The sequence below is a fragment of the Dehalococcoides mccartyi 195 genome (assembly GCF_000011905.1).
Lineage (GTDB): Bacteria > Chloroflexota > Dehalococcoidia > Dehalococcoidales > Dehalococcoidaceae > Dehalococcoides > Dehalococcoides mccartyi.
This window is the reverse complement of record NC_002936.3, coordinates 115344-230686: the sequence shown is the minus strand read 5'-3', so window position 1 is coordinate 230686 and position 115343 is coordinate 115344. Positions and strand designations below refer to the sequence as shown.

The following is a 115343-nucleotide window of genomic DNA, read 5'->3' as shown; positions in this document are numbered from 1 at the left end:
TTTTTACAGCCATACCGCTCATGAAAAGCCCGGGTAATGGCGGCGTAATTCGGGTCAAGAGAGGCTTCTTCTCCGGTCAGGAACACCTTTTGGGGTTTCAGTTCATCAAGTCTGGCCAGTACTTCATCCAGTTCCAGCAGACGCCTGGGTTTAAAGGCATTTTCAGTTTGAGGCAGGTTACCAAGTCTGTTTTCTTTCAGCAGATGGTCATAAATACCCTCTTTGCACAGACACCCGTGACAGCTCATATTACAGCCCCAAAAACGCAGCGAGACACTCCCGGTAGTAGGGGTATGAGTAATATGGTATATATTCGTTTTCATAACTATTCCAACCCCGCGGCACTCTCCGCAATCAGCACCGGTTTGTCCACCAGAAAACAGTCTTCCAGTTCCAGATACCAGAAGGGGGCTACAGCCGGTTTGCCGTCATACAGACCGCATTCTTTATAGATTATCTTCTTGTCAGCTATTTCCAGTTTCTTCCTGAAAATAGGCCCGTCAACCGTAAGCGTATGGTAAAGGCCTACTTTACCGTCAGGCGAACTGGCATTGAGCAGCTTTAATTCCTCAAAGAGCTCATTATCCAGCTTCCGCCCCAGCCAGCCTTTGCCCAGGTTGGTATTGTCGGCAGCCACAATCAGGGTTTCAAAACCGGAATCTATAAGGTCACCGATAATGGATTCACGGTCTTCATCCCAGAGAGGCAGCACTACCCTCATACCGGCAGCCTGGCAGACCCTTTCCACCCACATCCGGTGTTCAAGGGCATCCGGGTTGCCCACGCTTACGTCCCCGAATACCGCTACCGTTATGCCCTCTTCGCGGAAACCTTTAAGCATCTTGATATAGTTATTTGTATATTCCTGGCCGCTGGTCCAGGTAACTTCCAGAGGAATACCGATAGCTTCCGCCTGACTAATAAGCAATTCCGGAGTGAAATGGTGGGGATAAAGGCGGCCTGTGCCTTCGGTAAACATACTGGCCAGATAGCGCACATCATAGCCGTCCTTTAGGGCCCGGTATAAAGACAGTGAGCAGTCTTTACCCCCGCTCCATGAAACAAATGCTTTTTCCATATTTTCATCCTTCTAAAAGTAATAGGTGCATTAAGCAACTAAGCCGTTAGGCATACAGCTCAATCCCGGCCACCTTCATGAATATAACCGCTATGGCAAGCAGGGTTATCACTGACACCATGACTACCACCGTTATGTTTTGTCCCCGGCTAATTTCTTTTCCGCCGGATTTCTTAGTCTGTTCCAAAGGCCTATCCCTCCTTTACGGATTTTGAGTACAACATCCATAAACGCCCCTACCGGGCACAAATAAAAGCACCACGGGCTAAAGATAAAGAAACCAAAGGTGATAGTTACAATCAGCAGCAACCACTGGTCATAGGTGCCCACCTGACTGAACAGAGTGCCCCAGGGCTCAAAAACAGACAGAGAAGGATTGGTAAACCAGAAGACCATCACCAGGGTTGCCCACAGCAGCAGGTAACGGATATTCCGTAAGAATCTGTAGACTTTGGGTTTGGGACGCAGGCCTATCTGGCCACCAATCCGGTGGGTTACCTCTTGCACGGCAGCAAACGGGCACAGCCAGAAGCAGTAGAAATTCTTGCCGGTCAGCAGGGCTAAGCCGACCACCCCAATAACCAGTATATAAAGGAATAGATTATTAGCCATATTGGGCGGTGAGCCGATAAGCCAGGCGGCAATATTGGTCAGACTAAGGGGGCGGGATAACCAGAAACCCAGAACCACCAGCCCTAATCCCAGCGTAATATAGCGCAACCATTTCCGCTTCTGAAAAACGGCCATAGTCCGGAACACCACCGCCATCAGCAAGCCGGTCACCAGAAGTATCTCACCCAAACCGAATTTAACAGTCTCTACCGGAGCGGGATAGGGCTCCCCCAGTTCAGCCGCTACCAGAGCCCTGCCTTCATATACACCCAAAGCCACCCCGTTGCTGGAAATGGTGGCCCCGGAAACTGCATCTATGTCTTCCCCAAGCAGCAGGCCGGTATTAAACTGCCGCCCCACATACTGTTCAAAAAACTCATGCGTTTTAAGCTTATCCCACCAGGCATCACCTTCTTGCTGCTGGGGAACAGAAATGGACAGGATGGTACCGTCCGGCGTCCACTCTATCTCCACCAAAAGTATTCCCCCGTAGCCTTTGCCTTCGGTAAGGGTAATATAACCGGTTACATTACCCTCAGCGTCTACAGATTTAAAAATATAATCCTGAGGCGGAATATACTTTACCAGGTCATAGGTGCAGCCGGTGCCATTATCCGGCAGATATGATTCAATCCGGGTTTCCTTGGGCAACTGCCCGACAATAAAAGACCCTACCAGGGTTACTACAACCAAAGATATTACAACTTGCTTGATTCCGATTTTAGTTTTCATATATTCCATTCACAAAGCACGGCAGCCGGAGAAAACTGCCGGAGATAATAAATTACCTGGAAGCCTGAGCTTAATTTTCAGTCCCATTACGCCCTTAGCCGTTTAAACCGCTAAACACACCTGAAAAGGGAGGCATTGCCGCCCCCCTTTTCAGGGTATCTAAGAGCAAATAAAAGTACCCTGTATTAAGACCGGCCGCTACCCCGTCTGAAAGTACCTATGGCGGGTATGGCAAGCAAGATAATGGAAGGAATGCCGGTTACCAGCACAAACATCAGAGCGGCTTTAGGCACATTCTCCTGAAAACTACCCTGAATATTTTCCAGAGTGAAAATAAACAAGGCTATACCGGCAATAAAAAGCAGCCATTCATACATTTTGAATGATAGCCCCTTATTTTTGCCCCACATCAGCAGAGCCCCGACAACGATTGTCAAAATGACCATAACTATAGGCCAAAACATATTAGTTATTATCCTTTCTAATTAGTATCGCAAAAAGCCTAAATACCATGTATAGGCATCTTCTCGCCCAGCGTCCACCAGTCTTCCCATTGATCTTCAGGCAGACAGCCATAGCCAAAGGCTTTATCCATATTAAAGAAGAAGCCGTCCAGCAAAGTGGTATTAGCAATAACGGGTTTAACAACCTCGTGGATACTGGAATCAGCCAGTTTGTTAAATACGCATTCTCCCATACAAATACCACAGAAAGTATCAGTCAAACACCAGTTGGAGAAGCAACCAGCCTGGTTCAGATACCAGGTCTTACGGCCGGGGTTATTGAAATTCTGGGGTTTAAGGTACGGGTTAGAGGGGTCAGTGGCCAATTCCCAGCTGGGCTCCGAATCCATCTTGATAGCGCTGACAGGGCAGAATTCGGCACATTTCTTGCAGGCAGTGGTGCAGAAGGAAACTACCCCGAAATCTATGGGGTTATCCGCCGGCAGAGGAAGATTAGTTACCATCAGGCGGGTGCAGCGCATCCATTTATCCCAACCAACAGCATGACCAATACGGCCAATTTCGCCAAAACCGGACAACGCACCTGCGCCTGGATAACTGGCTATACCGGGGAAATCGTCACCGCCTACCAGCCAGTAGCCAAGACCCTTTAGAAAGCGTTGCAGGTAAAGCTGAATAGAATCACCTGAAAGACACTGATTAAAAGCAACGCCGTTAGATATCCAGGAGGGGCTGCGTACGGTACCGTCAAATGAACCGTTATAGCTGAACACTAAGATGTGGGCGTCTTTCGTAGGAATAGCCCGTTTGGTCATAGTCTCATAAGGCCAAGATATTCCATCCTCCCAGACATAGGGCTGGTCAGGATGCTGATTCTCCCCAACGTTCAATACCCTCTTAGTCTTGTCATCAACTGGTAAACACCGAATATCTGTACCACCCAAAAAGCGAATAGCGCTTTTTAACATAAGAGCATTATATTCAGGAGTACCTTCATACTTGGACAAACCAATCTGTTCCGGGGTCATCACTTCATCCATCATTTTCTTGTCACCCAAGAACATGGACCGACTCTGACCAAATTCGTTATAGCACATGGAAGAAGTTACATTTTTAGCGCCCTGACAAAAGGCCCAGTCCTGCATGGAGAACCCAGGCTTGCCCAAACGAGAAGTTATACGTTCGTGCCTCTTTGCTACACTCTCATTGAGTACCGAAGGGACACCGATTTGAGCTAAATACTCTTCAGAATACTGTCCGCCGATGTAGTCATAATGAGTAGCGTCAAATGCTTTCCATACATCCCAGTCAATAGGAGTCGTGGGGTCACAATAATTGCGCTCTTTGACCCACCACGGATTTTTCTTATAAGTATTAGCGGCTATGGAAGCACCTTCATCCAAATCACGGAATACCGGAGCTGTAGCAGCAGCAGCACCAAAGCCAGCACCAGCTAACCCAATCCCCTTCATAAAGTCACGTCTTGATAAAGTAGAATGGAAATTTTGCATACATCCAACCTCACAATTTATATTTTGGATAAGCCCGGTCTTTCCCGGTGCCAAAGCGCATAGTACCCCCCCTTTTAGCTATAGATTTAGCTCATACCCCAATTACTTGAACTAAATATACCAAGTCAAAGTTTCATCTCAGGTAACAATAGGTGGTGATTTCCGGGGCAACGGTATCAATTTGATTTGGAAGATACGCTAAGATTTAAAGCGTGTATTTAGCTACGGCGGCACACGCTCTGGCCGCAAGCAGAATAAGCCTGAGTTATCTGGTAACAAATCTGTACCCGGGCAACCCAAACTGTAGCTAGGTTTATGCAAAGCAAGCTGAAGTAACAAAATAACCTGAAGAAAAGTTACTAAATAGTTACCGAATATAACCATTAATAACGCAAAGATATGCTATGATTAAAAGTATCAGAATTATATGAGGGCTAAACTCATGCCAGCTATGTGTAAAAACTCGCTACCTCTATATGCAAATCTGCTTGAGGCTGATTACACCCAAGTGCCGGCTTTGTCATTAGATGAGCTCCGGAATTTCACATATAGCACCATTGAGAAATGGGAAGAAGGCAACTGCCTCAGTGCCGCAGACCTTACGGCTGCCTTAGAGTTTATTAAATACAATATCCCGCTTGCGGGCATAAAATACCGGGATAATCAGGCAATTCCCATCTGTTATTTCTCCAAGGTTATACCCAAATCAGCCGAAGTGCTCCAGTCCCTGCTGCAAATTGAGGGTATCAAAAGTTATCAAATGCCTATTTTGCAAAAACCGGACGGTTCGCTGGATTTGGAACTTGATGATCGCCATAAGATTTTGATAGTCACTATCCCCCTGTATAATCACCTGAACTCTTTTAAAAATTTCCTCCAGTTTATGCAGCCCAAAAAATTAACTATCCTGGCCGGCGGCAACGTTTTTTACTTAAAACCGAGCCTGAAACTTAATTTTGGCAGCTGCATATTCCCTGAAAACATCAAGGATATTATCTGGCTGATAAATAAAATAAATCCGTCAGCCAGTGAAGAGAAGGTTTAATATGAAAATAGGTTTAGTTACCTGCGCCTCCATGTTAGATCAAGTCAGGCAAATTGTCCCGCTTATACCTCAAGACCAGTTCGTTATTTACCCGGTACTACCCTGCTGTCTGTTCGCCATAAGCGGCGACACCATCCGCAACCAAGTGGACAAATCCGTATTGGCAAACGAAGCTACCATCATTATATATGGGTCTTGCCACCCTGAATTGAATAGCCTGCTGGATATGTATTGTGACAGCAATATCCGTAAGATTGAGGGGAATAACTGCTGGGAAATGTTACTTGGGCCCGAACGGGTGGAGAAATATCTCAGTCAAAACTCCTGGCTGGGAAACAATTCCTTTCTGACCAAGTGGAACAGGGAAGTTTCAAAGAGTTTTGGTTCAGAAACCCGAAATGGCCAAGTTGCCTCAAGCTGCGGTATTGAGGAACTAACAGCTTTCCGGTTTGAGAGCAACCAGCCAGATGAAGAAATTGTAAAAAGAGAAGCCCAAAAAGCCGGACTGCCCTACAGCATACATAATGAAAGCCTTGACTATCTAAAAAACCTGATTCAGTCTGCGATTGATAAAGCTCATATTGAAAACGAAGCCCGGATTACCTCCGGTTTATCCCCCAAAGCAGAGCTGATTCCCCTCTCCCTGCTGGAAACTATGAAGGAGATTATCTATATCATAGATAATTCGGGTAGCACAGTCACCTTTATCAGCCCGATAATTGAAAAATTACTGAGCATAACTACCAAAGAATTCAAGATGACGTTCCTGTCTACCCAGAATAAAGGCGGGTATTTATACAAAAAACGCAGCCAGATAATTTCAAAACGCTCTGCTTTTATTACTGACTGCCTGGAAAGGGGTTTTGAAGACCCCCTGAAGATTGAATACCAGATAATAAATGGCAAAGGCGAATGCCGCTGGATTAGAGAAACTCTAAACCCCCAGTTTAAAGCTGACGGGAGCATAGGTGCCTTTGCCGGCAGAATAGAAGATATAACCGAATGGAAGACTACCGAACAGCAATTAACAGACCTGTATCAGAATGAAGCCTCACTGCGCCACGAACTGGAAACTCAAATCCAAAACCGGATTGAATTTACCAGAGCCTTAGTCCACGAACTGAAGACTCCCCTGACGCCGATAATGGCGGCCAGTGACACCCTTTCTTCGGGGTTAAAGCAAGAACCCTGGCTTAACTTAGCCCAGAATATCAATAAAGGGGCTTTCAACCTGAATAAACGGATTGACGAGCTTTTGGATTTGGCCAGAGGTGAAATAGGTGTTCTTCAGATTAAAAAAATACCGATTGAGTGTATTGAATTATCTGCCGATATTATCCAGTATATTGATGCCAAACTCAGGAAAGCTAATCTAAGGCTGGTATTCGAACATGATGAAAATACTATATTTATAGAAGCCGACCCTGACAGATTAAGGCAAGTCCTGCTTAACCTTTTAAGCAATGCTATCAAATATACTCCGGGGTCAGGGCTGATAAAAATCAAGTGCTTTAGAACCTCAACTGATGTGGTCTTCCAGATTATTGATTCGGGTATAGGCATATCTTCATCAGACATGGCTTATTTATTTGAACCCTACCACAGATTGGAAAGAGACCGAGAAAGATTTGACGGCATGGGCTTGGGCTTAGCCCTGTCAAAGAGATTTGTAGAGCTTCACGGCGGCAGAATATGGGTGGAAAATGCGAACGAACATGGCAGCATCTTCACGTTTACTATACCCACATTGACTCCGGTCAAGCCAGAGCATCTAAAACTGGGGTATAAGAACAAAAGGAAACCATATGAAGCTGCTGTTAATTGAAGACGATGCCGAAATAGTTGATGTCATATCTACCATATTTCAGATAAGCTGTCCAAATTCACGGGTAATTTCTGCGTCAAGCGGCCGAAAGGGGATAGAATCTGTTGAATCAGTAAACCCTGATATTATTTTGCTGGATTTGGGGTTACCTGATATGAACGGTTTTGATGTCCTGAAGCAAATCCGCAACTTTTCAGATGTACCCATTATTATTCTGACGGTACGCGGAGATGAGAGTGATGTTGTTCGGGGTTTAACTCTGGGTGCTAATGATTATATTACCAAGCCATTCCGCCAGATGGAGCTGCTGGCCAGAGTCCGGCGCTTATTGACTAAAAAACAGATAAACGGTGAAGACCTGTCCGTCACTTGCGGCAAAATGCATTTCGGTTCGTCAATCAGGGAATTATGGATAGGCGATACCCTCATAAATCTGACTGTCAGCGAAGGCCGCATTATGTATATGCTGATGAAAAACCATGATAAAACAGTGAGCTACGAAGAGCTATCTGAATTACTCTGGGGGGATTATTACCCGGAAGCCCGCAGCAATCTTAAAACCCACATCTTAAGGTTACGCAATAAGATAGAGGAGAACGCATCTAATCCCAAACTTTTAATTAACAGCCCGAATCGCGGATATATTTTAAAGACTACTGATTAACAGAGACATATTCACACCCTTGCATATATAAGAACGGCAATACGTCTCTCTGATTAACGTTTTTGAATGTTTTTTTTGGGCTCAGGCGGGCAGCCTGATATCCCTAAGGTATTTATACTGATAAAATCCCGGCTTATTTATTATCTTTTACGGACTTGTTAATACATATTTTCAAAGCTATAATGTTTAAAACAACAGTATAGAGGCAACACAATATGTATTGTTCCAAATGCGGCAAACAAGTAGCTGAAAATGCATCCTTCTGCCCTGCCTGCGGCAGCCAAATCCGCCAAAGCAGCCTGACTGCTGAAGAATACCAAGAACGCAAATCCAGAATAGCGGCCGGTCTGCTGGGGATATTTTTAGGAAGCATCGGCGTGCACAGGTTTTACCTTGGCTATGTAGGCATAGGTATAGCCCAGATTATAGTGACTATTGTTACGCTGGGTATCGGTTCTATCTGGGGGTTTATTGAGGGTATCCTGATACTTACCGGCTCATTCCAGTATGACGCCAAAGGCATACCCCTGCGGGACTAATACAGGGATACAATCCTTACGGCTATATACCTTATAGAGATACTCCTAGCGTACAGCCGGTGTTACACTGGAAAGGAAGTGCCATGCCCAAAATTGGTCCGATGGAATTACTAATACTCATTGTAGTAATAATGATACCTGTAGCCCTTATCTGGGGTTTAATCCACCTGTTTAGAAAGCTGGATAAAAAACCGGTCAGAAATCAACCGCTGGATACAGAGGAACTCAACAGAGGAGTGCAGTATTGCACCCGGTGCGGGCAGAAACTGGAGGCAGAGGCAGAGTTTTGCCCGGTTTGCGGTACAAAAAAACTATGCACCCCGGAAAAACAATAAGGAGTTAGCACTATGGTCAGGCTGATTATAGGCATACTGCTGGGTCTGTGGGGATTGCCTCTTCTTGTTTTTTCAGCCCAAAACCTCATCGGCTCTCTTAATGAAAGCGAGTCAAATGCAGCTCTGATGTTTTTCTTTGTTACCGGATTTCCGGCTTTGATTATGCTTTTAGGGTCATTTTTCCTTATAAGAAGCTATCTGAAAAACCCGCCTAAACTCACTAAGGCGGAAAAACCCGGCTTAGCTGCTGATAATACTCCCACCACACCCGGCAGGTACTGCCCCAAATGCGGCAGCGGGCTATCAGCGGATGCATCCTTCTGCCCTGCCTGCGGCCAAAAAGTAACACCCTAGCCCTTAGCAAAATTTATCCCGCCTTTACCTGGGAAAACTAAAAAATAACCCTCTGTCCCCCTTCCCCATCATTTACAAAACTGCCCTTTAACCAACAGCTTATTCGCAGCCTGGTGTATAATAACTTCTGGCGTTTAACGCCTGCATGACAAATTTCCCAGAGAGGCCTTTTAGAAATGCCCCAGAAAACAACCCTGATTATTGGCGGGGGTGCTGCCGGCATGACAGCCGCCATCAGCAAAGCCCGCCGCGGTGATCCGGTGATTATCCTTGAGAAAACTGTCCAGCTAGGCAAAAAAATACTTGCCAGCGGCAACGGACGCTGCAATCTGCTTAACGAACAACTGGATTCCAGCTTTTATAACCCCGAAGCCAGACCTTTGGTAAATTCAGTTTTCAGCCGCTTCGGGCGGAACGAGATACTAAATTTTTTTTCTGAACTGGGGCTTCACTATTATTCACAGGACGGCCGCATCTTTCCATTTACCAACCAGGCCGCTTCGGTACTGAAAGTACTGGAAATGGAAATAAGGCGTCTGGGGGTAAAAGTGGAGTACGGCTTTGACTGCCTGTCTATCCGCAAAACTCAAAACGGGTTCAGCCTGCAAGCGGCAGATGGCAGACAGCAGACAGGGCAAAACCTTATCCTGACCGGGGGAGGCTGCACCTACCCTGCTTTCGGTTCTGACGGCAGCGGCTACAAACTGGCCGCTTCACTGGGGCACCGCATTATAAAGCCAATACCCAGCACCGTACCCTTAGTGGTCAAAGACCCCATCTGCCACCTGCTGCAGGGGCAGCGCATAATTGCCCGGGCTCAAAGCCGTATCAGGGACAAAGTGGGCACCCCGGTTGACGGTGAACTGCTTTTTACCAAATACGGCCTGTCAGGCAGCCTGATACTGGACATAAGCCAGGAGATTTCACTGGCCATAAACCGTTTAAACATAAAAGATGTCTCCCTTGGAATAGACCTGATACCATTTATAGAGCCGAAACAGATGGAAACAGAGCTTTTAAAGCGCCGGAAAACGGGCTTAAGCCCGGAGGAAATGCTGACCGGCATACTGCCCAACAAGCTCTGTGTGGCATTTAAACAGCTGTTTGAAAAAGACAACCCCGCCAAAGCCGCTGCCAAACTAAAAAACTGGCGGTTTGAGGTTTCGGGTACCCGCGGCTGGAATGAGGCCGAATTTACCGCCGGGGGGATAGACACCGGGGAGATAGACATCCAGACACTGGAATCAAAGCTGGTCAAAGGGCTGTATCTGGCGGGTGAGGTGCTGGACGTAAACGGGGTACGCGGCGGCTATAATCTGGGCTGGGCCTGGGCTTCAGGCTATATAGCCGGTTTAAACTAAAAATCTATTGACTTATTTATTACCTGGATTTATCATTATGTCCTATATAGTCATACAGTTTACTATGAGGGTAAACGCGAAAGGCGGAAACAGATGAAATCCGGCAAATTTTTGGCTACCCTACTCAGCCTGCTCATGCTGCTCTCACTGGCTTTGGGCGGCTGTTCAAGCGCTACTGATGACACTGACTCACCAGACACCAATAACAATAATCCCCCCGCATCTGAAACCCCCACCACCCCTACCGGCTCACAGCTGATTGCGTCCATACTGGCAGCTTCTCCCAATATAACCAGCTTTAATACAACCAGTGTTATTGAAATGACCATACAGGTTTCCGGTATGAGCGTCAGAACAGTTATGACCACAAACGGCCAAGAAGACCTCAGCAATCAAAAAGCCCATTTGACAACCAGCACCATCATGACTGGAGAACTAGAAAGCACACTGGAAATGGAAATGTATCTGATTGACAGTATCCAGTATTTCAAGATTACCAACAGTGACCAGTACACCGGCATACAGCTTAATACCTGGTACAAAATGCTGATGGATGCCCAGACGCAAAACCAAAACTGGGATTCCCAAACCCAGCAAAATGACTATCTGTTCTCCAAATCAACCCTTACCGTAGACGGGTCTGAAACAATAAACGGAGTAAGCTGCTGGAAAGTGACCATCACCCCTGACCTGGAAGAACTGATACAATACCTGAATGAACAGCAAGCTGTAGATGACCCGTCAAGCATAACCAACCCCGCTGACAGCCTGAAAAATGTCAAAATGACTGCCTGGATTGCCAAAGATACTTCTTTTGTAGTAAAAATGGATATGTCCATGGATATAGTAACAGAAGGCCAAACTCTATCTCTTGTTATGTCAATCTCTATAGACAATATTAACCAGCCGGTCACTATTACCCTGCCACCTGATGCAGTTAACGCCATTCAGTTAGGCTAAATTTTCTGAAACTTTCCGGCAGGAAAAACCAAGGGGGAGGCTTTAAAACCGTCCCCCTATTTTTTTGTCAGGAGACGCCCCTTTTGGCGGCGGGGGTTTCTTACTGTATAATGGCGCTGATACAAAACTAAAATGCTAAATATCCAAAATCTTTCCAAATCCTTCGGGGTGCGCAGCCTTTACACCGGCGTAAACCTGAATATAGGGGCAAGAGACCGGCTGGCTCTGCTTGGGCCAAACGGCAGCGGCAAGACCACCCTTTTTGAAATGATTGCCGGTAGGCTGGAAGCGGACGAAGGTAAAATTATCCTCCGCCGCGGCACTACGGTGGGTTATCTGGAACAGGATATCAAGCCCAGCTCCAAACAGCCCCTGCTTAAAGCTGTCTCCAGTGCCTCTGACCGCCTTAGCTCCCTTTCACACAAAATTTCCCTGCTTCAGGGGGAACTGGCCGAGGAAAAAGACGGCTCTGAAAATAACCGCCTGATGAACGAGCTGGGGGAGCTTCAGCACTCATTTGAGGCTCTGGGTGGTTATAATGCCGAACAGGAAGCCAAGCTGATACTGGCCGGGCTGGGTTTCAAACCGGTAGATTTTGACCGCCCCCTGCATGAGTTTTCCGGCGGCTGGCTGATGCGGGCTGAACTGGCCAAACTCCTTTTCCTCAGCCCGGATATACTCATACTGGACGAGCCTACCAATCACCTTGACTTAGAGTCCACCCGCTGGTTTGAAAGCTACCTCAAACAGTATAGCGGCTCGGTGCTCTTTACCAGCCATGACCGGGCATTTTTAAACTCCATCGCTACCAAGATACTGTCACTGGAAGACCAAAAAGCCCGCCTTTACTCCGGTAATTATGACAGCTACCTGCGGGAACGTGAACTCCGCCTGAACCAGCTGGAAAGCCAGGCCCGCCGCCAGCAGGAACTTATTGATAAAGAAACCAAGTTTATAGAGCGCTTCCGTTACAAAGCCACCAAAGCCAGCCAGGTGCAAAGTCGGATAAAAAAGCTGGATAAGCTGTCTGCGGTAGCTATCCCCCGCCAGACCAAAAAAATACACTTTAATTTCCCCGAACCCGAACGCAGCGGGCATGATGTTATAAAACTAAGAAACCTCACCAAGTCTTACGGTGACCTGGTTATCTACCAGGGGCTGGAACTGGTGCTTGCCCGGGGTGACAAGGCCGCTCTGGTAGGCCCTAACGGTGCCGGCAAAACCACCCTCCTTAAGATACTGGCCGGGGTTATGCCGTTTGATTCAGGTTACCGTAATCTGGGGGCAAACGTAAACACCGCCTATTTTGCCCAGTATTATGTAGAGTCTCTAAGCCCTGCAAATAACCTGATAGAGGAGCTGGAAACTATTTTACCGGACGCTCCCGAACAGCAGCTGCGGGGTATGCTGGGGGCATTTCTCTTCAGCGGGGATGATGTAAAAAAGAGGATATCGGTGCTGTCCGGGGGTGAAAAAACCCGCTTGGCCATTGCCAAAATGCTGCTTAAGCCCGCCAATCTGGTACTAATGGACGAACCCACCAATCATCTGGACATACCCGCCCGCGAAATACTGGCAGACGCCCTTCAGGCATACAAAGGCACTCTGTGTTTTATCACCCATGACCGCACCCTTATCCGCGAAGTGGCCAACAAGATTATTGAAGTACGTAACGGCAAAATCAGGGTTTTTGAAGGCGATTATGATGCCTATCTGGAATTTGCCGCCGCCAACCCTTTTAAAGGGGAAGCACCCAAAAACCCTGCACCGGTTATTTCTCACCGCCCCTCCCCCGTTCCGGCCGCACTCTCCCAGAAACAGCGCAAAACTCTGGAAGGGCAGATAAGAAACCAGCATTATAAAGAAACCGGGGCTTTGAAGAAGGAAATATCCGACACAGAGGCTGAAATAACAAGCCTGGAACAACGCAAACAGGAACTGGAAACACTGCTTGCCGACCCTGATTTATACCGCAGCGGCCAAAAAGCGGCCGATACATCAGCGGAATATAAAAACTGCAAGGAGCAGCTGGTCACTCTGGGTGATAAATGGCTAAGGCTATGCCAGCAGAACGATGCCCTCAAACAGAAACTGGAAGATGCCCTGAAGGCACTGGATAATTAGCCTAAGATAGCCAGTATAACCGCCGCCAGATGAAACGCCCAGCCCAAGAGTATAAGGGCATGGAATATCTCGTGGAAACCGAATACTCCCGGCACCGGGTTTGGCTTTTTAATACCGTAAATAACCGCCCCTATGCTGTAGGCCAAACCGCCGCAAGCAATCAGCCAGAACACCAGAGACGGCATATTCAGCCAAAACTCTCTTAAAGGGAAAACCGCCATCCAGCCCATACCCAGATAGGTTACCGGTGAGAGCCAGCGGGGTGCATTCAGGAAAAACACCTTCTGGAAGACACCTATAAGTACAAAAGCCCAGGTGGCAATAAGCATACCCAGCCGCCAGCCCCCGTCCAGATAGATATAAGCCATGGGGGTATAAGTACCGGCTATCATTATAAATATGGCTATATGGTCAAGCTTGCGCCAGACATTTATTTCATTTTCCTGTTTTTTCAGGGCGTGGTAAATAGTACTGAAAGAAAACAGGCTGATAACAGCCAGCGCATAAATGACTGAGACCGCCATGATATCCCAGTTCCCCCAGCTAAGTATGACCAGCACTATCAGTGCCAGCACACCCCCCACCGCCCCTGCCAGATGAGAAAATGAAGAAAAGCGCTCCGCTTTGCGTATATTTATATCGGTCCTCCTGAAAGAAACTACAATTATAAACCTTTGGGCTGGAATGGTCTACGGGCATTTTTATCCTATGCTATCCTTTTTAACCCCTGTGCGTTTTAATATTTGCAGACAAAACAAGGAGATACAAGCATGAAAACCAAACTTGCGCTTTCGCTGCTGGCCGTAGTCAGTTTATTCACCTTTACCGCCTGTGCGGGCGGTGTTTCGGCTGAAGAACTGAAATCTGACAAAGACCGGATTCTAAGTCCGAATGTCAGCCAGCAAAATTTAAACACCCAAGTCCAAGCCAATAATGATTTAGCCTTTAAACTGTACCGCTACCTGAAAGGCACCGAGGAAGGCAACTTCTTTTATTCCCCGTTCAGCATTTCCATTGCTCTGGCCATGACCTATGCCGGGGCAGATACCGCCACCAAAACCGAAATGCAAAACACCCTTAATTACCTGCTGCCGGATGCTGATTTGCATGCCTTTTTTAACTTTATTGACCAGGAACTGAATAAAAGAGAGGCTCAGGCCAAGGAAGCAGATGAAGGCACTTTTGAACTCAAGCTGGTAAATGCCATCTGGGGGCAGAAAGACTACACCTTCCTGTCAGATTTTCTGGATACACTGGCCCAGAATTACGGGGCAGGTCTTAGGGTGCTGGACTTTGCCGCTAATTCCGAAGAAGCCCGCAAGGTCATAAATGACTGGGTATCAGACGCAACCAAAGACAAAATCAAAGACCTTATCCCGGCTGACGGCATAGATGCAACCACCCGTCTGGTGCTGACCAATGCTATCTACTTTAATGCCGCCTGGGCAGCACCCTTTGATGAAGAAAATACTCAAAGCGGCCTTTTCTACCTGCAAAACGGTACCAGCGTAAATGTGCAGATGCTGCGCCAGATTGAAAACCACGGCTATTACAGCGGAGATGATTTTCAGGCTGTAGAGCTGGCTTATGCCGGAAACGGGCTCTCAATGGTGATTATTCTGCCGGATGAAGGCAAATTTGCCCAGGTGGAAGATGCCCTTTCCGGACAGATGCTGGCAGAGATACTTTCTTCTATCAAGTCCAACCAGATAAACCTGTCCCTGCCCAAGTTCAGCTTTGAATCAAAGTTTACCCTTAAAGACGCTTTGTCTTCCCTGGGTATGCCCACTGCCTTTGGCAGCCAGGCAGATTTCTCCAAGATGGACGGCGGATATAACCTTATGATAGGTGATGTATTCCACAAGTCATTTATATCTGTCAGCGAAGACGGCACTGAAGCGGCCGCGGCAACAGCCGTAAGTATGAACCTGACTTCCGCCCCAACCGAACTTGTCACCCTGTCTATTGACCGGGCTTTTATCTTCTGTATAGTAGATATGGCTACCGGCACTACCCTCTTTACCGGACGGGTAATAGACCCCACCGCCTGAAATAATACCAGTCTGTAAGAAAAAGAGCGGACACCTCTCAGGGGTGCCCGCTTTCTTATATAATGCCATAAAAATCCGGCTTATTTAGTCTGTTTCTTCAGGCATTTGTACCAGATATTCATGCTTTTCAGGCCGCCGTTTATCTGGGTATTATTCTTAAGCCGGCCGGCAAACTCATACCCCTGTCTGGCAAAGCTTATATTCATACCGTAAGACTCTGCCACCGCAGACGTATAGCTTACCCCGAAACCTTTTTGTTTCATTTCGGTTTCCATAGTATGCAGCAAGATACCCGCCAGCTTGCGGCGGCGGTAATCCGGCAGGGTGGCGAAATCTGTCAGTTCCACATGGCCTTCCAGCGGATACTGCTCAGCCGAAGCCAGCGCCGCCAGTTTCTGCCCGTGCCAGATACCATAATAGGTTATACTCTCGGTCATGGTGCGGCTGATATATTCCGGTTCGTAAATAGGGAACGGGTATGAGGCAAATACAGTGGAAAACACCTCGGCCATGGCCGCAGTATCGTCAGCAGTGCATTTGCGAAGGGTGTATCCCCTAGGCAGTTTAAACGAAAGTGCCTTACCGGCTTTGGAATGGGCCACCTTCAGCACATCTTCCAGCAATTCGGCATTTTCCTCTGTTTTCCTGCCCTCATCTATAAATTTGCCCATAAAATAACCGGCCTTAGTCCCGCCGTAAAAACAGGGAATAACCGCTTCGGTTTCAAAACCGTCTGCCTCAAACAGGGTTTTAACATCACCGGGCACTTTGGCAAACAGCTTGGTATAGCCGTTTTCAGCGGCCAGTGATTGCATTTCAGGCAGCAGGGTAGCGGTTTCCTCGGCAGCCAGCCGCATCAGGTAAATACGGTCACTGTTTTTGCCGTGCTGAATCAAAGACGTACCCAGAGTGACTATCTGGTCATAACCGCTCTTGCGGCGGTCCATCCGGTCACATTCGGTGGGGACTAAATAATCAGTGTCTTCATGATTTGAAAGCAAGCGGGCAATGCCCACCAGTGACCCTTCGGCCGCACCGTTTAAATCAAGCTCAAGGTTACAGGCCGAACAGTCCTGGCCGCACTTGGGCGGGTGATAGTCTTCCGGCTGGTAATAGGCGGTTATAATCCCTTCGTAATTACGCAGGATAACCTTGCTGGAGGACTGGGATATCAGGTAATTCGGCATAATGGGTATCTTGCCGCCGCCGTTGGGGGCGTCTATTACATAGGTAGGCACAGCGAAACCGCTGGTATGCCCGATAAGATTTTCAATAATCTCTATCCCCTTGCCTATGGAAGTGCGGAAATGGGAAAGCCCCTGCGCCGGGTCACACTGATACAGGTAATAAGGCCTTACCCTGTTTTCCACCAGTTTGTGCACCAGAGCCTTCATAACCCGTGGGCAGTCATTTACTTTGGCCAGCAGGACGGTCTGGTTACCCAGCGGGATACCGGCATCCGCCAGCAGGCGAAGCGCCCGGATAGAGGTAGCAGTAATCTCTCTGGGGTGGTTGAAGTGGGTATTTACCCAGACAGGGTGGTATTTTTTAATGATTTTTACCAGATGGGGGGTAATCCGCTGGGGCAGTACCACCGGCACCCGTGTGCCGATGCGTATTACCTGAACATGGGGTATGGCCTTCAGCTCAGACAGCAGCCACTCAAGCATACTGTCTGAAAGCAGCAGGGGGTCACCCCCGGATAGCAGCACATCCCGAACCTGGGGGGTATTTTTGATATATTCCAAGCCCTTTACCAGGTCATCACGGGACAGGGTCTTGTCAACATCCCCCACTTTACGTTTGCGGGTACAGTGGCGGCAGTACATGGCACAGCGGTTTGAAACATGAAACAGCACCCTGTCAGGATAGCGGTGGGTAATGCCGGGGGCGGGGCTGTCCACATCTTCAGCCAGTGGGTCTTCCTTATCATGGCAGCTGAAATTAAGCTCGGCGGCACTGGGTACAGACTGAATAAAAACCGGGTCATTTTCAAAATTTTTGGGGTCAATCAGGGAAAAGTAATACGGGGTAATACTCATGGGGAAATTGCGGATAGTATCTTCCAGACTGCGGCGTTTTTCAACTGAAAATTTCACCCCCAGCAGTTTTTCAACGGTAGCCAAGTCCTTAATAGTATGGGAAACATGCCATTTCCAGTTCCCCCACTCTTCCTCACTGTAGTCAGAGCTTATCTTGTGGGCCATCAGGCGGTAATCATGCTCCGGCAAAGAGGTCTGGGGCATCTTTTCTTCAATATGTGTTAAAACCATGTTAATCCTTCCTTTGTGCGGGATACACCCCAACCCAAAAGCTGAATTAAGAGAACACGGCTGGACAAGCGGACAGCTTGAATAAAGAGGTTTGAAACTACGCTAAGATTAGCAGAATGACACAAAACAACTGAGAAGAAAACAACCGGAAGATTAAAAACAGCGGAAAGGGCCGGGGATAAAACCCGTTTTATAACGGGTCACCAAGACTATATTTAAGTATATTTTCTCACTTTGGAGTGACAAATACCTCCTCGTGTCCTTGATATCAAGTGTATTGTACCTCTGTTATACCCCCGCAGTCAAGCTACAGAGGTATAATAGAGAGATACTGATTTGTTTTAAGTAAATACAGCTTATTTTTTGACCATAAATTGCCATAAATTACTGTGGCTTAGTTTAGTTACTTGTAAATGCTTATATTTAGTTCTGTCCGAAAGTCCGCCCCTAAAGTTTCAGCTTTAGAAGTGCTTCCTCAGCCGCTACCGGCACAGCAGACCGGGGGGAATTGCTCTCCAAAGCACTTATAACTCCGGACAAATCATCTTTCAGCGCTTTATCCCGCAGACTGGTAAGCACGTGGTGGGCTTCCTCCCTCAGGAAGGGGGAACGCGCATCTGACAAACTAAGCGCCCTAAGCACCGGCCCCACCGCTTCTCTGCCTATCTTTATTAAACCCAAAGAAGCCAGCCAGCGTATATCCGATACCTCGTGAGAAAGAAGTTTGACCAGAGCCGGGGCGGATGCAGCGTCACCGATACGGCTGAGAGCCTTGACACTTTCCCACAACGCTTCCCCCTGATATTCGTCCAGTTTGGCTACTAAATACGGCACACTGGCGCTGCCTAAATCTTCAAGCTCCAGCCGGGCAGACTGGCGTTTTAGCCCATCCGGATCTTTCAAAAGTTCTAACTGCTGATTTATAAAATTGGTATCTGCCATATGTTTTGCCCTCCTTTTCTGAATTTAATCTAATAAAGACATCCGGTCAATTAGTAATAATACGTAAATACAGCCCGGAGCAAAATATTGACACAAATAAAAGCAAAAGCTATTCTGATTCCAAGTGCCAAAGAAACTGAAAGGTAAACACCATGCCCCGACCATACAAATGCCGCCGCATAAGTGAAATACCCAAAGTAGCCTATTATAAGCCTGCCGGCATACCTCTTAGCCTGCTTGAGGAGAACCAGCTGTCTACCGAGGAAGCCGAAGCCCTGCGTTTAAAAGACCTGCTGGGGCTGGAACAGGCAGAGGCTGCCCGGCAAATGAATATCTCCAGACCTACTTTCCAGCGAATGCTTTATTCCGCCAGATACAAAGTAGCAGACGCCCTCTTAAAAGGTAAAGCCCTGCGGATAGAGGGGGGAGTTTTCGAACTGGACGCCCGTCCCTGCTGCCAGCGGCAAATACCTCCTTCCCAAACAGACCCTCCCGGACAAACCTAAGACCCGGAAACACTGTTTAATTCAGCTATTTCAGCGGCGGTCAGTTTTATATCCAGGGCTCTAAGGTTTTCACGTGCCTGCACCGGGGTACTGGCACCGGCTAAAGCGAAAACAGTGTCCCCCTGCCCGTAAATTACCCATGCCAAAGCTACCTGAGCTATATCCGCATTGTACCTGGCAGATATTTCAGAGAGCTTGGCGATAACCGGCATACTCTTTTCCAGCGCGCGACGGATAGTTTTACGGCGGATAAAAGGCACCATCTCCAGATACTCCGGATTACGCTGGTATTTACCTGAAAGAACACCCATGGCCAGCGGAGAATAAGCAATCAGGCTGATACCCAGTTCGCGGGCAGTCTCTAGCACCCCGTTTGTCTCAATCTGCCGGTCAAGCAGATTATACTTGACCTGATTTGAAGCCAGTGACAGGCCGTGTTTGTTTAAACGTTTCTGGGCAATACGCATCTGGGAAGCATTAAAGTTGCTGACGCCTATAGCCCGTATCCGGCCTTCTTTATACAAAGCGGCCATGTTATCCATCTGGGCATCAATGGAGGCAAAAAGCCCCGGGAAATGCACCTGATACAAATCTACCTTATACGGGCTTAGAAAGCCCTCACGTATGGGCAAAAGGGTCTTCAGAGAAGAGGCTGAGCGCATGGTAGGCTGCCATTTGGTAGCTATAAAACACTCACCCGGCCGGATACCCGCCTGCTTCAAAGCTTCGGCCAGAGACTCTTCGCTTTGCCCCATGCCATAAGCTTCGGCGGTATCAAACCAGTTTATGCCGCCCGCAAGCGAATTAAGCACAATCTCATTTACTTTGGCCTGGTTCAGCATACCCCAAACACCGATAGCCGCCCCCTTGCCGCGGGAGAACTGCCAGCTGCCCAAACCCAAAGGACTAAGCCCTATGCCCGTTTGACCAAGTTCACGGTAAGCCCATTTCTTATCTAAAATATTATCCATATCCGGCCGCTCCCGATAATCTTTATATACTTAACAGACCGCGTCTAAATGTTAGCCGCTGGGGCTGCCAAAGGCAAGCCCGAAGCCGCCAGCAAAACTGTAATCCGGCTCAGGGCATCTAATTTATCCCTGTTAATCCTCACTCTGCCGGACTAAAATCTGCAAGAAACCGGCCAATCTAATTCGGCAGGCAAACCAGCTCATTCTGGCGGATAAAACTCTGGATAAGAGGCTTAAGGAATGGATTTTTCAGCTGGCTCTCATAAGCTTCCAAGGCCAGCGTTTTCTGCTCCAATACTCCTTCAGAAAGGTCAAACCGAAGCCAGTTCTGGTCTTCATTTACCAGCGTAAGCGGGGGCAACAGATACAGATTAGAATTATAAACCCGCGGCTGGGGGAAGAAAATCCGGTAATGCACCAGATATTCGTAACACCGGATGCCGGGACTCACTTTCAAAGACTGCCCCACTGCCCTGCTTATGGCCGCGTGGTCATCATGGGCATCTTTGTGATGGGGATAAAATACAATATCCGGTGAAAATTCATTTATCAAAAGATTAAATGAGTCTACCAGGCGGGTAAGCGGCACTGACTGGAGACTGCCGTCTTTAAAGCCTAAAAACACCAGATTATCCGCCGGTACCCCCAGCAGACGGCAGGCATTCTCAAACTCCTGGTAGCGGATATCTTTATTTACGAACTTGCTGCCATCGGTAACCAGCACAATTTCCACCTCGGCACCGGCCTGACAGGCACTGGCAATATATCCCCCCAAAGCAATAGTCTCATCATCCGGGTGGGGTGAAAATATAAGTATCTTTTCGCCTGCCTGGGGTGAAGGCAAGTAATCCAGCTGTTTAATATACTGCTGGCCAAGCACATCCGGCACCGCCCAGAAGAAAAAAGTAACACCTGCCAGACAGATAAACATCAGGCTGAAAAGCAGTCCTGACCGTTTCTTTTTAAAATAATTCATCTTTATCAGTTTAGAAAATATAGCCGCCAAGTACAAGTGACAAAACCCGCATCCCTAAGATACCTGACACGGTTACGCCAGATAATATATAGCCTTTTGTCGTTATTTTTGCTATTATATGTTTGTCAGGCTATAGCTTGAACTTGGCTTGGAGACTTTGTGGCACATATGTTTAACAAAATCCACCCTGATGCGGCTGCCGATACCCGTCCCGCTAACCTGCAGCCATACCGGTTCTTTGATAAAATCCGCTCCCCTCTTTATATAAATGCCATTTTTCTGATGATAGCCGGCGGGGCAGGCGCCGCCCTCAGCTTTGTTTTCTGGATACTGGCCGCCCGTTTTTTTCCCCCGGCGGCGGTGGGGCTGGCCGGAGCTGCCATATCTGCCATGTCTTTGCTGGGTACTATTTCACATTTGGGGCTGGGGTTTGGGATTATCCGCTTTCTGCCCCAGAAGGCTTACCCGACTAAAAGCATTATAAACTCATCTATCAGCCTTACATTTATAGTCTCCATACTGGCTGGGGTTATCTTTTTACTGGGCTTGGGTTTATGGTCACCGGAACTTGTCTTTCTGCGTCAAAACCTGCTGCTGGCGGTTGCTTTTACCGCTTTTACCGCCGCTACTGCCCTTAATTCCATTGCAGATGACAGCCTGATTGCCCAGCGGCACTCGGGCTACTCTACCCTAAGGGTAATAACAGCCAGCGGACTGCGGCTGATATTGGTAGTTATTTTGGCAAGCCTTTTCCCGGAAAACGGGATTATTCTGGCCTGGGGTTTAGCCCTGATAGCCGCTTTGCTGGTGGCAATATTCGGCTTTATACCCAGAGTTTCAGAAGGCTTCCGCCCCGGTTTTGAACTCTGCACACCTTATATAAAATCAAGTTTCGGGTTTTCACTGGGCAACAATCTATCCCAGTTTTTAGGTTCAGCACCAGCCTTGCTCCTGCCCCTGCTGGTACTGGGTATACTGGGAGCGGAATCCAATGCCTATTTTTATATAGGCTGGAGTACTGCTGCCGCCCTTACCACCATCCCCGCCTCTGTTTCCACTTCCCTGTTCAGTGAGGGTTCGCATGATGAAAACGGCTTATCTACCCATATCAAAAAGAGCCTGAAGCTAAGCCTGGGGCTTATACTGCCGCTGGTCATAATATTTTTCCTGCTGGCGGATAAAATACTGCTCTTTTTCGGGCAGGAATACGCGTTGTCATCGGCCGGTTTACTCAGGATAATGATAATAGGCCTGCTGCCCCAAACCCTGAACGTAATCTATATGGGCAGCCTGAAAGTAAAAAAACGCCTGAAAGGGCTTATTGCCATGAACTGCCTGATTGCCGGATTAAGTTTAATACTAAGTTTCGGGCTTATACCGTCCATGGGTATCAACGGAGCGGGCCTGGCCTGGGTGATTGCCCAATCTGTCTGCGCTGTATATGTCAGCAGCAGACTATTTGCCAAGAGGAGTGCCCCGCTTAATGGCTAACCTAAAAGCGCCAAAGAGTATACTTGTAACCCTGCGGCAGAAACTTTGCTGCGGCTGCGGTATCTGTCAGGCGGTCTGCCCTGCCGGTGCTATAAAAATGCAGATTGACCCCCAGAAAGGCATTTACCTGCCGAAGCTGAACGAAGCCCTCTGCCAGAACTGCGGCAAATGCCTGAAAGCCTGCCCCGGCACAGGAATAAATCTGGATGAATACACCGAATCTCTTTTCGGCGGTAAATCACCCTTTTTAATTAAAAACAGCTGTTATACCGCTTTCAGCAGTGACAGTTTGCAGCGTCACCTTTCCACTTCGGGCGGAATAGCTACCACGCTGCTAGCTTATGCTTTGGAAACAGGCTTAATAGACGGGGCATTAGTCAGCATTGCACCCCCCTTTTCCCCCCTTACTCCCACAGGTTTTATTGCCCGTACGGCAGAGGAATTAAAACAGGCCGCCGGGTCTAAATACTGCCCGGTTGCCGCCAACACAGCCATATCAGAGATAGCCGCCAGACCAGGGCGTTATGCAGTGGCAGGCCTGCCCTGCCATATTCAGGCTATCCGCAAGGCAGAGCGCCAAAACCCGGTACTGCAAGAACGGATAGTGCTGCATCTGGGTATAGTCTGCTCAAGCACCATGAGTTTCAAAGGGACAGAATATATACTTAAAAAGCAGGGCATAAATAAAGATTCGGTAACAAGCCTTAGTTACCGCACCAACGGCTGGCCGGGGAATATGCGGCTGGAAACATGCGGCGGAACTACCCTCCGCTTGCCTTTAAAGGCTTACCACCCTTATCACGGACACGGTTTCTTCACCCCACGCCGCTGCCTGATATGCAATGACCAGCTGAACGAACTGGCGGACATCTCTCTGGGAGATGCCTGGCTGAAAGAACTGGAAAATGACCATGAGGGGACCTCGGCGGTGATTGTACGGGGCAGCACCGGACAGGGTTTTTACCAAAGCGCCGTCAAAAACGGGTGTATCAAATCCCAGCCTCTGGCCGCCAAGCGGGTAATGGAGTGGCGAAACAAGCGGCAGGATTATGCCGCCAAAAAAGCTGTCCTGCCCCTGCTGGGCTGGAAACTGCCCGAATACCCCGCCCCCCATCCGCCCGCCCGCAGGATAGCTTACCTGTATACTATTGAACAGGTCATAAACTACCATTTGGGCAGGACTAACTCCAGTCTGATTATAGAACCGGCCAAACATTTCTGGACAGGGCTTAGCGGCCTGGCCGAAAGGCTTATCGGGAAGCGGGCTTCCCGCGGCTGATTATTTCTGCCACTTTCTGCCCGTACAAAGCTGCCCTTTGGTTTATTACTTCCAGTCGCTCTTTTATTCGCTCACTTATTTCAGGGCGGTTGGCTGCCATATAGGCCAGTTTTTGCCTGAGAGTAGCCTGAATATCCTCTGCCTTTGGCATTTTAATATCTACCAGATAGTCAGACTGCCCCAAGTAATCCCCTAAAAGTTTCCAGTATTTTTCCTGATAGCCTAAAGTCAGGGTGGGTATAGCCTGAGACAAAGCGGCAATACTGGCGTGCATGCGGCAGCTTACAAAAATATTACACTCCCCTATCAGCCCCTTTATGATTTCAGACGGATAATCACCGTTAAATACCTGCACACTATCTTTGCGGTGCATCCGGCTGTATACCTCACGGCAGACCCGGCTGTCATCAGGGTGGACATGGGGAATAAGATAAATACGGGCAGCAAGCGTATCAGCCGCAAAATCAGCCAGAGAGGCTATCAGCCCAAGGTATATTTCGGGTTTATCTGCTGCCGAACCGGCAAATATATTCCCCAGTTCCATCTGAAACAAACTGGGTGAAATGCCTATAATCAGCCGGTTATCCTTAACCGCCTTTTCAGCGGTAAGCACCTCTTCCATCACCCGGGGCGGTGCAGGCGGCATCAGAAAGGCCATATCCGCCCCCAGATACAGGTTTTCAGGCTTAAGCCCAAGCTTAATCAGATAATCATAGCTGAGTTCATCCCGCAAAGCTACCAGCTTTGCTTTTGAGAGTATATACCTGCCCAGAAAGCGGCTGACGGGGGTATTGAAAGGCCCGATATCCACCGGGGCCGTCAGCAGCGGGCAGCCAAAGGCCCGCAAACCCGCCCAGCTTTTAAGCAGATTCAGGCAGACGCAGCTGAAACCGTAATCTGTCTCATTCAGACAATCCACATTTATATGCAAAAGGGCGGCATAACGGCGGTAAGGGTTTTTAGCCGGGCGAAGTTTATAATAAACAGCCTTAAGCAGGCTTTTTGGCATAAGCACCATGTAGCTGAAAATATTCAGCGTTTCAGAGCTGCCTTTTGCCCAGGGGTGGGGAATCAGCCGTAAACTGTTGCTTTCCAGATAGTTATATCTCTTAGGGGCAAAGCTGAAATAATCAAAGGTAAGCCCCGGCAGGCTTTCTCCCAGACAGTTTTCCAGACCGCGTACAATTGCCTGAAAGCCCCGGCTTTCAAAATCAGCGTTGGAAAGCACCAGTATAGACGGCGGACTGCCCGCTTTATTTTCTTTCACAACCAACCTCTTTGAGGCACACCATACCCGAAGCTACCTGGTCGGGGAAAAAATATGCCAGCGGGCTGAAAATTACCCCTGTCACCAGCCAGAAAGCCCAATGTACCGAGGCCAGTGCCGGCGAATGTTTTAAAAGATACGGCCACCATGCCCTTTCCAAACGCAGACGGTTACCCCGAACCAGATAGCCCCTTTCCCTGAGTTCAGCCGGCAAATACCCGCACTGGTGGGCAGAGCCGTCCCCATCATGATTGCCCTCTACTTCGGAAAAGCCTACCGGCGTACTTAAAATAACCCTTCTCCGGGCTATTTTCTCCAGCCGCAAAATAAGCGCTAACCCCTCATCTTTGGGCAAATGCTCAATAAGCTCCAGGCAGATAACCGTATCAAAACTTTTATCATCCAGATTCAGGCTGAGAATATCCTGACAGAAATACTGCTGATGGCTCTTTTTGCTTTTGGCATCTGCAATAAGTGCCGGGTTTATATCTACTCCGCAGGCACTGAATGACTTCCGGCGGTTTAGAAAAAGCATGGCAGACCCGCCACCGCAGCCTATATCCAGCACTTCCCCCTTTTCATTTCCAAGCCAGCGGCTGACCGTATTCAGGCGGGACAGAGGTATATACCCCCCATAGCGGTGGCTCAGGCTCAGCAGTTTTCTGATAAAAATTTTATTCATACTGACTCCCTGTAAATCCCCTCCAGACGGCCGCAGAGAACTTCCCAACTGAACTGCTCCTTGACCAAAGCTATTCCGTTAGCACCCATAGCAAACCGCCTGCCTGGGGATTGCAAAAATTCCAAAATCTGTTTGGCAAGTTCGGCTTCGTCAGCCGCTTTCACCAAAACGCCGTTTACCCCGTCTATAACCTGCTCACGTATGCCGGATATATTGGAAGCAATAACCCCGCAGCCGGAGGCCAGCGCCTGAAGCACCACCGCCGGTGATGATTCCGCCAAAGACGGCAGCACAAAAATATCTGCCGAAGCAAAGGCGGTTTGCAATTCGTCCTGGGGAAGGCTGCCGGTTAAAAACACAAAGTCCTCCAGCTTATATTCCTTTATCAATCCTTTGACCCTGCCGGGGTATCCGGCATGTTCCAGCGCATCCAGACCGTGTTCGGCTATCGGCCCGGCCAGTAAAAAAGCACACTCACGGAAACCGGCCTTGTTTACCACCAGATTGGCCGCCCTCACCAGGTATTCCACCCCTTTGTAAGGCACTATCCGCCCTACAAACAAAACCAACAGCCGTTCACCTATGCCATATTTAGAGCGGATAAGATTGCTCCGATGAGCAGGGTTGAAAGCCTCGGTGTCCACCCCGCAGGGAAGCAGCCCTATTTTGGCGGATTTCACCCGTTCCATCTCCAGTATGGCCTTAATCTGGGCTGACTGCACCAGAACCCTTTTGATATGCCTTATAACAAATATATCCAGTTTGCGGCTCATACGGTCTTTGAAGCTGCCCTTCTCCATCACCCAAACCGGCGAATGCAGGGTATAAATCATTTTCTGCCTTTGGGATGGCAAAACCAGCACCAGTATCAGCCCCACCAGCGTACGGTGTATATGAATAATCTCAAAACGGTTACGTTTTATATAACTGCGGGCTCTCAGACTGAAAACCAGCAAATTCAATACCGAATAAATATTGGCAAGCCACAAACTGGAAGACCGGTTTGTGGACATGCGGTGAATCCGGACTATCTCTACCCCTTCAATCCGCTCACTTTTAGCATCCGCCTTATCCGGGCGTATATCAAATATGACTACCTTATTGCCTCTGGCCGCCAGACAGCGGGCAGATTCAAATACATATTTTTCAATGCCGCCGTAACCCTCCGGGGGTATTTTCAGGCTGCCGCTGCCCAGATGGAGTATATTCATCAGATACCCCACTTCCAGCAAGGCCGGGGCGGCCGGTCCGGCGGGGGGCTGAAAACCAGCTCAGCTAGTCCGCATATCATACCCCAGCTTTGAAATACCAGTGCCAAAAGATGGAGAGATAGCGGACGGAACTTGAAATGCCCCAGCGAATAAACCAGACCATACACAGCCGGGAAAGGCGGCCAAAAACGCAGGATAAGCAAGCCGTTTTTCCAGGCCAGGCGTGAACGCCCCTTGCCGTACCAGATATACTGGCGGACCACATTTTGAAAAGTAGTGCGGTGGTGATGTTTGACCTGTACCGCCGAAACACCAAATACGCAGCCGCCGCTTAGGGCACGGCGGTTAAAATCTACGTCATCACCTGGGCTTATAAATGAATCAAAGCCGTACTTGAGGACTATCTCACGCTTAACCAGCCCTGCCCCGAACCAGATACCGGCCGGACTGGGGCGGCAGGAAAGAAAGTCCGATGCCGCTTTCTCCCAGAAATTTCCCCGCCCTGCCCCTTCGGTCTGGGCATATATGCCCTCAAGTCCGGATTTTTTCAGTTCAGCAAACATCCGGCTGAAAGCTTCAGGCGGCAGTTCCACATCAGCATCTACAAACATTATGTAATCCTGACTGGCTATTTCTGAGCCTATCTGGTGGGCAAAGCTGGTTCCCCTGCCCTGGTCACTTAAGATATTCCGGGTAAAACCGGCCGCCAGCGCAACTGTTTTATCAGTGGAGTTTCCGTCCACCAGTATTATCTCCCAAGGGTTATTCATACGGATGCTCTCCAGGCAGAGGCTGATAGTCTTTTCAGCATTTCTGGCACAAACTATTACAGACAAAGGCAGGCTGTCTTCCAATTCAGTTGGCCCCCTGATTAAAGTAAATATTCATCTCCCGGTTCTGGTAGATAAGCCCATACCCAGGCGAATCTTCAAGCACAGTTTCCAGAGCAGGCACATGCTGGCTGTCCCCATAGTAATAAACCCAGTCCACATCGGTACTCCTGCCTATTTGCAGGTACTGGGGATAACGGCCTGTATAGTCCTGCCCGACCAGCAAACCATCCTGCCAGTTTAGTTTTTTCAGCGAAAGATTCAGATAGTCAGGTTTTATATAGCTGATACCCCCGCTTATATAGCCCCGCTGAGTATAGTTTTCCAGGTATTGCCAGGCAGATACATCAAAACGGCTGACCATATCAGATACTGCCCCGTAGTGAGCCAGCAGATGCCCGGGAATAGCCACCAATAAAACGGCCACCATTATAAGGGTAGTCAGGCGGTTACGCAGCAGTTTAACCGTAAAATACGCAATGGGCACCAGCGAAAACAGAAATGCCCGCGTCCAGAATTCCGAACCGTAAAGCATACTGCATAAAATCACCGCTGCCACCCCTTCCAGAGCCAGCAGGGGGAAATCAAAACGGTGACGGTATTTGAGGGATAAAAGCACCCCCAAAACCGCCAGACCGGCAAATAAGCCTGAAAAGATAAATCTTACCTGAGATATTTGCAGGAATGCCGCTCCCGCTTCCCCACCGCTGCCTGCGGAGCTGAACTGGAAAAGGTTTTCAAGCTCAAAAGCCCGGTTAACAAACTCCGGCAATTGGGAATCAAACTGAGTGGCCGCCCCGTAAATAGTCCAGCAGCCCACCATTACTATTGCCAGAATACCCAGATTAAACCCCTTTACCAGACGGCTTAGGATTAAAGCCGCCACACACAGCAAAGCTGCCACCGAGGTCAGCAAATGAGTTACCGTAAGTGCCGCCAGCACCAGAATAACCACTACCCGGTGGGAAACGGCATTTCCCTGGGCAAGGGAAAAACCGGGGCTGGTGATAAGGGCCAAAAGGCAAATCAAAAAGAAAACCCCTACCCCCTGAGGCACAAAATAAATCTGGGCTACCCAGTTTGCCAGATAAAACACCCAGATAGCCGCAAAACGGTGATTGGGATTGGGGATAATATTCTTAAATAAACAGTACAGCGGAACAAACATCAATATCTGCATAAGGAAAGGCCCGTAAAAAGCCAGAAAATCCAGACAGGAAGTACCAGATACCGCAGACAAACTATAATCAAGTATAAAAAACCCCGGCCAGTTATGAAAGGTATAGGCGGCCGGGTCTATACCGCCGGTCTGGCTGATAAACTGGGTATTGGGGTAATAAATGCCATATGTCCACTGGGCAGAGACCGGGCTGGACTGCAGAATAACCGGGCTGAGCCAGAGCATAATCAACATTATAAAGGTATATAAACACAATAAACGGGTTTGCGGGGTGCGCATTTTCCAGAGAAATGCCGACCCTATACATAAAGATGCCACCGCCAAGACAAAAAGAAGCAGCGGCGGCTTAAGTATATTTTCTGTGTCAGGGCTGAAAGTGCTTCCCGCCAGGCTAAAACCCCACAAAACCAGCGCCAAAATGCCAAACAGCTTTGAAAACGAAAGCAAAAGGGCTTCGTTTTTCATCTTTTCAGCCTGAAATTAAAATAGCCGCCCAGCCAGGCCAGCTGAGCCAGCGGCAAATACCACAAATGAACCGGGTTGCAGTACCTGAAAGCCAGATACAAAGCCATAAAGGGAGAACCCAGACGTGACAGCACGCACGTAGCCCTTTTAGTAAAACCAGTACGGCATATCTTTAGATAAGCCGCATCACCCCGCCCCCAATTGACCCGCTGACGCCATAATTCCAAGGCGTTTGCCGGAGGGTAATGCCCAACCCGCCCGCAGTTTGCCCAAACCGCCTTGTACCCGGCATTAACAGCCCGTTTTGAAAGCATAATATCACCGGGATAGGCCAGTTTCGGGTGCAGATAATACAGGTATAATTCGGGAGCAAAACCGCCGGTTGCTTCCAGACACTGGCGGCTGGCTATAAAACACGGGCCGCTGGTATAGACCGCCCCAAAACCCACTACCCGGTGATACAAGCGCCCGAATAGTGAAGAGCTGGAATGGGCTAAAAGACGCATGCGGTGGTAGTCCCACCACTGCCCGGCACACCTGCCCAGGCGGCTTTTGTCCGGGCTGAAGGAATATACACCCACCAAGCCTATTTCCGGGTCGGTAAATGTATTAAGAACGCTGGTCAGGCTGGTATTATCCAGATAGGCATCACTGTCCAGAAAAAGCACGTATTCCCCGGAAGCTATGCCCAGGGCATACTGGTAACCGAAATAAACCCCTTTGCCGGGTTCAAAATATATCCTTACCGGATAATCCCCGGCTATATGGCAGGTTGCATCCGTGCTTTGGGCGTCCACTATGATAATTTCCCGGATAAGACTGCTGCGGTAAGCAGGCATAAGCGAATCCAGACAGTCTTTTATAGTAGAAGCACTGTTTCGGGTACAAATTACTACCGAAAGGCTCATTATATTTTCCAAGGCTAATCCCCGAACTAGACAGTTTCTTTTTCTATGCGGGCCTTTACCATACAGGAAAAGATATGCCCAAGGCTCAGGTGCACATCTTCCACCTGCCCGTAATCACAGCTGGAAAGGACTATGCAGCGGTCACAAAGCTCAAGCAGCTTTCCCCCGCCGAAACCGGTCAGCCCCACCGTAGAGGCACCGCATTCATTGGCGTATTCCACCGCCCGTACCACATTGGCCGAATTGCCCGAACAGCTGATAGCTATCAGCACGTCTCCCGGCTCTATCTGGCCGATAAGCTGCTCCGTAAAGATAGACTCATAATTAACATCATTAGCCAGAGAAGTGATAAAAGCCACATTGTCAGCCAGGCTGCAGGTGCGCAGGCGGGGTTTACCCCGGAGGGCTGTGCCTATCCGCAAATCACGGGCCATATGCGAAGCAGTAAAGGCGCTTCCCCCGTTGCCCACAATAAATATCTGGCGGCGGCGGCTATAAGCTTGATAAATCAGCTCCGCTACCCCGCTGATATCCTGGGCAGCCAGCTCTTCCAGACAATGGCTTAGACCCCCCAGGTACTCACGGAACAAACAGTCCATATCGCTTACAAGACTGGTTTCCGGTAATTCGGGCTTGTGCCCTTTGCCGTTGGCAACATCCGGCTTGCTGATAATCATAATTTACCTCCATTTGCATTCTGAAATTTACAAAACATAAATTATCTTGCTGCCCTCAGGTTCAAACTCAAAATCCACCTGCGGCAAATCTGAAAGCGCCCGGCGTACGGAATCATGGCTCTTGGGCGGGGCGCAGACCAGCAAAAAGCCGCCCCCGCCCGCTCCCAAAAGCTTGCCCCCGTAAGCACCGGCACTTAATGCAGACTGGTAACACTGGTCTATATACGGGTTTGAAATACCGCTGCTTAGATTCTTCTTGGCCAGCCATCCTTTATGTAAAATATTCCCCATGTCCTCCGGCAAAGCATGGTCAAGAAGGCACTCCCGGCAAGAAGCGGCCAGTCTGGTAAGGCAGGTTAAATTCTTAAAATTAGCCGGGCGGGTGGTATTGGACTGCTGTTCAGCCAGAATACTGCCTGCCTGACGGCAAGAACCGGTATAGAAAAGGAGCAGACTTTTATTTAAGTTTGCTTTAAGCTCCGCCTTAAGCGGCAGGGGTGAAACCCCCACATATTCGTCAGCTTCAAACCGGAAATAGCATATGCCCCCGTAAGCGGCAATATACTGGTCCTGCTTGCCGATAGGCTCTTTCAGGCAGTCTATCTCTATCCGGCAGGCCTGTCTGGCCAGTTCTTCAGCCGAAAGGAGTTTACCCTGATAAGCATAAAGGGCATTTAACAGACCGACCGTAAAAGTGCTGGACGAACCCAGCCCGGTACCGGCAGGTATATCCGCTATAGAGACAATCTCTATCCCCCCGCTTATACCGGTAAGTTTCAACGCCTCCCTGACAATGGGATGGCATATTTCATCAACCGTATTTACTATTTCGGTGGACGAGTAACTGACCCGGATAGTGCTGTCAAAACGTTTGTTGACCGTAATATACATGTATTTATTTATGGCGGTGCTTACCACCTCACCTGCTTTAAGGGAATAAAAAGCCTTAAGGTCTGTGCCGCCCCCCGCAAAGCTTATCCGGAATGGTGTACGGCTGATAATCATACCGGCTGGTTCTCCAGATAGTTGCAAAAGGTATATATGCCCTCTACCGTACCCACATCATAGAAACATTCCTTTACCGGATAGGCCAGCATCCGCTGGTTGTGAGCCAGCACCGGCAGAATAGCCCTCTCCAGCGAATAAGGTTTGTCCTTTTCCAGGGTGGCAAACAGGCTCTTCCGGAGAATAAGAGCCCCGGCATTTACAAACTTCAGTTCCGGCAGGTGGCTGTCTTTTTCATAACAGCTGACCAGCATATTTTCATCCAGTGCCACGTCATTGCGGGCATTTATACGCCCATGCCTGTTATCATAAACTGTCATAAGGGCATCACAATTATTTTGAGAATAGGTCTGCCAGGCCTGCCGGTAATCCATATCCAGATAGGTATCCCCGTTTATTACAAAAAACTCTTCTTCCAGGTAATCTTCGGCATTTTTCAAAGCCCCGGCCGTACCCAGCAGTTTTTCGGTTTCCTGACTGTAGGCCAGCTTAAGGCCGTATTCATCTCCCGACCCGAAACAATCTTTGACCATTTCACCCAGATGGCCTATGCACAAAACCACCCGGTCAAAGCCCTGTGATTTCAGCAAGCGAAACTGGTGGTGCAGAAAAGGACGCCCGGCCATGGGCAAAAGACACTTGGGAATGTTTTCAGTTATGGGTCTTAGTCTGGTAGCCAAACCGCCGCAAAGTATTACCGCCTGCATAGTCAAATCTCCTTCAGAGTTTCTTTGATTGCCAGTTTGACGGCTTGAAGTGAAGTAAACTTAGGTTTAAAGCCCAAAGTGCGGATACGGCTGATATCAAAGCGTACCTGAGGGGCATCCCCCTGCCAGCCGCGTTCCCCACCGCTATAGCTGTAGCAAACATTCTTAAGCCCCATTTCCGAGGCGACCAGACAGGCAATATCCCTGACTGCCACCGAATCAGGCGTACCCAGATTATATAAACCCAAATTTTTGGTTGATTTTTCAAACCCCAGCAACATACCGGCAACACAGTCACTAACGTGCAGATAAGGCTTGCTCTGGCTTCCGTCACCCAGCACTAACAGACTGGACGGGTTCTGGCGAAGACGGCTGACAAAATCATATATCACCCCGCTGTGCCGTCTGCTGCCCACAATATTGGCAAAGCGGAACATGGTGGCTTTCAGCCCGTAGAGATGGCTGTAAGCACTTATCAGCCCTTCGCCTGCCAGTTTGCTGGCACCATACAGGGAAATAGGCAAAAGCGGCCCGTAATCCTCATCCAGTACCGTCAGACCGCTCTCCCCGTACACCGCCGCACTGGAAGCAAATACCAGCCTGTCCACCCGGTTTCGGCGCATGGCTTCCAGCAGGTTATGGGTAGCCAGAGTATTATTCTCAAGGTCTATGCCGGTATCTTTGGCGCTATTCTGGACATTGGCATGGGCAGCCAGGTGAAATACCGTTTCGCAGCCTTTTACGGCTGAATCCAGCAGAAATTTGTCCGTAAGGTTTCCGTTTATTATTTCCAGTTTATCCCTTTGGCCGCACTTAAGGTTTTCGAGTGAACCGTTTGAAAGGTTGTCCATTACCCTTACCTTAAATCCCTGTGACAGCAGGGCATCTACCAGATGACTGCCGATAAAACCGCACCCGCCGGTGACTAACACTTCAGGCATTTACCGCCTCCTTGACTGATATAAATCTGGCTGAGGCCATTCCGCGTATATAACCCCAGCCGGTAGAACCCAGAATATTTAAGGTGGTCAGAATAGTTAAAGCAGACCGGCGGGGTTTGAGAGGCAGATTTAGCAAGCTGAGGGGAAGCAGACGGAGAAAAATCCGCCTAAGCAAACCCAGTTCTTCAGATAAAACCCCTGCCCCGCTTGTTTCTTTGCCCAGCCTGTATTTAAAAACCGCCTTGGTATACCCTTCCCAATAAGCCCTCTTGGCAATAAAACCCGGCTTCAGCCGGTAACGGTATACCCGGTGCATAACTTTTACTTCGGGTGCGTAAAGGATATTCAGGCCGCTTTGCCGGCAGATACGCAGGCAAAATTCGGTATCCTCACCCACCAGTTCTGACTTGCCCTTTTTACCCCCGCCCTTAGCGCCCAGTTCGGTATCAAAGCCCTGCCCGTTACTGAAAGCCTGCCGCCGAAAAGCCATATTGGTTCCCCAGGCGTTTCTGATATAGCCGCGGCTGCGGGGAAGGCAGGGCATAGTGCTTATGACCCAGTTAAACTCCGCCGGAAACCAGCTGAGTCCGGGGTGTTCCCACCAGGGCAAGGCCGGGCCGGTAAGCCCTATGATTTTTTTATCCTCCCTAAAACAGCAGGCGATACAGCCAAGCCACTCCGGTGAAGCGGCCGCATCATCATCTATAAAAGCTATTATTTCCCCCTGTGACTTCTCCACCCCCAGGTTGCGGGCACTGGCCAGCCCCGGCAGACCGTCATTGAAAAAGAGCTTGAAATTACGGCTGTAAGGGTGCTGCGAAAGACAGCGGTTCAGGTTGGAAAAAAGCTGGCTGGATTTTTCAATAACCAGTATTACTTCAAAATTGGTATAAGCCTGGGATTTAAGGCTGTCTATGAGGGATAACAGGTCGGTATAACGCTCCATGCTGTATGCTGAAACCACTACCGAAATAAACGGGTCAGCCATTAACGCTCTCCCGCAGTATAGTCCGCAAGATGCGGGCGCCATCATGGAAACTGCGGAGTTTACCCGCCCCTTCCAGCCTTTTTGCTTCGTAGCTGGGTACTTCCTTTACTTTCAAGCCCTTGCGGGTGGCCCGGATATACATTTCGGTATCTATCTCAAACCCGTCACTTTTCAAACACAGGCTTCCCAGTATCTGGCGGCGGAAGGCATGGTAACCGTAAACCAGGTCTGTATAACGGCAGCCGCACACCAGATTAGCCATTTTGGTAAAGACAAAATTGCCAAAACGGCGGAAGAGCGGCATATCCGAAGTGCCACCGCCCCGGCAGAAGCGCGAACCTTTGACCATCTGATACCCGTCAAACAGAGGCCCCACATAGCAGGGAATCTCCTCCGGAGCCAGTGACCCGTCTGCATCCAGAGTAACCACTATATCCCCGCAAGCAGCTTCAAAACCCGCCCGCATGGCATCACCCTTACCCCGGCCAGGCTGATTTATGACCTTTATTTCCGGCCATAGCCGCAGGGCATTTTCAACAGTTTTATCAGTAGACCTGCCGTCCACCAAAATAACTTCGGCAATACCCGGCACGCACCTTAAGCGGGGCAGAACACTGCAGATATTTTTTTCTTCATTCAGGGTGGGTATAACTACCGAAACAGACGCCTTGCCCAGTGCATCCGCCAGCACCCAATCCACCGCGGCTGAAATATCACCTGCCAGAAAAGAGGGGCGGCTGTCAACAGAAATTTCCAGCTTAAAATAATCTGTTTCGGGCAAAGTATACGGCACCAGCACCGCCTGGCAGCCTGAACGGTTGGCCGCCTGAATATCTATCAGCCGGTCACCTATAAAGTATGAACCGCTGATATCCAGGCCGTATTTTGCAACTGCCTGGTCAATAAGGCCGGTGGCCGGTTTACGGCAGGTGCAACTCTGGGCAGGGTGATGCGGACAGTAAAAAATATCATCCAAATGAGCACCGAAATAGCCCAAATCTTCTTTGAGCTTGTTGTGGATTTCGCCTAAAGTCTCTTCCGAAAAATAGCCTCTGGCAACCCCGGACTGGTTTGTAATCAAAATGACCAGGAAGCCCTGGTCATTCAATCGTCTAATAGCTTTGCCCGCCCCTTCCAGCAAGCGTATCTTTCTAGGGGAATTGCAATACGGCACGTCTTCTACAATTGTGCCGTCACGGTCAATAAATACAGCCTTTTGGTTCATTTGTACCCTGTTTTTCGCTTATTGTCACTATAATAAGACCATCAGGTGCCATTTGTCAATAGTTTTTGCCTAAATATTACGCTTTGTCATGGTCATTTGGCATATCTGGCAATTACCCAAACTTCTCTCAGCTTCGCAATCAAAAATGCTTTGACGAACAGCCAAAAGTGGCTTACACTAAGCTCCGGATATTTAAGAGAGCCTAATATGATAAAAATCTGCCTGATAGGTGACTTTAAAACCTGCCCTGACCGCAGCATCTACAAGATGGCGGCCCAGCTGGCTGATTCTCTCTCTAAAGAAAAGGGGATATCCCTGCTGCCCTGTCCCAGGGAACACTTTACCCGCCCCCGCAGTTTAAACCGCATCCGCCGTTTCCAGCCGGATATAATCCATTTGCTGGGAAAGCCGGATCCCGCCGAACTTTTCCGCCTGAAAATGGCCAAACTGTCTGCCCCCCGTGCCAAAACGGTTATTTCCGCCCAACAGCCTGTTAAAACCCGCACCGTCAGGAATATGCTTTCTTATGTAAAGCCGGACCTGGCCATCTGTTTATCCCAAAAAAGTGCCGGTTTTTTCGGGGAGTGCGGGGTAAAAACCGTTATCTTGCCGAATGGGGTGGATATGACTAATTTCAGGCCGGTTTCCCCTGAAACCAAGGCCGAACTCCGCCGGCGGTATTGCCTGCCCCCAAATAAGCTCCTGCTGCTTCACGTAGGGCCTGTACGGGCCGGTCGGGGAGTGGACTTGCTGAGGCGGCTGCAAAACCCGGATACCCAGGTGATCATGGCCGTGTCAAATCCGGGTATTTTCAACCGGACACTGCTGGAAAGCCTGAGGAAAAGCGGCTGCATGATTCTGACCAGTTTCCGCCCCAATATTGCAGATTTATATGCTCTGGCAGATTGTTATATTTACCCCATGCTGCCGGAAGAAGATGCCAATTACCAGATTTTTTCCAGCGAAATGCCTCTGTCGGTGCTGGAAGCCATGGCGGCCAATCTGCCGGTTATAACCACCCCCTTCGGGGCGCTGCCGGAAATGTTTCCTGAGGGAGACGGACTATACTATGCCCAAGATGATTTTGAATTTTTAAAGGCCTTTCAGGCCTATACTCAGGGGACACCGGTAAAGACCCGCACCAAGGCGGAAATGTGCAGCTGGCCGGAAGTAATTAACCGCCTGAAAGAAGTTTACACAAAGCTCTTAAATGAAAAGATTTAGCCTAAGCCGCACTGAACACCAGCTTTAGCGGCTGAGAAAAAACAGCTTCTTCACCCGCATAAAGCCAGATTTCCAGTATCTGGTTATCTCCGGCTTCGGGCGGGGCAAAATAAAGCTCAAGTGATTCGGCCGCACCCGCCGCCACATCCACCAAACCATCAAATTCCCCGCCGTCTGCCAGGGAAAATATATACAGTTGCCCGTTAATAAAGGCCTCCACCCGGTAGAGTGTACCTGACTGGCCGTTATTGGAGATGACCAGTTTAAGGCGGGCTAAGTCAGCTTCCACAGCAGGCTGGTTGCCATACTTAACAGCGGACACCTGCCCGTTACTTAGAATAAACAGCTCCGGAAAATTTTCGGCGGTATCATCTATTCCCAGCAGATAAAACTGGGTAAACTCAGCCGGTGAATAAGCTTGAACCAGACGCTGAACGGCAAAGCCCCCCGCCCCCAGCAGGCAAACCGCCAGAAGCACATTTAAAAAGACCTGGGCGGTGCTTTTCGGCGTTTGTTTTTTGGTATCAGGCGGAACCAGTATCAGGCCGGGCTTTTCATCTGGCGGCAGGTGCTGCCTTCGGGCAATAGCCGCCAGACAGAAAACAAGGCTGAAGCCGCCAAGCGTATAGAAAACACTTTCCTGATTTAGCCCGGCCGTATAGTTTAAAACCAGCCCGGCCAGCATGGAGACTGACAGACTGAGTGCCAAACTCACCATAAGCCGTGATGAGCGGCTGAGGCTAAGCTTAGAGGGGTACAGGACTGATGCCAGGGCATAACCCGGCACTATCAGGACCAGCGGCAGGCCAAATAACAGCCGCAAAGGCAGTACCCAGCCACCGTTAAAGGCCAGCACACCTAACCCTATAAACAGTATCAGCAGATAAAAATCATACCGGCGTAAAAAATTCATCCCGAAAGGCCTGCCCCATAAGCACAGTAATTGACACTATAATAGACTAAGCGGCACATAGAGGCAAGCCTTTTGGACTTTTGGGTTTTATTGCATAAAGAGCTCAAAGCGCTCTTTGTCTGCTTTGCAGATAGGGCACTGGTCAGGGGCTTCATCACGCCCGCACAGATACCCGCAGACCCGGCAGCGCCAGACAGGATATGCAAGACTAGCAGGTGCCTGGGCAGTTTTTGCTTTTGGCAGGGTTTTGGGTGCATGGCGGCGTTCCGGAACCGGCTGAGGCTTTTTTTCACCTTTGGCAATTTGGCTGTCAACGTAGAGCGCACAGTAGCAGCTGCCAAATTCGTTTATATCTGCATCACGGTAATCACACGGGCAAATAATATCCAAATCAGCTTTCCGGTTACCCTCTGCCAAACGGCAGGGGCAGGACTGATAACCATAACGCTGGCGGTTGGCCAGCAAGCCCTCTGCCAGCATTTTGACAAAAGCGTTATCCGGGTTCAGGTGATAACCCGAAGCCTCAGCTTCACTTCTTAGGCGCAGCTGGAACAGGGCTAAATCTTCGGCTGGTTCGGGAAGCTGCTGACTCATGCTTTCAGAGCCTCCCGTATTTCGGCTTCCTTATAGCCTATTATCACTTTGCTTCCCCCTATCAGCATAGTGGGAAAAGATTTTGACGGGTTAAGGGCGCTAAGCTCTGTTACCGCTTTATCCCTCTCAGACCCGGTAAGCAAATCAACATATTCAAATTCATAAGCCACTCCCAGTTCAGCCAGAAGCTGGCGGGTCAGGCGGCACCAGCCGCAGGTGCTGAGAGCATAAAGTTTAATCTCCCCGGCATTTTTACCCGTAACTTTTTCCATATACGACAAATACCTCCTATCCGGACTAATACGGCACTCAGTGTGCAAACAGACTGCTTAAAACGGCGGCAAATCTTTTATCTGTAAGGCATCCGCCTGTATAAGAAATATATTACTACTAAATGAAACCCGGTGAAATAGCATAAGCGGCAGGCGGAGGCATATAAAAAAGCCTGTATTTGATTATCCTAAGCAGACTTGCCCTCAATACAGTAGAAGCCGCCCGGTTCAGCTTCGGACAGCTGGTGTTTGGCATATATTTCGCAGCTGCCGCAGATACACGGTTTGCTGCGGTCAATTCCTTTGCAGACAGACTTCCCGTTAAGGCAATATGCCTTGGGTATTTTATGGGGATTGAGGGGTATTTCCCTAAAGCTGGTTTTCAGCCCGGCCATTTGGGTGCGGACACATTCACTCTGGTTCTGAACGGGACATTTATGGCAGACGCATTTATTTATGATATCCAGATTAAAAGATATTTGCATGCTCACTTTCATTCCTCCCGGTATGGCAGGACATATCATATGCTGAAAAACCCTGGCAACTGCACCGGATATTCATTATGCGTTTTACAGGCTCTATACGGTATTAGTAATTGTACGTATTTATCTCAAGCGGATGTTCTATATCCGGCAGACAGCCAAAGAAGGGGTAAAACAAAGAGCAGGCTATTACCCCGCCCGGCCATTCCCGCTAAGCCCCCGCCGCTGATTCACCTGCCAGATAGCCGGTGGAAAAAGCCGCCTGAAGGTTATAACCGCCGGTATCCGCATCTATATCCATAACCTCCCCGCAGAAATAAAGCCCTTTTACCAGTTTAGACTCCATAGTCCGCGGGTTTATCTCCTTCAGGTCTACCCCGCCGGCAGTCACCACCGCCGCACTTAAAGGCAAAGTGGAAGTAATATTGAACCGCAGGCATTTCAGGTTTGCCAAGATAACTTCTCGTTCAGCCGCCGTTATCTGGCCGCCGCATTTGAACGGGTCTATGCCGGTCAGGTCTACAAACGGCCTTATCATCTTCTGGGGCAAAAGCTCTGAGAGCAGGTTTTGAAAACTGCGTTTGCCGAAAGTATCAAAGTCCCGCTGGAGGCGAAGACGCAGTTTATCCAGCGAAAGTGCCGGTTTTAAATCTATGGCCACACTCACCGCCCCTTGCTCCAGTGCCTCGGCAACCGGCAGACCCATCAGCATGGTCAAAGGCCCGCCCAGCCCGAAGTGGGTAATCATAAGCTCACCCATGCGGCTTTCAATCACCGCTTTGGGCGGTTTTTTGCCCGCAATACCCCGCCCCCAGTCCTGCAGGGTCAAATCCGCAGGTATTTTATCCGCTTCACAGCGGTAGGCCGTCAGGCGGATATTTTTCAGGGCCACCCCCTGCATGCTCTTTGCCAAATCTATCTCTTTCACCACCAGAGGCACCAGAGCCGGACGGAGTTTCACAATAGTATGCCCCAGCGCTTCCGCCAAACGGAAACCGTCTCCCGAAGAGCCGGTACCGGGATAGGACGCACCCCCGGTGGCAATCACCGCCGCATCCGCCCTGAAGGTCTCCTTTTCGGTTTTGACCCCCACTACCCGCCCCTCACTTACCAGTATCTGGCTGACCTTCTGCCCGCTTACCAAGGCCGCGCCGGAGGCATATTCAGTTAAGGCCGCCACCACGTCATGAGCTTTGTCCGAAACAGGGAAAAGCCGCCCGCCACGTTCGGTTTTGGTTTCCACCCCGTAACGTGCCAGCAAATCCACCAGCTCCTGCCGGAAAAAACGGCTGAAGGCGCTGTATAAAAACCGCCCGTTAGGGCCGAAAGCGGTGATAAATTCGGCAATATCCCGGCTGTTGGAAATATTGCACCTGCCCTGCCCCGAAATAAGCATTTTCTTGCCCGGCTGTTCGGTCTTTTCCAGCAGGATTACTTTACCGCCGCACTCAGCCGCCCGGCCTGCCGCCATAAGCCCTCCCGCCCCCGCACCTATTACCACAATCTCTTTAACTGTCATTAAAAAACCACCGGCCACTTACGGCCAGCCTTTCTATTTATATATAGCACATTTTCAGGTCTGCTTCATTTTACCCAATTCCTGCCCAATATAGAAATAGCCCCGAAAAGCCGCCCCAAACTTGAAAGCACCGGCAGTACGGGGTAATATAATCTGATATCTCAGATAGGAAAACAGAAATGGCCGAAAAATATAATCCGCAGGAAACAGAAAAAAAGTGGCAGGATAAATGGGCGGCAGACCGCCTTTACCACGCCGGTGAAGACAGCCCCAAACCCAAATGGTACTCCCTTACCATGTTCCCTTATACTTCTGGCAACCTCCATATAGGCCACTGGTATGCCGAAGTCCCGGCGGACTGTTTTGCCAGATACAAACGCTTAAACGGCTTTAACGTAATGCGCCCGGTGGGTTTTGACTCTTTCGGCCTGCCGGCGGAAAACGCCGCCATCAAGCACCATATCCACCCCCGTATCTGGACGCTGAATAATGTGGAAAATATGCGCCGCCAGCTTAAAACTATCGGCGCTATGTTTGACTGGGACAGAGAGGTTATAACCTGCCTGCCCGAATACTACAAGTGGACTCAGTGGTTCTTCTTAAAGCTGTATGAAGCCGGGCTGGCTTACCGCGCCAAAGCCCCGGTAAACTGGTGCCCCAGCTGTCAGGCGGTGCTGGCCAACGAACAGGTGGTAGACGGCACCTGCTGGAGATGTGAAACCCCCACCACCCGCCGTGACCTTGAACAGTGGTTTTTCCGCATTACCAACTATGCTGATGAACTGAAAGACCATGACGGCCTGGACTGGCCGGAAAAAATAACCGCCATGCAGAGAAACTGGGTAGGCAAAAGCTACGGGGCGGAAGTATCCTTTGCCCTGGACTGCCCGGCTGCGCCCGAACAGGAGATAAAGGTCTTTACCACCCGCCCTGACACTATTTACGGGGTGACCTTTATGGTACTGGCACCCGAACACCCTCTGGTTGAAAAGATTACCACCCCCGAAAACAAAGCGGCGGTGGATGAATATATAAAGAAATCCCGCGCCTGCACTGAGATTGAGCGCCTTTCCACCGAAAGGGAAAAAGACGGCGTTTTTACCGGTGCATACGTGACCAACCGGGTAAACGGCCATAAAGTACCCGTCTGGATTGGTGATTATGTTCTCCAGAGTTACGGCACCGGGGCGGTTATGGGCGTGCCCGCCCATGACGAGCGTGATTTTGTCTTTGCCCAAAAATACGACTTGCCGGTTATAACTGTAATTGCCCCGCCGGATTATGACGGCCAGCCCCTTGAAGCCGCCTATATAAATGAAGGGGTTATGCAGAATTCCGGCCCGTTTAACGGCCTGCCCAATACCGAAGGCAAAGAAAAGGTATGTGACTATCTGGCGGAACACGGCTGGGGCAAAAAAACCGTAAACTACAAACTGCGTGACTGGCTTATTTCCCGCCAGCGTTACTGGGGCGCCCCCATACCCATGATCTACTGCGAAAAGTGCGGCATTGTACCCGTACCTGAAAAAGACCTGCCGGTGCTTCTGCCGGAAGATGTAGAGTTCCGCAGCGGGGGCGAATCCCCCCTGAAATATAATGAAGGCTTTGTAAATACCACCTGCCCGGTCTGCGGGGGTAAGGCTAAACGTGAAACAGATACCATGGATACCTTCATGTGTTCTTCGTGGTATTTCCTGCGTTATACCAGCCCCGGTTATGACAAAGGGCCGTTTGACCCGGAAAAACTGCGGTACTGGATGCCGGTAGACCTTTATACCGGCGGTGCCGAACACGCCGTTATGCACCTTTTTTATTCCCGTTTCTTCACCAAAGCCCTGCGGGATATGGGCATAATAGACTTCGGCGAACCCTTTAAAAAGCTTTTTAATCAGGGCATTATCGTCAGCAACCACCAGAAAATGAGCAAATCAAAGGGGAATGTAGTTACCCCGGATAATCTGGTGGCAGAGGTAGGCACAGACGCCGTCAGGGCTTATCTGATGTTTGTGGGCCCGTGGGATCAGGGCGGGGAATGGAATGATTCCGGCCTTTCGGGTATGAGCCGCTGGCTGAACCGGGTCTGGAACTTGTTTACAGAAGAATACACCCCCCAAACCGCCTCGGCTGAAGCGGAACGCGAACTTAAGCGCACCCTCCACCAGACTATCAAAAAGATAACTATGGATATTGAACGGCTGCGTTTCAATACGGTAGTGGCCGCCCTGATGGAGCTTTCAAACAGCCTGGCCAAGTTTAAAGAGGCTGCCGCCGTCTCGGCGGAAAGCTGGCAAAACAGCCTTAAAACTTTTGCCCTTATGCTTGCCCCGGTTGCCCCCCATATTGCCGAGGAACTCTGGGCAAATCTGGACATGGAATATTCCATTCACAACCAGAGCTGGCCTAAGTGGGACGAAGAACTGGCTAAAGACGAAGTGATTACCCTGATTATCCAGGTAAACGGCAAACTCCGCGAAAGGCTGGAAATGCCGGCCGGTATCTCGGAGGACGAAGCTAAGGAAACTGCCTTAAACAGCACCAGAGTCAAACCCCACCTGCAGGGCAAAACCCCGGCGTCTGTCATATATGTACCCGGCAAATTAGTAAATATTGTGGTGAAATAATATGAAAATAGCATTTATCGGCGGGGGAAATATGGGCGAGGCCATTTTGGGCGCCCTTATCCAAAAGAATATCTGCCCGCCTAAGGATATTACCGTAAGTGAGATTAAAGCCGAACGCCGCACTTTCCTTGAAAATACCTATGGCATAAAGACCACCCCTTCAAACCCGGAGGCCATAAAAAACGCCGAAGTAGTCCTGCTGGCTATAAAACCCCAGAACCTGGCTGAACTGAGCGCCGGACTTAAGGGCAAACTGGCAGAGACACAGCTGGTCATATCCATTATTGCCGGGGCAACTCTAAGTAAACTGTCCGGCGGGCTTGAACACAAAGCCGTAGTAAGGGTTATGCCCAACACCCCGGCTATGATAGGCATGGGCATGAGCGTCTGGACTGCCCTGCCGGCGGTAAGCCCCGCCCAGAAAGAACAAGCTAAAAGCATACTTTCCGCCATGGGCAAAGAAATATATACCGGCAAAGAAACCATGCTGGATGCGGCTACCGCCATCTCAGGTTCAGGCCCGGCTTATTTCTTCCTGTTTATGGAAAGTCTGGAAAAAGCGGCTCAGGAAATGGGCTTTACCCCTGAGGAAGCAACGGTACTGGTATCCCAGACAGCCGCCGGTTCGGCTGTTTATGCGGAAAAATCCGGCCTGCCGCTTGCCCAGCTCCGCAAAAATGTAACCTCTCCCGGCGGCACTACCGCCGAAGCTATAAAGGTATTTGAGCAAGCCGGACTGGAAACAACCGTGATTAAGGCTGCCAAAGCGGCTTTTGACCGTTCGGTAGAGCTGGGAAAGGGCTAATCTCCCTTTAGCCCAAGACCTGCTTAAATACGGCTGACAAATCCAGACCAATCCGGCTATTGCGTTTACCCATGCAGATATGCTTTAATCAAAGCTATGAACTGGCTAGATATAGTTTTACTGATAGTACTGGGTATTCAGACCGTAAGCGGCTTTTTTACCGGCCTGATACGCAACTTTCTGCATCTGGTGGGGCTGATTATCGGCATTATACTGGCAGGGCGTTTCTACCCCACAGTAGCCGAATGGCTCAGTTTTATATCCAGCCCGGAGTGGGCCAATATAGTGGCTTTCCTACTGGTACTCATGGTCATCTGGGCAGCCACCACTATCATTGCCAAGCTGCTTGATGCCATAATAAAGCCGACTTTCCTTAACTGGATAAATCGGCTGGGGGGCGCAATATTCGGTTTGCTGGTTTCCGGCATTTTTACTGCCGCCCTGCTGGCCATCTGGGTCAAGTTCTTTGGCTCCGCTTCGGTCATTACTGACTCTGCCATTGCCCAGATACTTCTTGACAAGTTCCCGCTGATTTTGTCGCTTTTACCTGATGAATTCGGTGTTATCCGGGACTTCTTCAACTAAAGCCAACACAAAACCAGCACACTAAACCGCCGTAACCCAGATGGCCCTAAGGCATTTACTGTTTTATTTAAAACAATCTATCCAGATCGCCTTAAAATTTCCGGTTTGTTACTTGGGGCTTTCGCCGGGGTGCAGTTTCTGCCATTTGGCCAGCAACTCTTCGTGAGATTCATTGCAGCATTTCACACATGAGTCTACCGGGCAGATTTCAACACACTGAGGGGTTTCAAAAGCACCCACACACTCAGAGCACCTTTCAGGGTCAATAATGTAAATAGTCTCGCCCTCCGAAATAGCCTTATTGGGGCATTCCGGTTCGCAAGCTCCGCAACTGATACAGTCATCTGTTATCTTGAACGACATAAATTCCTTCTACCTCCAAAATCTGTCTTAAGCAAAACTTCTTCTGGCGATACACCCTCCTGTAAAATAATTAATTGATTATACCACACTAGGCAGACGCCAACTTGTTTTTTAAAGCATCTGCCACATGTTCCGAGATTAACCCGCTTGAATCCCCCCCCAGCATCACCACTTCTTTGATAAGCGAAGCACTGAGATACTGATACTGAGGCTCTGAGAAAAGACAGCAAAGCTCAATCCCCTCGTCCAGACGGCGGTTCATGACGTACATTTCCATTTCACGCTCAAAATCAGCCCCTACCCTGAGGCCGCGGATTATAAGTGAAACACCCATCCTGCGGGCAAAATTAACCATAAGCCCGCTGAAAGAATGCACCTCTACATTAGGAAGGTCTTTGACGGATTGCTTAATAAGGTCTACCCTTTCGGCAGCCGTAAAAAGACCCGGTTTGGCAGGATTATCAAAGACAGCAATAATCAGCCGGTCACAAAAGCCAGAAGCGCGTCTGGCGACGCTGAGATGGCCTAGGGTTACCGGGTCAAACCGGCCCGGGTAAATGGCTATCAAAACGGCTGTCCTTTCTATATATAGCAATCAGGCTATCACCGTGACGATGTTCTTTTAACATCGTAAGCCGCCCGTAACGCTCCGCCAGGGTCAGATGGGCGGAATGGGTAACCGCCATAACTGTGTTTTCACCTATAAGGCTGGAATTCCCCAGCTTTTCCAGTACCTCGCCAATCTGCTGGTTGCGGTACGGAGGGTCTGCCAGTATTACGTCATATTGCTTGCCTAGCAAGGACATAGCCTTGGGTACATCCAAACAATAAACGTGAGCCTGGCCTGCACAGCCAATGGTTTCCAAATTTTGTTTTATTATATCACAACAAGCGCGTTCATGTTCAACAAAATCTACATGACCGGCCCCGCGGGAAAGGGCTTCCAAACCTAAAGAGCCGCTGCCGGAATAAATATCCAGCACCTCGCTCCAGTCTTCGGCTATTGCCTCCAGCATGGACATCATAGCCCCCCTGACCAGTTCGGTAGCCGGGCGGGTAGCTTTACGCTGGGGTACAATTATGTTTTTGCCTTTGGCATCTCCGGCAATAATTCTCATACCTTAAAAAATAGCGGAATGCAGACTCCAAATCAAGTTTAAACATAGCCGAAACCAGTTTTACCATAATACCCGGCTGCAAAAATACGGTTCAGAATCTTAAAGCCAGGCGGGCGGGAACTATGCCTGTTGTCAGGGAAGAGCCTAAGATTTTTTGGAATATTTTACCGCATTTTCAGTTTAAAGACCGCCTGGTTTACCGGGTTTTCCAAGCCAAAGAATATTTTTGAAAAGATTTATTCCTGATTAAACCCCAGCACTAGTACTTTGGATATAATTTATTCGTGATTTTAACTTGCGTTTAAACAACTACTTGGTATATCATATTAACAAATTGTGTCTCCAGAGCCTTTAGTAAGGAGGTAGTGATGAGGTCTCAGTTTAGTAGGCGAGATTTCCTCAAGATCAGCGGAGGGACCGCGGGTCTCTTTGCCACAGCTGGTCTTTTCCGTGGACCCATCAAGGGTGTTGAGCCCACGATGGTTGACACGCGCCCCCGGTGGGTAAAAGAAACCACCACCATCTGTCCCTTTGACGCCAGCGGTTGCGGATTTATCTGCTATACCGATTCGGCCGGCAACCTCACCAATATGGAAGGTGATCCTGATAATCCAGTAAATCGGGGGAGTGCCTGTTCCAAGGGTGCTTCACTGATTCAGCTTCACAATAACAAACACCGTCTAGAAAAGGTGCTTTACCGTGCCGCCGGTGCAAGTGATTGGGAAGAGAAAAGCTGGGATTGGGCCCTTGGTGAAATTGCCAACAAGGTAAAAGCCAGCCGTGACAGCGGGTTTGTAGCTACAAATGCTGCCGGCAAGACTGTCAACCGCACCGAGGCTATTGCCTCACTGGGCGGGGCTACACTGGACAACGAAGAATGTTATCTGCTGTCCAAGATGCTTCGCGCCCTGGGTATTGTCTACCTGGACAGCCAGGCCAGACTGAGTACCGCTTCCAGCCTGGAAGCCCTGGCGGCTTCATTCGGGCATCATGCCATGAACAACAGCTGGACGGATATCAGCAACGCCAATGTCATTTTGGACATGGGCGGTAACCCGGCTGAAAACTACCCCGCCTGTTTCTCCCATTTGGGTGAAGCCATGGGCAAAGGGACAGAGCTTATCAGCGTTGACTGCCGCCTGACCCGGACTGCGGCCAAGGCCGGCACATTCGTTGCCGCCCGCTCCGGTTCGGAGATTGCCTTTACCGGCGGTCTTATCAAGTATGTCATTGCTGATATTGAAGCCCACCCCGCAAATTACAACCTGACTTATATTACCGAGTACACCACTGCCGGCATGGTAGTAAATTCCAACTTCAAGGGCCCGGCTGATTTGGACGGTATGTTTACCGGTTACAACTCCGCCAGCCATTCTTACGACCAGTCAAACTGGAGTTTTGCCAAAGCCAGCAACGGCGACCCGATAATAGACAAAACCCTGACCAACCCCAACTGTGTCTTCCAGCTTTTGAAGAAGCAATATGCCCGTTACACCCCGGAAATGGTAGCCGCAACCTGTGGCTGCTCTCAGGCTGATTTTGCAAAGGTCTGTGCCTCTTTTGCCTCAACCGGCAAAGCTGACAAGGCCGGCGCTATTATCTACGCCATGAGCTCCACCCAGCACACTTCCGGCGCTCAGACAGTCCGGGCTTATGCCATACTTCAGATGCTGCTGGGCAATATCGGCGTATCCGGCGGCGGTTTATTCGCCCTGGGCGGCGAATCTAACGTACAGGGTGCAGCCGACAATGGTGTTGCCTGGAACAAACTGCCCGGTTATTTATCTGCCCCCACTGAAGATGACACCAATTTTGCTGCTTTTGCCGCTAAATCCAGCGAGCAGAACGCAGCCAGCCTTTTGAAGGCCTGGTACGGCTCTAATGCCTCCAGCTCAAATGGCTTTGGTTTCAGCTTCCTGCCCAAGACAGATACAAATACCGATTACTCTTATGTAAATGCTATCAAGCAGATGGCTGCCGGCACTATCAAAGGTGCTTTCGCCTGGGGTGCAAACCCGGTGGTTGAAAGTGCCGCTGCCGCTCAAGCCACTCAAGCCCTGGCTAAACTGGACTGGCTGGTAGTGACAGATATGTTTGAATCTGAAACTGCCGCTTTCTGGAAGAAAGAAGGCATCAGTTCACAAACCGAAGTCTTCCTGCTGCCCGCCGCCTGTTCTTATGAAAAGGAAGGCAGCGTAACCAATGCCGACCGCTGGGTACAGTGGCGGAACCAGGCCGTAAATGCTCCGGGTGAAGCCAAATCCGAGCTGGAGGTTATCAGCTCCCTGTTTAGCCGCATTCAGTCCCTTTATCAGGGCGAAAGCGCTCTTAATGCAGAAGCTATCACCAAGCTCAGCTGGACTTACAGCACCAACCCCTCTGCGGCTGACGTAGCCAAAGAGATGAACGGCTATAAAGTATCTTCCCTGCAGCAGCTTGAAAGCCCTGAAGAGCTGAGGACGGACGGAACGGTTGCCTGCGGCAACAATCTTTATGTCGGCAGCTTTACAGATGCCGGTAACCAGATGGCGCGCCGCGAACAGACCGGTGTCTTCCATGCCGGTTGGGCCTGGAGCTGGCCGGTGAATATCCGTATCCTGAACAACCGGGCTTCAGTTGACCTGAGCGGCCAGCCCTTCAATGCGGCTAAACCCGTTGTCAGCTGGAACGGTATGGGTTGGAGCGGTGACATTGTTGACGGCAATAACCCCCCGGTTAATCAGAGCGGCGGACTGCCCTTCAAAGGCACAAGCGGCAGTCAAGGACAACTCTTTGCCGCTATGGCTGACGGCCCCATGCCCGAACATTACGAACCCTGGGAAAGCCCGGTGGACAATGCTCTGTCCGGCACCCAGAATAATCCGGCCGCTATGGTCTTTGAGGGCGACACTAAGGGCAGTGCCGGTGAATATCCGGTTATCTGCACTACTGTACGCACCGTTGAGCATAGTCTGGGCGGAGAACTAACCCGCAATATGCCTTTCCTGGTAGAACTTGCCCCGGCCGCTTATGTGGAAATATCCGAACAGCTGGCCAGCGAAAAGGGTATCAAAGCCGGTGATATTGTAAAACTGACCTCGGCCAGAGGCAGCGTGTCAGTGGCTGCGGCCGTTACCAAGCGACTTAAACCATTCAGTATTGGCGGCAAGACTGTTCATCAGGTAGCTATACCCTATCACTGGGGCTTTATGGGAATTGCACAGGGTGACAGTGCCAACACACTTGCCCCGAACACCGCAGACTCCAACTCCTCCACTCCTGAGTTCAAGGCGTTCCTGGTCAAGGTGGAAAAAGAAGCCGACGGTACCGTACCGACCATTACCGGACGCTACAAGGTACTTGAGGACTAAGCCATGAAGTATCTAAATGCTAAATTAAACGGCGAACTCGCATATACGGAAGGGAATTCTCCTTCCAGGAAGGGAGGGCTTTAGAGCATGTTCAGTGCCATCAAGGGCTGGGTAAACAAGCTCGAACAGACCGGCAACCCCAACGTGCCTTTATTCGGCAAATGGGGACTCCTCCAGATTATCCTTGCTCTGGGCGCCTTAACCGTAGCCGGATTAAAACTGGCTTACGGTCTGGGTCCCATTACCAACCTTTCAGATAACTGGCCCTGGGGTCTTTGGGTTGCCTTTGACGTAGGCGCATATATCGCCTCGGCGGCCGGTGGTTTTACCATGGCTGCCATTGTATACATATTCGGTTTTGAGAAATTCCGCCCCCTGGTACGGCCGGCTATTCTCATTGGTGCATTGTGTTACACCATCGGCGCTATCGGCATCATGATTGACCTTGCCCGCTCCATACGGATTGTTCATCCTATCTGGATGTGGAACCATGAGTCCATCATGTTTGAAGTAGGCTGGTGCGTTATGATGTACCTGACCGTACTCTACCTTGAATTCTCCAACAATATTTTTGAACGTATTGGCTGGAAGAAGCTGGGTAACCTGCAGCACTCCTTTATTATCCCGCTGGTTATCTTCGGCATTATGCTCTCCTTCCTCCACCAGTCTTCACTGGGTGCCCTGTTCCTGATTAACCCGGCTCAGCAGCCCCTCTGGCACGGCCCGCTGATGGGTCACCTCTTCCTGGTATCCGCCATGGCTCTGGGTCTGGCAGTACTCACTTACTTCTCCATCATCCTGTCCCGCTCATGGAAGATGACCCTGCGTATGGATATACTTTCCAAACTGGGGCTGGTTATCGCCTGGATTCTGCTGGTTTATCTGGCAGCCCGCGGCGTTGACTACGCTATCACCGGAAACCTGGCCGCCGGCCTTAACGGTGACTGGTATACCGTACTCTGGGTAGCTGAAGTAGGTATCGGCATGTTACTGCCCATGATACTGCTCTTTATAAAGAAGGTCCGCACTTCGCGCACCGGCCTTCTCTGGTCAACCGGTTTGATAATTATGGGTGTGGTCTTAAACCGCATAAACACCCTGGTTATCTCTCAGGCTCCCAACCGCGAAGGCAGCTACTTCCCGCACATACTGGAATTTGTCTTCACCTTCGGCCTTATTGCCGGGGCTATGTATGTATTCCGTCTGTGTGCCAAATACCTGCCGCTTTATTCTGACCACATGAAGGGGCTTACCCCCGAACAGGTCAAGAAAGCACCTGAGGTTATACCGGCAAGCTAAATGAATACTAATCGGCTGGAGCGTATCAATTCGGAAATTGAAAGATACAGGGCCGCTCAGCCGGAACTGGAAACCATACTTGCCCTGTACCAGAAGGTTTTTGCAATTCAGGAGTCGGCTTCCTCGCAAGAGGAGCCGGCTCCCCTTATTTCAGAGGAAGATGCCATAGCCAAACTGGCATCCGGGGAATATATACTGAAAGGTATTCCGCTTAGCCCCCCTGCCGAACTTTTTCACCAGACAGGCCTTAAACTGGGACGCACCTTTACCCAAACCGCCGGAGAGAAATTCCCCGCTCCAGCCCTTCTTAAGCTGATAGAAAGCCATCCTGAAGGATTATCCGGCTTTATTTCCGCCCTGCTGGCAGACAATCTGGACTATCTGGCTGAGTTTGCCCAAAAAACCAGCTTCAATCCTGAAACCCTGCTGTTTTTTGTGACCAATCTGGTTTCGCCATTCCTGGTTGCCCAGGCCAAATATTACCAGCCGCAGGTAGACCTGCTGGGCTGGGATAAAAATACCTGCCCCGTTTGCGGCTCCAGCCCCCGCTACTCACGGCTGGACAAAGACACCGGTGCCCGCCGCCTTTTCTGCTCACTCTGCCATACCCAGTGGAATTACCGGCGGATAAAATGCGCCTACTGCACTAATGCTAACACTGAAAAACTCCGCCACTTTTACTCTGCTGTATTCCCCTACCAGCGGGCAGATGTCTGCGAAAAGTGTAAGTCATACATCAAGACCACTGACGAACGGCGGCTGGGACGTGAATGCCTGCCGGAAGTGGAAGACGCTGTTTCCATTCATCTGGATAACATCGCCCAGAACGAGGGCTACCAGCCCGGCTAGAACCCCTTTTAAGCCCCGTTTCCTGCCCTGCCCATATGATTTCACCTGAATCCCCCAAAGCGCATAGCTATGCCATTTTAGTCAGGCAAAATTCACGGGGAAAGCACACCAAGCCAGATAATACCGGGAAAAAGGAAGGGGGCTTTCGCCCCCCTGTTGTTTACTTATCACCCTCATCTACCGGACACTCCGGGTGAGGTACTTCAACCGGCTTTATTTCCTTAGGCGGCTTAAGAAGTGACGCCGCAACCGATACCGCCAGTATAACCGCCACCACACTTAAGGAAAGCGCCACCGGCAGGTGGACAAATTCACTGATAAGCATCTTAATACCCAGAAAAGACAAGATAGCAGCCAAACCATAATGCAGATAATGCAGCTTTTGGATAATCCCCGAAAGAGCCATATACATAGCCCTAAGGCCCATCACCGCAAAGATGTTAGACGTAAAGACAATAAACGGGTCTAACGTAATAGCCATAACCGCCGGTATGGAATCTATGGCAAAAACCAAATCCATAGCCTCTATGGTAACCAGTACCAGAATCAGGGGGGTAGCCAGTTTTCTGCCGTTTTCTTTTATAAAGAAATGGTCTCCGTGCAGTTTGTTGGTCATGGGCAAAATACGGCAGACAAAATTCACCAGCGGGTTCTTATCAGGGTGTATTTCCTGATTTTGGTCTTTGACCATGCGGATACCGGTATAGATAAGGAAAGCCCCGAATATATACAGTACCCAGCTAAGGTTTTCTATAAGGGTAATGCCGGCCGCTATAAAAACCGCCCGCATAATAATAGCCCCCAGAATACCCCAGAACAAAACCTTGTGCTGATACTCCCGCTTAATACAAAAGTACGAGAATATCATGATAAACACAAACAGGTTATCTACCGAAAGGGACAGCTCAATAATATACCCGCTCAGGTAATTAAGCCCGAATTCGCTGCCCATACTGAAATATATAAGCCCGCCGAATATCAGGGCCAGCAAAATCCAGACGCCGCTCCAGATAAGGGCTTCTTTAGTTTTTACTTCATGGGCACGGCGGTGAAAGACGCCCAGGTCCAGTGCCAGCATACACAGCACCATTACGGCAAATATTATCCACAAAACAGTCAGCGACAAGGCTATGCTCCTTTAAACCAGATACAGTTTATCCCAAAGCAAAATACCAAAATAAACAGCTTTTGTTTATGCACCGTATTAATCAGGCTAATATAACACCCGCCATAGAGTCCGTCAAATAACCTTTTGAAAATTAAGGGGAGTGATTTTGGCACTCCCCTTTTATTCCTAATAAGTTGGGTTGTTCTCTGAAACAGGCGGTTTTGAACGCCTGAAGAAGGGCGGTTTTCCCACTTTATTCCCCGGCCGGGCCGGGCGGTTTGCAAAAGAAGCTTTGCCGTTAAAGCGGGCCGGACGGCGGCTTGAAAACTGCTCCGGGTTTTCAGAAACAGACCGGGTATTTTCAGCCGAAGTCACTCCGGTTTCCCTGCCAAATGAAGGGTAGGCTTTAGCCGCAGCTTGAGCATCATCCTCTTTCCTGAAAGCAGGACGGGCATTAAACCTGGCTACAGGCTTAGCTGCCATAGGGGCATCCTCAAACGAAGGGCGTCCCCCAAAGCGGGGGGCAGAGTACCCTTCCCGGCGGAAACGGGGGGCGGAATCAGCCGGGCGTCCGGAACGGACAGCCTGACTAAACGGCCTGACATTGCCTGAGGGCATTTCAGCCGTAAGACTATTTGGTGAAGTTTCAGCTGCAGGCATTTCAGAGCGGTTATAACCCTCAGCCGAATAACCCCGGCGGGGAGCAAAGCCCCGGCGCTGCGAATGGTTCTGCCCGTCATTACGGGTGGTGGCATAATCAAACCCATCAACCCGGAGGCGCTGGATTGGGCTGTTTATCAGTTTTTGAATATCCCTTACCATATCACCATCACGCCCGGTCACCAGGCTGAGGGCCTGCCCGGTGCGGTCAAAACGCCCGGTCCGTCCGATACGGTGAGTATAATCTTCAGGGGTATCCGGCATATCATAATTTATCACGTGGGAAATATGGTCAATATCCAGACCCCTGGCGGCAATATCGGTAGCCACCAGAATTTTAAAATTCCCCCGGCGGAAGCCTTCCATGACGGCATGGCGGCGGTTTTGGGAAAGATTGCCCTGCAAAGATGCAGTAGTAAAACCGGCTCTGGATATTTCATCAGCCAGGTTTTCCGCCCCGTACTTGGTGCGGGCAAATATCAAAACAGACTTGGTTTCCGTTGTTTTCAGAATTTCAATCAGCAAAGGGGTTTTCTGATGGTTTTTCACCGGATAAACACTGTGGCTGACACTGCTTGCCGGAGCCTGAGTACCAATCTGGATAGTTACCGGATTAGTCTGGGTTTCCAAGGTCAGCTTGCGGACTTCCGGCGGCATGGTGGCTGAAAATAAAAGGGTCTGATGCGGCTGAACCAGACATTTCAAAATACTCTGGATATCCGGCTGGAAACCCATATCAAACATGCGGTCAGCCTCGTCTATAATCAGGGTCTCCACCCCGCAAATATCAATAGTTCCCCGCCAGATATGGTCTAAAAGCCTGCCGGGGCAAGCCACTACCACATCTACCCCGCTCCGTAAGCGGCGGATTTGCTGGTCCATATTAACCCCGCCGTAGATAGAGCACTCCCGGATGCGGGCGCGCTGACCCAGCGAGCGGAAGCTCTCAGCAATCTGGCAGGCCAGCTCTCTGGTAGGCGCCAGCACCAAAGTACGTACCCGCCCCCTGGGGGTAGAAAGCATTTTCTGGATAACGGGTAAAGCATAAGCCGCGGTTTTGCCAGTACCTGTTTGGGCCAGACCAATAACATCATGCCCCTCTAAAATAGGGGGAATAGCCTGGGCCTGAATGGGGGTGGGCTCTTGATAACCGCAAGCCCTGACCCCGGCCATAACAGCCGGAGCAAAATTGAAAGATTCGAAAGACATACAACTCCTGTTGAGTGCTTGGCACTCATATTTTTCTTCTGCCGGCAGTCAGACAACCGCTAATTTCTAACTGTTGTCCAGATAGGAAATCTTATATCCCATCATTATCCTGCCCTATTCTAAAAAGGATGCAGAAGATAGGAGTGCAAGTAATTACCTTGGGGGTAGATGAGCCGGTCCTTCAATGAGGACGGTTGAAAAGCTACCCAGCCCTGGGATTTTTCCCTGCCCGGGCCAGGCCATGTGAAACCGGGGCCAAACCCGAATTACTATATTTTCTTATCTGTGTTGCCCTGCTTATGCAGTTAACTAAGGATATAACAATCTGGTTTTTATGTCAAATTTACCCCAACTAACATTCAAATAGGATTAGCCTTTACCTGCCAAATACAAAAAGAAAGGCAGAAGGCCATACAGCCCCCTGCCTTTCCGTAGTACTAACTAAGTGGTTTAAATGCCTGATTTGCGGTTACGCCGCCAGATAAGCTGCCAGGTTATACCCAGCACCAGCAAAGCCAGCAAACCGAATATCAGACCGGAACTGCGGGCGGCACTGGCCACCGATTCTTCGTTAAATGTATTAACAAAGACGATACCGCTGCCAACCAGCAAAACAAACAAAGCCATCATCAGGTAATCTACCCAGATAAGTTTTATATTATGTTCCTTGGCGGCATGCCACAGCCAACTGCCGAATATACCGACAAGCAAGCCGAACAAAAAGATAATTGCTGTCATATCTCCAACTCCTTTTTAAAGTACCTTGATATTCAGAGAGACCCCGTGTCTATCTCCAGGGAGCCCATTCACCGGTTGCATGCCCTTCAGGATAGCGGTTATAGAAGAAGTCATCCAGCTTAACCAGGAACGGGGCAAAGGCCGGGTTCTGGCCTACCATACGCCCTATTTCGTGAATCAGGGTATCAGGTTTAGACCAGGGGCAGACGCTCTGGCACTTGGAACAGCCATAAGCCAACCTTTGGGACAAACATTTTTTGCCATCCTGGAACCAGCGGATAGACTTGACTACCGTATCCACTTCGCTGGGTTCGTCATCCATGGAAATAGCACTGGCAGGACAATTATCAGCACACTTCTTGCAGACCTTGCAGAATTCCTGAAGGCCAAAATCTATGGGCTTATCCGGAACCAGCGGCAAGTTGGTAAAGACTTCCATGATTCTCATCTGGGCGCCCCAGGGTGAAATCACCAGGCCGCTCCTGCCCAGTTCACCCAGACCGGCTTTGACTGCAAAGGGGGTATCCATAATATCAGTATCGCTAAAGATATTGGCCTTAGCATCATGTCCCAGTGAGCGGATTATGGATTCCAGATAATGGGGAGCAAAGTCCGATTGGGAACAGGCTATTTTGGCACTGGCCTCAACCAGAGGTCCGGTCATGGCACTTAGAGTATCGGTATCACATTTGTCAGCCATGACAATGCAGTATTTGTAGGGATACGGCCAGGGTATTTCACGGCCCTCATCTACATAATTCGCATGTCCGGTGGTATAAGTACCCTTGGTTCTGCCAACGCTGTAGAAGAAAGGTTTCATATCTTCAGTTACTTCGCAGATACCCACCTGCTCACAGCCAAACCAGCGGCAGATTTTCTTTATGCGGGCTGTCATTTCTTCGGGAGAAAGCTCAACCTTAGTGGCGGCTATAGGTGCCTGCTGATACCGACCCGGCTCAAGGGTAATATGCCACCTGTCCATAGCAATCTGGAAAGCATTACTCCAGGTATAATCAGCCGCTTCCAAAGGGGTAATTTCAGCTGCGTGTTTCTTTTTTTCCTGAACAGCCGCAAACAGCACCGGTCCCCAGTCTCCGGGTTCACCTGACCAGTCACCGGTTGAGCCGCGCCGGACTATCTGGGAAAAACCATGTTCACGGGCATCAAGTCTTTGAGTAGGGGCAATAACTCTGGTAGTACCTATATAGCCGTCCTTGTTTTCAATTCTTTTGTAAAAACTTTCCGGCAGGTCCCGGGTAAGGGAGGCACTTCCCATTTCATCCATAGCTTTGATACTCGGATTAACCAGTTCCTCAGCGGATACAGTTGAAGCTGTTGCCATGATAGTGGCAACGGTGGCAGCAGATGCAATACCCGCACCTTTTACAAAATCACGGCGGTTTATTTTTCCATCCATGTCCTGACCCTTTTGTTTACCTTTCTATGTAAGATTTAATTGCAAAATAGGCCCCAGGCAGATTGCGCGCGTCGCCCTTGTCCTAAAGTGGTGTTAAATGCATGGTATTACATCACGTATCTAACACTCAATAACTAGTGGATACTAATCAGTAATACCCTGTATCAGTTCTGTTACACCCTACCTAAACGTGCGGGGGTGCATTGTATTACCAGATTAATAGATATAAAATGGAAATATGGCATATCAGAATTTACTGTCAGAAAGCAGTATGATTACCAGAACCCAATCCGCTGAACTTGAAAAAGCCATTCGCGCTGTTCTCCCTTCGGAAACTGCGAAGCTGATTGATCTGGCTGAACAGATGTTTGACGACTACAAACAGGGCTTGATTCAGCATAACGAGGCCAGGAATCTTATCGGCATAATCCAAAATAAAGCCGAAGAAGCTCAGATAATAGACCGTGATTGCGCTCCTGTAGCCATATTCAGCCCTGTATCCTATATCCCGCCGGGTATTACCCTGCTGAAAGCCTATCTTAAACTGAACGGATTCAGGCCGCTGGTACTGGAGCTTGACGAACACAACATCCGGCAGATGGCCGGGCAGATTTATCCAAAGGCTGTTGTCAGCCTGACCCTGTTTCACCATATTGATAAACTGGCGAAACTGCAATCTTGTTTCAAAGACGCCGGGCTGGGTGTCATAGCGGGGGGCGTACCCTTTATCTACCAGCACCAGAACAAAGACAGGCTCTCTTTTTGTTATTTCCCGGAATCACTCCGGGAGCTTATCTGCAAACTTAGCGAGGATTTACCAAATGAAGACTGAAAATAACAAGGTTGGAATAGTCACCTGCGTGAGCATGAGTAACTTCGTGAAAAACTGGGCTCAGCACAGGAATCTGGACGTACGTATTTACCCCATAACCAATTTCTGCTTTTACAGTGTAAAAATAGAGATGCTCTCTTATTATATTGAAAGGGCAATTCTGGAAAACGGCTACTGCATTTTAAACTATGGTATGTGCAACGAATCTATCAGCCAGCTTAAAGACCATTATGCCGGCAGGTTATCCGTAGTAGAGCTGGACAATTGTTACGAAGCAGCCATAGGCACAGCTATCTACCAGGAACGGATAGAACAGGGGCATATCTTCCGCAATCCTACCACTATGACCTGCTGGCAGAATATGCCCACCCTGGAGGTTATGCAACCGGTTGAAACGGGTCTCTACCCTGCCCCCATAACCTTTATTCTGGAAAATGGCGAAGAAGAAAAAGCCGCTAGTTATGTAAACAAACTTAAAAGTGTTACCGCTCTTGACTACTCGGTGGAGGTACTTAACCCCCAGCCCCACTTTTTAGAAGATAAACTTGACCAGGCTTATGCCAAGATACAGCTTGCCAGTTATGAAGAAGACGCAACCCGCCGGCTGATTTTCCCGTTCTCTTTCCACAATTCAGATGAATACCTGTACATTCTGGATAAACATGACAATCTGGTATTCAGCCCGTATGTCGCCCCCACCACCCCCAACCAGATATGCGAAAAGCTGCTGGAATTTATCCTGGGACATCAGACTGACAGCAGTTTTAAGGTAATAGACTTTGACTGCCTGCTGAAACAACGGGGACTGTATCTGGACAAATGCAAACGCTTTGCCAACCGCTCTTCTTTGACCACTGAGTACGAGATTATTCAGGACGGCCAATCCACCTGGATAAAAGAGATACTCTGGGTATCTTATGATGATAGCTGCTCTATATCCAGCATCTGCGGGCGGATGGAAGATATTACCAAGGTAAAGACCTCCGAAAAATCTATAGCCGAAAGCTATACCAAAGAATGCCTGCTCAGACAGGCTTTACAGGACGAAACCAAGAAACGGCAAGCCCACCTTAAGGCACTGGTGCATGAAATCAGAACCCCCCTGACCCCGCTGCTGGCCGCCAGCGACGCTCTGGTAAATGTATCTGAAAAAGGCACCGAACTGTATAATCTGGCCAGCAGTATCCGCGAAGGGGCAGAGACTTTAAACAACCGCATTCACGATTTGATTGAACTTGAACGCGGCAAAATAGGCATGCTGAAACTGAAAATGGCCCAGTATTCCGTTGAGGATATCCTGGACGAACTGCAAATGCGTTATACGCCCATCTTTCAAAAACAGCATAAACACCTTACCTTTTGTGATGAAACACCTAAGGCTTATATATATTGTGACAAGGAACGCCTGCTGCAGATACTGACCAACCTGATAGACAACGCCTTAAAGTATACCAAGGCAGAGGACAGCGTATCAGTTGCCGCCGGGGTAGAAAAAGGATTTTTACGTTTCAGGGTAACTGACAGCGGTGCGGGCGTATCCGCCTGCATGATTCCCGACCTTTTTACCGAATACGGCAAACTCAGCGGCGGGAATAACCTCAGCGGTCTGGGACTAGGGCTGCCTATTGCCAAACTCTATGTTGAAGCCCATGGCGGCCAGATTACTTATAACCCGGCAGAACCTAAAGGCAGCGAATTTGCTTTCACCATACCTCTTAAAACCATATCCGAAAACGAACTTTCTGACCTCAGGATAGTAAATGAACATTCTAATAGTTGAAGATAATGACGCGGCTGCCTCAACCATAAGCTCTATCTTAAGACTATCTTACCATGACGCCAAAATTACTGTTTGCCGTACCGGTTATGAGGCGGTAGAAAGCGTAAACTCCGACAAGGCTGACTTGGTTCTGCTGGACCTGGGGCTGCCGGATATGAACGGCCTGAAGGTTCTGGACGAAATACACCCGATTACCGGTGCCCCTATTATTGTGGTCACCGCCTGTGAAGACGAGGAAAATGTTTTAAAAGCTCTGGAACAAGGAGCAGACGAATATATTACTAAACCATTCCGCCATCTTGAATTTCTGGCCAGAGTTAAAAAAGCCTTATCTAAAAATATCAGCCAAAATACGGCCATAATAAAATCCGGGGATATTACCATTGACTGTGCCAAGCATGAACTTTCGTTCCGGAATGACCGGGTATTCCTGACCAGAGTAGAAACCATGATTATGAGCCTGCTGCTGCAGAGGAACGGGCAGATAGTGGACTACCGGGATATATCTGATGCCCTCTGGGGGCACGCCTACCCCGGTTCAGATGAAAGCATACGGGTTTACATATCCCGGTTGCGCCTGAAGATAGAAAAAAACCTGAAGGCCGGGTGCATAATCAAAAACGAGGCCGGCATAGGATACCGGCTGTCCCTGGCCGAATAAACCCCCGCCTGTTTTAGCCACCCCCGGATACAAGCTTTAAACCCGCTTCTTAGCCGGTTCTCTAAGTACCCTAAACCGCCGACAAAACAGACAGGCCGGCTTACGGCCGGTAATACCAAAGGGGAGGGGGTTAACCCCCTCCCCTTCCAGATACATAGATAACCCCAGTGTTAAGCTTTTTTGGTTCTTCTAGCCGCCAGCTGCCAGGCCAAAGCCAGCAGTATCAGCGAAGGCAAACCGGTAACCAGCAGGAACATAGAAGCGGCCTTGGATTCCAGCTCGGCAAAGCTGCCAATGAAATTCTGGATTGTAAAAAGGAGCAATGCCAGGCCAGCTAAACCGATTACCCATTCATACCAAGAAAGGCTGGCGTTATTGCGTTTTAACATCCAGACTACTCCCAGTATCAAAGCCCCAACTATCAAGCCAATTATAAACCACATATTTTGATTTTCCTCCTACCAACCATCAGAGATTGGTCTCAACATTTATTCACCCGCAACCACATGAATCAGTCGGCAATGGGTCTTGAACAGGCAGGTAAGGAACATTCGGGTCTTTAGCCGGATATCCATGCTCCATAGGAATATCTCCCTGCGTATCCTCTGCCTCAACGTTACTTGCACAGGAAGCCAATAAAGATAAGCAGCCTACTATCAACAGACCTGTTATCAGCACCATTAACCTTTTCATACAATTTTCCTGAAAAATTAAATTTTAGTAACCGCCCACCGTTGAGCCGACTGTAGTATCAAAGCCGTAAGCAGGCAGACCAATCTCCCAGAACTTCTCTTTCTCGTCACCCTCAACCAAACCGTAGCCGAAAGCTTTATCAGCATTCCAGAGGAAGCCGTTGAGCAGAGATGTCTTGGCCAAAGTAGCCTTGACTACATCATGTATCATGGAAGCGCCGTTGGTATTGAAGGTACAGGTAGCCATACAGACACCGCAAGCACCAGCCACCGAGTTTGAATACATCTGGCAGGCGATGGGGTCATTCCAGAACAAACGCTTGCCGGGGGCATGGTAATCTACCGGCATTTCGGGTTTGTACATGCTGGCCGGGAAATCCCAGGTCGGTTCTGAACCCTGGTCAATACATTTGGCAGGGCATTCATCAGCGCATTTGTGGCAGGTATGGCAGAAACGGAATATACCGGCATCTATGGGGTGAGTGGGTGCCATAGGCAAGTCGGTTATGATATCAAAATAGCCGTGAACACTGCCGTATTCGGGGCTGATGCAGACGTTTGAGTTGCGTCCCATTTTAGCCAGGCCGTCCAGTACAGCACCGGCCTGTGACGGGAAGCAAGGATACGGCTCTTCCAGACCCTGATAACCCAAAGCAGTCAGGAAACCTTTGGTACAGGTATCAATGGCTGCCCGCAGGCGGTAGCGGCTGATATTGGCCGCTGAGCGCAGCTGGGAACCGGGGCCAGTCCTGAAGAGGTCTTTTGACATGGGTACAGTATAGGTTATGCAGTAGAGGGGTTTATTGGGAATGACATATTTGGTATCAGTGGAATAACCCTGGTCAACATCTTCAAAGACAATCTTCTTGATGTAGGTATCCGGAGGCGGCCAGTTATCCAGATATTTGACGTCACCGCCCTGGGGATAGGTGGAAACAAATTTCTTGGTCCGTTCGTTCAGTTCACCTACGGATACGTCGGTAGCACCGAAGAAGCGCATGGCAGCCCGTACCATCTGGGTATTTTCTTCAGGCGTACCGGACCACTTAGGTACACCCATGCTTTCCGGGGTAGCAACACCTTTCTGTCCGGTCCAATATACGGAGAAAGAACCGCAGCAAGTCCCGGCGGCCGGGAAAACGTAATCAGTTTTATAACCGCTCATATACTGACCGGTACCGGCTCCGATATTTAAAGCATTATCCCGCAGGGTTGAACCGGGCTTATTATCAAGCATATCCTGCTTGGCGTTAGATAAGGCTCTCACCCTGTTATACTCATCCAATCCTACAAAGCGGCATACTTCAGCTGGTGAGTGGGCTGAGTAGCGGGCATCAAATCTCTCAACCATATCCCAGTCTATTTCAGTGGTAGGCTCTTCCAGTTCGAGTTCCTTTACCCACCAGGGACGTTTCCACTGGGCGGTTTTCGAACCGATCATTTCATCTAGATCACGATACAAGGGGGACACGGCAGCCGCAGTACCAATACCCGCTCCGGCTAAACCAAGCCCTTTCATAAAATCACGACGAGTTACTGCACTGTGAAATTTACTCATTAATTTCCTTCCTTTTCGTTTTGGTCTTTCCCAAAGTCACCCGGTCTCTTCCGGAAGTCTCTCTTAAGCCATCACCTCCTCTAAAACAGATAGTAACACCACTAAAAATAATAATGCTGATATTCATTATTTATCTGTTAATTGGTGTTAAAATTATTAACACCGCCACGAATGGCTGGGCAGGGCAAAAGGAAATTGGTAGTGTATTTTTAGATTTTTACAGCTATAATTTGGTACAGAGATTTGATACATATGTTATTAAGGATAATTAACTATTGATGTTCAATTCTGTAGGCAAGTTAGCACTGGATAGCGCTCCGGTGGCCGTTTACTGGTTAAACAACCGGGGGGAAGTGGTGTATTCAAATAAAGCCTTCACCAAAATGACCGGTTACAGTGCCAAAGAACTGGCCCAGTTGGATATCTGCCAGATTTCTTCGGATTTCAGCCGCCCCCAGTGGGAAAGTTACTGGAACAGGCTGAAAAAGTCAGGCGCTAATATCAGGTCAGCCATTTTATTGTCAAAATCAGGCCATAAAATCCCGGTAAACATAAATGATTCATATTTAAGATATTCCGATACAGACTATGACTGTGCCTTTTTAAACAAGGCAGACAGTGAGCAGATTACTCAAGTTAATACCGTAACACCCCAGCCCCATCTCAAAGAGATTGCCAGACAAAAAACAGATGAGGCGGTTACCTTTAATAAACTTATACAGACCCTGATTGAAAGGCAAACCCTTACCGAAAAAGCTCTATACGAGAGCGAGAAAAAATTCCGCACCATATTTAATAAAGCCCGTGATGCCATAATCCTCTGGGAATGGGATGCCCATAAAGAAGGCTTTAAGATAATTGAAGTAAACGACATGGCCTGCCAGCGGTTTGAGTACACCCGGCAGGAAATGTTCGGTAAATATGCTGATTTTTTCCAGCCCAACTCCAAGGAGAGCAAAGCCAAGTTTCTGGCCGGAACCAAAGCCACTGTCAACAAGGAAGATGGAGCGACTTATGAACTCCTGCATCAGTCAAAGTCCGGCAAGATTATGCAAAACGAAGTAAGCGGACTGCGCTTTGAGTTAAATGGCAAACCGGTAATATTATCTGTTATCCGTGATATATCTTTACGCAAAGAATATGAAATAAAACTGAAAAATATGTACGAGCGGGAAAAGTTGCTCAATACCCGGCTGGAAAACGAATCTCAGAAACGGGCAGAATTCACCCGCATTCTGGTACATGAATTAAAAACTCCCCTTACTCCCATAATAGCCGCCAGTGATATGCTGATAAAAATGCTGCCGCCCGATATTTCGCATGAATTGGCCAGCCAGATAAATAAAGGGGCTGAAGAGCTTAACAACAGGATGAACGACCTGTTTGACCTGGTCAGGGGGGAGCTGGGCATACTTTCACTGAATACTGAAAGCATTGACTGCACCAGGTTATTGGGGGATATTATAGAATTCATACGCCCCCAGGCACAGGCTAAAAATCAAACTCTTGAAGCCGGTTTCCAACCGAACCTGCCGTTAATTGAGGTTGACCCGGTCAGGTTTAAACAAATTGTGATGAATATCTTGGGAAACGCCCTGAAATTTACTTCCCAGGGCGGCTTTATCAAAATGAGCGTATTCCAAAAAGGCCGCTGTCTGGTTATTTGTATAAAAGATAACGGCCGGGGAATTTCAAAAGTAAAACAGCGGCGCTTGCTGACCTCATATGACGACCGGCTAATTTCCAGGGAAAGTTCCGGGGGGCTTGGTTTGGGGCTGGCTCTATCTAAAACATTTGTAGACCTCCACCAGGGGCAGATTACTATACACAGCAAGGAAGGCCACGGTACCACCTGTGATATTATTTTACCCATAAAACAAAATGGCGGAAGTTGAGAAGAGCATGAAGATACTAATAATTGAGGATGATGCCCAAACAACCGAAATTGTGAAGCTGTCTTTTAAACTCGGCTGGCCGGATGTGCGTTTGCTGGAAGCCAGTTCCGGTGAAAGCGGCCTGGCCATGGTGGAAACAGCCAAGCCTGATGCCATTATTCTTGATATCGGCTTGCCGGATATCAGCGGCTATGAAGTGCTAAGGCAAATCCGGCTCTTTTCTGAGTTACCGGTGATTATTCTGACTATTCGGAATGAGGAGAGCGACATTGTGAAGGCACTTTCCCTGGGAGCGGATGATTACCTGGTCAAACCATTCCGCCAGATGGAGCTACTCGCCCGTATCAAAGCTATAAGCAGGCGTTTGCATTCACCCGAAGTTGATTTGGAATTTGAATGCGGCCCATTCCATTTCGGCCAGTCAGTAACCAAACTCTATAAAAATGACAAACCCATACGCCTGACAAATATAGAGGGGCAGATACTGTATTACCTGATGCGTTCCAACGGACGTTATATTTATAATGAAACGATAGCTCAAAAAATCTGGGGGGAAAACGCTTACGAGAGAATAAGGGTAAATATAAGACATTTGCGGGAAAAAATTGAAGACAACCCTTCCAACCCCAAGTTTCTTATAAATATACCCGGCAAAGGGTATATGTTTATCTGCCAGGATTCGCCCAAAGCGGAATCTTCTTCCTAATAGGATACAGCCCTTTAGCCTATCAGCCGTGATAAGTAAACGGGGTGGGGAAACAAGCTCTGCTCATGGAACAGAATGGTGGGCGCTGGCAGTCAATACACAGAACTCGGACCTGTGTATTTAACCTTGCCCTCCTGAAATAGATTGGCTATGCGGTGTCTTTTCGGTACGCTCAATTGCGGTGAGTATTCCCTTGGCGAGTATTCCTTTGTAAGGTCCATCTGCAACGAGGTTAAGTGTATTCAAAGCGAGATTGTAATAGTTACTCGCCTTTGTTAGATCGCCCATGTCTTCATGTGACTTGCCAAGGTTAAGATATAACGACGGAAAGAACCCAGATACCCTCTCGTCTTTAACTGCTTCCCCAAAATCTAAAGCCCGTTGATTCCAAAGGAATGTGCCTTCAACATTGTCTTGGTAGCGTGCCATGTAATGTGACACGATACATGAGTCATAGGCGTCTGTTCTTGCTTCCCAGGCCTTCATACACAGTCCAAGAGCATCGGTTGATCTTCCCTCAGATTCAGCCTTTATAGCGTCAGAACATAGTCGAACAATTGGATTGTTAACATCAATCTCCATTGACACAAGTATCGTTTCTAACGGCTTCATAGTCAAGTGGGGAGAAAGAACAATACAACAAGGTGTTGGTTATTGCCAGATAGCCAAAGGATCGTTGTCGTTCTGTAGATACACTTCCATTCAGGATGCAAAGTACTCATAAATCGGACACTCTCACGCGCTATTAACACGCCAAATACACAGATCACATCCTTCGATATGGCGGCATTATCCTTACCAGGCTTCTTTGGCCGCGCTCTGGATGTCGTGCTTGGCAATAAACCGCTAGAGAATCCTTCACTGGCAAAGGCAACCATTTAAGGGTTGCCTTTTTAGGACAGGATCGGCGGTTAGTGCACGTGATCTGTTCACAAAACGAGTATCGCCTTTTATGATCAGGATCAACCTTTTCATTTAAGGTGACAGACTCTAACATTATTTCATTCTCAGATGCACCTTTTTGCGGCATATGTCCGTTATACTATTAAGATGGATGTGTCCGGATTGAATGAAAAAAACCTAGTAGAAAAAGCAAAAACAGACTCTTCGGCGTTTGGAGAGCTCTATGAGTTGCATTACGCCAGAATCTTCGGTTACGTGCTCAGGAGGACTGCCAATCTCTATCAAGCACAGGACGTAACATCTGAAGTATTTTTTAAGGCGTTGAAAGGCCTCAAGTCATTCAATTGGAATGGCACACCTTTTTCAGCTTGGTTATATCGAATAGCTTCCCATGAGATAGTAAATAATTGCCGTCACAATTCTCGCTATTCATATGAAATAAGTCTCAATGGATTGGAGTCGATAGCACCTGTAGAAAACGTACTCCAACACGAGCGAGATGTGGAGGAGAGCCTGGACCTTCAGAGCAGTTTTCTTAAACTTCCAGCTAAATATCAAGAAATCATAGCCCTTCGATATTTTGAAGATATGGAAATCAGCCAAATAGCGGCAATAACTGGTAAATCGGAAAACACTGTGAAATCGTTGATATTTCGGGGGATAAGTTGCCTTAAGGAACTCAACGAGAAGTCGATGTAGGGAACGGGGGTATATATGACTACGGAAGAACTAATCCGGGTGCTAGCGAAAAGAAAATATCTTGAAGTGGAGTCTAGTAAATTTCGAACTCACCTTAGGACCGCGCTAATGGAACAACACCATAAGGAACGAACGAGGGTGGGGAATTTTGTTGGCCGATGGGCGCATAATACAAAGCTAACTGGCGTTCTTGGCGTGGGGCTTTTATTGTGTGTAACAGTAATTGTAGTCAGTGTGCTTTTGCCGTTTTCCTCTGCGGATTTCGATGGGAAAAAGGCCGTCGCCGCTGTAATGGCAAGCGCGGATGTTAAAGCCGCACTCCAAGGGGATACGATCACAGAAGTGCTTATTACGGGGGTTTTTGACTACGAAACCGAGGCGACAATAACCACTTCAACCGGCCGAACCTACAAAGTATTGATTGATAATAAGGGGAACATCGTAGCTATCAATCCAGGAACGCCTAGGTTAAGTCACACTTTTTTTCCGCTATTTACATCACCCCATTATAGTTCATTCTTTGAGCAAGGTTGTCCCGTTGCGTTGAACGAAGATGAAAAAGTAAGACTTATTGAAGTTGCCAAAAACTCGGATCCAATTAGGGTGCTGTTAGAACAGGGCGCCACTATATCCGGCCTTTCAATTGCTTATGCCAAAACAACCACGGTTTTTGACATGAAAACAAAAACTTGGACCGCAATTGTACATGAGAAACTCGCACAAGTGCTTATCAAGTCTTCTGACCAAAGCCACGTATTCCTCATCGATTTCGCAGAAGGGACAACCTATGCATCATTTGACGAGTTTTGTCGATCAAAAGGAATTCCTTATCCATAGATACTTGGAGAAGGAATATGTTAAATCCATACCGAGTTGAACCACTTCCAATAGATAATTTAACCGACAGCGAAATCAAATTAGTCTTCGAAGAGGTTATATGAAAATAATCCGATTAGCAATCGGTATCATATCCATCTCTTGGGTTTTCGTTTTAGTGCTCTTACTTATTAATACCAAGGGTGAGCCAACTATTGACTATCCTACAGGAAACCCCCTTGATCAGACTCCTCCGTTTCTAACAAAGAGGCCAAATATTGACCCAGGGTTTACCCCAATTTGGCACAGGTAAATTAAAGCAATAGAACTCACGAAATCAGGTTCGTGTTGTAACACAGGTTACCGTTGAAGTTGCTTAAAAACAAAGAAGTCCCGCACTACCTAACATAGATAATGGGTGCCTCCGCCAAGTGCCGTAAATACTTTCTAACAAATTGTTGAAGATAGGTTCGCAATTAGATTTAACAGTTTGGAGCCCGCCTGATTCAGGTAAATCATTCTTTCTGTATTATCTTATTTCAACTCCTGAAAATATGTTTGCGTCCCTTGAACCTCCACGATATACTTACGTCTGGAGAGTACTTATATCAATACCGAAGATTTTCCTGCTTTATATCGATCCTCAGATGGGTTGTCGGTCCAAGCCCAAAACAACTATCTCAGGTTAATGCGTTTTTCATTAGCGTTTTTGATCCTCGGTTCCCTTACTTCATTATTTTCCGGATCTTCGGAAGTCTTTGCCATAGTTTCTGCATGTATTCTATCTTTAGTTGTGTTTATTTCCCTTATCCTCGCGCGGAAGAGGTATGATATTACTTGGTATTTAACCCGAGCTATAGCAGAATCTGTAAAAACCATTACTTGGCGTTATGTAATGAAGGCAAAACCTTTTAATCAATCCGACCCAATTGCACGCACCAATTTCTTAAAAGATTTAAATAAAATACTTTCACAAAACCGAAGCGGATGCTGTACCGTCGATGACAACGAACAAATAACTCAAAAGATGATTGAAATAAGAAACGGAACATACCAAGAGCGGTTGAGCATTTACCTTGAAAAACGCGTAAAAGATCAAAGCAGTTGGTACATAAAAAAAGCAAGATATAACGCAACAAAAACGGACCAATGGTTTTACGCAATAATAGGGATGCAATTTTTGGCCGTGCTCAGCGCTCTTGTAAGGATCAGTGAGCCACAATGGAATTCAATTCCAACGAGTGTTTTAACCACGATGGCAGCTTCATCATTAAGTTGGATGCAAACTAAACGCTATCAAGAGCTCTCGAGTTCCTATGGACTAACGGCCAATGAGATTGGAATTATTAAATCAGACGTGCCTAGCGTTGTTAATGAGGTCACGCTTTGCAAGTTCGTAGGCGATGCCGAGAATGCTTTTTCACGTGAGCATACCCAATGGCAAGCTCGAAGAGATTACAATTAAACAAGTTCATTTAGGAGGCATCCATGCCCGAGCTACATAGATATAGGTTGTTTGTGAGTCACGCGTGGAGATATTCAGAAGAATACAACCGGTTTTGCAATCTATTGGCTAATGCGCCTAATTTCATATATTCGAACTACAGTGTACCTGAATGTGACCCTCTTCATTGCAAACCAAATGAGCTCGCCGAAGAACTTAGGCAACAAATCAGGCCTGTTGAAGTGGCGATAATCTTGGGTGGAATGTACGCTACTCATAGTGATTGGATCCAATTTGAAATCAATTTTGCTCAATCGCTGAATAAAAGAATTCTTGGAGTTGCACCGTATGGAAGTGAGCGTTTTCCACTAAACGTTAGTCAAGCTGACCTTACCCCACCTTTAGTAGCATTCCGGAGTAGAGTCCAGAATTTGCCTCAGCATACTCCTGAGGTGTTTGACCTTTCAATGAAGTGTGTGGCCTGACTTCGTTATAGTCGATCCTCCAATCCTCGATGATTTCCCGGGCTTGTTTCAAGCTCATGAACCAGTTTTCATTCAGGCATTCGTCCCTGAATCTACCGTTAAAGCTCTCGGCGAAGGCATTTTCTATAGGTTTGCCTGGCCGTATGAAATTGAGTTTTACACCCCGCCGATAAGCCCATTCATCAAGCGCCCGGCCGGCGAACTCAGGTCCATTGTCGATAGTGATGACTTCGGGCAAGCCTCGAGTCTCAGCCAACCTTTCCAGGACACTCACCACCCTGGCGCCACCGAGAGATGTATCCACTTCGATCGCTGGGCATTCCCGGGTGAAGTCATCGACGATGGTCAGTGTCCTGAAGCGTCTCCCGGTGACGGTGGAATCAGAAACGAAGTCCATGCTCCATCTTTGGTTAGGCCTATCGGGCACCGGCAATATGATTCGATTAACGGCAGTTCCTTTGCGTTTGCGTTTTCTTCTTAACGCCAATCCCTCTTCTTTGTAGATTCGCTCGGTCCGCTTGTGATTGATCACCAGTCCTTCCCGTTTAAGCATAATGTGGAGCCGCGGGCTGCCAAAGCGCTTCCGCTCCCCGGCCAGATCCCGTAACCGCTGGCGCAAGGCCAGATCATCGTCTAGTTTCGGCTTGTAGCGGTAGGCGGATGGCGAAATACCGACAAGCAGACAAGCTCTTCTTTCACTGAGCCCAAGATTTCCCCTGGCAAACTCCACCGCCTCCCGCCTGACCTTGGGCTCTAGAAGTTTTTTGCGAGAAGCTCTTTAAGCGCCCAATTATCAAGCGCCTGGTCGGCCACAATCTGCTTCAGACGGCGGTTTTCATCTTCCAGAGTTTTGAGCCGTTTAAGCTCGCTAATGGAAAGACCCGCATATTTGGCTTTCCACTTGTAGTAAGTGGCGTCGCTGACTCCGTGCTTGCGGCACAGCTCGCTGATCTTTGCCCCGGCTTCGGCTTCCTTTAGCACGGTGATGATCTGCTCTTCGGTGAACTTTTTCCTGATCAATTGAGCCCTCCTTGAACGTTTTATTTTAGCGGAGGACTCTACATCTCGGCGATACTAATTACGGGGGGAGGGTCAACTTCAGCAGCGTTGTAGTCAGGCACTACCAATGATTCAAGGCTAAGATCAAGCAGTCTCTTCTGCTGCTTGTATTCCTCCTCCGGCATGACGTTATCGACGTACGCCCTTCCGAGGCGAAGTAGTCTCGCTTTAACCTCGTCCCGTTCCTTATGGATCCGCTCAACATCGTCTTTCATGCTGATAATAGACAGCACTTCTTCTAGCCACTTCGGTCCGAGTTCAATGGCCGAGACTAGCTCTCTCACCTGATTGTCGATTATCTTTAAACAGTTATTTTTGATTTGTATTACGGCCAATTTTTCTGATGCTCCATCTTAATCCGAAAGTTAGACAGAGAGTTGTCAGAAGGGCTCCACCTACCAATAGGGCAATTACTCCTATTGCTTGTGGTTCTTGTTCAGTGAAGGTCGCAAATCCATCGTGAACAAACAAAACAGCAAGTGCCGAGGATAACATCCCAAAAATCCACTGGTACCATTTAATATCTAGGTTTATCTTCATGAATCGTTCCTCCAATCCTAATTAGTGAAGTTTACCATTCGTTTTTCCCATACTGGTGAATGCCCCATTCAGCCATATTCCCGGTCCAAAGAGTGGAACGTTCTTCATCTGAAGGCATTTCGCCATAGCCAGCTTGTGTGTCCATGTTAGCAAAGAAACTATTCAAGAGTGGAGTTGTCGAAACTGTAGCTTTAACAATTTCATGAATCCAAGCCTCATTGCTCTTATTGAATACACAAGCCGCAGCGCAGCGGTAACAGGCTCCAATTGGGCGGTGATTGAATCCAGAAACAGTATTTGCCATGTACCAAGTGGCGCATTTTACTGATTCATTGGGGTAGCCCTTGTGATCGTTAGATGAGCTCCACGGTCCTGTCGATCTTTCCCATGTCGGTTCTTTCATCTCTTCTTTGGTTGGGATGGCGCCTGATGGACATGCATTGGCACAAACGCCGCAGGTACTGCAGAACTTGAGAACTCCGAAATCGATTGGTTTCGTTGGAGCTAGGGGTAGATCTGTTAATATGATCGCACAAGCCCCACCAACAAATCCCTCCGGAGTTGCGGCTGGGCCATGCGTACGGTTGTATTCGCCTAAACCAGACATTATACCGAATGGTGGCCTGCTTATACCCCCCATGGTATCTTCAAAGTAATAGGATTGATAACCCAAACCCCATAGGAACTGCTGAACCCGGGTTATCCTCTCTGCCTCTTCCTCCATGAAGACAAATAGTTCGGGTGTAGCTCGACCTCTTTTTGTCCCTGCTGCATTACCTATCGTGCTGTATACAACGATAGCATTGTTACATTTATTAGGTATGACTTTTACCTTTCCCCTTACTTCAAAATCATCAATAGAATCAAAATCATTTACGTTCTTGTATATTAGATTTCTGCGATTGCCAATACTTTTGTCATCCAGATTTGTGTACCCTATAAAGGAAAATCCATACCTTCTCAGAATAGTCCGCATCATGAGGTTGTTTTCCTCGGGGGTACCCTGCCATTTAGAGGCACCCAACTGTTTATAGGTCGGAATGGAGCGATAGCCTTCCTGAGGCGCAATCACCCCGTCTCTCATGTGCCCCCAATCCAGGGCTGTTATGGCACCGATCTGATCTCTAAGAGTCCAGCCGGGAATATTATTAGCGATTCCTTTTTTCTGATTCTCAGCGATATTTTGTTGTACAGCCTGGAGTTCTTCTTTGGAAATATAAACTCCACCCAATACACCTTTAGCGGCATCAACGCCTGTAAATGATGTCCGTTTGTCAAAATCAATCTCGACCGTTGGTTTCTCGACTTCTTTTACTCACCAGGGACGTATCATCATTGACGTAAAGGATTTGATCTCTGAGGATGAAATGGACATTGCTTCATCCAGATCATGTAAAACCGGGGTTACGGCTGCCGCACAACCAACTCCCGTGCTGGTTGCTCCTAAAATTTTCATGAAATCTCTTCTGCTTAGGGTCTTGTGGAATTTTGACACTTTGTGCTCCTTTTCAAAGTATTATTAGAGAGTTCGTATAGGGAAGACTTATGAGACCATAATCAGTACCTTCTAATTATTGTTGTTAGCACTAGTTGTATACAACAGTATCATAGCACACTTTCAGAGCTTGTCAAGACGCTCCATTTTGGACTACGATGTGACTATGAATGAACTTGATCGATCGGAAACCCTAATCTACGAGTTAGTTACAATCCATGCGCAGAACTACCACACATTGAAAAAATTACTTGGAAGATTTGCGCGGGTGGTTAATGCCAGGGTAACCCCACAGCAGCAATTTATTTTAGAGTACCTTAGTATCTACGGGATTCGTTCCATCGATGAAATTTCTAGGCAGATCAACAGGGCACGGCCAACAGTAATTCAGATGTTGCAGCGTATGACTAATAATGGTCTTGTTAGACGAATTAAACAACCTGATGATCGAAAAATATATTATGAAGCATTACATGAGATACAAAATAAAGTGAATATCCACACACGAATAACTGTTGCAAAGACGATTTTTGATGATTTCACATTTGATGAGCTTCAACAATTCTTAATAATGGAATCCAAATTTGGAGAATCATTAAACGCCAAATTGACCCTTGACGATGATGCTTTTAAGAAACAGCTTCCAGAAGAGATAGTCAATCAGCATTTTATTGATTTATGAATATCTATCGGCCACAGCCCCGTGATGCCTGGGAGTGTATATAATCACCCATTCTCACCGAGATCCACTCCAGCATGTCACGTTTCCGCTCTCGTCCGACTCTCCGAGGAGGGCGAAGCATTAATAACAAACCGAGAGCTGTACGCTCTCGGTTTGTCCGGTTCTTAACCAGTCCAAGATGTCTCGTGTTTCAGATATAGTTCGACTCTCACCCGTCTCCCTGTCAAATAGCTTTGATCAAACGGTCTCTGCAAATGTGTGATCGATCGCGATCGATTTTTCCGTTATCAGCCGGCTCCAAAACGAACGACGGTCTAATCCACGGATCGCGTCGTTCCAAAAGCCCATTGATGAAACTCGACAGCAACACCGATAACCCCGATGAGTACTGTCCTCATGTCCCCGGCTTGATCGTCGCATGACTCCCAATTTGTGTTGGCCTTCTGCAATCCAAGATGGACGAAAGTCTGCACTAAGCTTTTAGGGTGGTAGTAGTTGCCGAAGGGATTATTGACAAAAGCGGCTGATTCCTTAGCGTCTGGCTCAAAGTCATTGCCGGTCCTGCCGCCAGATTCGGCGTTCTGGTCTTCGATGTATTTCCACCAAAGCGGCAGAAACGCGGATTCACGACGCATAAACCACTCGCGAAACCGGTAATATCTAATCTCATCCTGTTCGCTTGGCGCCACATCCGAACCCGAAGCCAGGGCGATAATGTCAGAGAAGTCCATGAATCTGGAGATCCAGTCGTCGATTAGAGCCTTTTCACGTTTGAGGAGCAACGCTTTAACCATGATCTAATTATAACATTCAAGCCAAAAAATCGAGGTTCTTTCAGCATTACATCAAATTCCATTGGATGCCAAAACCCATTCAACGTTTGGTGCAATACCGTGTTGCTCCCGTGCACTGGAAATCGGTTAAAGTCGTGTTGCCTTCGCGCAGAAGTCGTTGTGTTGTCCCGTGCAATTATCTCGTGTTTTTCCCCCGTGTATCGCACGAGGTATATTTTCACGATACTGAGTAAACAAAAAGGGGACTGCCCGATTTCGAGCAATCCCCTTATGTGACAAACGGCGGGACAGTTATGTCCCGCCGTTATTGATAGACTAACTGCTTAAGGACTTAGAGCGTTCCAACTCCACAATACCGAGGTCTTTGAAATGCTGGAAGATTTCATCCAGCAGCTTGTAAGCATCGCCGGACAGTTTTTTACTCGCACCGTCATTCCAATCGAGAAACCAGTACTCGATCAAAACGGCATCGACGTTTTCATCCAAGTAGAAACGAAACTCATCGGCCGGGCCGCCCCAGGACAACTGCCAGCGGAAATAGCTCCGCTTCTGGTCTCGGAATGTGTTCTTGGCGACATAGTCGAAGCATAGACCGTATTCATCGAACCTGCCCAACTCCCGATGCGATGCCTCGGGGTTTTTCTGATACAGCCGCCAGAGTGTCCGTATATCCCCTAACCGATCCTTAAGCTCTAAGTGAATCCTTTCCCGGCATGATTTCTGCTCCATCGTAATTTACCCCCTTAAAAGCAAACGGCGGGGTATTTCTACCCCGCCGTTGGCGGTTGTTTTGTGAGTTCAAGCGTTCAGTTTATGGGTTAGACCGCGACAGCTTCTCTAGCTATCTTTTTGGTTATCCTCGGCATCTTAGGCTTCTCGGTGATAGCCTCGGCTTCGGCTACCGCTTCGACCTTATCCGTGTCGGGCTTGGCTTCTGCCACCCTCGGTGCTTCGACCTTGACCGGCTCGGTTGCCGCCGTTTCTTTCGGCGGTTCGCCTTTCACCGGTTCCGGTGCCTTAGCCTCGGCCTTGATTTCCGGCTTCGGTTGCGGCTTGCCAATCGCCATCGGCATAACCACCAGTTGAAAGCCGTCAGCCTTGAATAGCGTCGGCAGGCTTGGCTCGGTGATGTTTAGTTCCACTATGCCGCCGCAGGCTTTCAGGGCGTCGGTAAAAAAGCCGCCGTCAAGCCTAAGCCGTACCGGTTCGCCGGCAGTCTCGGCGGAAAGCTCGGTCACGCCCTTATCGTCAGTTGCCGATATGACGACCTTGCCGTCACCGATGGCGAGGTCAACCGGACAGCCTTTGACATCGGTCAGCACTTTAAGCGAGGCAATCGCCCGTAGCGTTTCCGTGCTTTCAAGGCTTACCGCCGTTTTGAAACCCGTCGGGATGAGTGGGTGATAGTCAGGATAGTCGCCGCTCATACCAGACCACCGGTAACGGATAAGCTCCGTTTCGAGCACCAGGTATGTCCGCTTGGTGGCTTCGTCCGTTTCAAAGGCGAGGCGTACCCGCCTGGCACGGCGAAGAGCTTGGGCAACGCCCTTTAGCTCGTCCCGATGGATGACCGCCGTCCCTTCGCCTTGATAGTCGAGTGTGACAATGGCGAGGCGGTAGCCGTCGGCGGATACCAAGTCGAGCTTGCCGTTTGCCGCCTTAAAGCAGACGCCTTGAAGGACTGGCCGCGAGCTTTGGCTTGAAGTGAAAGTAAGCACCTGTTCCAAAGCCTCGGATATTTCGAGTGCTCCGAGGTTAGGGATAACGGAGTAGCGGGGACTTACCTTAAGCTCGCAGTAGCCGGAGCTTGTCTTGTCGCCGGTCCATTCGTTGTTGGTAAGGTAGGCTTGGTTTGCGCCGCAGACTACCTTAAGGCATTTACCGGTGACCCGCGATACGCTGGCATCACCGTTTGACGGGACAACCTTAATGACGTTACTCCCGCCAAGTGCTCTAAGGTAGGATAAGAAGCCTTTGCGGCCAAGGGTGAAACCCGAGATGCTCACCTTATCGGCCAAGGCTCTATTCAGGGCGCTGATAACACTTTCGCGCTGTGCGATAAAACCCTCACCTGAACGCTTGCCCTCGATATTCAATTGTTCGATAGTTGATACCCCCCTTTAGCTATCCGGCGATTGGGCAATTCCACCGGCTTCGCATAATAGTGAGACACTTACTAGCCGCCGTTCGCTGGCCTAGTTAATGCTCCCACTTATATAACCGCTAGAGAGGGTCAAAACGTTACCCGCAAAATACTAGTTTCTGTTCACGTTTACGGAAATGGCAGAGATATTTACGTTCTGCACCGTCCAAGGTGACGCCGTTTACACGTTTGAAGGCAATCTGGATCAGGCGCTTGGGACAGCTTAAGAGGAAAGTCCGGGCGTCCACCCAGGCATCGAGGTCGAGGGCTGAATCATCGGGCAAAACTGATGACAGGCCGGTGTCATTGTCGGCGGTCTCATCATCAAGGGATATGAGGTCGGGCTGGCGCTTCTTTTTCCGCCAGTAGTCGGCAACCTCGAAAGAAGCAATGCGGTACATCGCCGCTTCTGGCAGTGGCAAGCCACCCTTGCGGTTTTGAGCGTCTGCCAACTCCATCATCATGGAATGCCTTACATCCGGCCTGTCCTGTGGCGGTACGCGCCACTCAAAGCGTTTGGCGACGGCATAATAGAGAAGCCAGTCACCGGTAAGCCGGTTATAGGACAGCGGCAGATTGTTTTGATCGTCGTGGCAACCTAGAGTAGTTCTCAAGGCGCTTACCCCCTTTCAGTAGGGGCAAGCGCTCAGGTGAGTGTTTTATGGCTGTTAAGTTGTTAAGGTGCCGGTGGTAAATCCAGCACCCATCATCCAACAATCTTTGCTTATGTTCAGCTACAAAATGAACCTATATTTACGACAAGCCCGTATCCACGATGGCGGACAGGATAATCAGTTTAGCTTTGGGGAAAGCTTAATCACACAATTCGGGCTCTTTCCTCACCGGATGGCGCCTGAATTGGCCTCTTGGTGCGTTTCACCGCCAATTGCCGCAATAACAATCCGATATTGGCCAGTTGAATTGTGCAATCAAACGTTGGGAATACCGAAATACCTTTTAACGGCTGTTGACGGCTCTTTCGGGCTTTAGTGGCCTGATGTTCGGCTGCTTGGGGTGTTCGGCGGCGCTTACTTAGATTGCACCTGCCATCCCAATAATGCCGAATGCTGTTCGCTTTCAGGCGACGAATGGCTCAGCCCCGTTCCGCTCTCTGGGGATTTGCCCAGGCGCTGTCTCCGGCTCCGAGCCCTACCCGCGTCAGCCGGTAGTATATCCGCGGCGGACCTTTGACGAAATTATCCTGGAAGGCCGAAGGTTCTTTATAGCCTGAAGGCTCCACCCATCGCAACCTTCTCAACATCGAAAAATAAACGACAAAAGAGTGGTAGCGGCAGGCTGTGGTCTTGTAGGGGATGGTCGATATGTTCTTTTTGAATAATTCATCCGCCTGATCAGGCGAAAAGGGCTTGCCCTGTTTCCTCGCCAGCTTCTCGGCTAACCTCACCGCCCGGTCCATCGCCCACTCCCCGATAAGAGCCATCTTGTAAAAGTGAAAGATATCGGCCTGGGGAGCTCCGATTGTAGGATTAATGACAGGAGATCCGAAAGGCGCATTGCCCATTAGGTATTCCCTGATAAACCAGCCGCAGCCGAAAGGCCGGAGGAAACCACCCTTCTTAGGTCTTAGCTGAATTACCATCGCTCTTCCAGAGATCGTCGTACCACTTCCGATGCTCTTCGCCGGCCACCTTGCGGTATTTGGCCGTGGTATTAAAGGACTGATGGCCAAGATGCTCCTGCAGCATCCTGAGCCCGTCTCCCGTGTCGTCGTGTTTCACCGCGTGCACGGCGAAAGCATCACGGAGTTTATGAGGCGAAATATTGTGAACCTTACCGGTCTCAGTGTTTATTATCCGCGGCAAGCCGGCTTTTTCACCCAACGTCTTAATGATCTGCCAGGCGCGGTGGCGATTCACGCCAAACAGCAGGCGTTTACCGTTTCGAATAACCGGGCCACCCCGGGTGATATAGTCCCGGAGGTGTACTAGCAAAGCTTTATCTACCGGTAGAATCCGCTGTCTTCGGAAATCCTTCAACTCCTTAAGGGCCGATTCGACTTTTTCACCGCATTTCGGGCAGTAAACCGAAGTTAACCCGAGACCCGCCTGGCAATTTGGGCATTTCAACTTTAGACGGCTTTTAAGATGCTTGATGGTAACCGTGCCATTCGCCAAATCAACATCATCGACGCTTATCGACAAGGCTTCGCTGATACGGCACCCGAGATGGGCGAGGAGTAGTAAGAGAAGCCGGTCGCGGAGGTTTTCGGCAGCTTCGATCATGCGCTCAATCTCCTGATAGTCGAGGTAGACCTTATTCATGAGATTTATCCTCCGATTGATTGGAAGATGCGGTTTTCAGGCGGCGGGCGACGATCAGTCGCGCTAGGATTTTGAGAGCCGCGGTTCGCGCTTCAACCGACGGCTCGTTTTTTGACAGTTCGGAATCTGAAGGTCTAGAATGTGTCACAACGAGGTGATGGTAGCACAATTGCAATCGTATAATAGGGGTATTAAGACATTAATTAACGTATATATGAACGTATATATCTTAGCTAATAGAATTATATAATCCTGAAGGAGGTACAAAATATGGCCCGCGGACGCAAGCCGGAAGTAAGCATCGAACAGGCAAATGAGTGGCTCAGGCGAGTCGATAACGGGGAATCCATTAAAGAGATCGGTAAAGACGATAACTTCGTCGAACGCACGGTGAAGAAGTACGTGGATCAAGCCAGGGAGCGCCAGGAAACAACCCAAGCGAGGACCATGGTCTATAAAGACGCCCTCGAAAGACATTACAAAGATTTGGTATCCATGGCGAAAAAACTAGATCAGGCGGTTTCATCTAGTAAGAGTATCGCCGGAGAAACCAAAGACCCGCTTTATTCAGCTCTTAAAGAGCACCAGCCCAATTCCAAACTGTGGGTGCATATTTCGGAGTGGAACACCCTTCTTACAGAGGTCGACTCACTGCGGGATAATTTCAAAGTTGCCATAAAAAACGACGCCGCAAATAATCCGTTGTTGCAGACGTCGTTTATTGGTGGAGCCATGGATACCGAAAACATCGGTCAGGCGATGATCCGGGTGGCTGATTCACTTCTTGGAGGCTATCCGGGCATAAGGGCGGTGAATTCTCTGACACCTGTACCAATCGGTGACCCGGATCTAGTGATCGCGCAGTACGGCGGCTTCAATCTAGGTAATTTCCAACCAGATAACCTGTCCGACCTGGTATTGCGACTCACTGACTTAGAAAACCAGCTTCCGGGCTTTAGTCAGTTCCAGTCTCTTAAAACGCTTGCAGAGCGCCAGTTAAAGCTAAAAGAAGCAATCCATGATCTACTGACCGTGTTCATCTTGAAACGGGTTATCAGCGGGCACTGCTGGTACTGCCCTTTCTAGTTCCGGCACTTGAATCCAAAACAACGGAGCATGACGGATAAAAAACAAATACCACTACTTAAGTCTTCTGCTTCTTCCGTGAAGCGAGATTTTTGTCAGTGAACGTGGTAGCAACACGGAACTAGCAAGTGAACTCAGTGTACCGGCGAAAAATGGCACGAAACCGGCAGTGAACACAATGAACTGGGAGGTCTAAGATGAAAGTTGTTCTTTACGCCAGGGTAAGCTCGGAAAAACAGGACGTCGATCTGTCGTTGTCAGCTCAGTTGAAAGCGATGAGATTGTTTGCTCAAGGTCGAGAGTATCAGGTGTTGCGCGAATATATTGACGAGGCCGAGACTGGCCGGACGACTGCCCGTCCGGCCTTCAGGGAAATGATCGTCGCTGCTCGACGGCCTGGTAAGCCATTTGAAGCTATCCTCGTCTGGAAATACTCGCGCTTTGCCCGAAGCCGGGAGGATTCGATCGTCTACAAGACGATGCTTCGTAAAAATGGCGTCCAAGTAATCTCGATTAATGAACCCACTGAAAATACCCCGGTCGGCAGACTTATGGAGGGCATGATCGAGGGACTCGATGAATTCTACTCTGATAATCTTGGGGAAGAGGTAACCCGCGGTATGAGGGAAAGCGCTTCCCGAGGTTTCTACCTTTCCTACAGGGCACCCTACGGCTACTCCAAAGTCAAAGTGGCCGATGGCGGCAAGATCAGGACGAAACTTGAACTTGATCCGGTCCGGGCACCAATCACACACTCTATCTTCAAGTCGGTGATTTCGGGTAAAGGTGTCGTCGAGGTGGCGAGGGAATTGAATTCCAAAGGTATTGCGAGTGCCAAAGGGAAGAGCTGGACAAAGGGCACTATCTATTCGATGCTCAACAATGAACTCTACACCGGTACCGTGGTATGGGGTAGAAACTCAAAGCGCGGCCTGGAACCAATTAAGGTAACCGGCGCTTGCCCCGCTATCGTCGATATCGAGACCTTTGACGCTGTTCAACAGATGATGGCCTCACGGGCTCCGAAACTCATTCACCCCAGAGTCGTTTCCAGCCGGTTTCTCCTAAGCGGGCTTGCCAGGTGCGGCTATTGCGGACGCTCACTCACCGGTCAGGATGCCAAGAGTGGCAAATTTGCCTATTACGTCTGCGGCAGCCTGACCAAAAAAGGAGCTGGATCATGTGATTTCAAGTACCTTAACGCACCCAAGTTTGAAAAGGCGATCATCGATGAAATCAAGAAATCCGTCCTGACCAAAGAAAATCTTCTGGACCTAGCCAAGGCTGTCACTGAAGAGTGGAACGAGTCCCTTACTGGTTTCAGGCAGGAGATCGATTCCATTGATGATAGTATCAAGGACACTCAGTTTCGGCTGTCAAACATCTACGACGCAATAGAATCGGGGAAAATCGAACTATCCGATCTGGCGCTAAGGATCAAGGAACTCCGAATGCGTCAAGAAAAGCTTATAGCTCGAAAAAGTGAAATCGAAGCGCAATATTCCGAGCATCGTTATGAAATCATGGATCCGGCGCAGATGGCTGTATATGTGGAGGATTTGAAGGCTCTCTTAGATGAGGGTGAAGTATGTGAGCGGAAGGCTTTTATCAAAGGCTTCGTAAAAGGAATCCGAGTCAAGGGTGATGAGGTCACCGTCGAATACACACCGCCGTTACCGGATGGAACAGGGGAATCGGTTCTGTCTATTGAAGGTCATGGTGGGCGGTAGTGGATTTGAACCACTGACCCCCTGCGTGTGAAGCAGGTGCTCTAACCACTGAGCTAACCACCCAAAGAACTCAGGCCGATTATATCTTATAGAAAATCTAAATTCAACGTACTTACGGCTGGCGGTTAAGCCCTATTTTGCCAAAGGTGAGATAGTACAGAAATTTATCAGCCGTATTGCCGCTTAAATTACCTATGCGTATCATACGCAGATACAGGTGGATAAAACCTGCTTTTTCAGCCCCGTAATCTGCCTCAAGTTTGCTTTGCATTTCTGCGGAGGGTTTGGCGGCAGTATCCGCCCAGTGCTGGGCATACAGGACTGCATTTAGTTCACCCGAAGGGCAGTTGCCGAAATCACCGTCAAGCAGGGCTTTTACTTCCGGCTGGGAAATGCCGCTCTCCAAAGCCATTTTGGTATGGGCATAAGTGCAAAAGCGGCATTCATTAACCCCGGTTACGGCCAGCATCAGCCGTTCCCGAAAAGCCGGACTGGGAAATCCGCTTAAGCGGGATTCCTTTAATTTACGGCGGTTTTTCAGGATAAAACCTATGTCAGAGAGAAACTGGGCGGGATTTGAATATGTACGTTTGGGGAACTTCTTCATATCAGCTAATTTTAACTTAACAGCTGTTTTTTCACAAATAAAACCAGCTACCGCCATCAGGTTGCCTCTCAAGAGGCGTTTCACTCATAAATCGCCGCACACCAGAGGCGGCCTAAACTGGTATTTTTCAAAGAATTAGGGTATGCTAAGTCCTTCACATGAAAGCGAAAACGTATCTCCTGTTGCTTCTTGGGGTATTTGGCATTGCTGCAGCTTCGGTCTTCACCCGTTTGGCAGACGCTCCGCCTATTATAATCACCAGCTTGCGTATGCTTGCGGCCACTTGTCTGCTCCTGCCGTTTGCCGCAAAGCCGGTATATCTGGCTATAAAACGCCTTTCCCGGCGAAACCTGCTTCTTATAATCCTGGCCGGTTTTCTGGTGGGCATTGACCAGCTGTTCTGGGTGAGTTCGCTGGAATACACCTCTATTGCCAGCTCGGTTATTCTGGTGACCGCCCACCCGGTGCTGGTAGCCATTATGTCCTATGTGATGTGGAGAGAGAAACTCAGCCCGAAGGCTATCGGGGGGGTACTGTCAGCCTTCGGCGGCATGGCCCTTATAAATCTGGCTACTAGCCAGGTGGGTGAACAGGCATTTTTGGGCAATATGCTGGCTCTGGCAGCCACCATACCCACCACCGGTTATCTGATTATAGGCCGCCAAATGCGCAGCCATATAGATTTCCTGCCCTATATAACCCTGCTTTACGGCAGTGCCGCAATTACCCTGCTGGCGGGGGCATTTCTAAGTGGGGAAAGTTTCAGCGGATATACCAGCACTACCTACCTGATGATTTTCCTGCTGGCAGTAGTTTCCCAGCTGGTAGGCCATTCTTGCCTGAATATGGCACTCAGGCTGGTATCCGCACTGGTAGTTTCGGTAGCCATACTGGGTGAGCCGGTAGGCGCTATTATACTGGGATATATTTTCCTGGGTGAAGGCCTTACTCTTAATGAATTTCTGGGGGGCATGCTGGTACTGGCCGGCATATTTATTGTTATGTTAAATCAGCCCCGCACCAAAAAAATGGAGGCTGAGACACCGCGTTGAGTCCACGCAATATTTATTCCCGCCCTGAGGTTATCGGTAAAAAAAGCATAGTCCTGGAAGGTAAAGAGGTCCACTATACCCTGCGGAAAAGCCGTTTTTCAGACCTTATCCGCCTGGCAATACGTTCCACCACCGGACTGGTAGTTACCGTCCCCCATCACTATAACATGAGCGGTCTGGATGATATCCTGCTGAAACGCTCAAGTTGGATTTTGAAACATCAGACCAAAATGAACGCCAACCGCTTTATACTTGAGGATGGATTGCATGACGGACAGCAAGTCCCCTATCTGGGCAAGCTCTATACCCTGCGGATAAGGGAAGGCGGGGAAAGAGGCCACGTAAGTTTGGAGAGAAGCAATCTTCACCTGCTTAGCGGCGGCAAAGGTGCGGCTGAAGTGATGGAGAAGTGGTATCGCCACCAGGCTGCCGAGGCAGTTAAAGCCAGCCTTGAAAAAAATGCCGCTCAAATGGGGTTAAGTTTTGGCAAGCTGTCCATACGCGCCCAAAAAACCCGCTGGGGCAGCTGCACCTCACGGGGTGACCTTAGTTTTAACTGGAAGCTGGTAACCATGCCGCCATCCCTTATGGACTATGTCATAATTCACGAACTTGCCCACCGGCTGGAAATGAACCATACGGATAGATTCTGGGCAGTAGTGGAAAAGTACTGTCCCAACTGGAAAACCCTGCGCAAACAGCTGAAAACCTACGAATAAAATACCCCCAGCCACCCACCCGGTAAAGATTATTTCTGCCCCGCTGAGCCTTTGCCATTTTAGGTGGTAAAACAGGTTGACATATTTTCAGTTTACCTTCAGAATAGCTTTAAGATTATGCAGGGGAGGAAACTGGAAAATGTCTAAAAAAAGTTTTTCAAGCGATGAAGCCGAAGCAGTGGCCGAAATACTGGGCATCACCTTTGAGAAGTTTGATATAGAACAGTTCCGCATGGGCATGGACGTAGAGCTGGAACACGGCACCAGAGACCCCAAGACCAATGTCACCAATGATGACCCGGTAATGACCGGTAAAATAGCCCTGGCTCACCTGAATGAAATAGAAGATTATTATACCCGTCTGTCCAAAATGGAAGCTGAAGCAGGAGTGGAAGACTAAAGCAAGATGAGGTTTACAGAAGGGCATTTTAAAGGCTGTCAGGACTACAATTGCTACTATCAGGCCTTACTGCCAAACGGCAGCCCCAAGGCCATTGTACTGGTGGTACACGGCCTGGGAGAGCATTCCGGCCGTTACAGTGAGCTGGCCCATTATCTGGCAGACCGCAGTTATGCCGTTTATGCTTATGACCATTTCGGTCACGGCAAAACAGACGGCAAAGCCGGTTATGTATCCAGTTACGATGTATATATTTATGACCTTATCAGCGCTTTTAGCATGGTGCAGGCCAAACATCCCACTTCCAAAATATTCATCTTCGGCCACAGCATGGGCGGCCTGGTTACCGCAGCCTATGCCAGCAAGCACCAGTATGACGCCAGCGGCCTTATCTTTTCCAGCATAGCCCTCAAGCCGTATACCGGTATGCCGGGCATTTTAAATCAGCTGGTTAAACCCATTTCCAAAATAGCCCCCATGCTGGGAATACGTAAAATTGACGCCGCTACTATCAGCCATAATAAAGAAATAGTTAAGGCTTATGATGAAGACCCGCTGGTGCTTCACCAGCGGATGAGCGCCCAAATGGCCGCCGAATTTCTGCGTATCTGCCAGGATTTGCCTGATTTTCTGAAGAATATCAGCCTGCCCAGTTTGATTATCCACGGTGAGGAAGACCACCTGGTAAGCATAAGCGGCAGCCGTGAGCTGGTCCAGAAAATAAGCTCCAAAGATAAGACCCTGATAACCTACCCCGGCATGTACCACGAGGTATTTAACGAGCCTGACTGCCCTCAGGTTTGGAATGACCTGTTTTTCTGGCTTGAAAACCATCTCTAAGCTCTGGCTGAGCCAAACGCCAAGCCGGCACCAGTTAACTATTATAAATACAAAAAGGGGGCTAAAAAGCCCCCTTTAGTTTTTGCACCAAATATTTCCTGAAAGCTATATCTTCTTGCCCAGACGCAGCGCGCCGTAAGCAATAACCGCACCCATCAGGGCGGTAAAGAGCTGGGTCAAACCCATCATTCCGGCAATCTTGTCTGCCACATTCTGCTCAATAAAGAGATTGAGAACAAGATTGAAAGTAGCCCAGAGGAAAGCAAACTTCAAAAAGGCAGCCACACCTGCACCCAGCCAGAAGCCCTTGCTGCGGAGTGCGTGAAAGCTGACCACCAGCAAAGCGTTACCGGCTATGATAAAGGGTACCATGGGAGCCATGACTATGGGCAAAAGACCGGTAGCCAAAGCAATGCTGCTGGAAATAAGGCCGATAGCCACTGCATTTTTCCAGCCCAGTATTACGGCGCTGATAAACAGAACCGCATTTACCAGCGAACCGGTCAGGTACTGATTACCTATCAGGGGAGCGGCGGTGGCCAGCCCCAGCATAACTAAAAAAGCAATAACAAGCTCTTTCCTAAGGCTGATACTCTGGATATTGAACATCTATTTTGTTCCTCCCGCGTATTGTTTTTATTACTTGCCCTTAAACTACCGGGCGACTGGTATATTCGGTATGCAGCAGTTTGTGAGAACGCTTGCCCAGCGGCTTCTCCAGATAGTCTTTATATATCTTCTCTACTGACGGGTTGTGGTGGGAACACCTCTTGGCCATGTTTCTGTCTTCTTCGTAAAGGGCTTCGCCGCGCTTTTTCTTGAGAGTGGAATCAAAGCGTATTGGCTGGCCGCCGCCGCCGACACAACCGCCGGGACAGGCCATGATTTCTATAAAGTGGTAGGGCGAAACACCCTCTTTTATCTCATCCAGCAGGTGACGGGCATTTCCCAGCCCGTGAGCCACCGCTACTTTAACCTCTAACCCGTCAATATTAACGCTGGCGGTCTTAATGCCTTCCAGACCGCGCACCGGTTCTATATCCAGGTTTTCCAGTTCGCGCCCGGTTATCAGGGTGTAGGCACTGCGGATAGCCGCTTCCATAACACCGCCGGTAGCCCCGAAGATAGTGGCGGCACCGGTATAAAGACCCAGCAAGTCTTCGGCAGGCTCTTCGTCCAGTGAAGCAAAATCCAGTCCGGCTTCTTTTATCATCCGGGCCAGCTCACGGGTAGTCAAGACATAATCCACGTCTTTAAAGCCGCTGTCATTCATTTCGGGACGCTGGCACTCAAATTTCTTGGCCGTACAGGGCATGACCGAAACATTGATAATATCCTTGGGGTCTATGCCGGATTTTTCGGCATAATAGGTCTTGCAGACCGCCCCGAACATTTGCTGGGGGGACTTGGCGGAGGAAACGTTGGGCGCAAGTTCAGGATAATAATGCTCCATAAACTTGACCCAGCCGGGGCAGCAGGAGGTTATCTGGGGAAGCACCCCGCCGTCCTTAACCCGTTCCACCAGTTCCGAACCCTCTTCCATAATGGTCAGGTCAGCGGTAAAGTTGGTATCAAATACGGCGTCAAAACCCAGACGCCTTAAAGCGGCATACATCTTTTTGGCAACCAGCGTACCTGCCGGCAAGCCCAGCTCTTCGCCCAGAGAAACCCTGACCGAAGGAGCTTCCTGAACAACCACGTGTTTAGTGGGGTCTGCTATAGCCGCCCAGACAGCATCCACCGCCGAGCGTTCCTTGATAGCACCCACCGGGCAGACCAGTATGCACTGGCCGCAGTTGGCACAGGCAACATTGCCCATACCCCTGTCCATGGAGGTTGCCACCATGGTATCCGGGCCTTTATTTATAAAACCGATGGCATTGACTGTTTGTATATCGTGGCAGACGCGGACACACCGGCCGCAGGCAATACATTTATTGGGGTCACGGATAATACTGGGGCTGGTACTGTCTATAGGCAGCACCCGCTTTTCGCTTTCTTCAAAGCGCAGCTTTTTAACTCCGCATTCAAACGCCAGACGCAGCAAATCACAGTTCTGGTTGCGCTCACAGTTAAAACAGTCCTGCGGGTGATTGGCCAGCAGGATTTCAAGTATGGTGCGGCGGGCGCGGCGTACTCTGGCGGAATGGGTATTAACCTTCATGCCTTCGGCTACCTTGCGTGAGCAGGACGTAGCCAGACGGGGTTCACCCTCTATTTCCACCACACATACCCGGCAGCCGCTGTAACTTTTCAGGCCTTCAAAATAACACAGGTGGGGGATATTGATATTGGCCTGCTTGGCGGCCTGCATAATAGTCGTACCTTCAGGTACGCTTATCTGCTTGTTGTCAATATTTAGCGTAACCATACGCCTTCCTCCTTACGCACCTGCGCCAAGAATTCACCCTTGAAGTTGCGAATGGCACTGGCAGCCACATTTAAGGCTACCTGTCCCAGACCGCAGGAAGCGGTATCTTTCATTACTTCGTGCAGTTCCAGCAGCCACTCCAGTTCGTTGCGGTTGCCCTGCCCGCGGGAAAAGCGGCTAAGGATTTCAGCCGCCCGGCGGGTGCCTTCACGGCAGATAGAGCACTTGCCGCAACCCTCTTCGTCAAAGAAGTGGGCTACGTTGGAAGCTACATTTACCATGCTGGTATCGGAGTTTATCACAATAACTGCACCTGACCCCAGCATAGTACCAGCCTTGGCCAGCGTCTTAAAGTCCAGATTGACGTCCATTTCGGTAAGCAGGCTGGAAGATATGCCCCCCGGCAAAACCGCCTTGAACTTGCCGTCTACGCCTCCCCCGGCCTCAAGCAAGTCCTTAAGGTTGGTTCCCAGCGGCATTTCAAAAACACCCGGCTCTTTCACGTTACCCGAAAGGCAGAAGAGCTTGGTGCCGGGATAGTCCGGATGGCCGATTGCAGCAAACCAGTCTGCCCCGTTATTTATAATGGCAGGCACATTGCAGAGAGTTTCTACGTTATTAACAGTGGTGGGTTTATCCATAAGCCCCACCTGCACCGGATACGGCGGGCGGGCGGCGGGAATACCTCTGTGCCCTTCAAGGGATTCAAAAAGGGCGGTTTCCTCACCGCAGATATAAGCACCGGCGCTCTTGTAAAACTGGATATCCAGCGAGAAATTGCTCCCCATGATATTCTGCCCCAGAAAACCGCGTTCGGTTGCCTGGTCTATGGCTTTCTGGAACAGCTCTATTTCTTCGGTATAAACCTCACGGGCATGGATAAAGCCCTGGGAAGTACCCACCGCATAAGCGGCAATAATAAAACCTTCCAGCACCATGTGGGGGTCGTTTTTAAGTATCAGCCGGTCTTTAAAAGTGCCCGGTTCACCCTCGCTGGCATTACAGACGATATATTTCGGATTAGCCTTTTCCTTGCGGGTAAGCTCCCACTTGAGCCCGGTAGGAAAGGCCGCTCCACCCCGACCCACCAGCTTTGAGCGTTTGACTTCGGCAATTACTTCGTCCGGAGTCATGGACAGGGCTTTTTTAAGGGCCTGGTAGCCGCCGTCAGCCATATATACATCAATATCAGCTGAGCTGGCGGTATTCAGATGACGGGTAATAATCTTAATGTCTTGCATTTTAGTAAGTCCTCAATTCGTCCAGGACTTCGGTTACCAGCTGAGCAGTCAGCTTTCCGTAAACCACCCCGTTTATTACCATAGCCGGTGACTGGTCACATAATCCCAAACAGGGGACCAGCTCCAGGGTAAAACGTTGGTCCAGAGTGGTTTGACCGGGTTCGATACCCAGATTATCCACCAGGGTATCCAGGATGTTTTCTGTACCGTTCAGGTAACAGGGCAGCGAATTACACAGGCGAATTACGTACTTTCCCTTTTGGTTGGTGGAGAGCAGGCTATAAAAGGTAATCATGCCGTAAATATCAATAGAGGGAATGCTTAAGCATTCCCTCAAATAATTTACAGCTTCATGGGGTATATAGCCACATTCTTCCTGAACCGCTTCCAAACATGGAAGGAGAGAGAGCCGAGAGCTTCCGCTCTGGGTAATGACGCCGTCTACTTTTTCTTTCCAGATACTTTCCATATTGAAGTAACTCCGGTTATTTTAATAGGGGGCGTAAAAGACCTTTAAATACTAGCATATAACGGCAAAAGATATCAAATTAGCAAATCAGAATAATAATTCCAGCTACAAACTGACAAAACAATAGGCAAGGGCTTGCCAATAAGCACCGTTTTCCCTTCGTAAGCAAGTTACCAAATGTACAGGTTATTGCCGTATAGAGTAAAGAAAGGTACTAATACTTTTTATATAATACCATAAAATTTAGGGCTTGGCTATCCCCAAATAACAATACCCCTGATATAATACAAAAAAATATTTCGGAATAATGACATGGTTCTTTACAAAACTACACTCCGCACACCCCGCCTGGTACTGAGGCCTTTTAGCCGGGCAGATGCGGATATGGTTGCCGAACTGGCAGGCGATGCCCTGATAGCTGACACTACCCTGAATATTCCCCACCCCTACCTGCCGGAAATGGCCGTAAAATGGATAAACAGCCAGCCCAAAAAACTGGCTGCCAATACCGAACAGCACTTTGCCGTAACTGAAAAAGACAGCGGATATCTGCTGGGTGCCTGCGGGCTGGTGTTCTGCTTTTCCCACCAGCGGGCCGAACTGGGCTACTGGATTGGCAGACCCTACTGGAACCAGGGCTATGCCACCGAAGCACTGCAAGCCCTGGTAAGATATGCCTTTTTAGATTTGAACCTGCACCGGCTGCAGGCTTATTATCTCACAAGAAACCCCGCTTCAGGCCGGGTAATGGCCAAAGCGGGGTTTAAACATGAAGGCAGCTTTCCCAAGCACCTGCTGAAAAACGGTGTTTTTGAAGACGTGGAATACTGCGGGCTGCTGCGCAATGATTATCTGCTATTTAGATAAACCACTTAATATCCGGAAGATACGGCAACTGCCGCCGCCAATACCCCGGACTGCTAAACTTGGTATTTTATACCAAGCTCATCCAGCAGTTTTTCCACCTTTTGGCGGATACTTCCCACTATCAGGCGGACTTCTGCCAGATTTTTACCCCGCGGGTCGGTTATGCCCCAATCTTCCTTGCCGTACAGATGCCCCGGGCAGGACAGAGTAACATCACACCCCATACTGATGACCCGGCTGGCACTATCCAGCATATCCTGACTTAGCATTTTGGGTTTGAGACCACCTGCATTTATACCGTAGTCTTCCTTAAGCACCGTCACCACTTCCGGGTTGAGAGCGGCCGAAGGTTCGGTACCAGCCGAAACCGCCAGAGCCTTACCCCCGGCCAGATGATTAAAGATAACTTCGGCGGCCTGAGAACGGCCGGCATTATGCAAACACACGAACAATATCTGTTTTTTATTTTCCATATTAGTACTTTGATGAACCAAACTCTTCAGATTTACCAGTAATCACAAAGAGTACCCTTTCGCAAATATTGGTAACCCGGTCCGCACTCCTTTCCAGATTATGGGCTGCCCAGATAAGGCGGGTTGCCCGGGAGATAGTATGGGGGTCTTCGGCCATAAAAACCAGCAGTTCCCGGAAAATCTGGTTATACAGGCCGTCTACTTCGTCATCTTCGTCTATTACCCGCAAAGCTTCGGCGGAATCACGCCGGACAAAAGCCCCCAGCGCCCGGTTTAGCATTTCCTCTGTTTTGGAGGCCATGCGGGGCAGGTCAATGAGCGGCTTTAAAGGCGGCTCTTCACCCAGCATCAGGGCTATTTTAGCATTACCTTCGGCATGGTCGCCAATTCTTTCAAGGTCAACTATTATGTTAAGTACAGCTACTATTATCCTTAAGTCGCGGGCCATCGGCTGCTGGGTAGCCATAAGCTCTACGCTTTTTTCTTCTATCTCAAAGCGTTTTTGGTTAATAAGTTTGTCTTCTTCTATAACCTGTTTGGCCAGCTCCAAATCCCGCTCTTTCATAGACTGCATAGAGCGGTCAACAGCCTTGCCTACCATGCTACCCAAAAGGAGCATATCATCCTCAAGTTCCCTAAGGTGGCGGTCAAATCCCATTCGCGGCATAATAACTCTCCTCTAACCGAACCGGCCGGTAATATAGTCTTCGGTGCGTTTGTCCTTGGGACGGGAAAAAATCTCACCGGTACGCCCGTATTCAATCAGGTCACCCGTCAGCAGAAAGCCTGTCCAGTCTGAAGCACGGGCGGCTTGCTGCATATTGTGGGTGACTATAGCTATAGTATAGTTCTGTTTCAGTTCCTGCATCAATTCTTCAATCCGCATAGTGCTTACAGGGTCAAGGGCGGAACAGGGCTCATCCATCAGGATAACTTCCGGCTCTACCGCCAGCACTCTGGCAATACACAGCCTTTGCTGCTGGCCGCCGGAAAGGGCCATGCCTGATTTATGCAGGTTATCCTTAACCTCATCCCAGAGTGCCGCCTGATGCAGGCTTTTTTCCACTATCTCATTCAAACGGGACTGGGCAGTAATACCCAGCATCCGCGGACCGAAAGCCACATTGTCAAAAATGCTTTTGGGAAAGGGATTTGGCTGCTGAAAGACCATACCTACCCGCTTGCGGAGATTGACCACGTCCAGGTTGGGGGAATAAACATTTTCATTATCCAGCAGTACCTCACCCTCCAGCCTGGCCCCGCTGACCAGGTCATTCATCCGGTTAAGGGCGCGTAAAAGGGTACTTTTGCCGCATCCCGAAGGGCCGATAATGGCGGTTATCTGGCGGTCAGGGAAATCCATATTTATATTTTTAAGTACCTGGTGGCGGTGATAGAAAAAATTGACACCGCGGATTTTGATTTTAGGTTCCATTTAAACTCCTCCGCAGATGCGTTTCTGGAAACGCCGGGAAATAAAATTGGTCAGTCCGTTTAAGCCTACAATAATCACTATTAAAACTGCGGCTGTCGCCATAGCTTTATCCATAGCGTTGGTTTCGGTAGCCAGATAAAAGACATGCAGTGCCAGTGAGCGCCCGCCTGAAAGAAGTGACTCCGGCATAGCGGCACTCCCGCCCATAGTCACGTACAGACAGGCGGTCTCACCCAATGCCCGTCCGGCACACAGAATTACCCCGGTTGCAATACCAGGCAAAGCCGCCGGCAGTATTACATGGGTCACCGCCTGCCACTTGGTAGCCCCCAGAGCCATAGCCCCTGCCCGGTAAGAGCGGGGGACAGCCTTTAAGGCTTCTTCGGTAGCGGTAATAAGCACCGGCAGCAGCAGACAGGCCAGGGTAAGAGCGCCCGAAAGTATGGAAAAGCGGAAATGAAGGGCGGTCACAAACAGAGCAAACCCGAACAAACCAAACAGGATAGAAGGCACACCCGCCAGAGTTTGAACTCCATAACGTATAAACCGGGTCAGGCGGTTGTCCGGTGCATATTCCACCAGGTATATAGCCGCCCCGATACCCACCGGTACCAGTATCAGCAGGGTCAGCCCGACCAGATAAAGAGTAGTCACAATTGTAGAGGAAATACCCCCCTCTCCTGCCAGACCGCCAGCCGGCGGGGTAATCAGGAAATCCCAGGAGAAACCGGGCAGCCCACGTACAATAATATAACCTATGATAAGCAGCAGAACTAGCAAAGTAATAATGCCTGCCGCCCATAATATTGTAAATGCCACTTTCTGGGTACTGCGGGAGGAAAATTTAAGCATGTTGTTCACCCCGCTTCAGCGCCAGAGTGGCCAAACTATTTAGTATAAGTATCAAGATAAGGAGCACCAAACCGGTGGCAAAAAGGGCATTTTCATGCAGGCCTGCCGCATAATTTATCTCTACCGCAATATTGCCGGTCAGCGTTCTGGCCGGATCAAGGGGAGAAGTAGGAATAATAACCGCATTTCCTATGACCATAATCATAGCCATAGTTTCGCCGATGGCTCTGCCCATACCCAGCACTATGCTTGCCCCTACCCCTGAGCGGGCAGCCGGCAGCAGCATGTGCCAGATAGTCTGCCATTGGCTGGCACCCAGTGCCAAAGACCCATCCCGGTAAGTGCGGGGCACAGCCCGGAGGCTGTCTTCGGAGATGCTGATAATAGTGGGTAAGACCATGATTGAAAGCACCAGCACTGCCGCCAGTACGGAATAGCCCGTACCCCCCAGATTTCTAATGGCCGGTACAATTACCATTATACCTACCAGACCATAAACCACAGAGGGAATACCCACCAGCAGCTCAACTGCCGGACGAAGCAAATTACGCACCCTTTGGGGGGCAACCTCTGCCAGCAAAATAGCACAGGCAATACCCAGCGGCACTGCAATCACCATTGACCCCAGAGTAACCAGCAGAGAACCCACTATCATGGATAATATGCCGTATTCGTCATAGGTGGGGCTCCAGCTCTGTCCGAACAGGAAATCAAAGGGGTTTACTGCGCTGAATAAGGGCAGCCCCCCCTGAATGATAAATACCGCAATAGCCAGCAGTACCAGTATGGAGACAAGGGCGGTAATAAGAACCCCGTATTTGGCTAATTTATCAGTAAAATATCTCGGCAACATTTCCCTTTAAACCAGTCCGGGCAGAGATTTTTGGTCTCTGCCCATTGTGATTACCTAATTTACCCGACCCGGGCTTAGTTTACAGATAAGTAACCTTCTTCAGTTATTATCTGCTGGACTGCATCGCTCATACAGTAGTCCAGGAAGGCCTGTACCAGTTCGCTGGGAGTGCCTTTGGTCAGGAAGTAGAGCGGGCGGATAATGGGGTAAGTACCGTTTTTACCATTCTCGGAGGTAGCAGCTATACCGTTTATGCTCAAGGCTTTTACGCTTGAATCTATATAGCCGAAGGAGATAAAGCCTATGGCATCTTTGTCACCGGCTAGAGCGGTCTTAAGAGCGCCGTTGGAGTTCTGAAGGACTGCATTGGCTACAATCCGTACATCCTCACCCATTACCAGTTCCTCAAAGGCAGTCCGGGTGCCGGAGCCTTCTTCACGGGCCATTACATGGATTGCTTTGTCAGGGCCGCCTACCTGGCTCCAGTTGGTTATAACACCGGAGAAGATATCCCGTACCTGGTCTACGGTCAGATTAGCCACCGCAGTATTGTCAGGGTGAACTACGATGGCAATGCCGTCTTTGGCCAGGAGGTATTTGGTCAGGCCGGTCTCGGTGTCTTTTAGTTCGCGTGAGACAGCACCAATTTCTACCGTGCCGTCAGTTGCTGATTTAACACCTACTGAAGAACCGCCGCCGCCTATTACCACGTTAACATTCGGGTAAAGAACTTTGAAAGCGGCTGCCAGTTTTTCAGCCAGAGGCTGAACGGTGGTGGAACCGGCTTCGTTGATAGTTCCTGAGAGAGTGGGGGTGTTGTCATTATTATCATCGTTGTTGTCGGCTTCGTCATCGTTGCTGCATCCTGCCACGCCCAGTGCCAGCAGCATTACGGCGGTAACAGGCAGCATAATCTTTTTCTTGGTTACTAACTTGTTCAATTTTCCTTCCTTCTATGGTTATTTATTCTGTAAACCTGTATCAGCTGTTTAAACTATTTAAAAGCTGGCTCTTCAGCCTGTGCTCCTTAAGTTCCTCCGGATGCTCGAATATAAGGTGCAAAACAGCTTCAGCGGTAGATACGTTGGTAGCTAAGGGTACGTTATGTACGTCACACACGCGCATCAGGGCGGAAATGTCAGGTTCATGGGGCTGGGCGGTCAGGGGGTCACGAAGGAATATGATAGCCGTTACTACCCCGCTGGCTACCATGGCACCAATCTGCTGGTCACCTCCCAGAGGGCCGCTTTGGAGTAAATTTACATTCAGATCAGTGCTGGCCTGAATGAGCTTACCGGTGGTGCGGGTGGCTACCAGATTAAGACCTGCCAAGTCGGTTTCGTGCTTCTTTACCAGGTCTACTATTTCCTGCTTCTTGTTATCATGGGCTACCAGAGCCAAAGTTATTCTTTCCATTATATTCACCTCCTTTCTTGTTTCTTTTCCTCTTTCCTTATTCACATTATCAGTTTAAATCTCCAAGATTAAGGCTATATAAAGGATTTGTTAAGGTTATGTAAAAATCTTGAAATACCGGAATAATAAAAAAACCAGCCCTGATAGAGCTGGTTTATAAACTAACGGGTGTAAGAAAATACTCAGCCAAGCGGCAGGCTGAAACTGAAGGTTGCCCCCTTGCCGTAGCGGCTTTCTGCCCAGATGTTCCCGCCGTGTGCCTGCACTATATGCTTGGAAATAGCCAGTCCCAAACCTGTACCGCCGCCGGAACGGGCTTTATCCACTTTGTAAAAACGCTCAAATACTCTGGTCAAATCATCTTCGGGTATACCTATGCCGCTGTCAGATACATATACTACCAGTATCTGCCCCTGGGTGCGGGCACCAATCTTTATCCGGCCGCCCTTGGGGGTAAACTTGATGGCATTATGCACCAGATTTACCAGCACTTGTTCAATCCGGTTTTCGTCCAGCTTTACCTGCGGCAGGGTTTCGGGCAGTTCTACCCCAAGGCTTATACCTGCCCGTTCCGCCTGGGGGCTAAGCCTGGCGGCTGCCAGTTTTATAGCTGTGGAAATATCTCCCGGCTGGAGGTTTAAAACCGCCTGGCCGCTTTCTATAGCGGAAAGGTCACTCAGTTCGGTAACCAGCTGGGCCAGTTTATCTACCTCAAGGTGGATTTTTTCAATAAACCCGGCCGCAACCGCAGCATCAGATGCCGCCCCCTCCTGCAAGGTTTCAGTCAGCAGTTTCAGGGAACTGATAGGGGTGCGTAATTCGTGGGAAATATTGGCTACAAAATCCCGCCTTACCTTCTCCAGCCGCCGAAGCTCTGAAAGGTCCTGCACCAGCACCAGATAACCGGACTGGCTGACCAGCGGGGTAGCAATAATACCCAGAAAACGCCTGCCGGAGGCAAGCTCTACAAAACCCATCTCCTGCTTGCCGGAGGATTTGGAATGCTCAAAAATAGAGTGGATTTCATGGTCACGTATTGCTTCCACAAAGCTGTGGCCTATTACATGTTCGGCTTCCAGTTTAAATATCCGCTCGGCAGCCGGGTTTAAAAGGCTTATAGTGCCTTCGCAGTCCAGCAGGAAAATGCCGTCACCCATGCGTTCCAGTACCGCTGACAGGCGGTCACGCTCGGAGCTGACTGCATTTATGCTGTCACGCAGGCGTTCCGTCATCAGGCGGAAGGCATGGGCCAGTTCTTCCATTTCACCTTTGCCGCTTACCTCTATCTGAACGGCATCCATCTGCCCCCGGGCAATACGCCGGGCAATAGCGGTGAGTTCCTTAATCGGGCGGGTCAGGCTGGCCGCTACCCAAACTGCTAAAAGCCCGGCCGCCAGTATGCTTATTAAGGCACTCAGCAAAATAGTCCGGTCTACATCCCCCACCGCCGCGTATACTTCTTCTACCGGCAAGGCCACCCGCACTACCGCCAGTACCTCTGTCCCGCTTTTAACCGGGATAGCCACGTACAGCATTTCATATCCCAGACTGGCAGACTGATGAACACTGGTGCCAAGGCCGTTTTTTAAAGCATCAATAAACTCAACTCTGGTAGAGTGATTCTCCATGTCCGAGGGTGACTGGAGTGAATCTGCCAGCACCTGACCGCCGGGGTCTATAACAGTCAGCCGTATATCCAGCGAGGCTCCCAGTTCCTTAATATAAGCATCAAAACTGTCCGGGTCTTCAGAAATATGCTCCGGCACTATCTCTGAAAGCAGCGTGGCTTCCTGAACAAGGCGGGACTGCAAATTGTCCAGATAAGAGTTCTCCAGATGATTGGACAGGAAAATGCTGAGCAGACCCACGCTAGCGGCAATAAGCAGGCAAAACAGGCTTATTAAACGCCATTTAAGGCTTCTGGCCATATTTACTCCTCAAACTTATAGCCGGTTCCCCGCACTGTTATCAGGTGGCGGGGACGGGACGGGTCAGTCTCTATTTTCTGGCGCAGCCAGCTGATATGTACATCAACCGTGCGGGTACCGCCCGGATAATCATAACCCCAAACCTTTTCCAGCAGCTGTTCGCGGCTGAAAACCCGGCACCGGTTCTGAACCATAAAACTCAGCAGGTCAAACTCCTTCGGGGAAAAGTCTAAAGCCTCCCCGTCCCGCATGACCAGATGACGTTCAAAAAATATTTCCAGATTATCTATTTTCAGGCCGCTCACAGGCTCTGGCTGGGAGTTCTGCATCTGACTGCGGCGGAGGAGTGCCCTCATTCTGGCCAGCAGTTCCTTCATGCCAAAGGGTTTGGACAGATAATCATCCGCCCCCACTTCCAGCCCGTTTACTTTATCTGTTTCGCTTGAACGGGCGGTCAGCATAAGTATGGGCACGCTGCTCTCAGCGCGGATAAGGCGGCAAAGTTCAAAGCCGTCCATGCCCGGCAGCATTACGTCCAGTATAACCAAAGACGGCTTAAACCGGCGGTACATACCAAGCGCCTTAAGCCCGTCTTCAGCACATTCCAGCTGGTATCCCTCCTTGGCAAGGTTGTAACACAAAAGCTCACGCAAGGTGGCGTCATCTTCAACTACCAGTATTTTATGCTCAGGCATGGCTAAAGTATAAAGCCAGAGACTATTTTCAGCAAGACAGGCATTTCATCAGACAGGTATTGAAAATGTTTACCCGGTTTTAGTACTATTGGCTATATAAATGTGCACAGTTGCCGTCATAAGGGGGAATTTATGAAAATACCCGGGAATATTTTTAAACGTGAACACGGATTTACCCTGATTGAAATACTGGTAGTTGTGGCTATACTGGGGGTGCTGGCCGGAGTGGTAATACCCAATGTAGTAAAATTTATGCACGAGGGTAAGGTAGAATCTGCCAATACCGAACTGGCAAATGTCCGTCTGGCCGTCCTGTCAGCTATGGTGGATGCGGAAATAAACACCCTGAATGACGGCGGGACAGTCGGCTCCGGCCATACCTCAAATGTCAGCTACGGCTCACCTTCGGTAAGCTTGGCAGTTCATAATTTTGTTATGGGTGAAGTAATAGGTATTTATACCCTGAATGAAAAAGGCCTGATAGTAAGCGCCCTGATGCCTGAAGGCAGTGACTGGGCAAACCTTACCTTTGTAAATGGTGCCTGGCAGTAAAACCGCCTTCTTTCAAAAGAGTATCTACAAAATAGTTGACAGCTTATACCTACCTTAATGGTAATATAATAGTATGCAGATACCAGAGGCAAGATGTACCAGGTGCGGGGGGCATTATCACGGCTGGGCACTTTTAAATGCCCGCCATCAAACCTGTGCCCAGTGCGGCGGCAAACTGGAAATAATTACCGAAGGTGAAATAATACAGGGTTATTCACCTTTCTCCGCCGAAGAAGTAAACTTAAAAGCCCCCAAACAGACACCCTCTAAAAAAACCACTTCCTGAAGCCCGGACCTGCTGCCTCAGGGCTCTGGAAAGTATTAGTTTTGTCTGCCCGCTGATAAGGGCATTTTAGCTAGTGCCATATTTGCTTAACAGCGGCATCCGGCTCACCCAAGAGGCCTTAGCGTAATTTCAGCTGATAAATACCTTCCGGCCAAACTTTCGTTTCAGCTCTCCCCGTCTGTTGCCAAAAATTTGACACGCCTTGGATAAAACTGTCAGAATGACTCCATATGAGATATTCCAACTACCGCAACCAGCCGGATATCATACTCCTGATAATAATAACCTGTGTGGTGGTATTCTTCGGGGTTAATTTTGCTCCCCAAATCGGGCCGTACCTGGCACTTCAGCCGGCAACCGCCCTAAGCCACCCCTGGACTATTTTAACCAGCCTGTTTGTCCATGCAAACCTGTGGCATCTTTTCGCCAACATGCTTACCCTGTATTTCTTCGGCAATGCCCTGCTCCAGATGGTAAGTCAGCGCAGCTGGCTAATCATATTTTTCGGGGGCGGTCTGGCGGGCAGTTTGCTGTTCATACTCCTCAACGCCGGCTCTTACGGGTATGTCATAGGTGCTTCCGGGGCGGTTTTTGCACTTGGCGGCGCTCTGGCCGTACTCCGCCCGAACTCCAAGGTTATGGTTTTCCCCCTGCCCATACCTATCCCCCTCTGGATTGCAGTTTTGGGCAGTTTTGCTATCCTGTCCTTCCTGCCTTCAGTTGCCTGGCAGGGTCATTTGGGAGGGTTACTGGTGGGGCTTGCCTGCGGTTACCTTATCCAGCGCGGCAAGTTTAGATTCTAATCATTTTGACCTCATTTTTGCCTCATTAACACTTTTCTGTACCCCGCTATTGACAGCTGTCAACACTGTGATACAATATACCATTAGTATAAATAAATTACCCATTATAGCAATCCAAACTCACCTCCCGATAAGCAGGACTCTATGACTGATAAAAAATACCGGGTACTGGTAGTTGAAGACAAACCATCCATATGTCAGGTATGCCTTCGCACTTTGGAGAGTATGGGGCTTGATGTTACTATTGCCATAAACGGGCAGATAGGTCAGTCACTTATCCAGCAGGAAAAGTTTGACCTCTGCCTGGTAGATATCCGCACCCCTATTATAAACGGCAAAAACCTGTACACCTATGCGCTGAACTATTACCCGGAAACCGCCAAACGGATGGTATTCACTACCGGTGACCTCATGGACGAAAGCACCCAGGGTTTTCTGGATGCCACCGGCCAGCCGTTTTTACCCAAACCCTTCACCCCAAGTGACCTTAAGAAGATAGTCAGCGAAACTTTAGAAAAACTTAAGGCCCAAAACTAAGGTTTTTAAAACTTTACCTGTTTTCACCTACCATTGAATGTTATACTATTATTTATTATTACCTATGGTATCCTAGGGAGGCAGCCATGCCCAAAATGAAAATACTGATAGCTGATGATGAAGAGCATGTGCGGCAGCTTGTTTGCGGCATACTGGACAAAGACTATCAGATAGTTCAAGCCAAAAACGGCGAAGAGGCGGTAAAAGAATCCCGAGAGCAGGACTTTGACCTGATACTGATGGATATCATGATGCCCAAACTGGACGGGCTGGCCGCCTGCTGTATGCTCAAAGGTGATAAACAGACCAGTGCCATTCCTATTGTCATGCTGACCGGAGTGGGCTATGAACTGAACAAGAAACTCAGCCAGCAGCTGGGTGCTGACGGCTATATTACCAAACCCTTCAGCCCGCGGGAACTGCGAACCAAGATAAATGAGTTTATCAAGCGTGCCTGACTCCCTGCCCCTGTACCGCCTTGAAATACCCAGCCGCAGCCAGACCGAATTTATAGATATTACCAGCCGGATTAGTTCGCTTATAACCCAAAGCGGTGTTACCTCCGGCCTGTGCCAGGTATTTGTCCCCCACACAACCGCCGGGCTGACCATAAATGAAAATGCCGACCCTGATGTTATAACCGATATCAAAGCCCAGCTGGAACGGATAGTCCCGGCTGTTACTCCCTTCCTCCATTCGGAAGGCAACTCGGCCGCCCATGTAAAAACCAGCCTTATGGGCAGCAGCCTGAACCTGATTATAGAAGAAGGCAGACTTCTGCTGGGGACTTGGCAGGGTATTTACCTTGCAGAATTTGACGGCCCGCGCAGACGGACTGTATACATAAAAGTTCTCAAAGAAAACTAATCTTTACGCAAATCAATCCTGAGTGATATACTCTGCTGTATGAATTTTCCACGTATTGTCATAGCCGGTATTTCTTCAAGCAGCGGCAAGACTACCATAAGCAGCGGCATTACCGCTGCCCTTACAAAGCGCGGACATAAAGTAGCCGCCTACAAGTGCGGCCCTGACTATATAGACCCCGGATACCTGACTTTGGCCGCCGATAACCCCTGCCACAACCTTGACTCCTGGATGCTGGGCAAAGATGCCATGACCGAGGTGTTTTTCCACGGGCTGAAAAACAGGGAGATTGCCCTGGTGGAAGGCGTGATGGGGCTTTATGACGGATACAGCGGCGAACGCCCCGGGGGCTCTACCGCCGAAATTGCCAGATTACTCTCAGCCCCGGTTATACTGCTGCTTAATATCTCCCACATGGCTGAAAGCGCCGCCGCCATAGTGCTGGGCTATAAAAACCTGGACCCCAGGATAAATATTGCCGGGGTTATACTTAATCAGGCCGGCAGTCTGCGCCATTATGAAATCTGCCGCAAGGCAATTGAAAAATATACCTCTACCCCGGTAGTAGGCTATCTGCTGCGCAATAAAGAGCTGGCTATACCGGAACGCCACCTGGGGCTGAAAACCACCTCTGAAGGCGGCGAACTGGCAAGCTTTATCCAAAACTTAGCTGCCCATATTGAAAGTACCATAGATATTGACCGTATTCTGAATATTGCCCGGAATGCACCGCCCCTGCCCGAAAGACCATGCCCATATCTATTCCCCGAAACCCCTGCCCGGCCGGTTACCCGTATAGCCATAGCCAGGGACGAAGCCTTTAGTTTTTATTATCAGGCTAATCTGGATATGCTTTCAGACTGGGGGGCTGAACTCTGTTATTTCAGCCCGGTGCATGATACCTGTCTGCCTGAGAATATCGGCGGCATATACATAGGCGGCGGCTTTCCGGAAATAATGGCAGCAGAGCTTAGCGCCAACCAGGCCATGAAAACCGCCCTGACCAAAGCGGCCGAAGACGGTATGCCCATTTATGCCGAATGCGGCGGGCTGATGTATTTATCCGAAGCGATAGAAGACTTTGATAATAACAAATACTTGATGCTGGGGCTTCTGCCGGGCGTATCTGTCATGCAGAAAAAACTGCACCGTCTGGGCTATACCAGAGCCGCCGTCCAGAACGATAATATCCTTTCCGGCAAGGGGACTGAACTAAGGGGGCACATTTTCCACTGGTCAAAACTGCCCTCCCCCAAAACCAAACCAGCCTATACCCTGCTGGAGCCGGCTGAGTATGCCGGACAGAATGAGGGTTTTATTATAGGAAATAGTACTAATGTACTGGCCAGTTACCTGCATCTCCATTTCGGCACAAACCCGGACCTGGCTAAGAATTTTATTCGTGTTTCCAAAGGTTTTTATGCTATTTGACGCACACCTGATTTGTTTTGAATAATCCAAAAAGTTTTGTTTTAATATAATCTGGTAAACAGGAGGGGGAAAACAGGACAATGAAAAACCAGCAATCCCCCCCTCTTTTCAAAGATAAATATTTTACATACGTCACCGGCTTATCCGTACTGGTAATCATCTTAGGATTATACTCAGTCTTATCCCCGCAGGACTTCGTTCAAAATGCCAACTGGAAGCTTTTTGCCACTATGGTGGAGGCATCTACTACCATTATTATTATCGCCATTGCCACCTGGCGCTGGGGATTAAAAGTTTCCATAATCTGGGTCAGCAGCATCCTCATACCGGGTATGCTGCTGATGGTTGGAATGGACTTGTTTGAGCCGGTTATTTTCTTCGTTATGCTGCTAACTTTGGGTGCCGGCAGTCTGGTAGGGCTGATAATCAACAACCACCGGCGGGTAATAAGCCACGAAGAAGAACTCAACCAGATACTCTCCATGATACGGGATATAAACCACCATATCACCCATATAGACAACGAAGAAGAGCTGATGGAAAGGGTGTGCGAAAGACTGGTCTATGCCGGGCGGTATCAGGTAGCCTGGATAGGTTATGCAACCCCTGACCAGCAGACAGTTGAACCCCGCTATCACGCTGCCAGCGGACAGCCGTCCCAGCTTCCCGCCGGGGAGTGCCCGGCACCGCATTGCCTCTACCTGCCCGGAGAACCTATCCAGCAGGCTATAAAAAGCCGCAGCCTGATAGTAGTTCCAGACATCCAGACCTGCCCCGGTGATGATATCTGCTGTCAGCATTGCTGCAGCCTGCTTTGTTCGCCTATTGATTTCGGGGATGAACTGCTGGGGGTATTATGCGTTTATTCAAATAACCCGGACGTATTCGGCAGAGAAGAAATTTCCCTGCTGCGGGAGGTCTCCCAGGATATATCGCTGGGGGTGGAAAAAATACGCCACCGGCAAGAACTGGCCAGAACTGAAATCCGGCTGAAAGAAGAACGAGACAAAGCCCAGTTGTATTTGGATATTGCCGGGGTAATTATAGTTGTCTTAAGCGAAAACGAGATTGTTTTACAGATTAACAAGCGGGGCTGCGAAATACTGGGTTATGAATATCAGGAAATTGTGGGGCGCAACTGGTTTGAGAGTTTTGTGCCCGGTTACCGCCGTCTTATCAAACACTCCATGTACAAACAAATTATCTCAGGCAAAGCCGACCTGCCGGAACGCTATATGGATGTAGTCCTGACTAAAGACGGCCAGGAAAAGGTGATTTTGTGGCATTCCACGGCTATCCGCAGCCAGGACGGAAAACTTAATTCAATACTCTATTCGGGTGAAGACGTCACCGAGCTTAAACATATTGAAGAAGCTTTGCGTATGTCCGAGGAAAAGTACCACACCCTGTTTGAAACTATGGCCCAGGGGGCTATTTATATTGATGATAAGGGCATCATAATTGAAACCAACCCGGCCGCCAATACTATTTTCGGCAGGCATGAAAGCGAACTGCTGGGAACAAATATTGCCGACCCGGTCTGGACTTATGTGCAGGAAAACGGCTCAATAATGCCGCCGGAGGAAAACCCGGTAATAACTGCCCTGAAGACCGGCAAAGCGGTGCGGAATGTTTTTATGGGCATAAAGAATAACCTTTCCGGTGAGGTCCGCTGGGTCAACCTGTTTGCCCTGCCGCTGTTCCGCCTCAACCAGGAAAACTCGTACATGGTTTATACCACCTTCACAGATATAAGCCGTCTGAAAAATGCCCGTGATGCCCTTACCCGCAGTGAAAACCGCTACCGCTCTATATTTGAAACAGCCGCCAGCATTATTATTTCGTTTGACCAGAACGGTATTATAAATGACTGCAATATGCGTGTTCAGGAAATACTGGGCTATACTCCGGCCGAACTGGTGGGGATGAGCTTTCTGGAAATTGTGGAAGAACCCTTCCGCCATGAAGTCCGCAGGCATATTGCCAGCCTAAACCGCGGGGAAATTATTTATAACAAGGATTGCCGTATGCTCCACAAGGACGGCAAGTACCGGGATGTAATGGTAAACTGCTCTACCCTGCTTGATGAAAACGGCAGCGTAACGAATGCTATCTGCATTATCTCTGATATTACCGAACAGAAACAGACCCATAATGCCTTGATAGCCTCGGAAGAAAAAATCCGGGGAATGTTCAACGGGGTTAACGAAGGCATAATTGTCATGGATACCCAAGGCTATATTACCGAGGTCAACCAGACTATACTGAAAATGAATAACTACACCAGCAAAGACCAGATGATAGGCAGACACGGGCTGGAATTTATTGCCCCCAAAGACCGTGAAGAAGCCAGAGCCTATCTGGCCCAGGCAGACAGCCTGAATGAAGTACGCAATCTGGAACTTCTGTGTGTACGCCCGGACGGAACGGAATATTTCTGCCAGATAAGCGGAGCGGTACTGCGTGATTACTCAGGTGAAATCCAGGGCATAATAATACTCAGTGCGGATATTACCGAACACAAGAAACTGGAACAGCAGCTTATCATGACTGACCGCATGGCCTCAGTAGGCGAGCTGGCTTCCGGTCTGGCCCACGAGATAAACAACCCCCTTACCGGCATTGTCGGCTTCAGCGAACTTTTGCTGATGAATGAACTGGAAGAATCAATCAAAGAAGATGTCCAGACTATTCACCGCGAAGCCCTGCGGGCGGCTGAAGTAGTCCGCAATCTGCTCACTTTTGCCCGTCAGCAAACCCCTACCCGCGAAGCCGGTGATATAAACCTGAGCATTCAGAAGGTGCTTGAACTGCGCAAACATGACCACCGGATAAATAATATCCGCTGCATAACCGAACTGGACCCCGACCTGCCGCGGGTAATGCTGGACGTCTTCCAGATACAGCAGGTTTTAATAAATATTATTATCAACGCAGAGTTCTTCCTGCGCCTTAAGGAACACCCCCAGATAACCATAAAAACCAGCCGCCGCAAAGGTTATGCAGTAATCAGTATTTCAGATAACGGCCCCGGCATCAGCCCTGAAAACATCAAACGTATTTTTGACCCTTTCTTTACCACCAAAGAGGTCGGTAAGGGTACCGGACTGGGGCTTTCCATCTGCCATGGCATTATTGAGGAACACCATGGCAGAATATCAGCGGAAAGCACCCCCGGCAACGGGGCTACTTTCCGTATAGAACTGCCGTTTGCGGATATTAAACCGGCCTCAACCGCTGACAGCATCAGCCCAAGCACCGGTTAATCTTCTAATACGTATTAAACACGTATATTAAGTCATCCCGGGTTAAACCTCTCCCGCAAGCCAAGTGGGCTTGCAAAAACAGCACCGATTCACTCTAAGCCAGCTTTTAAATTTCCCCAAATAAATACCCTTAGCTGACCTTTGTTCCGTCCAGTTCAGCCAGCAGGCTGTCCAGCCGGGCAAGACCGGCTTGGGGGTTGGAATTCTGGGTCTGCACCCACTGCCGGAGCTTGGCAATAGCCGCACCGGAACGGATTATCTCCGCCGCTTTAGCATAACCCTGCTGAAGGCTGTCAGCCTCACCGGCTATATAAAAAACAGGAGCGGCATTCAGACAAACCGCGTTAAAAGCAGCCCCGTTTTCACCGCCAGAAAGAATACGGAGAAGCCGCAGGGTTTCGCGTTGTTTATCACCCGAAGTAAGAATATCCTCCGTCCGGCCGGGTTTTAAACCAAAATCTGCCGGAGACAAGCTGTAGTTAATAATCTGCCCGTCTTCGCCAAGCTCGGCAATGCGGCTTTCGCCCAAAACGGAAAGTTCATCCATTCCCCGGCCGCCGGGGGCAGAGCCGTAGATAACCAGGGCTTTTTTATAACCTATCTCACGCATCACCTCGGCCACCGGCTGCAATAGTTCGGCTGAATATACCCCCCTGACCGCATAACGGGGCAAAGCCGGGTTTGCCAGCGAACCGGCAATATTAAGGGTAGTCCCGAAACGTATCTGGGAAAGGATACGGAAAAGAGCCTGGGGGTGAACTTTGGCGCTCATGCCGTTAAAAATGCCTATACCCGCCGTTTCAATACTCCGCCTGACGGTCTCCACGTCTGTTTCCACGTCAACACCCAGTGATTCCAGCATATCAATAGTCCCTAAGCTGCCGGAAAGGGCTCTGGCACCGTGTTTTGCCAGTACCACCCCGCCCGCCGCCGCCACAATGGAAGCAGCCGTGCTGATGTTAAAGGTCTTCAGGCTGTCCATGCCCGTACCGCAGTTATCCACCAAAGGTTTATTTACCAAAGGCTTAACCCTTACCGTATCCTGCTCATATATAGCTTCCCAGACACCGGCTATCTCCGGTGCTGTTTCACCCTTGGCGGTTAGGGCGGCCATAAAGGCACCCTGCTGGAGGTCAGGCTGTTCATTCCGCATTATCTGGCAGAAACAGTCTTTTACTTCTTCACGGTTAAGATTTTCCTTTGAAATAAGGCGGCTTATGACAGCCCCGAAATTTTTTACCCTGTTTTCGTCCACTTTTGTTTCCCTCTTTTTTATTAAAATTTGATAATGGTTTTAAGGCCTTTTAGCTTTTCCACCCCCAGAAAAGCCTCCTCTATATCTGAAATACCCGTTACCCGGCTGATAAGCCTTTTTACAGGTATAATCCCATCCGTTATCAGGCTAAGCGCCCGGGTATTATCCGCTGGAGTAGAGCCGTAAGAGCCGCTCAAGGCCAGCTCCCGGTAATGGATAGTGTTGGCGTCCAGGCTGAATTCAGAACGGTCTTTAGGCAGACCGGAAAAGAAATTTATCCGCCCGCCGGGGCTCAAAACAGAGGGCAGCTCTCCCACTTCTACCCCCGAACTGGCAATCAAAATCACATCTACCCCCGCCCCCCCGGTCTGCTCAAAAACCCCCTGCCTGAGGCTGGTCTTTGCCAAATCTATCACCCCGTCAGGGCAGGCCAGTTCCGCCCCACACACCCTGTCAGGCAGGACTTCGGCCATAAGCACCTTTTCCGCCCCGTTATGCCGGGCGAGCATGGCCTGTAAAAGACCTAAAGGCCCAGCCCCCAGCACCAGCACCCGGTCTCCGTCCCCCACCCGGCTAACAGACTGGCTGTGGATACAGCTGGCAAGCGGCTCAGCCAGAGAGGCTTCTTCGTCTGAAACATTCTCAGGTATTATGTTAAGCCCGCCAGGCAGGCTTTCAGGGGGAAGTGCCATATATTCGGCCAAGCCCCCGTCATAATTAAAACCGATTATTTTCACCTGCCCGCACAAATTCTCCCTGCCCTGCAGGCAAAGCGGGCAGACCCCGCAGGCAATACCCGGATAAACCTGCACCCTGTCACCCGCCTTGAAATCAGGGTGTTCAGAGCAGGCTACCACAGCGGCTATTTCATGCCCCAGTATCCGGGGATACTTAAGGTCACGGTGTCCCCGCCGGAACATCTTTACGTCTGTGCCGCAGATTGCACAGCAGGCTACCTCCAAGAGCACACCACCCTTGGGGCAGGACGGAGTGTCCACCTCCGCCAGGCTAAGTTTAGCCGGTTCTTCCAGCAAGACCGCTTTCATATTTCCCCCCATAATAAAAAAATCCCCAAACCACCAAGGTTTGAGGATTAAAAAAAATAAAACCCCAAACCTTTCGGCTCAGGGATTTACCATTTCCCACGGCCATTTTCCGCGAAACTCTATACCGGCAGATATTCTGGCTTACGGCTCAACCTACTCACCGGGCCTTCCCGCTTCATTTTAATGAAACAGTGGCGTATTCCAGTTTTCGTCCCCGTATACAGCGGCGGGACCGCACCTGATTCTAACAGGCTTCCCTTTTAAGCTTTTGTTACAAAGCACCGGCAGACCATATTCAATTAGACTTGATTTTAATTAGTTATTTCTGTTTTGTCAATACTTATTTTAGCCGCATTTTGCCCAAAAAACAGCTGCTTCAAAAGCCGGGTGGATAAAGAATTAAATGGGTGGTAGAATAGAGCAGTTTGGCTCACAGGTGAGCTTGCAGATTGACAATGTACTATATGTTGCAAGTATAATATCAGGAACTAGGTCTTTTAAATATCGGCTTAAATATTTTGTAGAAGAGACATATATGGCCAAAACAAAAGCACCTGCAGACAAAATGGAACCGGCTGAAGAAATCAAACAGGACGGCAAGGTAGTTTCTACCAAGCGCACCGCCGGCAGTGAGTTTTTCTGGACACAGAGCCGCTGCACCGGATGTAACCGCTGTGCCAGCATCTGCCCGGTAGATGCTATCAAACTGGACAGGGATAAGACACCCACCAAACGGGTCGGCACCGCTCCCTGCACCCGCGCCTGCCCCGCCGGATTGGATATCCCCCGCTATGTCCGCTTTGTAGCTGAGGGCAACGCCCCGGCTGCCACTGCTGTTATGAGAGAAAAGATACCCTTCCCTTCAGTGTGCGGTTATGTCTGTTTCCACCCCTGTGAACTGGAGTGCCAGCGCCAGAAATTTGACGAGCCTATTGCCATTCGGGCTTTAAAGAGATATGCCGCTGAAAATGACGACGGCAGTTGGAAAAATAACCTTAAAATTGCCCCTTCCACCGGCAAAAAGGTAGCTATTATCGGTTCCGGCCCAGCCGGGCTTACCTCAGCCTACTTTTTGACCCTGCTGGGGCACGAAGCAACTATATTTGAATCTATGGAATACGCCGGCGGCAAGATGTTTTACAGTATACCCGAGCATCAGCTGCCCAAAGATATACTCAATAAAGAAATTAAGGCCATCACCGACCTGGGCGTAACCATCCATACCTCCTGCCAGGTGCAGTCCGTACAGACCCTGTTAAAACAGGGCTACGATTCGGTTCTGCTTTCCACCGGCGTACTCGGTCTGGACGAAGGGCTGCTCCTTCCCTGTGATGAAACCGTTGAATCAGACCTGATGCAGGGCAGTGATTTCCTTAAGAATATAAAATCCTCCACCAAAGAAAGCCTGGGTGACAAAGTAGTAATAATAGGCGGCGGCAGCGAAGCTTACAACAGTGCCTTTGCCGCTAAGAGCCTGGGGGTCTCAGAGGTGCATCTGGTTTGCAGCCGCCACGCCGGCAGCAAGGAAGCCTCCCCGGAGGAAGTAGACCGGGCTATAGATGCAGGTGTGACTGTTCATCCCTCACTGGATTTTGCAAAGCTGGTCAGGCTGGACGGCAAAATTGAGGGAGTAGAACTTTTCCGTATCCGCTCTTACGGATATGACAAAGAAAATAAACTCCATTATGAGATAATAAATGATACCCGCCGCTTTATAGCGGCAGATACAGTTATCACTACGGTTACTCCCAATGAAAAACCGGGGGCGGATTATCTTTCCGTAGTCCAGCCCGGCGTATTTGCCGCCGGTGACGGCATCAGCGGTGCCCGCTCGGTCATTGAGGCTATGGCCGCCGGACGTTCGGTAGCCGGTCTGATTGACAAATATCTGGGGGGCGAAGGCAATCTGGATGAGACTCTGGCCCCGCCTGAAAAAAATATCAAACCCCTTAACGAACCTAAGGGTCAAAACCGCTCTCAGGTAGAGCTTAGTCTGGTAAAACAGGCCGGTGGCGACAAAGTGGAGATTGAAAAAACTCTGTCTCCCGAAGCTGCCAAGAAGGAAGCCCAGAGATGTCTGCGGTGTGATATTGTTCATCAGGTACATGACTATAGTCTGGATACCTCCAGCTGCACCTACTGCGGACGGTGCGTAGACGCCTGCTACTGGGATGCCATTACCAGCGGTTATGGTTATGAAGCCGCCGCCAAGAAACGCAAGGCAGAGATAACCGCTCTGGAGGAAAAGAACGGCGTTTACAACTACGCTATCCGGATTCTGCCTGTTGCCATAGGCCTTATGATAATAGCTGCCGCTGTGGCTAAACTTTTCTAATAGCAGATAATTCATAGCATTTGCAGACTGCCGGCTTTAAAACCCGGCAGTTTTTTTGTGCCCGGATTTAGCTCTAAAGGCTTGATAACCCCAGTGAAATAAAGCATAATTCTGGGTGAAGGAAGGCAGATAACATGAAACAGCTGACTGATGACGAAATCTACCGTATTGCCCAGAAAAGGGTCAAGGAAAAGAAGGATTTTTACAATCACCTGTCGGTTTATATAGTGATAAACCTGATGCTTATAGGTATCTGGGCATTTACCGGCAGTTCATACCCCTGGTTTATTTTCCCCCTGGGGGGCTGGGGTATCGGGCTGATTTTTCACTTCCTGAGTGTTTTCGGCTTCATGCGTGACGAAAGTGACTGGGAAAACAAGGAAATCCAGAAAGAGATTGGGCGTTTAAAGAAAAACCTTTAAACGCCGGTTATCTCATCTTCATCAATTTCAGCCGGAAGCTGGGTCAGAGCGGCAACCGCCGCAATAGCGGCAATCCTCCGGGTATCGTCAAATATTTCGGACAGCTTCTCTTCCAGCGGCTGTTCTTCACTCATGATACGCTTCATCTCATCAAGCAGGGTGGTTTCTTTTTCAATGAAATGGGTATGCAAATTCCCGGCCACAAAATTGGGATTAACCAGAACCGCCTTGTGGAAGGGGATATTGGTCTTCACCCCTACTATAATGTATTCGTAAAGGGCGCGCCGCATACGGGCTATGGCTTCTTCGCGGGTACGTCCCCAGACAATCAGCTTGGATATCATGGGGTCATACAGGTAAGGTATGTTATAGCGGGTATGAACGCCGCTGTCCACCCGCACCCCGATACCGCCGGGTGAACGGTAACCCTTTAGTTTGGCCGCCGAGGGGGCAAACTCATTCAAGGGGTCTTCGGCGTTTATGCGGCACTCTATAGCCCAACCCCGCATCTGGACGTCTTCCTGTTTGAAAGAAAGCTCATCTCCGGAGGCTACCATTATCTGTTCTTTGACTATATCTATGCCGGTAACCATTTCGGTAACAGGGTGTTCCACCTGCACCCGGGTATTGGCCTCAAGGAAGTAAAACTGGCCGTTTGAAAAGATAAATTCAATAGTACCGGCACCCTCATAGTTAACCCACTTGCCGGCCTTGATAGCCACTTCGCCCATTTTCTTGCGGAGTTCGGGGGTGATGACCGGTGAAGGGGCTTCTTCAATAAGTTTCTGATAACGCCGCTGGATAGAACATTCCCTCTCACCCAGATAAACCACATTCCCCTGTGAATCACCCATTATCTGTATCTCTATATGGCGGGGATTGGATATGTATTTTTCAATATAGACTTCGGCCAGACCAAAGGTATTTCCGGCTACTTTCTGGGAGGATTCTATGGCATCTTTAAGCTCGTCCGGGCCGTTTGCCACCCGCATACCGATACCGCCGCCGCCGCCGCTGGGTTTGATAATAACCGGGTAACCGATAGCCGCGGCCGCTTCGGTGGCCTGCTCAATACCGGAAACACAGCCCTCGGTACCGGGCAGTACCGGCACACCCGCTTTTTTCATTTCACGTCTGGCGGCAATCTTGTTGCCCATCAGCTCTATAACCCGGCTGCTGGGGCCTATAAACTTGATGCCGGCCTTTTCCAGAGCCAGTGCAAAACCGGGGTTTTCAGATAAAAAACCGTATCCGGGGTGAACCCCGTCTACCCCCGCTTTTTTGGCAGCCGAGACTATCTTTTTTATATTCAGATAGCTCTCAGACAGCTGGGAAGGGCCAATATGATAAGCTTCGTCTGCATACTTTACAAAAAGAGCGCCTTTGTCAGCATCGGAATAAACGGCAACAGTCTTTATGCCCAGCTCACGGCAGGCGCGCATAATACGTATGGCTATCTCACCCCTGTTGGCAACCAGTATTTTATTTAGCATCTGGCTCAATCACCATAATTACGTCTTTGCTGCCCACCACTTCGCCCTCATAAGCATATATCTCTGAAACTACCCCGCTGACAGCGGCGGTAACATCGTTTTCCATCTTCATAGCCTCAATGGTGGCCACCACTTCACCTTCGCTAACCTTGTCCCCTTCCTTCACCTTCAGGGAAAGGAGCATACCCTGCATGGGGGAGACAACTGCCCCGGGGTGTGAGGCCGTAGGCTTGGCAGCTTTGGGGGCTTCGCCAACCGCACCGGCCTTAGCGGAAACCTTGACCGTAAAGACTTCTCCGTCTACCTCAACGCTGTATTCAGCCGAACCATTAAAGACCGGAGCGGATTTAGCTTCGGTTTTGGCTTCAACTTTGGCTGCTTCAGGGGTGGACGGCAAAAGGCACTCTTCCTTGCACTCACCCTTGAGGAACTTGGCCGCTACCTCAGGGTACATGGCATAAGTCAAAAGGTCTTCTTCGGTTTTGAGTATACCCAGCTTTTCACCTTCGGCCTTCATCTTGGGCAGTTCCGGCTCAAGCAAAGCCCCCGGCCTGACACTAATGGGTTTTTCATCACCGATAATAGCTTTGCGTATTTCTTCATTTACCGCACCGGGTATTTTGCCGTAATACCCCAGCAGGTAATTTTTAGTTTCTTTGGTAACCTGTTTGTAGCGGGCACCGCTCAGCACATTTAAAATAGCCTGCGTGCCTACAATCTGGCTTGACGGGGTAACCAGCGGGGGGTAGCCCAAATCCGCCCTTACTTTGGGTACTTCGGCCAGTACCTGCGGCAGTTTGTCAAAGGCATTCTGCTGGCGAAGCTGGCTGACCAGATTTGAAATCATACCGCCGGGTATCTGGTGGAGAAGCACCCCGATACTCGGCTGGGTGGCTTCGCAGGTATAAAGGCAGCGGTAAGTAGAGCTTATTTTATTAAACTCCTCACCTATTTCGCTCATCAGTTCCAGATTAAGCCCGGTATCCAGTTTCGTACCCTGAAAAGCGGCCACGAAACTTTCGGTAGTGGGCTGGGACGTACCCCAGGCAAAGGCGGAGAAGGCGGTGTCTATTATATCCACCCCGGCCTCGGCCGCGGCATAATAAGCCAGAGGTGCCATGCCGCTGGTGCAGTGGGAGTGGAGGTCTACCGGCAGTTTGACCTTGGCTTTTATAGATTTTACCAGCTGGGCGGCAGCGGTGGGGGTAATAAGCCCGGCCATGTCTTTAATACAGATAGAATCACAGCCCATCTTTTCCAGTTCCACTGCCATCTCGGCCAGATTTTCTACGGTGTGAATGGGGCTGGTGGTATAGCAGATAGTACCCTGAACGTGAGCCTTAAGTTCTTTGGCCGCCTGAACGGAAACTTCCATATTGCGGGTATCATTCAGGGCATCAAAAACCCGGAAAATATCTATGCCGTTTTTAACGGACAAACGGACAAACTCACGCACTACATCATCTGCATAGTGACAGTATCCCACCAGATTCTGCCCGCGGAGAAGCATCTGGAGGGGGGTATTGGGAGCTTTCTGGCGTATAAGGCGCAGGCGTTCCCAAGGGTCTTCGTTCAGGAAGCGGATGCAGGAGTCAAAGGTAGCGCCGCCCCAGACCTCCAGTGAATAAAAGCCGACCTTATCCAGCTTGGCGGCAATATCAATCATGTCACGGGTACGCATCCGGGTAGCTATCAGTGACTGGTGCGCATCCCGCAGAGTGGTATCTGTTATCTTTATACCCATATTATTAACCTACCGTCTATATTAGTAATCCGGTTGCTATTAGCTCAGAAAGGACATCTGAAAATACTGAGGCAAAAAAGCTGGAAGTGAAGTTAATTCTATCTTAGCCCCATTGGACTGTCAAGAAACGGCAAGCATTAGCCGTTCATTAACAAGGCTTGAAAGGCTATGCTTTTATAGCTGAAACGGCAGATTTCACTTCGGCGTGTTTCTGGAATATAATGTTAACCCTCCAAAGGTATTACTCGACCGCGTGCGGGCATAACTATTTTTATTCGTTTTCGGAGGAAAATATGAGCCGTTTTGCCGTTTTGTTAGCCGAAGGTTTTGAAGAAATAGAGTTTTGCACCATTACGGATATCCTCCGGCGGGCAGACCTTGAGGTAAAAATAGTGGGGCTTAAAAACGGTCTTACCGGCGGCTCAAGGGGAATCCGCATCATGCCGGATTTGGGTATAGATGAGCTGAAAAGCAGCGACTACGAAGTGCTGGTTCTGCCCGGCGGCAATCCCGGCTTTATAAATATGGGCAAAGACCAGCGGGTGCTTGAGCTTATCCGCAGCGCCCACGCCGAAGGCAAATATCTGGCAGCTATCTGCGCCGGGCCGGCCGTCCTTTCCCGGGCCGGGGTAATAAACGGCAAAGAAGTTGCCATATATCCGGGGGTTAAGCACCTGCTAAAAGGCTGTACTGCCTGTGACCTGCGGGTAAAGGTGGAAGGCAAACTTATTACCGGGCGAAGCCCCCAGGCCGCCATGGATTTTGCCCTGACCCTTATGGATATGTTTGCCAAACCCCAGGCCGCTAAGGTGGTACGTGACGAAATGCTGGTTTAGATACCGCACCATCTGAAATAAAACGGGGGGCTAAAAGCCCCCTTTTGTATTTAAACCACTTGACTATTCCCTATGGCAGCACCTGTTCGCAAAAAATATTTCCCGGAAGATATTGACTTAATTGTAGTAAAGTTATAGCATTACTACAGTATTATATTCCAAAGGGGGAGCAAATTCCCTTGACCAGAACCAAATAGAGCACTGCCAGCCGTGACAAAATAATCTCGGCCGCCACCCACCTTTTTTTGAACTCACATGATGCCGGCAAAGTAAGTATGGAAGATATTGCCCGCAAGGCCAGAGTTTCCCCCACTACCATTTACAACAATTTCGGGGGCAGAAAAGCTTTGGTACAGGGGGTAGTAAAAAAAATAATAGATGACAACATTGCTCAGGCAAAAAGCATTATGGCCGGCTCCCTGCCCTTCCCTGACAAAATACAGCTGATACTCTCCAACAAAAATGATATGGCCGGAAAAATGCCGGAAGAGATACTGAAAAAACTGGTGTACATGGACGATGATGTGGCCGCTCTGATACAGGAAATCTACCAGAAAGAAATTCAGCCCATGTGGCAGAAACTGATAGCGGACGGCAAAGCCGAAGGATACGTAGACCCGTCCATCTCCGAAGAAACCGCCTTTATTTACCTTAAAATAATGCGT

113 protein-coding genes, 1 tRNA gene, 1 pseudogene and 1 riboswitch (2 of these 116 cut by a window edge) are annotated in these 115343 nt (G+C 49.2%); of the genes and pseudogenes, 49 read left to right on the top strand and 66 right to left on the bottom strand.

Annotation, left to right across the window (positions count from 1 at the left end; genetic code table 11):
- The 5 genes from DET_RS01355 to DET_RS01335 all read right to left on the bottom strand — a co-directional run.
- On the bottom strand, positions 1 to 323 hold the 5' portion of the coding sequence (locus DET_RS01355; RefSeq protein WP_041223314.1) for a radical SAM protein. The gene continues 424 nt to the left of window position 1, outside the view; 323 of the gene's 747 nt are visible here — the first part of the coding sequence; its start codon is at positions 321 to 323; its stop codon lies off the left edge, out of view.
- A gap of 2 nt (positions 324 to 325) precedes the next feature.
- Positions 326 to 1078, bottom strand: coding sequence for a diphthine--ammonia ligase (locus DET_RS01350; RefSeq protein WP_010936041.1), 753 nt, complete (start codon positions 1076 to 1078; stop codon positions 326 to 328).
- 132 nt (positions 1079 to 1210) lie between these two features.
- The gene (locus DET_RS01345; protein ID WP_148184961.1) at positions 1211 to 2422 is read right to left on the bottom strand and encodes a 4Fe-4S binding protein; all 1212 of its coding nucleotides are present in this window, start codon (positions 2420 to 2422) and stop codon (positions 1211 to 1213) included.
- 185 nt (positions 2423 to 2607) lie between these two features.
- Positions 2608 to 2886, bottom strand: coding sequence for a hypothetical protein (locus DET_RS01340; protein WP_010936039.1), 279 nt, complete (start codon positions 2884 to 2886; stop codon positions 2608 to 2610).
- A gap of 38 nt (positions 2887 to 2924) precedes the next feature.
- On the bottom strand, positions 2925 to 4397 hold the full coding sequence (locus DET_RS01335; protein WP_010936038.1) for a reductive dehalogenase: 1473 nt from the start codon (positions 4395 to 4397) through the stop codon (positions 2925 to 2927).
- Between the two features lie 442 nt (positions 4398 to 4839).
- Here DET_RS01335 and DET_RS01330 point away from each other — a divergent pair, with 442 nt between their 5' ends.
- From DET_RS01330 to DET_RS01280, 9 genes are all read left to right on the top strand, one after another.
- Positions 4840 to 5442 carry a hypothetical protein gene (locus DET_RS01330; RefSeq protein ID WP_010936037.1) on the top strand — a complete coding sequence of 201 codons (603 nt, stop codon included), beginning with the start codon at positions 4840 to 4842 and terminating at the stop codon, positions 5440 to 5442.
- Between the two features lies 1 nt (position 5443).
- Complete coding sequence (locus DET_RS01325) at positions 5444 to 7267, top strand: PAS domain-containing sensor histidine kinase (RefSeq protein WP_010936036.1); 1824 nt, start codon at positions 5444 to 5446, stop codon at positions 7265 to 7267.
- The gene (locus tag DET_RS01320; RefSeq protein ID WP_010936035.1) at positions 7248 to 7931 is read left to right on the top strand and encodes a response regulator transcription factor; all 684 of its coding nucleotides are present in this window, start codon (positions 7248 to 7250) and stop codon (positions 7929 to 7931) included. The genes DET_RS01325 and DET_RS01320 overlap by 20 nt, the downstream gene beginning before the upstream one ends.
- A gap of 215 nt (positions 7932 to 8146) precedes the next feature.
- Positions 8147 to 8470, top strand: a complete 324-nt coding sequence (locus DET_RS01315) for a zinc-ribbon domain and TM2 domain-containing protein (RefSeq protein ID WP_010936033.1) — start codon at positions 8147 to 8149, stop codon at positions 8468 to 8470.
- 83 nt (positions 8471 to 8553) lie between these two features.
- On the top strand, positions 8554 to 8805 hold the full coding sequence (locus tag DET_RS01310) for a zinc-ribbon domain-containing protein (RefSeq protein ID WP_041223313.1): 252 nt from the start codon (positions 8554 to 8556) through the stop codon (positions 8803 to 8805).
- 12 nt (positions 8806 to 8817) lie between these two features.
- Positions 8818 to 9159: a zinc-ribbon domain-containing protein gene (locus DET_RS01305; RefSeq protein WP_010936031.1), complete on the top strand. Its 342-nt coding sequence runs from the start codon at positions 8818 to 8820 to the stop codon at positions 9157 to 9159.
- A gap of 176 nt (positions 9160 to 9335) precedes the next feature.
- Positions 9336 to 10520: an NAD(P)/FAD-dependent oxidoreductase gene (locus DET_RS01300; protein WP_041223312.1), complete on the top strand. Its 1185-nt coding sequence runs from the start codon at positions 9336 to 9338 to the stop codon at positions 10518 to 10520.
- 93 nt (positions 10521 to 10613) lie between these two features.
- Positions 10614 to 11480 carry a DUF6612 family protein gene (locus tag DET_RS01295; protein ID WP_010936028.1) on the top strand — a complete coding sequence of 289 codons (867 nt, stop codon included), beginning with the start codon at positions 10614 to 10616 and terminating at the stop codon, positions 11478 to 11480.
- 132 nt (positions 11481 to 11612) lie between these two features.
- Positions 11613 to 13604 carry an ABC-F family ATP-binding cassette domain-containing protein gene (locus tag DET_RS01280; RefSeq protein ID WP_010936027.1) on the top strand — a complete coding sequence of 664 codons (1992 nt, stop codon included), beginning with the start codon at positions 11613 to 11615 and terminating at the stop codon, positions 13602 to 13604.
- Here the strand turns inward: DET_RS01280 and DET_RS01270 are convergent.
- Entirely contained in the window at positions 13601 to 14236 is a 636-nt protein-coding gene (locus tag DET_RS01270; RefSeq protein WP_077975002.1) for a PAQR family membrane homeostasis protein TrhA, read from the bottom strand. The genes DET_RS01280 and DET_RS01270 overlap by 4 nt on opposite strands.
- A gap of 138 nt (positions 14237 to 14374) precedes the next feature.
- Between DET_RS01270 and DET_RS01250 the strand changes: the two genes are divergently transcribed.
- On the top strand, positions 14375 to 15655 hold the full coding sequence (locus DET_RS01250) for a serpin family protein (RefSeq protein ID WP_010936025.1): 1281 nt from the start codon (positions 14375 to 14377) through the stop codon (positions 15653 to 15655).
- An 80-nt stretch (positions 15656 to 15735) separates the two neighbouring features.
- Here DET_RS01250 and ablA read toward each other — a convergent pair whose 3' ends face one another.
- Both ablA and DET_RS01230 read right to left on the bottom strand, forming a co-directional pair.
- A complete protein-coding gene (ablA, locus tag DET_RS01235; RefSeq protein WP_041223311.1) occupies positions 15736 to 17928 on the bottom strand; it encodes a lysine 2,3-aminomutase in 2193 nt (730 codons plus the stop codon).
- Between the two features lie 447 nt (positions 17929 to 18375).
- Positions 18376 to 18870, bottom strand: coding sequence for a HEAT repeat domain-containing protein (locus DET_RS01230; RefSeq protein WP_010936022.1), 495 nt, complete (start codon positions 18868 to 18870; stop codon positions 18376 to 18378).
- Between the two features lie 152 nt (positions 18871 to 19022).
- Here DET_RS01230 and DET_RS01225 point away from each other — a divergent pair, with 152 nt between their 5' ends.
- Positions 19023 to 19376 carry a DUF134 domain-containing protein gene (locus DET_RS01225; protein WP_010936021.1) on the top strand — a complete coding sequence of 118 codons (354 nt, stop codon included), beginning with the start codon at positions 19023 to 19025 and terminating at the stop codon, positions 19374 to 19376.
- On the opposite strand, the gene DET_RS01220 is transcribed toward DET_RS01225, so the two are convergent.
- Together DET_RS01220 and DET_RS01215 are read right to left on the bottom strand one after the other, a co-directional pair.
- Entirely contained in the window at positions 19373 to 20347 is a 975-nt protein-coding gene (locus tag DET_RS01220) for an aldo/keto reductase (RefSeq protein ID WP_010936020.1), read from the bottom strand. The two genes, DET_RS01225 and DET_RS01220, sit on opposite strands and share 4 nt — an antisense overlap.
- Before the next feature lie 178 nt (positions 20348 to 20525).
- Positions 20526 to 21323: a PIG-L deacetylase family protein gene (locus DET_RS01215; RefSeq protein ID WP_234943828.1), complete on the bottom strand. Its 798-nt coding sequence runs from the start codon at positions 21321 to 21323 to the stop codon at positions 20526 to 20528.
- A gap of 168 nt (positions 21324 to 21491) precedes the next feature.
- On the opposite strand from DET_RS01215, the gene DET_RS01210 reads away from it, so the two are divergent.
- The gene (locus DET_RS01210) at positions 21492 to 22814 is read left to right on the top strand and encodes a lipopolysaccharide biosynthesis protein (RefSeq protein ID WP_010936018.1); all 1323 of its coding nucleotides are present in this window, start codon (positions 21492 to 21494) and stop codon (positions 22812 to 22814) included.
- Positions 22807 to 24093, top strand: coding sequence for a Coenzyme F420 hydrogenase/dehydrogenase, beta subunit C-terminal domain (locus DET_RS01205; protein WP_010936017.1), 1287 nt, complete (start codon positions 22807 to 22809; stop codon positions 24091 to 24093). The genes DET_RS01210 and DET_RS01205 overlap by 8 nt, the downstream gene beginning before the upstream one ends.
- Here the strand turns inward: DET_RS01205 and DET_RS01200 are convergent.
- The 12 genes from DET_RS01200 to DET_RS01145 are packed head-to-tail and all read right to left on the bottom strand — an operon-like array spanning position 24065 to position 36179.
- Positions 24065 to 25360: a polysaccharide pyruvyl transferase family protein gene (locus DET_RS01200; RefSeq protein ID WP_010936016.1), complete on the bottom strand. Its 1296-nt coding sequence runs from the start codon at positions 25358 to 25360 to the stop codon at positions 24065 to 24067. The genes DET_RS01205 and DET_RS01200 overlap by 29 nt on opposite strands.
- Positions 25347 to 26042, bottom strand: a complete 696-nt coding sequence (locus tag DET_RS01195; RefSeq protein ID WP_010936015.1) for a class I SAM-dependent methyltransferase — start codon at positions 26040 to 26042, stop codon at positions 25347 to 25349. The genes DET_RS01200 and DET_RS01195 overlap by 14 nt, the downstream gene beginning before the upstream one ends.
- Positions 26039 to 27253: a glycosyltransferase family 4 protein gene (locus DET_RS01190; RefSeq protein ID WP_010936014.1), complete on the bottom strand. Its 1215-nt coding sequence runs from the start codon at positions 27251 to 27253 to the stop codon at positions 26039 to 26041. Before DET_RS01190 ends, DET_RS01195 begins: the two co-directional genes overlap by 4 nt.
- A complete protein-coding gene (locus tag DET_RS01185; RefSeq protein ID WP_041223309.1) occupies positions 27253 to 28107 on the bottom strand; it encodes a glycosyltransferase family 2 protein in 855 nt (284 codons plus the stop codon). Before DET_RS01185 ends, DET_RS01190 begins: the two co-directional genes overlap by 1 nt.
- A 1-nt stretch (position 28108) precedes the next feature.
- Positions 28109 to 29728 carry a hypothetical protein gene (locus tag DET_RS01180; protein ID WP_010936012.1) on the bottom strand — a complete coding sequence of 540 codons (1620 nt, stop codon included), beginning with the start codon at positions 29726 to 29728 and terminating at the stop codon, positions 28109 to 28111.
- Positions 29725 to 30648: a glycosyltransferase gene (locus DET_RS01175; protein ID WP_234943827.1), complete on the bottom strand. Its 924-nt coding sequence runs from the start codon at positions 30646 to 30648 to the stop codon at positions 29725 to 29727. The genes DET_RS01180 and DET_RS01175 overlap by 4 nt, the downstream gene beginning before the upstream one ends.
- Positions 30649 to 30662: 14 nt before the next feature.
- Positions 30663 to 31313, bottom strand: coding sequence for an SIS domain-containing protein (locus DET_RS01170; protein WP_010936010.1), 651 nt, complete (start codon positions 31311 to 31313; stop codon positions 30663 to 30665).
- A gap of 27 nt (positions 31314 to 31340) precedes the next feature.
- Positions 31341 to 32318 (bottom strand): GHMP kinase, encoded by a 978-nt coding sequence (locus DET_RS01165; RefSeq protein WP_010936009.1) that lies wholly within the window; start codon positions 32316 to 32318, stop codon positions 31341 to 31343.
- Entirely contained in the window at positions 32315 to 33025 is a 711-nt protein-coding gene (locus tag DET_RS01160) for a nucleotidyltransferase family protein (RefSeq protein ID WP_010936008.1), read from the bottom strand. Before DET_RS01160 ends, DET_RS01165 begins: the two co-directional genes overlap by 4 nt.
- A 2-nt stretch (positions 33026 to 33027) precedes the next feature.
- Positions 33028 to 33966, bottom strand: coding sequence for an NAD-dependent epimerase/dehydratase family protein (locus DET_RS01155; RefSeq protein ID WP_010936007.1), 939 nt, complete (start codon positions 33964 to 33966; stop codon positions 33028 to 33030).
- On the bottom strand, positions 33959 to 34954 hold the full coding sequence (locus DET_RS01150) for a glycosyltransferase family 2 protein (protein ID WP_010936006.1): 996 nt from the start codon (positions 34952 to 34954) through the stop codon (positions 33959 to 33961). The genes DET_RS01155 and DET_RS01150 overlap by 8 nt, the downstream gene beginning before the upstream one ends.
- On the bottom strand, positions 34947 to 36179 hold the full coding sequence (locus DET_RS01145; RefSeq protein WP_010936005.1) for an HAD-IIIA family hydrolase: 1233 nt from the start codon (positions 36177 to 36179) through the stop codon (positions 34947 to 34949). The genes DET_RS01150 and DET_RS01145 overlap by 8 nt, the downstream gene beginning before the upstream one ends.
- A gap of 207 nt (positions 36180 to 36386) precedes the next feature.
- Here DET_RS01145 and DET_RS01140 point away from each other — a divergent pair, with 207 nt between their 5' ends.
- A complete protein-coding gene (locus DET_RS01140; protein ID WP_041223308.1) occupies positions 36387 to 37403 on the top strand; it encodes a glycosyltransferase family 4 protein in 1017 nt (338 codons plus the stop codon).
- Position 37404: 1 nt separating this feature from the next.
- On the opposite strand, the gene DET_RS01135 is transcribed toward DET_RS01140, so the two are convergent.
- From DET_RS01135 to DET_RS01115, 5 genes are all read right to left on the bottom strand, one after another.
- A complete protein-coding gene (locus DET_RS01135; RefSeq protein ID WP_010936003.1) occupies positions 37405 to 38316 on the bottom strand; it encodes a DUF1616 domain-containing protein in 912 nt (303 codons plus the stop codon).
- A gap of 87 nt (positions 38317 to 38403) precedes the next feature.
- The gene (locus DET_RS01130) at positions 38404 to 38910 is read right to left on the bottom strand and encodes a ferredoxin-thioredoxin reductase catalytic domain-containing protein (protein WP_010936002.1); all 507 of its coding nucleotides are present in this window, start codon (positions 38908 to 38910) and stop codon (positions 38404 to 38406) included.
- Positions 38907 to 39182: a glutaredoxin family protein gene (locus DET_RS01125; RefSeq protein ID WP_010936001.1), complete on the bottom strand. Its 276-nt coding sequence runs from the start codon at positions 39180 to 39182 to the stop codon at positions 38907 to 38909. Before DET_RS01125 ends, DET_RS01130 begins: the two co-directional genes overlap by 4 nt.
- 188 nt (positions 39183 to 39370) lie before the next feature.
- A complete protein-coding gene (locus DET_RS01120) occupies positions 39371 to 39667 on the bottom strand; it encodes a DUF2769 domain-containing protein (protein ID WP_080505025.1) in 297 nt (98 codons plus the stop codon).
- A gap of 208 nt (positions 39668 to 39875) precedes the next feature.
- Positions 39876 to 41183, bottom strand: coding sequence for an NAD(P)/FAD-dependent oxidoreductase (locus DET_RS01115; RefSeq protein WP_010935998.1), 1308 nt, complete (start codon positions 41181 to 41183; stop codon positions 39876 to 39878).
- Positions 41184 to 41362: 179 nt separating this feature from the next.
- Between DET_RS01115 and leuS the strand changes: the two genes are divergently transcribed.
- The 3 genes from leuS (at position 41363) to DET_RS01100 (ending at position 45194) form a co-directional block, all read left to right on the top strand.
- On the top strand, positions 41363 to 43804 hold the full coding sequence (gene leuS, locus DET_RS01110) for a leucine--tRNA ligase (protein ID WP_010935997.1): 2442 nt from the start codon (positions 41363 to 41365) through the stop codon (positions 43802 to 43804).
- A 1-nt stretch (position 43805) separates the two neighbouring features.
- Positions 43806 to 44609 carry a pyrroline-5-carboxylate reductase gene (gene proC, locus DET_RS01105; RefSeq protein WP_010935996.1) on the top strand — a complete coding sequence of 268 codons (804 nt, stop codon included), beginning with the start codon at positions 43806 to 43808 and terminating at the stop codon, positions 44607 to 44609.
- A gap of 96 nt (positions 44610 to 44705) precedes the next feature.
- A complete protein-coding gene (locus DET_RS01100; RefSeq protein ID WP_010935995.1) occupies positions 44706 to 45194 on the top strand; it encodes a CvpA family protein in 489 nt (162 codons plus the stop codon).
- A 108-nt stretch (positions 45195 to 45302) separates the two neighbouring features.
- Here the strand turns inward: DET_RS01100 and DET_RS01095 are convergent, their stop codons facing one another.
- The 3 genes from DET_RS01095 to rsmD form a co-directional block, all read right to left on the bottom strand.
- Complete coding sequence (locus DET_RS01095) at positions 45303 to 45557, bottom strand: YfhL family 4Fe-4S dicluster ferredoxin (protein WP_010935994.1); 255 nt, start codon at positions 45555 to 45557, stop codon at positions 45303 to 45305.
- A gap of 88 nt (positions 45558 to 45645) precedes the next feature.
- Positions 45646 to 46125, bottom strand: coding sequence for a pantetheine-phosphate adenylyltransferase (coaD, locus tag DET_RS01090; protein WP_010935993.1), 480 nt, complete (start codon positions 46123 to 46125; stop codon positions 45646 to 45648).
- The gene (rsmD, locus tag DET_RS01085; RefSeq protein WP_010935992.1) at positions 46097 to 46675 is read right to left on the bottom strand and encodes a 16S rRNA (guanine(966)-N(2))-methyltransferase RsmD; all 579 of its coding nucleotides are present in this window, start codon (positions 46673 to 46675) and stop codon (positions 46097 to 46099) included. Before rsmD ends, coaD begins: the two co-directional genes overlap by 29 nt.
- Positions 46676 to 47043: 368 nt before the next feature.
- Here rsmD and fdnG point away from each other — a divergent pair, with 368 nt between their 5' ends.
- From fdnG to DET_RS01070, 3 genes are all read left to right on the top strand, one after another.
- Positions 47044 to 50025: a formate dehydrogenase-N subunit alpha gene (gene fdnG, locus DET_RS01080; RefSeq protein WP_010935990.1), complete on the top strand. Its 2982-nt coding sequence runs from the start codon at positions 47044 to 47046 to the stop codon at positions 50023 to 50025.
- 87 nt (positions 50026 to 50112) lie between these two features.
- On the top strand, positions 50113 to 51324 hold the full coding sequence (nrfD, locus tag DET_RS01075) for an NrfD/PsrC family molybdoenzyme membrane anchor subunit (protein WP_010935989.1): 1212 nt from the start codon (positions 50113 to 50115) through the stop codon (positions 51322 to 51324).
- Positions 51325 to 52173: a formate dehydrogenase accessory protein FdhE gene (locus tag DET_RS01070; RefSeq protein ID WP_010935988.1), complete on the top strand. Its 849-nt coding sequence runs from the start codon at positions 51325 to 51327 to the stop codon at positions 52171 to 52173.
- Positions 52174 to 52333: 160 nt separating this feature from the next.
- Here the strand turns inward: DET_RS01070 and DET_RS01065 are convergent, their stop codons facing one another.
- The 4 genes from DET_RS01065 to DET_RS01045 form a co-directional block, all read right to left on the bottom strand.
- A complete protein-coding gene (locus DET_RS01065) occupies positions 52334 to 53299 on the bottom strand; it encodes a TerC family protein (protein ID WP_010935987.1) in 966 nt (321 codons plus the stop codon).
- A 168-nt stretch (positions 53300 to 53467) separates the two neighbouring features.
- Complete coding sequence (locus DET_RS01060) at positions 53468 to 55150, bottom strand: DEAD/DEAH box helicase (protein ID WP_010935986.1); 1683 nt, start codon at positions 55148 to 55150, stop codon at positions 53468 to 53470.
- A 450-nt stretch (positions 55151 to 55600) separates the two neighbouring features.
- Positions 55601 to 55888 (bottom strand): hypothetical protein, encoded by a 288-nt coding sequence (locus tag DET_RS01050; protein ID WP_010935984.1) that lies wholly within the window; start codon positions 55886 to 55888, stop codon positions 55601 to 55603.
- A 49-nt stretch (positions 55889 to 55937) separates the two neighbouring features.
- Positions 55938 to 57305: a reductive dehalogenase gene (locus DET_RS01045; protein ID WP_010935983.1), complete on the bottom strand. Its 1368-nt coding sequence runs from the start codon at positions 57303 to 57305 to the stop codon at positions 55938 to 55940.
- Positions 57306 to 57576: 271 nt separating this feature from the next.
- Here DET_RS01045 and DET_RS01040 point away from each other — a divergent pair, with 271 nt between their 5' ends.
- From DET_RS01040 to DET_RS01030, 3 genes are read left to right on the top strand one after another with little or no spacing between them, the layout of a single operon-like run.
- Positions 57577 to 58137, top strand: coding sequence for a hypothetical protein (locus tag DET_RS01040; RefSeq protein ID WP_234943826.1), 561 nt, complete (start codon positions 57577 to 57579; stop codon positions 58135 to 58137).
- Complete coding sequence (locus DET_RS01035) at positions 58127 to 59917, top strand: sensor histidine kinase (protein ID WP_010935981.1); 1791 nt, start codon at positions 58127 to 58129, stop codon at positions 59915 to 59917. Before DET_RS01040 ends, DET_RS01035 begins: the two co-directional genes overlap by 11 nt.
- Positions 59898 to 60578 (top strand): response regulator transcription factor, encoded by a 681-nt coding sequence (locus DET_RS01030; protein ID WP_010935980.1) that lies wholly within the window; start codon positions 59898 to 59900, stop codon positions 60576 to 60578. Before DET_RS01035 ends, DET_RS01030 begins: the two co-directional genes overlap by 20 nt.
- Before the next feature lie 170 nt (positions 60579 to 60748).
- Here the strand turns inward: DET_RS01030 and DET_RS01025 are convergent, their stop codons facing one another.
- Complete coding sequence (locus DET_RS01025; RefSeq protein WP_010935978.1) at positions 60749 to 61021, bottom strand: hypothetical protein; 273 nt, start codon at positions 61019 to 61021, stop codon at positions 60749 to 60751.
- Positions 61022 to 61295: 274 nt separating this feature from the next.
- Positions 61296 to 62828, bottom strand: coding sequence for a reductive dehalogenase (locus DET_RS01020; RefSeq protein WP_010935976.1), 1533 nt, complete (start codon positions 62826 to 62828; stop codon positions 61296 to 61298).
- Positions 62829 to 63106: 278 nt separating this feature from the next.
- Here DET_RS01020 and DET_RS01015 point away from each other — a divergent pair, with 278 nt between their 5' ends.
- Both DET_RS01015 and DET_RS01010 read left to right on the top strand, forming a co-directional pair.
- Positions 63107 to 64723: a sensor histidine kinase gene (locus DET_RS01015; RefSeq protein WP_041223307.1), complete on the top strand. Its 1617-nt coding sequence runs from the start codon at positions 63107 to 63109 to the stop codon at positions 64721 to 64723.
- Positions 64724 to 64730: 7 nt separating this feature from the next.
- Positions 64731 to 65429 carry a response regulator transcription factor gene (locus DET_RS01010; RefSeq protein WP_010935973.1) on the top strand — a complete coding sequence of 233 codons (699 nt, stop codon included), beginning with the start codon at positions 64731 to 64733 and terminating at the stop codon, positions 65427 to 65429.
- Between the two features lie 120 nt (positions 65430 to 65549).
- Here DET_RS01010 and DET_RS01005 read toward each other — a convergent pair whose 3' ends face one another.
- A complete protein-coding gene (locus DET_RS01005) occupies positions 65550 to 66011 on the bottom strand; it encodes a hypothetical protein (protein WP_052275206.1) in 462 nt (153 codons plus the stop codon).
- Positions 66012 to 66494: 483 nt separating this feature from the next.
- Between DET_RS01005 and DET_RS01000 the strand changes: the two genes are divergently transcribed.
- From DET_RS01000 to DET_RS08905, 4 genes are all read left to right on the top strand, one after another.
- Positions 66495 to 67031: an RNA polymerase sigma factor gene (locus DET_RS01000; protein WP_167518159.1), complete on the top strand. Its 537-nt coding sequence runs from the start codon at positions 66495 to 66497 to the stop codon at positions 67029 to 67031.
- Between the two features lie 15 nt (positions 67032 to 67046).
- Positions 67047 to 67868 carry a hypothetical protein gene (locus DET_RS00995; RefSeq protein ID WP_010935971.1) on the top strand — a complete coding sequence of 274 codons (822 nt, stop codon included), beginning with the start codon at positions 67047 to 67049 and terminating at the stop codon, positions 67866 to 67868.
- A gap of 559 nt (positions 67869 to 68427) precedes the next feature.
- A complete protein-coding gene (locus DET_RS00985) occupies positions 68428 to 69312 on the top strand; it encodes a DUF4231 domain-containing protein (protein WP_148184957.1) in 885 nt (294 codons plus the stop codon).
- Between the two features lie 23 nt (positions 69313 to 69335).
- Entirely contained in the window at positions 69336 to 69776 is a 441-nt protein-coding gene (locus DET_RS08905) for a TIR domain-containing protein (RefSeq protein WP_080505015.1), read from the top strand.
- On the opposite strand, the gene DET_RS00980 is transcribed toward DET_RS08905, so the two are convergent.
- From DET_RS00980 to DET_RS00960, 4 genes and pseudogenes are all read right to left on the bottom strand, one after another.
- Positions 69682 to 70796 (bottom strand): IS3-like element ISDet2 family transposase gene (locus DET_RS00980; protein WP_095205663.1). Its coding sequence is split into 2 segments (ribosomal slippage): positions 69682 to 70544 and positions 70544 to 70796, totalling 1116 coding nucleotides; the frame shifts between segments, so codons are not numbered across the junction. The genes DET_RS08905 and DET_RS00980 overlap by 95 nt on opposite strands.
- Positions 70797 to 70834: 38 nt before the next feature.
- Positions 70835 to 71170 (bottom strand): hypothetical protein, encoded by a 336-nt coding sequence (locus tag DET_RS00970; RefSeq protein WP_010935967.1) that lies wholly within the window; start codon positions 71168 to 71170, stop codon positions 70835 to 70837.
- Complete coding sequence (locus tag DET_RS00965) at positions 71145 to 71375, bottom strand: hypothetical protein (RefSeq protein ID WP_010935966.1); 231 nt, start codon at positions 71373 to 71375, stop codon at positions 71145 to 71147. The genes DET_RS00970 and DET_RS00965 overlap by 26 nt, the downstream gene beginning before the upstream one ends.
- A 31-nt stretch (positions 71376 to 71406) precedes the next feature.
- Positions 71407 to 72678, bottom strand: a pseudogene (locus tag DET_RS00960) (reductive dehalogenase); the annotation flags it as partial.
- 358 nt (positions 72679 to 73036) lie between these two features.
- Here DET_RS00960 and DET_RS00955 point away from each other — a divergent pair.
- Positions 73037 to 73552, top strand: coding sequence for a MarR family winged helix-turn-helix transcriptional regulator (locus DET_RS00955; RefSeq protein ID WP_148184955.1), 516 nt, complete (start codon positions 73037 to 73039; stop codon positions 73550 to 73552).
- 314 nt (positions 73553 to 73866) lie between these two features.
- On the opposite strand, the gene DET_RS00950 is transcribed toward DET_RS00955, so the two are convergent.
- The 6 genes from DET_RS00950 to DET_RS00920 form a co-directional block, all read right to left on the bottom strand.
- The gene (locus tag DET_RS00950) at positions 73867 to 74346 is read right to left on the bottom strand and encodes a hypothetical protein (RefSeq protein ID WP_010935965.1); all 480 of its coding nucleotides are present in this window, start codon (positions 74344 to 74346) and stop codon (positions 73867 to 73869) included.
- 315 nt (positions 74347 to 74661) lie between these two features.
- Positions 74662 to 75075, bottom strand: coding sequence for a hypothetical protein (locus DET_RS00945; RefSeq protein ID WP_041223300.1), 414 nt, complete (start codon positions 75073 to 75075; stop codon positions 74662 to 74664).
- A gap of 89 nt (positions 75076 to 75164) precedes the next feature.
- Positions 75165 to 76442 (bottom strand): DNA polymerase III subunit beta, encoded by a 1278-nt coding sequence (locus DET_RS00940; RefSeq protein WP_010935964.1) that lies wholly within the window; start codon positions 76440 to 76442, stop codon positions 75165 to 75167.
- A gap of 145 nt (positions 76443 to 76587) precedes the next feature.
- The gene (locus DET_RS00935) at positions 76588 to 77103 is read right to left on the bottom strand and encodes a hypothetical protein (protein WP_010935963.1); all 516 of its coding nucleotides are present in this window, start codon (positions 77101 to 77103) and stop codon (positions 76588 to 76590) included.
- A 479-nt stretch (positions 77104 to 77582) separates the two neighbouring features.
- Positions 77583 to 78011, bottom strand: coding sequence for a hypothetical protein (locus DET_RS00930; protein ID WP_148184953.1), 429 nt, complete (start codon positions 78009 to 78011; stop codon positions 77583 to 77585).
- A gap of 55 nt (positions 78012 to 78066) precedes the next feature.
- On the bottom strand, positions 78067 to 78771 hold the full coding sequence (locus DET_RS00920; RefSeq protein WP_010935961.1) for a tyrosine-type recombinase/integrase: 705 nt from the start codon (positions 78769 to 78771) through the stop codon (positions 78067 to 78069).
- 270 nt (positions 78772 to 79041) lie between these two features.
- Here DET_RS00920 and DET_RS00915 point away from each other — a divergent pair, with 270 nt between their 5' ends.
- Both DET_RS00915 and DET_RS08465 read left to right on the top strand, forming a co-directional pair.
- Positions 79042 to 79857, top strand: coding sequence for a hypothetical protein (locus DET_RS00915; protein WP_010935960.1), 816 nt, complete (start codon positions 79042 to 79044; stop codon positions 79855 to 79857).
- A 197-nt stretch (positions 79858 to 80054) separates the two neighbouring features.
- Positions 80055 to 81587 carry a recombinase family protein gene (locus tag DET_RS08465; protein WP_010935959.1) on the top strand — a complete coding sequence of 511 codons (1533 nt, stop codon included), beginning with the start codon at positions 80055 to 80057 and terminating at the stop codon, positions 81585 to 81587.
- Here DET_RS08465 and DET_RS00905 read toward each other — a convergent pair.
- Positions 81575 to 81650 (bottom strand) — tRNA-Val (locus tag DET_RS00905). The genes DET_RS08465 and DET_RS00905 overlap by 13 nt on opposite strands.
- A gap of 49 nt (positions 81651 to 81699) precedes the next feature.
- Positions 81700 to 82278 (bottom strand): carboxymuconolactone decarboxylase family protein, encoded by a 579-nt coding sequence (locus DET_RS00900; protein WP_234943825.1) that lies wholly within the window; start codon positions 82276 to 82278, stop codon positions 81700 to 81702.
- 74 nt (positions 82279 to 82352) lie between these two features.
- Here DET_RS00900 and DET_RS00895 point away from each other — a divergent pair, with 74 nt between their 5' ends.
- The 4 genes from DET_RS00895 (at position 82353) to DET_RS00880 (ending at position 85205) form a co-directional block, all read left to right on the top strand.
- Entirely contained in the window at positions 82353 to 83246 is an 894-nt protein-coding gene (locus DET_RS00895) for a DMT family transporter (protein ID WP_010935957.1), read from the top strand.
- Complete coding sequence (locus DET_RS00890) at positions 83243 to 83965, top strand: M48 family metallopeptidase (RefSeq protein WP_010935956.1); 723 nt, start codon at positions 83243 to 83245, stop codon at positions 83963 to 83965. Before DET_RS00895 ends, DET_RS00890 begins: the two co-directional genes overlap by 4 nt.
- A gap of 139 nt (positions 83966 to 84104) precedes the next feature.
- Positions 84105 to 84365 (top strand): DUF5661 family protein, encoded by a 261-nt coding sequence (locus DET_RS00885; RefSeq protein ID WP_010935955.1) that lies wholly within the window; start codon positions 84105 to 84107, stop codon positions 84363 to 84365.
- A 6-nt stretch (positions 84366 to 84371) separates the two neighbouring features.
- A complete protein-coding gene (locus tag DET_RS00880) occupies positions 84372 to 85205 on the top strand; it encodes an alpha/beta hydrolase (RefSeq protein ID WP_010935954.1) in 834 nt (277 codons plus the stop codon).
- Between the two features lie 105 nt (positions 85206 to 85310).
- On the opposite strand, the gene DET_RS00870 is transcribed toward DET_RS00880, so the two are convergent.
- From DET_RS00870 to DET_RS00850, 4 genes are read right to left on the bottom strand one after another with little or no spacing between them, the layout of a single operon-like run.
- A complete protein-coding gene (locus DET_RS00870) occupies positions 85311 to 85814 on the bottom strand; it encodes a hypothetical protein (protein WP_010935953.1) in 504 nt (167 codons plus the stop codon).
- Between the two features lie 40 nt (positions 85815 to 85854).
- Positions 85855 to 87576, bottom strand: coding sequence for an NADH-dependent [FeFe] hydrogenase, group A6 (locus tag DET_RS00865; RefSeq protein ID WP_010935952.1), 1722 nt, complete (start codon positions 87574 to 87576; stop codon positions 85855 to 85857).
- On the bottom strand, positions 87564 to 88817 hold the full coding sequence (locus tag DET_RS00855) for a complex I 51 kDa subunit family protein (RefSeq protein WP_010935951.1): 1254 nt from the start codon (positions 88815 to 88817) through the stop codon (positions 87564 to 87566). Before DET_RS00855 ends, DET_RS00865 begins: the two co-directional genes overlap by 13 nt.
- A 1-nt stretch (position 88818) precedes the next feature.
- A complete protein-coding gene (locus DET_RS00850; RefSeq protein ID WP_010935950.1) occupies positions 88819 to 89286 on the bottom strand; it encodes a complex I 24 kDa subunit family protein in 468 nt (155 codons plus the stop codon).
- A 312-nt stretch (positions 89287 to 89598) separates the two neighbouring features.
- On the opposite strand from DET_RS00850, the gene DET_RS00845 reads away from it, so the two are divergent.
- Positions 89599 to 90153: a GNAT family N-acetyltransferase gene (locus DET_RS00845; RefSeq protein ID WP_010935949.1), complete on the top strand. Its 555-nt coding sequence runs from the start codon at positions 89599 to 89601 to the stop codon at positions 90151 to 90153.
- 53 nt (positions 90154 to 90206) lie between these two features.
- Here the strand turns inward: DET_RS00845 and DET_RS00840 are convergent, their stop codons facing one another.
- The 9 genes from DET_RS00840 to DET_RS00775 all read right to left on the bottom strand — a co-directional run bounded on the left by DET_RS00840 (position 90207) and on the right by DET_RS00775 (position 97805).
- Positions 90207 to 90626: a low molecular weight phosphatase family protein gene (locus tag DET_RS00840; RefSeq protein ID WP_041223297.1), complete on the bottom strand. Its 420-nt coding sequence runs from the start codon at positions 90624 to 90626 to the stop codon at positions 90207 to 90209.
- A 1-nt stretch (position 90627) separates the two neighbouring features.
- Positions 90628 to 91293 carry a phosphate signaling complex protein PhoU gene (phoU, locus tag DET_RS00835; RefSeq protein ID WP_010935947.1) on the bottom strand — a complete coding sequence of 222 codons (666 nt, stop codon included), beginning with the start codon at positions 91291 to 91293 and terminating at the stop codon, positions 90628 to 90630.
- Positions 91294 to 91305: 12 nt separating this feature from the next.
- The gene (pstB, locus tag DET_RS00820) at positions 91306 to 92061 is read right to left on the bottom strand and encodes a phosphate ABC transporter ATP-binding protein PstB (protein ID WP_010935946.1); all 756 of its coding nucleotides are present in this window, start codon (positions 92059 to 92061) and stop codon (positions 91306 to 91308) included.
- A complete protein-coding gene (pstA, locus tag DET_RS00810; protein ID WP_010935945.1) occupies positions 92062 to 92913 on the bottom strand; it encodes a phosphate ABC transporter permease PstA in 852 nt (283 codons plus the stop codon).
- Positions 92906 to 93766, bottom strand: a complete 861-nt coding sequence (pstC, locus tag DET_RS00805) for a phosphate ABC transporter permease subunit PstC (RefSeq protein ID WP_010935944.1) — start codon at positions 93764 to 93766, stop codon at positions 92906 to 92908. The genes pstA and pstC overlap by 8 nt, the downstream gene beginning before the upstream one ends.
- A 74-nt stretch (positions 93767 to 93840) precedes the next feature.
- Positions 93841 to 94677: a phosphate ABC transporter substrate-binding protein gene (locus tag DET_RS00795; RefSeq protein ID WP_010935943.1), complete on the bottom strand. Its 837-nt coding sequence runs from the start codon at positions 94675 to 94677 to the stop codon at positions 93841 to 93843.
- 70 nt (positions 94678 to 94747) lie between these two features.
- Positions 94748 to 95182 carry a methylglyoxal synthase gene (locus tag DET_RS00790; RefSeq protein WP_010935942.1) on the bottom strand — a complete coding sequence of 145 codons (435 nt, stop codon included), beginning with the start codon at positions 95180 to 95182 and terminating at the stop codon, positions 94748 to 94750.
- 182 nt (positions 95183 to 95364) lie between these two features.
- Positions 95365 to 97110 carry an ATP-binding protein gene (locus DET_RS00780; protein ID WP_010935941.1) on the bottom strand — a complete coding sequence of 582 codons (1746 nt, stop codon included), beginning with the start codon at positions 97108 to 97110 and terminating at the stop codon, positions 95365 to 95367.
- Between the two features lie 2 nt (positions 97111 to 97112).
- Positions 97113 to 97805, bottom strand: coding sequence for a response regulator transcription factor (locus tag DET_RS00775; RefSeq protein WP_010935940.1), 693 nt, complete (start codon positions 97803 to 97805; stop codon positions 97113 to 97115).
- Between the two features lie 132 nt (positions 97806 to 97937).
- On the opposite strand from DET_RS00775, the gene DET_RS00770 reads away from it, so the two are divergent.
- From DET_RS00770 to DET_RS00735, 8 genes are all read left to right on the top strand, one after another.
- Positions 97938 to 98357, top strand: coding sequence for a type IV pilin protein (locus DET_RS00770; RefSeq protein ID WP_010935939.1), 420 nt, complete (start codon positions 97938 to 97940; stop codon positions 98355 to 98357).
- Positions 98358 to 98430: 73 nt separating this feature from the next.
- A complete protein-coding gene (locus DET_RS00765) occupies positions 98431 to 98643 on the top strand; it encodes a hypothetical protein (RefSeq protein ID WP_010935938.1) in 213 nt (70 codons plus the stop codon).
- A gap of 230 nt (positions 98644 to 98873) precedes the next feature.
- Positions 98874 to 99446 carry a rhomboid family intramembrane serine protease gene (locus DET_RS00760; protein WP_010935937.1) on the top strand — a complete coding sequence of 191 codons (573 nt, stop codon included), beginning with the start codon at positions 98874 to 98876 and terminating at the stop codon, positions 99444 to 99446.
- Positions 99447 to 99590: 144 nt separating this feature from the next.
- Positions 99591 to 99983, top strand: coding sequence for a response regulator (locus DET_RS00755; RefSeq protein ID WP_010935936.1), 393 nt, complete (start codon positions 99591 to 99593; stop codon positions 99981 to 99983).
- Positions 99984 to 100069: 86 nt separating this feature from the next.
- Positions 100070 to 100441, top strand: a complete 372-nt coding sequence (locus tag DET_RS00750) for a response regulator transcription factor (RefSeq protein WP_010935935.1) — start codon at positions 100070 to 100072, stop codon at positions 100439 to 100441.
- Positions 100434 to 100850: a secondary thiamine-phosphate synthase enzyme YjbQ gene (locus DET_RS00745; protein WP_010935934.1), complete on the top strand. Its 417-nt coding sequence runs from the start codon at positions 100434 to 100436 to the stop codon at positions 100848 to 100850. Before DET_RS00750 ends, DET_RS00745 begins: the two co-directional genes overlap by 8 nt.
- 39 nt (positions 100851 to 100889) lie before the next feature.
- Positions 100890 to 102281, top strand: a complete 1392-nt coding sequence (locus tag DET_RS00740; protein ID WP_010935933.1) for a cobyrinate a,c-diamide synthase — start codon at positions 100890 to 100892, stop codon at positions 102279 to 102281.
- A gap of 80 nt (positions 102282 to 102361) precedes the next feature.
- Positions 102362 to 105547: a PAS domain S-box protein gene (locus DET_RS00735; protein ID WP_010935932.1), complete on the top strand. Its 3186-nt coding sequence runs from the start codon at positions 102362 to 102364 to the stop codon at positions 105545 to 105547.
- 130 nt (positions 105548 to 105677) lie between these two features.
- On the opposite strand, the gene trpD is transcribed toward DET_RS00735, so the two are convergent.
- Positions 105678 to 106802 (bottom strand): anthranilate phosphoribosyltransferase, encoded by a 1125-nt coding sequence (gene trpD, locus DET_RS00730; protein WP_010935931.1) that lies wholly within the window; start codon positions 106800 to 106802, stop codon positions 105678 to 105680.
- Between the two features lie 20 nt (positions 106803 to 106822).
- Entirely contained in the window at positions 106823 to 107848 is a 1026-nt protein-coding gene (locus DET_RS00725) for a zinc-dependent dehydrogenase (protein ID WP_010935930.1), read from the bottom strand.
- Positions 107849 to 107956: 108 nt separating this feature from the next.
- A riboswitch (cobalamin riboswitch) is annotated at positions 107957 to 108149 on the bottom strand.
- Positions 108150 to 108383: 234 nt separating this feature from the next.
- Between DET_RS00725 and DET_RS00720 the strand changes: the two genes are divergently transcribed.
- Both DET_RS00720 and DET_RS00715 read left to right on the top strand, forming a co-directional pair.
- A complete protein-coding gene (locus tag DET_RS00720) occupies positions 108384 to 110183 on the top strand; it encodes a 4Fe-4S binding protein (protein WP_041223296.1) in 1800 nt (599 codons plus the stop codon).
- A 134-nt stretch (positions 110184 to 110317) separates the two neighbouring features.
- On the top strand, positions 110318 to 110605 hold the full coding sequence (locus DET_RS00715; RefSeq protein ID WP_010935926.1) for a 2TM domain-containing protein: 288 nt from the start codon (positions 110318 to 110320) through the stop codon (positions 110603 to 110605).
- Here DET_RS00715 and DET_RS00710 read toward each other — a convergent pair.
- Together DET_RS00710 and oadA are read right to left on the bottom strand one after the other, a co-directional pair.
- Entirely contained in the window at positions 110602 to 112098 is a 1497-nt protein-coding gene (locus tag DET_RS00710) for an acetyl-CoA carboxylase biotin carboxylase subunit (protein ID WP_010935925.1), read from the bottom strand. The two genes, DET_RS00715 and DET_RS00710, sit on opposite strands and share 4 nt — an antisense overlap.
- On the bottom strand, positions 112088 to 113842 hold the full coding sequence (gene oadA, locus DET_RS00705) for a sodium-extruding oxaloacetate decarboxylase subunit alpha (RefSeq protein WP_010935924.1): 1755 nt from the start codon (positions 113840 to 113842) through the stop codon (positions 112088 to 112090). The genes DET_RS00710 and oadA overlap by 11 nt, the downstream gene beginning before the upstream one ends.
- A 293-nt stretch (positions 113843 to 114135) precedes the next feature.
- Between oadA and DET_RS00700 the strand changes: the two genes are divergently transcribed.
- Together DET_RS00700 and DET_RS00695 are read left to right on the top strand one after the other, a co-directional pair.
- The gene (locus DET_RS00700) at positions 114136 to 114678 is read left to right on the top strand and encodes a DJ-1 family glyoxalase III (protein WP_010935923.1); all 543 of its coding nucleotides are present in this window, start codon (positions 114136 to 114138) and stop codon (positions 114676 to 114678) included.
- 218 nt (positions 114679 to 114896) lie between these two features.
- On the top strand, positions 114897 to 115343 hold the 5' portion of the coding sequence (locus DET_RS00695) for a TetR/AcrR family transcriptional regulator (RefSeq protein WP_080505013.1). Its footprint extends 153 nt past the window's final position; 447 of the gene's 600 nt are visible here — the first part of the coding sequence; its start codon is at positions 114897 to 114899; its stop codon lies off the right edge, out of view.

Excerpts from the sequence above, each read along its gene's own strand:
- DET_RS01050 (WP_010935984.1), bottom strand. The coding sequence starts at position 55,888 with ATGACAGCAATTATCTTTTTGTTCGGCTTGCTTGTCGGTATATTCGGC.
- leuS (WP_010935997.1), top strand. The coding sequence starts at position 41,363 with ATGGCCGAAAAATATAATCCGCAGGAAACAGAAAAAAAGTGGCAGGAT.
- fdnG (WP_010935990.1), top strand. The coding sequence starts at position 47,044 with ATGAGGTCTCAGTTTAGTAGGCGAGATTTCCTCAAGATCAGCGGAGGG.
- DET_RS00715 (WP_010935926.1), top strand. The coding sequence starts at position 110,318 with ATGAAACAGCTGACTGATGACGAAATCTACCGTATTGCCCAGAAAAGG.
- DET_RS01300 (WP_041223312.1), top strand. The coding sequence starts at position 9,336 with ATGCCCCAGAAAACAACCCTGATTATTGGCGGGGGTGCTGCCGGCATG.
- DET_RS08465 (WP_010935959.1), top strand. The coding sequence starts at position 80,055 with ATGAAAGTTGTTCTTTACGCCAGGGTAAGCTCGGAAAAACAGGACGTC.
- DET_RS00885 (WP_010935955.1), top strand. The coding sequence starts at position 84,105 with ATGTCTAAAAAAAGTTTTTCAAGCGATGAAGCCGAAGCAGTGGCCGAA.
- DET_RS00760 (WP_010935937.1), top strand. The coding sequence starts at position 98,874 with ATGAGATATTCCAACTACCGCAACCAGCCGGATATCATACTCCTGATA.
- rsmD (WP_010935992.1), bottom strand. The coding sequence starts at position 46,675 with ATGAGAATTATTGCCGGAGATGCCAAAGGCAAAAACATAATTGTACCC.
- DET_RS01350 (WP_010936041.1), bottom strand. The coding sequence starts at position 1,078 with ATGGAAAAAGCATTTGTTTCATGGAGCGGGGGTAAAGACTGCTCACTG.
- DET_RS00930 (WP_148184953.1), bottom strand. The coding sequence starts at position 78,011 with ATGGGCAATGCGCCTTTCGGATCTCCTGTCATTAATCCTACAATCGGA.
- DET_RS00795 (WP_010935943.1), bottom strand. The coding sequence starts at position 94,677 with ATGCTGCCTGTTACCGCCGTAATGCTGCTGGCACTGGGCGTGGCAGGA.
- nrfD (WP_010935989.1), top strand. The coding sequence starts at position 50,113 with ATGTTCAGTGCCATCAAGGGCTGGGTAAACAAGCTCGAACAGACCGGC.
- DET_RS01155 (WP_010936007.1), bottom strand. The coding sequence starts at position 33,966 with ATGCCTGAAGTGTTAGTCACCGGCGGGTGCGGTTTTATCGGCAGTCAT.
- DET_RS01005 (WP_052275206.1), bottom strand. The coding sequence starts at position 66,011 with ATGGAGATTGATGTTAACAATCCAATTGTTCGACTATGTTCTGACGCT.
- DET_RS01035 (WP_010935981.1), top strand. The coding sequence starts at position 58,127 with ATGAAGACTGAAAATAACAAGGTTGGAATAGTCACCTGCGTGAGCATG.
- DET_RS01040 (WP_234943826.1), top strand. The coding sequence starts at position 57,577 with ATGATTACCAGAACCCAATCCGCTGAACTTGAAAAAGCCATTCGCGCT.
- DET_RS00740 (WP_010935933.1), top strand. The coding sequence starts at position 100,890 with ATGAATTTTCCACGTATTGTCATAGCCGGTATTTCTTCAAGCAGCGGC.
- DET_RS00965 (WP_010935966.1), bottom strand. The coding sequence starts at position 71,375 with ATGAAGATAAACCTAGATATTAAATGGTACCAGTGGATTTTTGGGATG.
- DET_RS01320 (WP_010936035.1), top strand. The coding sequence starts at position 7,248 with ATGAAGCTGCTGTTAATTGAAGACGATGCCGAAATAGTTGATGTCATA.
- DET_RS01335 (WP_010936038.1), bottom strand. The coding sequence starts at position 4,397 with ATGCAAAATTTCCATTCTACTTTATCAAGACGTGACTTTATGAAGGGG.
- DET_RS01070 (WP_010935988.1), top strand. The coding sequence starts at position 51,325 with ATGAATACTAATCGGCTGGAGCGTATCAATTCGGAAATTGAAAGATAC.
- DET_RS01045 (WP_010935983.1), bottom strand. The coding sequence starts at position 57,305 with ATGGATGGAAAAATAAACCGCCGTGATTTTGTAAAAGGTGCGGGTATT.
- DET_RS00790 (WP_010935942.1), bottom strand. The coding sequence starts at position 95,182 with ATGGAAAGAATAACTTTGGCTCTGGTAGCCCATGATAACAAGAAGCAG.
- DET_RS00750 (WP_010935935.1), top strand. The coding sequence starts at position 100,070 with ATGCCCAAAATGAAAATACTGATAGCTGATGATGAAGAGCATGTGCGG.
- DET_RS00920 (WP_010935961.1), bottom strand. The coding sequence starts at position 78,771 with ATGAATAAGGTCTACCTCGACTATCAGGAGATTGAGCGCATGATCGAA.
- proC (WP_010935996.1), top strand. The coding sequence starts at position 43,806 with ATGAAAATAGCATTTATCGGCGGGGGAAATATGGGCGAGGCCATTTTG.
- DET_RS00725 (WP_010935930.1), bottom strand. The coding sequence starts at position 107,848 with ATGAAAGCGGTCTTGCTGGAAGAACCGGCTAAACTTAGCCTGGCGGAG.
- DET_RS01250 (WP_010936025.1), top strand. The coding sequence starts at position 14,375 with ATGAAAACCAAACTTGCGCTTTCGCTGCTGGCCGTAGTCAGTTTATTC.
- DET_RS01190 (WP_010936014.1), bottom strand. The coding sequence starts at position 27,253 with ATGAATATACTCCATCTGGGCAGCGGCAGCCTGAAAATACCCCCGGAG.
- phoU (WP_010935947.1), bottom strand. The coding sequence starts at position 91,293 with ATGCCGCGAATGGGATTTGACCGCCACCTTAGGGAACTTGAGGATGAT.
- DET_RS01315 (WP_010936033.1), top strand. The coding sequence starts at position 8,147 with ATGTATTGTTCCAAATGCGGCAAACAAGTAGCTGAAAATGCATCCTTC.
- DET_RS00735 (WP_010935932.1), top strand. The coding sequence starts at position 102,362 with ATGAAAAACCAGCAATCCCCCCCTCTTTTCAAAGATAAATATTTTACA.
- DET_RS01295 (WP_010936028.1), top strand. The coding sequence starts at position 10,614 with ATGAAATCCGGCAAATTTTTGGCTACCCTACTCAGCCTGCTCATGCTG.
- DET_RS01195 (WP_010936015.1), bottom strand. The coding sequence starts at position 26,042 with ATGAATAAAATTTTTATCAGAAAACTGCTGAGCCTGAGCCACCGCTAT.
- DET_RS00720 (WP_041223296.1), top strand. The coding sequence starts at position 108,384 with ATGGCCAAAACAAAAGCACCTGCAGACAAAATGGAACCGGCTGAAGAA.
- DET_RS01020 (WP_010935976.1), bottom strand. The coding sequence starts at position 62,828 with ATGAGTAAATTTCACAGTGCAGTAACTCGTCGTGATTTTATGAAAGGG.
- oadA (WP_010935924.1), bottom strand. The coding sequence starts at position 113,842 with ATGGGTATAAAGATAACAGATACCACTCTGCGGGATGCGCACCAGTCA.
- DET_RS01305 (WP_010936031.1), top strand. The coding sequence starts at position 8,818 with ATGGTCAGGCTGATTATAGGCATACTGCTGGGTCTGTGGGGATTGCCT.
- DET_RS01340 (WP_010936039.1), bottom strand. The coding sequence starts at position 2,886 with ATGTTTTGGCCTATAGTTATGGTCATTTTGACAATCGTTGTCGGGGCT.
- DET_RS01010 (WP_010935973.1), top strand. The coding sequence starts at position 64,731 with ATGAAGATACTAATAATTGAGGATGATGCCCAAACAACCGAAATTGTG.
- DET_RS00950 (WP_010935965.1), bottom strand. The coding sequence starts at position 74,346 with ATGGTTAAAGCGTTGCTCCTCAAACGTGAAAAGGCTCTAATCGACGAC.
- DET_RS00870 (WP_010935953.1), bottom strand. The coding sequence starts at position 85,814 with ATGTTCAATATCCAGAGTATCAGCCTTAGGAAAGAGCTTGTTATTGCT.
- pstA (WP_010935945.1), bottom strand. The coding sequence starts at position 92,913 with ATGCTTAAATTTTCCTCCCGCAGTACCCAGAAAGTGGCATTTACAATA.
- DET_RS01130 (WP_010936002.1), bottom strand. The coding sequence starts at position 38,910 with ATGAGTCAGCAGCTTCCCGAACCAGCCGAAGATTTAGCCCTGTTCCAG.
- DET_RS01210 (WP_010936018.1), top strand. The coding sequence starts at position 21,492 with ATGTTTAACAAAATCCACCCTGATGCGGCTGCCGATACCCGTCCCGCT.
- DET_RS00710 (WP_010935925.1), bottom strand. The coding sequence starts at position 112,098 with ATGCTAAATAAAATACTGGTTGCCAACAGGGGTGAGATAGCCATACGT.
- DET_RS01125 (WP_010936001.1), bottom strand. The coding sequence starts at position 39,182 with ATGGAAAAAGTTACGGGTAAAAATGCCGGGGAGATTAAACTTTATGCT.
- DET_RS01135 (WP_010936003.1), bottom strand. The coding sequence starts at position 38,316 with ATGAATTTTTTACGCCGGTATGATTTTTATCTGCTGATACTGTTTATA.
- DET_RS01170 (WP_010936010.1), bottom strand. The coding sequence starts at position 31,313 with ATGATTATCAGCAAGCCGGATGTTGCCAACGGCAAAGGGCACAAGCCC.
- pstB (WP_010935946.1), bottom strand. The coding sequence starts at position 92,061 with ATGGAACCTAAAATCAAAATCCGCGGTGTCAATTTTTTCTATCACCGC.
- DET_RS00855 (WP_010935951.1), bottom strand. The coding sequence starts at position 88,817 with ATGCAAGACATTAAGATTATTACCCGTCATCTGAATACCGCCAGCTCA.
- DET_RS00915 (WP_010935960.1), top strand. The coding sequence starts at position 79,042 with ATGGCCCGCGGACGCAAGCCGGAAGTAAGCATCGAACAGGCAAATGAG.
- DET_RS01165 (WP_010936009.1), bottom strand. The coding sequence starts at position 32,318 with ATGATTATCAGCCGTACACCATTCCGGATAAGCTTTGCGGGGGGCGGC.
- pstC (WP_010935944.1), bottom strand. The coding sequence starts at position 93,766 with ATGTTGCCGAGATATTTTACTGATAAATTAGCCAAATACGGGGTTCTT.
- DET_RS08905 (WP_080505015.1), top strand. The coding sequence starts at position 69,336 with ATGCCCGAGCTACATAGATATAGGTTGTTTGTGAGTCACGCGTGGAGA.
- DET_RS01060 (WP_010935986.1), bottom strand. The coding sequence starts at position 55,150 with ATGTCTTTCGAATCTTTCAATTTTGCTCCGGCTGTTATGGCCGGGGTC.
- DET_RS00845 (WP_010935949.1), top strand. The coding sequence starts at position 89,599 with ATGGTTCTTTACAAAACTACACTCCGCACACCCCGCCTGGTACTGAGG.
- DET_RS01150 (WP_010936006.1), bottom strand. The coding sequence starts at position 34,954 with ATGGCTGACCCGTTTATTTCGGTAGTGGTTTCAGCATACAGCATGGAG.
- DET_RS01220 (WP_010936020.1), bottom strand. The coding sequence starts at position 20,347 with ATGGATAATATTTTAGATAAGAAATGGGCTTACCGTGAACTTGGTCAA.
- ablA (WP_041223311.1), bottom strand. The coding sequence starts at position 17,928 with ATGGTTTTAACACATATTGAAGAAAAGATGCCCCAGACCTCTTTGCCG.
- DET_RS01230 (WP_010936022.1), bottom strand. The coding sequence starts at position 18,870 with ATGGCAGATACCAATTTTATAAATCAGCAGTTAGAACTTTTGAAAGAT.
- DET_RS01100 (WP_010935995.1), top strand. The coding sequence starts at position 44,706 with ATGAACTGGCTAGATATAGTTTTACTGATAGTACTGGGTATTCAGACC.
- DET_RS00775 (WP_010935940.1), bottom strand. The coding sequence starts at position 97,805 with ATGCCTGAGCATAAAATACTGGTAGTTGAAGATGACGCCACCTTGCGT.
- DET_RS01160 (WP_010936008.1), bottom strand. The coding sequence starts at position 33,025 with ATGCAGGCGGTAATACTTTGCGGCGGTTTGGCTACCAGACTAAGACCC.
- DET_RS01280 (WP_010936027.1), top strand. The coding sequence starts at position 11,613 with ATGCTAAATATCCAAAATCTTTCCAAATCCTTCGGGGTGCGCAGCCTT.
- DET_RS01310 (WP_041223313.1), top strand. The coding sequence starts at position 8,554 with ATGCCCAAAATTGGTCCGATGGAATTACTAATACTCATTGTAGTAATA.
- DET_RS00840 (WP_041223297.1), bottom strand. The coding sequence starts at position 90,626 with ATGGAAAATAAAAAACAGATATTGTTCGTGTGTTTGCATAATGCCGGC.
- DET_RS01225 (WP_010936021.1), top strand. The coding sequence starts at position 19,023 with ATGCCCCGACCATACAAATGCCGCCGCATAAGTGAAATACCCAAAGTA.
- DET_RS00850 (WP_010935950.1), bottom strand. The coding sequence starts at position 89,286 with ATGGAAAGTATCTGGAAAGAAAAAGTAGACGGCGTCATTACCCAGAGC.
- DET_RS01115 (WP_010935998.1), bottom strand. The coding sequence starts at position 41,183 with ATGACAGTTAAAGAGATTGTGGTAATAGGTGCGGGGGCGGGAGGGCTT.
- DET_RS01215 (WP_234943828.1), bottom strand. The coding sequence starts at position 21,323 with ATGAATTATTTTAAAAAGAAACGGTCAGGACTGCTTTTCAGCCTGATG.
- DET_RS00780 (WP_010935941.1), bottom strand. The coding sequence starts at position 97,110 with ATGGCCAGAAGCCTTAAATGGCGTTTAATAAGCCTGTTTTGCCTGCTT.
- DET_RS00880 (WP_010935954.1), top strand. The coding sequence starts at position 84,372 with ATGAGGTTTACAGAAGGGCATTTTAAAGGCTGTCAGGACTACAATTGC.
- DET_RS00995 (WP_010935971.1), top strand. The coding sequence starts at position 67,047 with ATGACTACGGAAGAACTAATCCGGGTGCTAGCGAAAAGAAAATATCTT.
- DET_RS00765 (WP_010935938.1), top strand. The coding sequence starts at position 98,431 with ATGCAGATACCAGAGGCAAGATGTACCAGGTGCGGGGGGCATTATCAC.
- DET_RS01180 (WP_010936012.1), bottom strand. The coding sequence starts at position 29,728 with ATGAAAAACGAAGCCCTTTTGCTTTCGTTTTCAAAGCTGTTTGGCATT.
- DET_RS01345 (WP_148184961.1), bottom strand. The coding sequence starts at position 2,422 with ATGAAAACTAAAATCGGAATCAAGCAAGTTGTAATATCTTTGGTTGTA.
- DET_RS01140 (WP_041223308.1), top strand. The coding sequence starts at position 36,387 with ATGATAAAAATCTGCCTGATAGGTGACTTTAAAACCTGCCCTGACCGC.
- DET_RS01025 (WP_010935978.1), bottom strand. The coding sequence starts at position 61,021 with ATGTGGTTTATAATTGGCTTGATAGTTGGGGCTTTGATACTGGGAGTA.
- DET_RS01095 (WP_010935994.1), bottom strand. The coding sequence starts at position 45,557 with ATGTCGTTCAAGATAACAGATGACTGTATCAGTTGCGGAGCTTGCGAA.
- DET_RS01325 (WP_010936036.1), top strand. The coding sequence starts at position 5,444 with ATGAAAATAGGTTTAGTTACCTGCGCCTCCATGTTAGATCAAGTCAGG.
- DET_RS01015 (WP_041223307.1), top strand. The coding sequence starts at position 63,107 with ATGTTCAATTCTGTAGGCAAGTTAGCACTGGATAGCGCTCCGGTGGCC.
- DET_RS00770 (WP_010935939.1), top strand. The coding sequence starts at position 97,938 with ATGAAAATACCCGGGAATATTTTTAAACGTGAACACGGATTTACCCTG.
- DET_RS00945 (WP_041223300.1), bottom strand. The coding sequence starts at position 75,075 with ATGGAGCAGAAATCATGCCGGGAAAGGATTCACTTAGAGCTTAAGGAT.
- DET_RS01120 (WP_080505025.1), bottom strand. The coding sequence starts at position 39,667 with ATGCAAATATCTTTTAATCTGGATATCATAAATAAATGCGTCTGCCAT.
- DET_RS01030 (WP_010935980.1), top strand. The coding sequence starts at position 59,898 with ATGAACATTCTAATAGTTGAAGATAATGACGCGGCTGCCTCAACCATA.
- DET_RS00755 (WP_010935936.1), top strand. The coding sequence starts at position 99,591 with ATGACTGATAAAAAATACCGGGTACTGGTAGTTGAAGACAAACCATCC.
- DET_RS00700 (WP_010935923.1), top strand. The coding sequence starts at position 114,136 with ATGAGCCGTTTTGCCGTTTTGTTAGCCGAAGGTTTTGAAGAAATAGAG.
- DET_RS01145 (WP_010936005.1), bottom strand. The coding sequence starts at position 36,179 with ATGAACCAAAAGGCTGTATTTATTGACCGTGACGGCACAATTGTAGAA.
- DET_RS00955 (WP_148184955.1), top strand. The coding sequence starts at position 73,037 with ATGAATGAACTTGATCGATCGGAAACCCTAATCTACGAGTTAGTTACA.
- DET_RS00865 (WP_010935952.1), bottom strand. The coding sequence starts at position 87,576 with ATGGTTACGCTAAATATTGACAACAAGCAGATAAGCGTACCTGAAGGT.
- DET_RS01205 (WP_010936017.1), top strand. The coding sequence starts at position 22,807 with ATGGCTAACCTAAAAGCGCCAAAGAGTATACTTGTAACCCTGCGGCAG.
- DET_RS01330 (WP_010936037.1), top strand. The coding sequence starts at position 4,840 with ATGCCAGCTATGTGTAAAAACTCGCTACCTCTATATGCAAATCTGCTT.
- DET_RS00895 (WP_010935957.1), top strand. The coding sequence starts at position 82,353 with ATGAAAGCGAAAACGTATCTCCTGTTGCTTCTTGGGGTATTTGGCATT.